General features: G+C 64.4%; 83 protein-coding genes, 2 tRNA genes and 1 riboswitch. Of the genes, 46 read left to right on the top strand and 39 right to left on the bottom strand.

The features are described 5' to 3' along the window. From H8S57_RS10610 to H8S57_RS10595, 4 genes are all read right to left on the bottom strand, one after another. Window positions 1-224: 3-keto-5-aminohexanoate cleavage protein (locus tag H8S57_RS10610; RefSeq protein WP_186908057.1), on the bottom strand; the 224-nt coding region annotated here is incomplete at its 3' end. A gap of 37 nt (window positions 225-261) precedes the next feature. After that, window positions 262-1,596 (bottom strand): acetyl-CoA hydrolase/transferase family protein, encoded by a 1,335-nt coding sequence (locus H8S57_RS10605; RefSeq protein ID WP_186908056.1) that lies wholly within the window; start codon window positions 1,594-1,596, stop codon window positions 262-264. Between the two features lie 82 nt (window positions 1,597-1,678). Then, the gene (locus H8S57_RS10600) at window positions 1,679-3,655 is read right to left on the bottom strand and encodes a sodium:solute symporter family transporter (protein ID WP_186908055.1); all 1,977 of its coding nucleotides are present in this window, start codon (window positions 3,653-3,655) and stop codon (window positions 1,679-1,681) included. Window positions 3,656-3,703: 48 nt separating this feature from the next. Beyond that, on the bottom strand, window positions 3,704-4,471 hold the full coding sequence (locus tag H8S57_RS10595) for a cyclase family protein (RefSeq protein WP_186908054.1): 768 nt from the start codon (window positions 4,469-4,471) through the stop codon (window positions 3,704-3,706). 470 nt (window positions 4,472-4,941) lie between these two features. Between H8S57_RS10595 and H8S57_RS10585 the strand changes: the two genes are divergently transcribed. The 3 genes from H8S57_RS10585 to H8S57_RS10575 all read left to right on the top strand — a co-directional run bounded on the left by H8S57_RS10585 (window position 4,942) and on the right by H8S57_RS10575 (window position 9,303). Beyond that, window positions 4,942-6,324 (top strand): sigma-54 interaction domain-containing protein, encoded by a 1,383-nt coding sequence (locus tag H8S57_RS10585; RefSeq protein ID WP_243204785.1) that lies wholly within the window; start codon window positions 4,942-4,944, stop codon window positions 6,322-6,324. A 63-nt stretch (window positions 6,325-6,387) separates the two neighbouring features. After that, on the top strand, window positions 6,388-7,554 hold the full coding sequence (locus tag H8S57_RS10580) for a thiolase family protein (protein WP_186908052.1): 1,167 nt from the start codon (window positions 6,388-6,390) through the stop codon (window positions 7,552-7,554). Between the two features lie 264 nt (window positions 7,555-7,818). Then, window positions 7,819-9,303 carry a DUF1846 domain-containing protein gene (locus H8S57_RS10575; protein ID WP_186908051.1) on the top strand — a complete coding sequence of 495 codons (1,485 nt, stop codon included), beginning with the start codon at window positions 7,819-7,821 and terminating at the stop codon, window positions 9,301-9,303. Window positions 9,304-9,397: 94 nt separating this feature from the next. Here the strand turns inward: H8S57_RS10575 and H8S57_RS10570 are convergent, their stop codons facing one another. Both H8S57_RS10570 and H8S57_RS10565 read right to left on the bottom strand, forming a co-directional pair. Further along, window positions 9,398-10,396 carry a hypothetical protein gene (locus H8S57_RS10570; RefSeq protein ID WP_186908050.1) on the bottom strand — a complete coding sequence of 333 codons (999 nt, stop codon included), beginning with the start codon at window positions 10,394-10,396 and terminating at the stop codon, window positions 9,398-9,400. 8 nt (window positions 10,397-10,404) lie between these two features. Next, the gene (locus H8S57_RS10565) at window positions 10,405-11,859 is read right to left on the bottom strand and encodes an MBOAT family O-acyltransferase (protein ID WP_186908049.1); all 1,455 of its coding nucleotides are present in this window, start codon (window positions 11,857-11,859) and stop codon (window positions 10,405-10,407) included. A 440-nt stretch (window positions 11,860-12,299) separates the two neighbouring features. On the opposite strand from H8S57_RS10565, the gene recQ reads away from it, so the two are divergent. After that, window positions 12,300-14,114 (top strand): DNA helicase RecQ, encoded by a 1,815-nt coding sequence (gene recQ, locus H8S57_RS10560; protein ID WP_186908048.1) that lies wholly within the window; start codon window positions 12,300-12,302, stop codon window positions 14,112-14,114. 73 nt (window positions 14,115-14,187) lie between these two features. On the opposite strand, the gene H8S57_RS10555 is transcribed toward recQ, so the two are convergent. From H8S57_RS10555 to H8S57_RS10540, 3 genes are all read right to left on the bottom strand, one after another. Beyond that, window positions 14,188-15,894, bottom strand: a complete 1,707-nt coding sequence (locus H8S57_RS10555; RefSeq protein WP_186908047.1) for a C69 family dipeptidase — start codon at window positions 15,892-15,894, stop codon at window positions 14,188-14,190. 273 nt (window positions 15,895-16,167) lie between these two features. Then, window positions 16,168-17,181 carry an aspartate--ammonia ligase gene (gene asnA, locus H8S57_RS10550; protein WP_186908046.1) on the bottom strand — a complete coding sequence of 338 codons (1,014 nt, stop codon included), beginning with the start codon at window positions 17,179-17,181 and terminating at the stop codon, window positions 16,168-16,170. A 396-nt stretch (window positions 17,182-17,577) separates the two neighbouring features. After that, a complete protein-coding gene (locus tag H8S57_RS10540; RefSeq protein ID WP_369807612.1) occupies window positions 17,578-18,909 on the bottom strand; it encodes an MATE family efflux transporter in 1,332 nt (443 codons plus the stop codon). A 217-nt stretch (window positions 18,910-19,126) separates the two neighbouring features. Here H8S57_RS10540 and H8S57_RS10535 point away from each other — a divergent pair, with 217 nt between their 5' ends. Next, on the top strand, window positions 19,127-20,344 hold the full coding sequence (locus H8S57_RS10535) for an NADP-dependent isocitrate dehydrogenase (RefSeq protein WP_186908044.1): 1,218 nt from the start codon (window positions 19,127-19,129) through the stop codon (window positions 20,342-20,344). A 106-nt stretch (window positions 20,345-20,450) separates the two neighbouring features. Further along, window positions 20,451-21,044 carry a rubrerythrin gene (gene rbr, locus H8S57_RS10530; RefSeq protein WP_186908043.1) on the top strand — a complete coding sequence of 198 codons (594 nt, stop codon included), beginning with the start codon at window positions 20,451-20,453 and terminating at the stop codon, window positions 21,042-21,044. A gap of 95 nt (window positions 21,045-21,139) precedes the next feature. Here rbr and H8S57_RS10525 read toward each other — a convergent pair whose 3' ends face one another. Beyond that, window positions 21,140-22,069 carry an AEC family transporter gene (locus H8S57_RS10525; RefSeq protein ID WP_186908042.1) on the bottom strand — a complete coding sequence of 310 codons (930 nt, stop codon included), beginning with the start codon at window positions 22,067-22,069 and terminating at the stop codon, window positions 21,140-21,142. Between the two features lie 122 nt (window positions 22,070-22,191). Here H8S57_RS10525 and H8S57_RS10520 point away from each other — a divergent pair, with 122 nt between their 5' ends. From H8S57_RS10520 to H8S57_RS10500, 5 genes are all read left to right on the top strand, one after another. Then, window positions 22,192-23,097, top strand: coding sequence for a LysR family transcriptional regulator (locus H8S57_RS10520; RefSeq protein ID WP_186908041.1), 906 nt, complete (start codon window positions 22,192-22,194; stop codon window positions 23,095-23,097). 235 nt (window positions 23,098-23,332) lie between these two features. Then, window positions 23,333-24,139: a DAPG hydrolase family protein gene (locus tag H8S57_RS10515; protein WP_186908040.1), complete on the top strand. Its 807-nt coding sequence runs from the start codon at window positions 23,333-23,335 to the stop codon at window positions 24,137-24,139. A gap of 146 nt (window positions 24,140-24,285) precedes the next feature. Then, on the top strand, window positions 24,286-24,702 hold the full coding sequence (locus H8S57_RS10510; protein ID WP_186908039.1) for a DUF3842 family protein: 417 nt from the start codon (window positions 24,286-24,288) through the stop codon (window positions 24,700-24,702). Window positions 24,703-24,896: 194 nt separating this feature from the next. Beyond that, window positions 24,897-25,499 (top strand): ECF transporter S component, encoded by a 603-nt coding sequence (locus H8S57_RS10505; RefSeq protein ID WP_186908038.1) that lies wholly within the window; start codon window positions 24,897-24,899, stop codon window positions 25,497-25,499. Further along, the gene (locus H8S57_RS10500) at window positions 25,486-25,947 is read left to right on the top strand and encodes a hypothetical protein (RefSeq protein WP_186908037.1); all 462 of its coding nucleotides are present in this window, start codon (window positions 25,486-25,488) and stop codon (window positions 25,945-25,947) included. The genes H8S57_RS10505 and H8S57_RS10500 overlap by 14 nt, the downstream gene beginning before the upstream one ends. A 64-nt stretch (window positions 25,948-26,011) precedes the next feature. Here H8S57_RS10500 and H8S57_RS10495 read toward each other — a convergent pair whose 3' ends face one another. From H8S57_RS10495 to gcvT, 8 genes are all read right to left on the bottom strand, one after another. Continuing rightward, window positions 26,012-26,545 (bottom strand): HDIG domain-containing metalloprotein, encoded by a 534-nt coding sequence (locus H8S57_RS10495; RefSeq protein ID WP_186908036.1) that lies wholly within the window; start codon window positions 26,543-26,545, stop codon window positions 26,012-26,014. A gap of 96 nt (window positions 26,546-26,641) precedes the next feature. Next, window positions 26,642-27,550: a tRNA (adenosine(37)-N6)-dimethylallyltransferase MiaA gene (gene miaA / locus H8S57_RS10490; RefSeq protein WP_186908035.1), complete on the bottom strand. Its 909-nt coding sequence runs from the start codon at window positions 27,548-27,550 to the stop codon at window positions 26,642-26,644. A gap of 131 nt (window positions 27,551-27,681) precedes the next feature. Beyond that, the gene (locus tag H8S57_RS10485; protein WP_186908034.1) at window positions 27,682-28,851 is read right to left on the bottom strand and encodes a 5'-nucleotidase C-terminal domain-containing protein; all 1,170 of its coding nucleotides are present in this window, start codon (window positions 28,849-28,851) and stop codon (window positions 27,682-27,684) included. 86 nt (window positions 28,852-28,937) lie between these two features. Continuing rightward, a complete protein-coding gene (locus tag H8S57_RS10480; RefSeq protein ID WP_186908033.1) occupies window positions 28,938-30,239 on the bottom strand; it encodes a dihydrolipoyl dehydrogenase family protein in 1,302 nt (433 codons plus the stop codon). Window position 30,240: 1 nt separating this feature from the next. Further along, on the bottom strand, window positions 30,241-31,662 hold the full coding sequence (gene gcvPB, locus H8S57_RS10475; protein ID WP_186908032.1) for an aminomethyl-transferring glycine dehydrogenase subunit GcvPB: 1,422 nt from the start codon (window positions 31,660-31,662) through the stop codon (window positions 30,241-30,243). Continuing rightward, window positions 31,662-32,966, bottom strand: coding sequence for an aminomethyl-transferring glycine dehydrogenase subunit GcvPA (gene gcvPA / locus H8S57_RS10470; RefSeq protein ID WP_186908031.1), 1,305 nt, complete (start codon window positions 32,964-32,966; stop codon window positions 31,662-31,664). Before gcvPA ends, gcvPB begins: the two co-directional genes overlap by 1 nt. Before the next feature lie 5 nt (window positions 32,967-32,971). Next, a complete protein-coding gene (gene gcvH, locus H8S57_RS10465; protein ID WP_186908030.1) occupies window positions 32,972-33,349 on the bottom strand; it encodes a glycine cleavage system protein GcvH in 378 nt (125 codons plus the stop codon). Between the two features lie 52 nt (window positions 33,350-33,401). Then, window positions 33,402-34,478 (bottom strand): glycine cleavage system aminomethyltransferase GcvT, encoded by a 1,077-nt coding sequence (gene gcvT / locus H8S57_RS10460; protein WP_186908029.1) that lies wholly within the window; start codon window positions 34,476-34,478, stop codon window positions 33,402-33,404. A gap of 211 nt (window positions 34,479-34,689) precedes the next feature. Beyond that, a riboswitch (glycine riboswitch) is annotated at window positions 34,690-34,774 on the bottom strand. Between the two features lie 179 nt (window positions 34,775-34,953). Between gcvT and H8S57_RS10455 the strand changes: the two genes are divergently transcribed. Continuing rightward, on the top strand, window positions 34,954-35,814 hold the full coding sequence (locus H8S57_RS10455; RefSeq protein ID WP_186908028.1) for a hypothetical protein: 861 nt from the start codon (window positions 34,954-34,956) through the stop codon (window positions 35,812-35,814). A 69-nt stretch (window positions 35,815-35,883) separates the two neighbouring features. After that, entirely contained in the window at window positions 35,884-36,951 is a 1,068-nt protein-coding gene (locus H8S57_RS10450) for a tetratricopeptide repeat-containing glycosyltransferase family 2 protein (protein ID WP_186908027.1), read from the top strand. 215 nt (window positions 36,952-37,166) lie between these two features. On the opposite strand, the gene H8S57_RS10445 is transcribed toward H8S57_RS10450, so the two are convergent. Together H8S57_RS10445 and H8S57_RS10440 are read right to left on the bottom strand one after the other, a co-directional pair. Next, a complete protein-coding gene (locus H8S57_RS10445; protein WP_243204784.1) occupies window positions 37,167-37,481 on the bottom strand; it encodes a sigma-70 family RNA polymerase sigma factor in 315 nt (104 codons plus the stop codon). After that, on the bottom strand, window positions 37,462-37,695 hold the full coding sequence (locus tag H8S57_RS10440; RefSeq protein ID WP_186908026.1) for a hypothetical protein: 234 nt from the start codon (window positions 37,693-37,695) through the stop codon (window positions 37,462-37,464). The genes H8S57_RS10445 and H8S57_RS10440 overlap by 20 nt, the downstream gene beginning before the upstream one ends. Before the next feature lie 269 nt (window positions 37,696-37,964). Between H8S57_RS10440 and H8S57_RS10435 the strand changes: the two genes are divergently transcribed. From H8S57_RS10435 to H8S57_RS10425, 3 genes are all read left to right on the top strand, one after another. Continuing rightward, window positions 37,965-38,040 (top strand) — tRNA-Thr (locus H8S57_RS10435). Between the two features lie 11 nt (window positions 38,041-38,051). After that, window positions 38,052-38,135 (top strand) — tRNA-Tyr (locus tag H8S57_RS10430). A 229-nt stretch (window positions 38,136-38,364) separates the two neighbouring features. Then, window positions 38,365-39,009, top strand: a complete 645-nt coding sequence (locus tag H8S57_RS10425) for a LexA family protein (protein WP_186908025.1) — start codon at window positions 38,365-38,367, stop codon at window positions 39,007-39,009. A 42-nt stretch (window positions 39,010-39,051) separates the two neighbouring features. On the opposite strand, the gene H8S57_RS10420 is transcribed toward H8S57_RS10425, so the two are convergent. Together H8S57_RS10420 and H8S57_RS10415 are read right to left on the bottom strand one after the other, a co-directional pair. Continuing rightward, entirely contained in the window at window positions 39,052-39,261 is a 210-nt protein-coding gene (locus H8S57_RS10420) for a hypothetical protein (protein ID WP_186908024.1), read from the bottom strand. A 28-nt stretch (window positions 39,262-39,289) separates the two neighbouring features. Next, window positions 39,290-40,477, bottom strand: coding sequence for a nucleoside recognition domain-containing protein (locus H8S57_RS10415; protein ID WP_186908023.1), 1,188 nt, complete (start codon window positions 40,475-40,477; stop codon window positions 39,290-39,292). A 110-nt stretch (window positions 40,478-40,587) separates the two neighbouring features. Between H8S57_RS10415 and H8S57_RS10410 the strand changes: the two genes are divergently transcribed. Next, window positions 40,588-41,616, top strand: coding sequence for a DUF2804 domain-containing protein (locus H8S57_RS10410; protein WP_186908022.1), 1,029 nt, complete (start codon window positions 40,588-40,590; stop codon window positions 41,614-41,616). A gap of 41 nt (window positions 41,617-41,657) precedes the next feature. Here H8S57_RS10410 and H8S57_RS10405 read toward each other — a convergent pair whose 3' ends face one another. Continuing rightward, on the bottom strand, window positions 41,658-42,251 hold the full coding sequence (locus tag H8S57_RS10405) for a TetR/AcrR family transcriptional regulator (RefSeq protein WP_186908021.1): 594 nt from the start codon (window positions 42,249-42,251) through the stop codon (window positions 41,658-41,660). A 95-nt stretch (window positions 42,252-42,346) separates the two neighbouring features. On the opposite strand from H8S57_RS10405, the gene H8S57_RS10400 reads away from it, so the two are divergent. Next, window positions 42,347-43,225, top strand: a complete 879-nt coding sequence (locus H8S57_RS10400; RefSeq protein WP_186908020.1) for a DegV family protein — start codon at window positions 42,347-42,349, stop codon at window positions 43,223-43,225. Between the two features lie 183 nt (window positions 43,226-43,408). Here H8S57_RS10400 and H8S57_RS10395 read toward each other — a convergent pair whose 3' ends face one another. The 3 genes from H8S57_RS10395 to H8S57_RS10385 all read right to left on the bottom strand — a co-directional run bounded on the left by H8S57_RS10395 (window position 43,409) and on the right by H8S57_RS10385 (window position 47,274). Beyond that, window positions 43,409-44,320 carry an NAD(P)/FAD-dependent oxidoreductase gene (locus H8S57_RS10395; RefSeq protein ID WP_186908019.1) on the bottom strand — a complete coding sequence of 304 codons (912 nt, stop codon included), beginning with the start codon at window positions 44,318-44,320 and terminating at the stop codon, window positions 43,409-43,411. Window positions 44,321-44,440: 120 nt separating this feature from the next. Further along, window positions 44,441-46,534 carry a sensor histidine kinase gene (locus tag H8S57_RS17105; protein ID WP_207723764.1) on the bottom strand — a complete coding sequence of 698 codons (2,094 nt, stop codon included), beginning with the start codon at window positions 46,532-46,534 and terminating at the stop codon, window positions 44,441-44,443. Between the two features lie 44 nt (window positions 46,535-46,578). Further along, entirely contained in the window at window positions 46,579-47,274 is a 696-nt protein-coding gene (locus tag H8S57_RS10385; protein WP_186908018.1) for a response regulator transcription factor, read from the bottom strand. Window positions 47,275-47,412: 138 nt separating this feature from the next. Between H8S57_RS10385 and H8S57_RS10380 the strand changes: the two genes are divergently transcribed. The 6 genes from H8S57_RS10380 to H8S57_RS10355 all read left to right on the top strand — a co-directional run bounded on the left by H8S57_RS10380 (window position 47,413) and on the right by H8S57_RS10355 (window position 54,068). After that, window positions 47,413-48,645, top strand: a complete 1,233-nt coding sequence (locus tag H8S57_RS10380; protein WP_186908017.1) for a serpin family protein — start codon at window positions 47,413-47,415, stop codon at window positions 48,643-48,645. A gap of 18 nt (window positions 48,646-48,663) precedes the next feature. Then, window positions 48,664-49,908, top strand: coding sequence for a serpin family protein (locus tag H8S57_RS10375; protein WP_186908016.1), 1,245 nt, complete (start codon window positions 48,664-48,666; stop codon window positions 49,906-49,908). 313 nt (window positions 49,909-50,221) lie between these two features. After that, window positions 50,222-50,767 (top strand): 4'-phosphopantetheinyl transferase family protein, encoded by a 546-nt coding sequence (locus H8S57_RS10370; protein WP_186908015.1) that lies wholly within the window; start codon window positions 50,222-50,224, stop codon window positions 50,765-50,767. A 77-nt stretch (window positions 50,768-50,844) separates the two neighbouring features. Beyond that, on the top strand, window positions 50,845-51,939 hold the full coding sequence (locus H8S57_RS10365) for an MGDG synthase family glycosyltransferase (protein WP_186908014.1): 1,095 nt from the start codon (window positions 50,845-50,847) through the stop codon (window positions 51,937-51,939). 1 nt (window position 51,940) lies between these two features. Next, window positions 51,941-53,029 (top strand): lysylphosphatidylglycerol synthase transmembrane domain-containing protein, encoded by a 1,089-nt coding sequence (locus H8S57_RS10360; RefSeq protein ID WP_186908013.1) that lies wholly within the window; start codon window positions 51,941-51,943, stop codon window positions 53,027-53,029. 94 nt (window positions 53,030-53,123) lie between these two features. Then, window positions 53,124-54,068, top strand: coding sequence for an ROK family protein (locus tag H8S57_RS10355; RefSeq protein WP_186908012.1), 945 nt, complete (start codon window positions 53,124-53,126; stop codon window positions 54,066-54,068). A 77-nt stretch (window positions 54,069-54,145) separates the two neighbouring features. Here H8S57_RS10355 and H8S57_RS10350 read toward each other — a convergent pair whose 3' ends face one another. Further along, window positions 54,146-54,715, bottom strand: a complete 570-nt coding sequence (locus tag H8S57_RS10350; RefSeq protein WP_186908011.1) for an ECF transporter S component — start codon at window positions 54,713-54,715, stop codon at window positions 54,146-54,148. Between the two features lie 152 nt (window positions 54,716-54,867). Then, window positions 54,868-55,227 (bottom strand): hypothetical protein, encoded by a 360-nt coding sequence (locus H8S57_RS10345; RefSeq protein WP_243204783.1) that lies wholly within the window; start codon window positions 55,225-55,227, stop codon window positions 54,868-54,870. 150 nt (window positions 55,228-55,377) lie between these two features. On the opposite strand from H8S57_RS10345, the gene H8S57_RS10340 reads away from it, so the two are divergent. After that, complete coding sequence (locus H8S57_RS10340) at window positions 55,378-57,819, top strand: cation-translocating P-type ATPase (protein WP_186908009.1); 2,442 nt, start codon at window positions 55,378-55,380, stop codon at window positions 57,817-57,819. 82 nt (window positions 57,820-57,901) lie between these two features. On the opposite strand, the gene H8S57_RS10335 is transcribed toward H8S57_RS10340, so the two are convergent. From H8S57_RS10335 to murA, 11 genes are all read right to left on the bottom strand, one after another. Continuing rightward, a complete protein-coding gene (locus tag H8S57_RS10335; protein WP_186908008.1) occupies window positions 57,902-59,122 on the bottom strand; it encodes an MFS transporter in 1,221 nt (406 codons plus the stop codon). Window positions 59,123-59,211: 89 nt separating this feature from the next. After that, window positions 59,212-59,667 carry a low molecular weight protein-tyrosine-phosphatase gene (locus H8S57_RS10330; protein WP_186908007.1) on the bottom strand — a complete coding sequence of 152 codons (456 nt, stop codon included), beginning with the start codon at window positions 59,665-59,667 and terminating at the stop codon, window positions 59,212-59,214. An 85-nt stretch (window positions 59,668-59,752) separates the two neighbouring features. Continuing rightward, window positions 59,753-60,682 (bottom strand): thiamine pyrophosphate-dependent enzyme, encoded by a 930-nt coding sequence (locus H8S57_RS10325; RefSeq protein ID WP_186908006.1) that lies wholly within the window; start codon window positions 60,680-60,682, stop codon window positions 59,753-59,755. Between the two features lies 1 nt (window position 60,683). Beyond that, the gene (porA, locus tag H8S57_RS10320; protein WP_186908005.1) at window positions 60,684-61,883 is read right to left on the bottom strand and encodes a pyruvate ferredoxin oxidoreductase; all 1,200 of its coding nucleotides are present in this window, start codon (window positions 61,881-61,883) and stop codon (window positions 60,684-60,686) included. Between the two features lies 1 nt (window position 61,884). Then, window positions 61,885-62,190 (bottom strand): 4Fe-4S binding protein, encoded by a 306-nt coding sequence (locus tag H8S57_RS10315; RefSeq protein ID WP_186908004.1) that lies wholly within the window; start codon window positions 62,188-62,190, stop codon window positions 61,885-61,887. Then, window positions 62,187-62,768, bottom strand: coding sequence for a 2-oxoacid:acceptor oxidoreductase subunit gamma family protein (locus H8S57_RS10310; RefSeq protein WP_186908003.1), 582 nt, complete (start codon window positions 62,766-62,768; stop codon window positions 62,187-62,189). The genes H8S57_RS10315 and H8S57_RS10310 overlap by 4 nt, the downstream gene beginning before the upstream one ends. Before the next feature lie 423 nt (window positions 62,769-63,191). Then, window positions 63,192-64,091 carry a precorrin-6B methylase gene (locus tag H8S57_RS10305; RefSeq protein ID WP_186908002.1) on the bottom strand — a complete coding sequence of 300 codons (900 nt, stop codon included), beginning with the start codon at window positions 64,089-64,091 and terminating at the stop codon, window positions 63,192-63,194. 369 nt (window positions 64,092-64,460) lie between these two features. Then, window positions 64,461-66,188 (bottom strand): phospho-sugar mutase, encoded by a 1,728-nt coding sequence (locus tag H8S57_RS10300; protein ID WP_186908001.1) that lies wholly within the window; start codon window positions 66,186-66,188, stop codon window positions 64,461-64,463. Between the two features lie 65 nt (window positions 66,189-66,253). After that, window positions 66,254-66,736, bottom strand: a complete 483-nt coding sequence (gene rlmH / locus H8S57_RS10295; RefSeq protein ID WP_186908000.1) for a 23S rRNA (pseudouridine(1915)-N(3))-methyltransferase RlmH — start codon at window positions 66,734-66,736, stop codon at window positions 66,254-66,256. A gap of 52 nt (window positions 66,737-66,788) precedes the next feature. After that, entirely contained in the window at window positions 66,789-67,577 is a 789-nt protein-coding gene (locus H8S57_RS10290) for an MBL fold metallo-hydrolase (RefSeq protein WP_186907999.1), read from the bottom strand. A 69-nt stretch (window positions 67,578-67,646) separates the two neighbouring features. After that, window positions 67,647-68,939: a UDP-N-acetylglucosamine 1-carboxyvinyltransferase gene (murA, locus tag H8S57_RS10285; protein ID WP_186907998.1), complete on the bottom strand. Its 1,293-nt coding sequence runs from the start codon at window positions 68,937-68,939 to the stop codon at window positions 67,647-67,649. A 330-nt stretch (window positions 68,940-69,269) separates the two neighbouring features. Between murA and H8S57_RS10280 the strand changes: the two genes are divergently transcribed. The 21 genes from H8S57_RS10280 (at window position 69,270) to H8S57_RS10180 (ending at window position 83,019) form a co-directional block, all read left to right on the top strand. After that, window positions 69,270-69,596, top strand: coding sequence for an XRE family transcriptional regulator (locus H8S57_RS10280; RefSeq protein ID WP_256175489.1), 327 nt, complete (start codon window positions 69,270-69,272; stop codon window positions 69,594-69,596). Between the two features lie 59 nt (window positions 69,597-69,655). After that, window positions 69,656-70,912: a PBSX family phage terminase large subunit gene (locus tag H8S57_RS10275; protein WP_186907997.1), complete on the top strand. Its 1,257-nt coding sequence runs from the start codon at window positions 69,656-69,658 to the stop codon at window positions 70,910-70,912. Between the two features lie 31 nt (window positions 70,913-70,943). Next, a complete protein-coding gene (locus H8S57_RS10270) occupies window positions 70,944-72,110 on the top strand; it encodes a serine/threonine protein phosphatase (protein WP_186907996.1) in 1,167 nt (388 codons plus the stop codon). Continuing rightward, window positions 72,107-73,000 carry a hypothetical protein gene (locus tag H8S57_RS10265; RefSeq protein ID WP_186907995.1) on the top strand — a complete coding sequence of 298 codons (894 nt, stop codon included), beginning with the start codon at window positions 72,107-72,109 and terminating at the stop codon, window positions 72,998-73,000. The genes H8S57_RS10270 and H8S57_RS10265 overlap by 4 nt, the downstream gene beginning before the upstream one ends. Before the next feature lie 320 nt (window positions 73,001-73,320). Continuing rightward, a complete protein-coding gene (locus H8S57_RS10260) occupies window positions 73,321-73,662 on the top strand; it encodes a hypothetical protein (RefSeq protein ID WP_186907994.1) in 342 nt (113 codons plus the stop codon). 17 nt (window positions 73,663-73,679) lie between these two features. Continuing rightward, on the top strand, window positions 73,680-74,714 hold the full coding sequence (locus H8S57_RS10255; RefSeq protein ID WP_186907993.1) for a phage major capsid protein: 1,035 nt from the start codon (window positions 73,680-73,682) through the stop codon (window positions 74,712-74,714). After that, window positions 74,711-75,073 (top strand): hypothetical protein, encoded by a 363-nt coding sequence (locus H8S57_RS10250; protein ID WP_186907992.1) that lies wholly within the window; start codon window positions 74,711-74,713, stop codon window positions 75,071-75,073. Before H8S57_RS10255 ends, H8S57_RS10250 begins: the two co-directional genes overlap by 4 nt. Beyond that, entirely contained in the window at window positions 75,070-75,393 is a 324-nt protein-coding gene (locus H8S57_RS10245) for a hypothetical protein (RefSeq protein ID WP_186907991.1), read from the top strand. The genes H8S57_RS10250 and H8S57_RS10245 overlap by 4 nt, the downstream gene beginning before the upstream one ends. Window positions 75,394-75,419: 26 nt before the next feature. After that, complete coding sequence (locus H8S57_RS10240; RefSeq protein ID WP_186907990.1) at window positions 75,420-75,917, top strand: hypothetical protein; 498 nt, start codon at window positions 75,420-75,422, stop codon at window positions 75,915-75,917. After that, window positions 75,914-76,945, top strand: a complete 1,032-nt coding sequence (locus tag H8S57_RS10235) for a phage tail sheath C-terminal domain-containing protein (protein ID WP_186907989.1) — start codon at window positions 75,914-75,916, stop codon at window positions 76,943-76,945. Before H8S57_RS10240 ends, H8S57_RS10235 begins: the two co-directional genes overlap by 4 nt. 33 nt (window positions 76,946-76,978) lie before the next feature. Further along, a complete protein-coding gene (locus H8S57_RS10230) occupies window positions 76,979-77,368 on the top strand; it encodes a hypothetical protein (RefSeq protein WP_186907988.1) in 390 nt (129 codons plus the stop codon). A gap of 61 nt (window positions 77,369-77,429) precedes the next feature. Then, the gene (locus H8S57_RS10225) at window positions 77,430-77,855 is read left to right on the top strand and encodes a hypothetical protein (RefSeq protein ID WP_207723762.1); all 426 of its coding nucleotides are present in this window, start codon (window positions 77,430-77,432) and stop codon (window positions 77,853-77,855) included. Beyond that, the gene (locus tag H8S57_RS10220; RefSeq protein WP_186907987.1) at window positions 77,852-78,061 is read left to right on the top strand and encodes a molybdopterin oxidoreductase; all 210 of its coding nucleotides are present in this window, start codon (window positions 77,852-77,854) and stop codon (window positions 78,059-78,061) included. Before H8S57_RS10225 ends, H8S57_RS10220 begins: the two co-directional genes overlap by 4 nt. Further along, window positions 78,058-78,633 (top strand): hypothetical protein, encoded by a 576-nt coding sequence (locus H8S57_RS10215; RefSeq protein ID WP_186907986.1) that lies wholly within the window; start codon window positions 78,058-78,060, stop codon window positions 78,631-78,633. The genes H8S57_RS10220 and H8S57_RS10215 overlap by 4 nt, the downstream gene beginning before the upstream one ends. 31 nt (window positions 78,634-78,664) lie before the next feature. Beyond that, entirely contained in the window at window positions 78,665-79,225 is a 561-nt protein-coding gene (locus H8S57_RS10210) for a LysM peptidoglycan-binding domain-containing protein (protein ID WP_186908058.1), read from the top strand. Further along, complete coding sequence (locus H8S57_RS10205; protein WP_186907985.1) at window positions 79,222-80,172, top strand: hypothetical protein; 951 nt, start codon at window positions 79,222-79,224, stop codon at window positions 80,170-80,172. The genes H8S57_RS10210 and H8S57_RS10205 overlap by 4 nt, the downstream gene beginning before the upstream one ends. A 36-nt stretch (window positions 80,173-80,208) precedes the next feature. Further along, window positions 80,209-80,586 (top strand): hypothetical protein, encoded by a 378-nt coding sequence (locus tag H8S57_RS10200; RefSeq protein WP_186907984.1) that lies wholly within the window; start codon window positions 80,209-80,211, stop codon window positions 80,584-80,586. A 1-nt stretch (window position 80,587) separates the two neighbouring features. Next, the gene (locus tag H8S57_RS10195) at window positions 80,588-80,932 is read left to right on the top strand and encodes a hypothetical protein (RefSeq protein ID WP_186907983.1); all 345 of its coding nucleotides are present in this window, start codon (window positions 80,588-80,590) and stop codon (window positions 80,930-80,932) included. 4 nt (window positions 80,933-80,936) lie between these two features. Beyond that, complete coding sequence (locus H8S57_RS10190) at window positions 80,937-81,998, top strand: baseplate J/gp47 family protein (protein WP_186907982.1); 1,062 nt, start codon at window positions 80,937-80,939, stop codon at window positions 81,996-81,998. Then, on the top strand, window positions 81,995-82,561 hold the full coding sequence (locus H8S57_RS10185; RefSeq protein ID WP_186907981.1) for a DUF2313 domain-containing protein: 567 nt from the start codon (window positions 81,995-81,997) through the stop codon (window positions 82,559-82,561). Before H8S57_RS10190 ends, H8S57_RS10185 begins: the two co-directional genes overlap by 4 nt. Further along, on the top strand, window positions 82,558-83,019 hold the full coding sequence (locus tag H8S57_RS10180; RefSeq protein ID WP_186907980.1) for a phage holin family protein: 462 nt from the start codon (window positions 82,558-82,560) through the stop codon (window positions 83,017-83,019). The genes H8S57_RS10185 and H8S57_RS10180 overlap by 4 nt, the downstream gene beginning before the upstream one ends. The last annotated feature ends 262 nt before the right edge of the window (window positions 83,020-83,281 follow it).

Below are 83,281 nucleotides of genomic sequence, written 5' to 3'. Positions count from 1 at the left end.
TTGGCGCGGAGCAGCTCCACCGTCTTGGCAAAGCGGTCCTTGTCCATGGTGCCCTTGCCCTCGTCGTCGCGCATGTGCAGGTGGGCGACCGCGGCGCCCGCCTTCCAGCAGGCGTACACGTCCTCGGCGATCTCCTCGGGCGTCATGGGGACATTGGGGTTATTGGCCTTGGTGGGCCAAGCGCCGGTCGTGGCGACGGTGATGATCGTCTTGCTGCTGTTCATAAAAATACACCTCAATTCAATCGTTTTATGGGGTCCTTCAGGAACGGGGCAGCCGCTGATGGTACTGCCGCTCAAAGGCATCCTCCAACCAGGGGCGGAAGTCGGGGTGGGCAATGCGGATAAGGGCACGCGCCCGCTGCGGGATGGTCAGCCCCCGCAGGCACACTGCGCCATACTCGGTGGCCACGAAGTGTGTATTCGTACGGGTCAGGGTCACAGCCGCTCCCTGCGGAAGGACGGGCAGGATGCGGGATTGGATGCGGGTCTCCCCGGTATTGGGGTCCCGGGACTGATAGGTGGAGCGCAGAGTGATGATGGACTTGCCGCCGGGGGCCATCTGGGCGCCCACCGACGTGTCCACTTGGCCGCCGCTGCCTGAGATGTGCCGGGTGCCCAGCCCTTCTGAGGCGCACTGACCGGTCAAGTCGATCTGGAGTGCAGCGTTGATGGAGGTCATGCCCGGATGGGCGGCTAGGACGGACGGATTGTTGGTATAGCTCAGCGTCTTGTGCAGAAAGGCGGGGTTGTCGTCAATGAAATCGTAGAGAGCCTGGCTGCCCATGGTAAAGCAAGTCACCGTCCGGCCTGGGTGGAGCGTCTTGCGGCTGTTGTCTGCTGCGCCGCTGCGCAGCAGCTCCATGCCGGCGTCGGATAGGGCTTCGGTATGGATGCCCAGATGGCGCTTGCCTTTCAGCTCGGACGCCAGAGCGTTGATGGTGCCGCCGAAGCCCAGCTGAATGGTGTCGCCGTCCTCTACCAGGCCGGCCACCACCTGGCCTAGCTGGCGGTCCGCTTCGTCGGGGATCTCGGAGGGGAGAACGCAGGGGTAACGGTCGGACTCCAGAACAGCATCCACCTGAGAGATGTGGAGCATGGTATCCCCAAAAATGCGTGGGGCGTGGGAGGCCACCTCGACCACCAGGCGACGGGCCCGGGGAAGCATCGCCAGCTCGATCCCGGCAGAGCCGGCCAGGGAAAAGTACCCGTGCCGGTCCATGGGAGAGACGGTAAGGACCATACAATCGTACGACTCGGCGGCGCAGCCCAGGTCCCGGGCGGCGTTGCGCAAATGGGTGGGGAGAAAGCTGCATCGGCCCAAGGCCTGCGCGCTTTGCTGAAACTTGTTATAAAAGATGGAACAGACGTCAAAGGCCTCGCCGCAGTCGGGATCGCTGAGCAGGGCGAGGGGCTCCAGGGGAAGGTAGTTGAGCACCTTGACGTTCCGGAGACGGGGGGCCGCCCGGTAAAGAGCGGCGGCGAAGTCCACAGGGAGGAGGCAGCCGCACGCCAGATACACCGTATCTCCGGAACGGATCCGGGCGGCTTCCTCATCGGCGGTGGTCCGCTTCCGGCGGTATTCTTCCTGAGGCATGGAAAAAACTCCTTTTACAGACCGGAGGACGGGGCATCATAGCGGCCCTGTCCTCCGGATGCCAGTGTGTGGGGGAAGCGGCTTAGGCGTACTTCTGGACCGCCGCTATGCCCTTATCGGTGATGCGCAGCTTCCGCTTGAACAGACCGCCCTCCACAATGTAGCCCTGACGGGTCAGGTGGGAGCAGATCGAGGACATGCGCATAGACTTGATTCCGTTTTTCTGAAGGAACTCAGCCTGCTTCTCAGGAGTGTCCTTGACGATTTTGAGCAGCTGGACATACAGGGGGGTCAGGCATTCCCTGGCCATCTCGCTCTCCCGGCCTCCAAGGACGGGCAGGGCGGCGCGGCCCTTATCGGTGATGGAGAAGGTATAGAATTTGGAGCCGCGCATCCCGGCGCGGACGATGTAGCCGCCCTGATCCAGGTGTTCCACGGCCGCAGAGGAGGTCTTGGAGTCCACGCCCAGCGCATCGGTCAGGTCGGCCATGTAGCAGTGGCCCACTCGGATCATCTCCAGTACCTGCAGGTCGGTGGCATCCAGCTTCACGTCTTTGCGGTTGGAGGCGGTTGGGACCCGCTCCCAGTTGGATTCACCGTAGTATTTAGGCTTGCCGGTGAGGGAGGCCAGCACAGCTACCACAAGAGTCACCAAGAAGCCCAGGGTGGCCAGGTAAATGTACTTGTTAATGGCGAATACCTTGAATACGTCGCCCAGCAGCGTGAACACAGCCATGGTGATCATACCGGCCAGGGCGCCGCAGATGGCGCCGCGGGAGTTGAACTTGGGCCAGATGGCGCCCAGGCCCAGCAGGATGGCAGGAGGCACCAGCCAGCAGTTGGCAAAGGCAAACAGATAGGTGGGGCCGCCCGGGAACAGGCACAGGACCCAGGTAAGCACGCCGATGAGCACCATGATCCACTTGGAGGCCTTCAGGGCCGTCTTGGTGTCCGCCTTGGGGTTGATCATGCGCTGATAAATATCGCGGGTGGCCACTGCGGAGGCGCCCAAAGCGGAGGTAGAGGCGGTAGACACCGACGCGGCTACGGCGCCGATGACAAAGAAAGAACCCAGGAAGGCGGGGAAGGTAGAGGCGATCAGGCCGTAAGCACCGGTGGGCGCCACAGAGCCGGAGCCGAAGGGAGCGGCGAAATTCTCGCCCAGGAAGGCGCCGGCAAAGGCGCCGATGATACCAAGAGGGATGCAGAAGACGACCACCAGAATAATGGCAGCCAGGACAAAGGATTTGCGGGCGACCTTCTCACTGCGGCAGTTGGCGATCTTCATCCAGTAGTAATTGTTGCCCCATACCAACGCAGCGGCAAAGCAGATGACAAAGTTGAGCACCGAGGGGTATGTGGGGGCGATCCCCTTCAGGGCGCCGCCGGTGATGCCGGCGGCGAAGGCGTTCCCGCCGGGCCAAGCAGCGTTGATGGCATCCAGCCAGCCGTAGCGTTGGCAGAGCAGGATGAGGATGGTGGGCACGATGATCACGCCCAGCGTGACCTGGAAGAAGTCCGTCAGAGTGGTGGCCCACAGACCGGAAATAAAGGTAAAGGCAATAATCACCAGGAAAATAACCGCCATAATTAAGGTGGCGTTCCACTTGGTGAATCCGGCGATGGCATTGGTGCAGGAGACGATGTTGTTGGCCAGGATGCCGGACATGCCGACCACGGAGGTGATGGCCACTACGGAGCGGACCTTGCCGTCATAGCGCATCTCCAGATACTCAGGAAGCGTCTGCGCGCCGCAGCGGCGGATGAAGTTGGAGAAGAGCAGGGCGAAGAGCAGCAAGCCGCAGATGCCGTAGATGCTGCCCCAGGCGAAGGAAGCGGTCAGGCCCAGCTGTACGGCAAAGCCGGGAGCCAGGGCTACGGTGGTGCCGGCAAAGCCGATGGCACACACGCCGATCATGTTGATGAAGGTGGAAATCTCACGTCCAGCCAGAATATAGTCCGAGGACTCCTTGACCCAACGCTTGCTGACGATGCCACAGCCGACCAGAATACCACAGAAAATCACAAACAGAACCAGAAAAATGGTGTTGGCGTTCATACATTTCCTCACTTTCTTTCCAGGGAGCCGCGCGCTCCGGCGATAGGATTACTCCACGAATGCGACCACGCGCGCCCAGCCGGCGGAGGCCGCTTTGATGCTTACGGGGAAGCAGTTCACCTTGAAGCCGGTGACGGGCAGCTGGTCCAGGTTGGTCAGCTTCTCAATGTGGCAGTAGGCCTTGTCCCGGCCTACCCGGTGGGCTTCCCAGATGATGGAGGCGTCGTGGTTCTTTTCAAACTCCTGACCCTCAAAGGGCAGAGGCACATCCCAGCTCCAACCGTCCGTACCGACGACGCGCACCCCCTGATTGAGCAGCCACATGGTGGCATCATAGCTCATGCCGGCGCCTGCCACCAGGTACTCGGGCTTGCCCCAGCGGTCGTCCGCATCGGTGCGGAGCAGCACGATGTCGCCGGCCTTCAGGGTGTAGTGGATGCGCTTGAAGTAGTCTTCCACATCCCGGGCGGTGATTTTGTATCCGTCGGATTTGTCGTGAAAGTCCATCACTACGCCGTCGCCCACAAACCAATCCAGGGGAACCTCGTCTATGGTCCAGGCCTTCTCCCCTCCGTTCATGGTGGGATAATAGTGATAGGGGGCGTCCACGTGGGTGCCGGAATGGGTGCAGACCTTCAAAAACTCAATGCCCCAGCCGTTGCCCTCGGGCAGGTCGTCCACGGTGCAGCCCTGAAAGAAACCCGCCATCTGTTCCGCCGTGTCCTTGTGGTTGCAGTACTGGATACGAGGGATCTGAATCTCAGGGTCGCTGGGCAGATCAGACTCAATGGGGATGGAAAGATCAATGATTTTCATACGTGAAACACACTCCTTCTTTTCGTCCTGCGCGGTTTAGACGGAACACCGGGGGGCGGCTGCCGCCTGCACACGAGAGATATAAGCAAATGGAATGCCAAATGCGCCTGACGGAAAAAAGCAAGCGCCGCCAAGGGCTTGCCAAACCGGATCGGGAAAAGAGCAGGACGGGAGTGTTCGGAGTTTCGGGCACAGGGAACATTCCACACGCCCTGAAACCCACTGGAGTCAGTCGAATTCAGGGCCAAACAGACGCATGCAAAGAAAAGCGGACATGTCATAAAAAGATTACATTTTTTAAAATAATCTGGATGCCTAATGAACAAAAATAAACTAAAAATGCGATAAAACAGGAACTTTCTCTGTTATATACAAAGAAAAAGTGTGAATTTAGACAGAATGTCAATTGCGGAGGGGAGGGGGCCGCTGATATAGTAAAAAGAACCTGTGCAACGCTGGGGGGCGGCGGTATGGAACAGAAGAACAAGCTGGACCAGGCCTGCATGATGCAGTTTATCGAGAACTTGGACGCGGCTGCGGTGCTGGACGAGACGGGCACCTATATCTATGTCAGCCCGAGCTGGCAGCGCTTTACCGGTCATACGGCCCAGGACGCGCTGGGACGCAAGGTGTGGGAGCTGCTTCCGGATACCCACGCGCCCGAGGTGCTGCGCACGGGAAAGCCCGTTCTGGCCCAGGTGGTCCGGGCCCAAGGAGTCCCTGCGGTCACCAATTATATCCCGCGGCTGGACGCCAACGGCAAGGTTATCGGCGTTTTTATCTATGTGATCGTCTACGGAAAACAGAATGTGGATGATGTGTCGGCACGGCTGAGCGAGCTGTCCCGGGAGGTCGAATTCTATAAGAAAGAGCTCTCACGCATACGGGGCGCACGCTATAGTATGGACAACATCATCGGGAAAAGCGACGCCATCCAGCGCCTCAAGGAGCAGATCTACCAGGCCGCCCACTCCGCCTCTACCGTGCTCATAGAGGGAGAGACCGGCAGCGGCAAGGAGCTGATCGCCCACGCGATCCACGCCGGCGGCGTCCGCCGCTCGGCCAATTTCGTGCGGGTAAACTGTTCGGCCATCCCGGCCGAGCTGATGGAGTCGGAGTTCTTCGGTTATGTGACGGGCGCGTTTACTGGGGCGGCAAAAAAGGGAAAGGCGGGCCGCTTCGAGCTGGCCAACAAGGGTTCCATCTTCCTGGACGAGGTGAACCTGCTTACCCCGACCATGCAGCCCAAGTTCCTGCGGGTGCTTCAGGAGCGTGAGATCGACCCGGTGGGCGGGGACAAGAGCATTCCCATCGACGTCCGGGTCATCGCCGCCTCCAATATCCCCCTGGAGGCCCTCGTGGAGACCGGACAGTTCCGCAGCGATCTGTACTATCGCCTGAATGTGATCCGCATCCAGGCGCCCACCCTGCGGGAGCGGAAGGAAGACATCCCCTTGCTGGTGGAGAATTTCATTCGGCAGCTCAACCGTCAGCTCGGCATGGTCATCGAAGGCGTGGGCCCCGGTTCCATGGAGCTGCTGATGGACTACGACTGGCCGGGCAATGTGCGGGAACTGCAGAATGCGGTGGAGAGCGCCATGAACGCGGCCGCCTCTCCCATCCTGCGGCGGAAGGATTTCTTCCAGCTGGAGCAGCGCCTGCAGGCCCGCAAGCGCCGCCAGGTGACCAGCAGCGGGGACTTCCGCCTGCGCCCTGCCCGCCAGGCGTTTGAACGGGAATTTATCCGGGATGCGCTGGCTGCTGCCAACGGGAACCGGGCCAAGGCCGCCGGACTGCTGGGGATTTCCCGCACAGTGCTCTATGAAAAGCTGGAACAGTATCAACTAAAGTAACGCCGCCCCGCGGACGGGGCCTTTTCCCCTGACCGTCGGAGACGGCTGGAAAGGAAATCATATATGCAGACGCAATTGAAAGACGCGGTGATCGTGGCCTACGGGCGCACCGCCTGCTGCAAGGCCGGTAAGGGAGCCTTCGCCCAGGTGCACCCGGTGGAATACGGCGCACAGGCGCTGTTGGGCGTGCTGGAGCGGGTCCCCGGCCTCCGTCCCGAGGAGATCGGCGACGTGATCATGGGCTGTGCCATGCCCTATGGGGTCCAGGGGGCCAACATGGCCCGGCTTATTGTACAGAGGGCCGGACTGCCGGACAGCGTTACGGCCCAGACGGTCAACCGCTACTGCTCCTCCGGCTTGCAGACCATCGCCACCGCCGCCAATGCCATCCGCTGCGGCGAGGAAGCGATCATGGTGGCCGGCGGGGTGGAGTCCATGTCCATGGTGCCCATGCTCATCGGCGTGGAGGACGCGGACCCCTGGCTGCGGGAGCACCGGCCCGAGGTATACACCATCATGGGGATTACAGCGGAAAACGTGGCCAAGCGCTGGAACATCAGCCGGGCGGACATGGACGCCATGGCCGCCGAAAGTCACCGCCGGGCAGCCCAGGCCCAGGTCCAGGGCTGTTTTGACGGGCAGATAATCCCCGTCCAGATCCCCGGAGCCGATGGACAGGCCGTCACGGTGATTCGGGACGAGGGGATTCGCCCCGGTACTACGGCGGAGAAACTGGCGGAGCTGAAGCCCTGCTTCTTGGAGGATGGTCTGGTTACCGCTGCCACCTCCTCCCAGCGCACCGACGGCGCCGGCTTTGTGGTGCTCATGTCGGCCGAGCGGGCCCAGGCCATGGGCCTTAAGCCGCTGGCCCGCTTTGTCACGTTCGCCACCGGCGGCGTGCCTGCGGAGGTCATGGGCGTAGGCCCTATTGAAGCCGTGCCAAAGGCGTTGAAGAAAGCGGGGCTCACCCTGGAGGAGATGGATACCATCGAACTCAACGAGGCCTTTGCCTCCCAAGCCCTGGCCTGTATCCGTACCCTGGGCATGGATCCGGCCAGGGTTAACCCGTGGGGGGGCGCCATGGCCCTGGGGCATCCGCTGGGCGCTACCGGCGCCATTCTCACATGCAAGGCGCTGAGCTATCTGGAACATACCGGCGGCCGGTACGGTATGGTGACGATGTGCATCGGCGGCGGCATGGGGGCCGCGGGAATTATCGAGCGCCTGTGAGGCGGCGTTCTCACAGGCGAAGGTGCGGCGGATCGTGGATGACGGTCCGCCGCACCTGTTTTTCAAAAAAGCAATGCCGCCCCGGCTATGCCTGGCAGGGCGGATCTTGCGTTTGTTCCCCTGCCGATCTGCGCCTGCAGGCGCGGCCCTGTACAGTTTCTCTGCTGGATACTGCCCCTGTTGGCAAGGGAACGCAAGCCCTTTTCAAGCTCCCCTTTTTGTGCTATACTAATTTGAATTGTGTGCAAAGGAGCATGGAATACAATGGACAAGATCGGCTTTGACAACGGGAAATACCGGGACCTCCAATCCAGCCGCATCCGGGAACGGATCGGACAGTTCGGCAACAAGCTTTACCTGGAATTCGGCGGGAAGCTCTTTGACGACCACCACGCTTCCCGGGTGCTGCCGGGCTTCGCGCCGGACAGCAAGATCCGGATGCTTCAGGAGCTTGCCGATAAGGCGGAGATCGTCATCGCCATCTGTGCCAGCGATATCGAGAAGAACAAGATCCGGGGGGATCTGGGCATCACCTACGACGTGGACGTGCTGCGCCTCATCGACGCGTTCCGGAGCCAGGGGCTGTACGTGGGCAGCGTAGTGGTGACCCGGTATGCCGCCCAGCCCGCGGCGGACGCCTTCAAGCGCCGGATGGAGAGCCTGGGAATGCGGGTATACCTGCACTACCCCATTGCGGGCTACCCCAATAACATCCCCCTCATCGTCAGCGACGAGGGATACGGCAAAAACGACTATATCGAGACCAGCCGGCCCCTGGTGGTGGTCACCGCCCCCGGCCCCGGCAGCGGCAAGATGGCCGTATGCCTCTCTCAGCTCTACCATGCGTACAAGCGGGGCGTCAAGGCGGGCTACGCCAAGTTTGAGACCTTCCCCATCTGGAATCTGCCCCTCCAGCACCCGGTGAACCTGGCCTACGAGGCCGCCACGGCGGACCTGGGGGACGTAAACATGATCGATCCCTTCCATCTGGCCGCCCATGGAGCGACCACGGTGAACTATAACCGGGATGTGGAGATTTTCCCGGTGCTTTCCGCCATGTTCGAAAAAATTATGGGGGAGTGCCCCTATAAGTCCCCCACCGACATGGGGGTGAATATGGCGGGCTGCTGCATCGTGGATGACGAAGCGGTCTGCGCCGCCGCGCGGCAGGAGATCGTCCGCCGGTACTACGCCGCCCTGTGCGACCGCCGGACCGGTCAGGCCGACGACGAGCTGGTGTACAAGCTGGAGCTGATCATGCAGCAGGCCAAGGTGGACGCCTCCATCCGGCCGGTCATCGCCGCCTCCGCCCGGGTGGCGGAGGAGACCGGAAACCCCGCCGCCGCTATTGAGCTGCCCGGCGGGGAGGTGGTTACCGGCAAGACCACGGCCCTCATGGGGGCCACCTCCGCCACGCTGCTCAACGCCCTCAAGCGCCTGGCAGGGATCGATCACGGCTCCCACCTGATCTCACCGGAGGCCATTGAGCCCATCCAATCGGTCAAAGTCAGCCACCTGGGGTCCAACAATCCCCGCCTGCACAGCGACGAGACGCTGATCGCCCTGGCGATCTCCGCCACGACCAACCCCCTGGCCAAGCGGGCGCTGGACCAGCTGGCCCGGCTGCGGGGCTGCGAGGCCCACTCCACGGTCATCCTCTCTCCGGTGGATACCGGCATCTACGGCAAGCTGGGCCTGCGCCTGACCTGCGAGCCCACCTATGAGACCAACAAGCTCTATCATAAATAGCGCGGGGGTGCGGCCCGTTGGGGCGCACGCTGCGAGACGTTTTTGAGCAACTGCCGGGCGGCGGCCGCAAAAGCGGCCGCCGCCCGGCAGTTGCTCAGGATGCCTTCCAAACATCCGCGGCCTGTCGCCAGGCGGCGGTATTTTCCGCCGTCTGGGGTCGGGGCGTCAGGCCTGCGTCGCGCGTCAGATATACGCCCAGCCAGGCGGAAAAACGCGCGGCGCCCGCCCGGTTCAGGTGCCCCGCATCGTAGAGATGCGTCAGCGGGTCCAGGCCGGCGGAAGCAAAGTCGCCGCTCCAGTCCAGGCAGAGGGCCGATGGGGACAAGGCCGCCACATCGGCGGCGATCTGGGTGTAGACCTGCGGAGCGAAGCGGCTGTAAGTGGGGTGGAAGACCACCAGGGGCAGGATGCCCTCCTGCTCGCACAGGGTCAGGATCTTTCCCAGCCAGGCCAGGTTTTCCTGATAGAGATCCTCCTCCTGCGTCGGACGCCGAAAGGGCCCGTCCTCCAGCCCGGAGGCAAGTCCGTCCACGGCGGTGTAGCCTTTGAGCAGGTCGGTCCGGTCCGGAGCGAACGTGTCCAGAACGTCGCCGGGGGAGACCTGCTTCCAGCGGTCATGGTAAAAGTACAGCTCAAAGAGCAGCCCGGTGCGCAGCTCCGGCTCAGAAGCCCGGAAGATGGCCGCCAGCTTGTTCCGGGAAAAGGGCATATAGCCGACGTTGATCTGGGTGTAGCTCTGATAGCGGGCGAAGTGCAGGGCGGAGGCCTCCAGGATCACCGCCTGTGGGGACTGGGTCCTCAGGGCCTCCTTCAGGTAGTAGTAGGTCTGGGACAGGGTCTGTTCCGGACCTGCCAGCACGTAGCCGGTCAGACCGGACGCGTCGTAGACCAGGGCGGGGTTTACGTCGCAGTAGGCGTAGGAGCTGCCCAGGTACAGATAGTCCAGACTGTCTGCAGGCTCGGCGCGATAGGGGCCCCACACCGCGCCGTAGTTGACGCGTGCCGGACGCAGAGCCAGCCCGGCCAGTCCAAGCAGCAGCGCCGCCAGCACCGCGAAGGCGGCGGCAAAGATCCGTTCTTTTCCGTTCTTCATAGCGCCACCTAAAATTTGAAGTAGATGAAGTCTTGCGCGTCATAGCCGGTGCCGTAGACCCCGAAGACCGCCACCGTCAGCAGCAGAGCCAGCACCAGGACCCACCGGAGCGGCCGGGGCAGGGTCAAAAAGCGCTCGCACACGCGCCGGCGCAGGGAGAGCAGGTCCACCGCCAACAGCGCCGCAAGGCAGAGCAGGGCCACCAGGCATTCGCCCCGGTCCAGACCGGTGTTTGCCAGGATGGGGCGCACCAGCAGGGGACCGGAGACCATGCCGCGCAGCACCGCCAGGGCGGAGGAGAGTGAGGCGGCCTTGAAAAAGACCCAGGCCAGCGTGGACAGAAGGAAGGTGACCAGCATCTGCCACCATCGGGTGACGGGAGAGTCGTCCCGCAGGCCCAGGGCCTGGCGGCAGCGGCTGCGCAGGCCCGCCGTCAGGCCGCCCGCCGCCTGGTAGGCCCCGTTGAGCAGCCCCCAGACCAGAAAGGTGAGCCCGGCCCCGTGCCACAGGCCGCTGACGGCAAAGACGATGAGGATGTTGCAGTATTTCCGCCCGGAGCCCCTGCGGCTTCCGCCCAGTGGGATGTACAGGTAGTCCCGGAACCAGGAGGACAGGGAGATGTGCCAGCGCCGCCAGAACTCCCCAATGGAGCGGGAGAAATAAGGGGTGCGGAAATTTTCCATCAGGGGGATGCCCATGGCGCCGGCGACGCCCAGAGCCATATCGGAGTAAGCGGAGAAGTCGCAGTAGATCTGCACCGAAAACGCGCAGGCCGCGGCGAACACCTGCAGCGCGCCGAACTGTTCCGGCGCGGCGAAAACGGCGTTTACCAGAATGGCCAGCCGGTCGGCGATGCACAGCTTTTTGAAGGCGCCCCACAAAAACCGCAGCAGCCCGGCGCGGAAGCGGTCATAGTCAAAGGCGGGGGGCGTGCGGAGCAGATCCATCAGACCGGAGCGGTCGATGGGGCCGGAGACCAGATGGGGGAAAAAGGACAGGAAGAGGACCAGCAGGGGGAAGCTGCGCTGCGCCGCCCGGTCCCCCCGGTACACGTCGATGAGATAGCCCGCCGCCATGAACAGGTAGAAGGAGATACCCACCGGCAGGATCAGCTCCGGCGATGCAATGGAGCAGGGGCGGCCCGTCAGGGCCAGCAGCCGCTGGGTCAGGGAGAGTGTAAAGGAGAGGTATTTGAAGAGAAACAGGGTGCCGAAGAGGAGAAGCAGAGCCAGGATCAGAACAGCCCGCCGGCCCCGCTGGGAGCGGTTCTCCAGCAGCCGTGCGCCCGCATAGGTCACCAGGGCTGCGCACAGCAGGAAGAGAAGACACTCCACCCCCGCCCATAGGCAGAACAGGGCGCTGGCCGCCAGCAGACACCAGGGCCGCGCCCGCTGGGGCAGCAGGAAGAAGCACAGCGCCACAGCGGGGAAAAAGAGAAAAAAGGCGGGGGAGAGAAAATTCAAGTCATACCCTCCTTCTTGCGGGCGACGCCGCGCGTATCTGCGGGAATGGAGTCGGTTCAGCTGATATGATTGTAACCGATGGAACGCCAAATGGCAAGCTGCGGCCCGCCTGTGGAACGGGCGGGGCCGGCTTATGTTCCACAGTGGAGGTTGCGCCAGTCTCCGGCGGAAACGCCCTCCAGCTTCTTGAATACCTGGGAGAAGCGGGCGGTATCATGGATTCGTCGTCGATGATGACCACCCGGTACATGCGCATACCCCCTTGGTTCCGACCGAGGCGGCGTTCTGTCCGCCTTTTTAAGCAGAACAGAAACGGGCGGCGGAGACAAGCGTCCGCCGCCCCGCGGCCGGAAGACCCGGTGTAAGAGTCCAATACATATTCGACTGTCCAATATGTATTGTACTCTTACAGGGCGAATGCGGGAAAAGGAGAAGAACCTATGGAACTGTTGGAGGCCCTGAAAACCTATTTTGGCTATGACTCCTTTCGGCCGGGGCAGGAGGCGGTGGTCTCCGCCCTCTGCTCCGGCCGGGATGTGGCGGCGGTGATGCCCACAGGGGCGGGCAAGTCCCTGTGTTTCCAGCTGCCCGCGCTGCTGCTGGAGGGGATCACCCTGGTGGTCTCGCCCCTGATCTCCCTGATGCGGGATCAGGTGGCGGCGCTGGTGCAGGCGGGCATCCCGGCGGCTTTTTTCAACAGCGCCCTCACGGAGCGGCAGTACGCCCTGGCGCTGGAACGGGCCAGGGCCGGGCGCTATAAGCTGATCTACGTGGCCCCGGAGCGGCTGGGGACCGAGCGTTTTCTGGACTTTGCCCTGCATGCGGAGATCGCCCTGCTGGCGGTGGACGAGGCCCACTGCGTCTCCCAGTGGGGGCAGGACTTCCGCCCGCACTATCTGGAGATCCCCGATTTTGCCGCCCGGCTGCCCCGGCGGCCGGTGGTGGGGGCCTTCACCGCCACTGCCACCCAGGCCGTGCGGCGGGACATGCGGGAGCTGCTCCAGCTCCGGGACCCCTACGAGATCGTCACCGGCTTTGACCGGCCCAACCTGTTTTTTGCGGTGCGCCATGGCCGGGAGCAGGACAAGCGCGCCTGGCTGCTGGAGTTTGTAAAGCGGCACGGGGAGGACAGCGGCATCGTCTACTGCGCCACCCGGAAGAAGGTGGAGGAGGTGTGCGCGCTTTTGAAGGCCGAGGGCGTGCCCGCCGGACGCTATCACGCGGGACTGGAGCAGGAGGAGCGGGGAAGGAGCCAGGAGGACTTCCTCTGGGACCGCATCCGGGTCATGGTGGCCACCAACGCCTTCGGCATGGGGATCGACAAATCCGATGTGCGCTATGTGGTCCACTACAACATGCCGAAGGATATGGAGAGCTACTATCAGGAGGCGGGGCGGGCCGGCCGGGATGGCGAGAAGGCGGAGTGCGTGCTGCTTTACAGCAGTGCCGACGAGCAGACCGCACGCTTTCTGATTCAGCAGGACCGGGAGAACGAGGCGCTGGACGAGGCACAGCTGGAGCAGGTGCGCAGACGGGATTACACCCGCCTGCGCAGGATGAGCGGGTACTGCCACACCGGGGACTGTCTGCGCCGGTATCTCCTGGAGTACTTCGGAGAAACGCCGCCGGGGCGGTGCGGCAGCTGCGGCAACTGTCTGGAGCAGCAGGAAGCGGTGGATGTGACGGCCCAGGCGGCGGCTATCCTTCGCTGTGTGGCCCGGCTGGGGCCTCGCTTCGGCATGAGCACCATCTGTGATCTGGTCCGGGGCGCGGACAGCCGGAAGCTGCGCCAATGGGGGCTGAATCACCAGGAGGGGTACGGCGTGCTGAAGGGGGAGAGCCGGGAGCATGTAAACGACTGCATCCGGGCCCTGATCGCCCAGGGCTGCCTGGTCCGCAGCGAGGGGGAATACCCGGTGCTGGGGCTGGGGCAGGCGGCCCGCCGGGTGTTGGAGGGGGATTCCCGCGTGACGATGCGGGCGTCCGGTTCCGGCGGAGAAGCGCGCCGCACGGGCAGGCCCAGCGGCGTGGCCCCGGAAAACGAGGCGCTGTTTGGCCGCCTGCGCGCGGTGCGCGCGGCACTGGCACGGCGGCTGGGCCTGCCGGCCTATGTGGTCTTCTCGGACGCCGCTCTGCGGGACATGTGCGCCAAGCGCCCTCAGACCGAGCGGGAGCTGCTGAACGTCTCCGGCGTGGGGGAGGCAAAGCTTCAGCGTTATGGCGCGGCCTTCCTGGAGGAGCTGCGAAAGGCCTGAACACGCACATCGGCCGCAAGAAAAAAAGACCGCCGAAGCGGTCTTTTTTTCTTGCGGTCGGGGGTCGGGCGGATTACAGGGTGTCGGCAAAGTCCATGGGGATGTAAGTAACGCCGTCCCGGCTGTAAACATAATGCGTCAGCTCGATGGTCTCGCCGCCGGCCACCTTGCAGTCGTAGCTCTCCAGCGTCACCGTGTAGCTGACGGAGCCCTTGGTCATGGTGATGGAATTGTCGGCGCCGTTCCAGGTGACGGTGTAGCCCTTGCTCTCGGCCACCTGGCGCAGGGGCACGTCGGCCAGGAAGGCGGCCACACGCTCCGCGGAACGGCCGGTATTGTGCATCACGGCGGTGAACAGCTTGGCATACAGGTTGTCGGCATACTTCATCTCACGCTCGGCCATCTGGATGCCCAGCTGGGTGACGTAGGCCGCGCCGGCCTCGGTGCTTTCGGCGTATTTTGCGATCATGGTGGGAGCGGCCTGGATCATCTCGTCGTACATCAGCTGTTCCTGCTGCTTCCAGAAGGCGCGGGTGCTCTGGCTGTACAGAGAGCGGTCCAGCTCGGCCAGAGTGCACAGGCGCTTGAATTTCCAGTAGGCGCCGGCGGGATCGTAAGTGTCCCCGTCCACCTTGTAGGCCGCGGCCGTATCGGTGATGCCGGAGAAGAAGGGGATGAACACGGAGTGCTCGGTGTTGCCCAGGGCGATCCAGTCGATGGCGGCGCACGCGGCGGGCCACTCGGGGAAGGTCTGGAGGATGTGGATCTGAGAGGAATTGGGGGTGCCGATGACGCGGTTGCCCGTCTGGCCTTCCAGCGTCACGTCCAGCTCGGTCCCCTCATAGCGGTTGCGGTAGATGTCCATGACGTCCAGTACGCTGACCTTCTCGTCGGGAGAATAGAACAGGGGATAGAAGGTGTCGGTATCATACTCGCCCGCCTGGGAGGGCGCCAGAAGCTTCATACCGCCCCAGTTGCGCATGTTGCTGGAGTCCCGCCGGGTATTGTTGGTGACGGATTTGGCCAGGTGGTAAAGCTCGCCCTCCTTGACGGCGAGCCCCAGTTCGTCGATGAGGTCGAACAGGCCGTCGGAATAGATGTAACCGTCCTCAGCGGTGGCGTTGGGGTCCACCAGACCGATCATGTTCTGGTTGCCGTACACCGCCACCTTGTCGTCGGGCATCTTCATGGCGCAGTAGTGATGGCCGCTGTAGATCTCGATGTACCAGGCCTCGTTCTGGTCGTTGATCATGACGGTATTGCCCTCTTCCGAGCCATACTCGTCCACATAGCCCAGCAGCACGTCCACCGCTTCGCGGGCGGTCTTGGACACGGCGGCCACGGCGGCGGCCAGGATGGCCTCGCGCAGGCCGGGCTCGATAAAGGGATCGGCGGAGCGCCAGGCGTCACAGGTAGAGGTGGAGACCGTGCCGGTGACGCTTACGCCATACTCGTTGGTGCAGGAGCCGGGGTACATGCCGTCGTCGCCCCGGGTGTAGTCGGGCACATAGGTGTACTGGTAGGTCGTGGCGGGCAGGGGGATCCGGAAGCCGGTAGCGGTATCCTCAATATAGCGGCCGGGCACGTTGTCCACGTGGGGCTGCACAAGAAACATCTTGTTGTAATCGCTCTGGCCCTGATCTTCGCTGCGGGCGATGATGTAGGTGCCCTGATCGCTCACGTCCTTTCCGACATAGACGCCGGTACAGGCCAGCGCGCTGGTGCTCAGCAGCATGACGCCAGCCAGGACGATGGAAAGCAGCCGAATGGATTTTTTCATGAGATTAGTTCTCCTCTCCTTTTGATGATCTGTACGCGCACGGGGGACGGTTGTAAGATGATCGCCTCCTTTTCCATGTGGCAAAAAGCACAATACAGAGGGGAACCCCTCTGCTGATAGAAGTATTTTTGCACAGAAAAAACGGAAAGTCAAGCCAAACGAAGGAATATCTTTGCATAAAACGAAAGTGTCTTCCTGCTGCGCACAAGTGAACCGGCAGAAGAAACACCGGCGCAGAGCCTTCTGCGCCGGTGGGAACGATAGCGGATTCGATTACAGCAGGATGACCCCTGCTTCCTGACAGGCGGAAATGGTCTGTTCATCCCAAACGCTGGCCTGGACCTCGCCGATGTGAGCTTTGCCCAGAAGGAGCATACACAAACGGGACTGGCCGATACCCCCGCCGATGGTCAGGGGCAGCTTGCCCTCCAACAGCATTTTGTGGAAGGGAAGCGCACGGCGCTCGTCACAGCCGGAGGCGGTGAGCTGCCGGTCCAGCGCGGCGGGGTCCACGCGGATTCCCATGGAGGAGACCTCGAAGGCGCGTTCCAGCACCGGGTTCCACAGCAGGATGTCCCCGTTCAGATCCCAGTCGTCGTAGTCGGGCGCCCGGCCGTCATGGGGCCTGCCGGATTTGAGCGCGCCGCCGATGCCCATCAGGAAGGTGGTGGGATGCTCCTTTACCCAGGCGTCCTCCCGTTCCCGGGGGGACAGGCCGGGCCAGAGGTCCTCCAGCTCCTGGGCGGTCACAAAGGATACCTCCCCATCCAGGGGCGGCAGGGCGGTGAGCTGGGGAAAGACGGAACGCAGGGTGTCCTGGGTCTGGCACATGGCGCTCACGATGGTGCGCACCGTATCCGCTAAGTAGCCGGTGTTCCGGTCACGGGGGGCCAGGACCTTTTCCCAATCCCACTGGTCCACGTAGACCGAGTGCAGGTTGTCCAGTTCTTCGTCCCGGCGGATGGCGTTCATGTCGGTGTACAGCCCCTCGCCCACGGAAAACTGGTAGCGGTAGAGCGCCATGCGCTTCCATTTGGCCAGAGAGTGGACCACCTGGGCTTCCCGCCCGGCGGCGGGGATATCAAAGGACACGGCCCGCTCCACGCCGTTCAAATCGTCGTTCAGACCGGTCGAGGCCTCCACGAACAGCGGAGCGGACACCCTTCGCAGGTGGAGCGCGCCGCCCAGGGTATCCTCGAACAGGCGCTTTAAAAGGCCGATGGCCTTCTGGGTGTCGTAGAGATTGAGACGGGGGGCATACCCCTGGGGGATGACGGTCTGTAACATGCCGGACACTCCTTTGCAGTACCAGTTACGCCTTGTTTGCAACCGGGCAAACCGCCCAAACGCAGGGCGGTTCGGCCCCAAAACGGCGCCCGTTTCCATCGTTCCAACAAGGCTAACTGCATTATACCGGAAAAGGAAGGCGCCGTCCAGAGGGAGATTGCCTCCGGACGGCGCGCGGTGTTAGGCGGGAAGCTCCAAAACCTGTCCGGGAACGATGAGATCGGGGTCCGCGATGCGGTTGAGCGGCGCCAGGGCGGCCACGGTGGCGCCGTGTCTCTGGCGATGGCCCAGAGGGTATCCCCCGACGTACAGTATAGGTCACAGCGCCGGGCTCTGTTTCCGTCTCCGGCAGCACGCCGGCGGTGAAGCGCTCTCGGCCGTCCTATGCCGAGCGGCTCATGGATGCTCCTTCCAGAGCTTTTGGCGCACCCGCAGCAGAAAGCAAATGGTCCGCACCACCCAGTCCGCGACCATGGCGATCCATACGCCCACCACCCCCAGCCCCAGCTTGACGCCCAGCAGCCAGCTGCCCACCAGACGCACGGCGGCCATGGATACCATGGAGATGACCATGGGCACCTTTACGTCTCCCGCGGCCCGCAGCGCGTTGGGAAGCGTAAAGGAGAGGGGCCATAGGGCCATAGCGCAGCCGTTGTGGATGAGGATGAGCAGGAAGGCGTACTGCCTGGCCGCATCGGACAGGTTGTAGATGCGCAGGATGAGCGGAAGCAGCAGGAGCAGCACGGCGTTGAGGCCCCAAATGCAGCAGTAGGCGATCTTCACCAGCTTTTTGGTGTAAGCGCGCACCTGCGCCCAGTCCCGTGCGCCTACGCATTGCCCCACCACCGTGATGAGGGCCAGCCCCAGGGCCTGCCCGGGAATGATCCCGAAGCTGTCGATATTGTTGGCCACGGCGTTGGCGGCGATCTGAGCGGTACCGAAGGTGGAAATCATGCTCACCAGCAATACCCGGCCCAGCTGAAACACGCTGTTTTCCAGACCGTTGGGCACGCCGATGCGCAGGATCTTTCCGATGAGCCGCCCGTCCAGGCGAAACCGGAGCAGCTGGGCGACCCGGACGGGATTGCGGCGGCTGTGCATCAGCACCATCATGATCCCGCAGGCCACCCCGCGGGAAACAAGGGTGGCCAGGGCGACGCCCGCCACCCCCATGGAAAACCCGAAGACCAGGATGGCGTTGCCCACCACGTTCAGACCGTTCATCAGGGCGGAGACATACATGGAGGCGCGGGAATTGCCCATGGACCGCAGCAAGGCTGCGCATCCATTGTAGACGGCAATAAAGGGGTAGGACAGGGCGGAGATGACGAAATAAGTAATAGCCCCCTCCATGACCGGAGGCTCCACCTGCCCAAAGAGCACGCCGAGCAGCGCACGGCTGAACAGCAGCACCAGGACCATCAACGCGACGGAGATGGCCGAGACGATGTATACCAGCTGGTTGGCGGAGCGGTTGGCCTGGTCCAGATGCCCCGCGCCGATGGATTGGGCACAGACCACGGCCCCGCCGGTGGCCAGGGCGGCGAAGATGTTGATGATGAGCACGTTGATCAGGTCCACCAGCGCCACGGAGGATACCGCCGCCTCACCGGCGGAGGAGACCATCATGATGTCGGCCATTCCCACCATGACGGCCAGAAACTGCTCGATGATCAGGGGGACAATCAGTTTTTTCAGGGACTTGTTGTCAAACAAAAGCGCAACCATCCTCTCAAAAAAGGCCTTTTGACGACGCCGCCGGCCCGCGCGGTCAGGCGTTGCCAGCAGCCTCCGATAGACAAAGAACAGTATATCGGCTCAGGGCGGCAAGCACAACGGGCAAAACAACCAAAAATGAAGCAATCCTGAGGAAGTCTTGCGTTTTGGGCTGGGAGGCGGTATAATTTGTCCCATCGAAATCAATCGGAAAGCCGAGGAGAAGCCCATGAAAAAAATTCAGATGTCCACCCCTCTGGTGGAGATGGACGGGGACGAGATGACCCGGATCCTGTGGCAGCAGATCAAAGAAGAACTGCTGCTGCCCTACGTGGAACTGAAGACGGTCTACTTTGATCTGGGCCTGCCCGAGCGGGAGAAGACGGCCGACCGGGTGACGGTGGAGGCGGCCGAGGCCACCAAGCAGTACGGCGTGGCGGTCAAATGCGCCACCATTACCCCCAACCAGCAGAGGGTGGAGGAGTACCAGCTTACCGAGATGTGGAAGTCCCCCAACGGGACCATCCGCTCCATTCTGGATGGTACGGTCTTCCGCGCGCCCATCATGGTCAGGGGCGTTTCCCCGGTGGTGAAGACCTGGAAGAAGCCGATCACCATTGCCCGTCATGCCTACGGCGATGTGTATAAAGCCACCGAATACCGGGTGCCGGGCCCCGGCGTGGCCGAGCTGGTCTTTGCCGGGGCCGACGGCAGGGACTTCCGCCAGACGATCTATGAGTTTGAGTGTGCCGGCGTGCTCCAGGGGCAGTACAACAAGGACAGCTCCATCGTCTCTTTTGCGCGCTCCTGTTTCCAGTATGCCGTCGACACCCGGCAGGACCTGTGGTTCTCCACGAAGGACACCATCTCCAAAAAGTACGACCATACCTTCAAGGATATCTTCCAGGAGATATTTGAGAAGGAGTACCAGGCCCGGTTCGAAGCGCTTGGCATCACCTATTTTTACACCCTCATCGACGATGCGGTGGCCCGGGTCATCCGCAGCAAGGGCGGCTTTATCTGGGCCTGCAAGAACTACGACGGCGATGTGATGAGCGACATGGTCTCCACCGCCTTCGGCAGCTTGGCCATGATGACCTCCGTACTGGTCTCCCCCGACGGGAAGTATGAGTACGAAGCCGCCCACGGCACCGTCACGCGGCACTATTATAAATATCTGGAGGGAGAAAACCCCTCCACCAACCCTATGGCCACCCTTTTTGCCTGGACCGGGGCCCTGCGCAAGCGGGGCGAACTGGACGGGATCGCCGCGCTGGGGGAGTTTGCCGACAAGCTGGAACGGGCCAGCATCGAGACCATCGAGAGCGGAATCATGACGAAGGACCTGGCCGGACTGTGGGAAGGCGAGACGCCCGCCACAGCCGTAGACACCGGCGTGTTCCTCCAGTCCATCAAGCTGCGGCTGGAAAAGCAGCTGGAAGCGTGAGAAAACCGCCGCAACCGGCGCCGGGCGTGAGCCCGGCGCCGGTTGCGCATAACCGCCCCCGGAGGTGGACATACTTTCCATATTCATAGAACAGGAGGAACGCCGTATGTCCATTGCCTTTGAACAGAGCGAGACCCGGCTCAACCTGCTGCGGGCCTTTGCCGGAGAGAGCCAGGCCCGCAACCGGTATACCTTTGCCGCCGGACTGGCCAAGAAAAAGAACCTGCAGGTCATTGAGGGGATCTTTACCTTTACCGCCAACCAGGAGCGGGCCCACGCCAAGGTCTTTTATAACCTGCTCCAGAGCGTCTCCGGAGAAAATCTGCGGATCGACGGCACCTATCCGGTCGAGCTCTACCCCGAACTGCTCCAGCATCTGCGCTCGGCACAGCACAACGAGTATCAGGAGTGGGATCACGACTATAAGGGCTTTGCCAAGGCCGCCAAGGAGGAGGGGTTCGAGGAGATCTCCCATACTTTCTCCATGATCTCCGAGATCGAAAAGACCCACGGCGACCGGTTCGGCCGGTTTGCGGACCTGCTGGAACAGGGAAAGCTCTTTGTGTCCGATGTGGAAGTGAAGTGGATGTGTCTCAACTGCGGACAGATCATCGACGCCACCATGGCCCCGGCGGTCTGTCCCGTCTGCAAGCATCCTCAGGGATATTTCATCCGCTGGGAACTGGCCCCCTTTGAATAAACCCGGTCCGCCGCCCCTAAGCCCGGCTGAGCAGAGCGCCTGTATTCCTTTGAATACAGGCGCTCTGCTCAGCCGGGCCTGTTTGAAAACGGGCCTTAGAATCCGCTGATCATTTTCGCGGCTACGGCGAAAAGAGGCAGGGTGAGGATGGAGAGCAGTGTGGACAGGGTAATGAACTGGACGGCGGGAGTGGGGTCGCGGCCAAACTGCTGGGCGAAGAGGCTGGTGGTGCCCGCCACCGGGGTGGCGGAGAGAAGCACCAGCGCGCAGTACAGGCCCGGCGAAAGCCGCAGCGGCAGCAGCGCCAGCAGCGTCAGAACCGGGACGAGGATGAGCTTCAGAAAGCAGGCCAGATACAGCCGCGCCTGCCGGAAGGTGGCGGCCAGGTCGGCACAGGCCAGCTGTCCGCCGATGACCACCATGGCCAGAGGCGTGTTCAGGTCGCTGAGGAAGGAGACGGCGCTGCCCAACACCGCGGGCAGGCGCACGTTGCCCAGAAAGAGGAGCAGACTCACCGCCAGGCCTAAGACGCCTGGATTGACGGCCGCCTTTTTCACGGAAAAGGCCTGCTTCCCGCCCATGACCAAAACGCCCAGGGTCCAAAGCGTCAGGTTGAAGGCCGCCAGGGACAACGCGCCGTAGATGACGGCGTCCGCCCCCAGAATGGACTGGACCAGAGGGATGCCCATAAAGCCGATGTTGCCGTATACCGTGCCGAAGCGGAGGCAGTCCCGCACGTCGGGAGACTCCCTGCGAAAAAAGAAAAGCGCAATCAACAGATAGACCACGTAGCACACGGTGGCCAGCGCCGCGCCCAGCGCCACCTCCCGCACCAGATCGGGGGTGCGTTCCACCTGGAAGCAGTCTACCATAACGCAGGGACAGACGATATAGAGCAGCAGGTACGACAGCTGGCCCCTGGCCTGCTCGGTAAGCTTGCCCAGCTTTGCCAAGGCAAAGCCCACCCCCATCATCAAAAACAGGGTGCCGACCTGACCGGTGACCGTCAAAAGATTGGACAGCAAAAGATGAGACCTCCTTGCGCTCGGGGGAAAAATCAGTTACTATTTATTAAAGCACATTTTGCCGGAAAAGGGAAATCCCTTTTTCGGATGACAGGATTCCCGGGACGGAAGAGGGGGAGAACGTGGACAGCAAGCTGCTCAGGACCTTTGTCGCCGTGGCCAATCACGGTTCCTTCACCGGCGCGGCCAAGGAGCTGTATATCGCCCAGAGCGCGGTCAGCAAGCATATCAATCAGCTGGAGCGGGAACTGGGCGCACAGCTGTTTCTGCGGGATACCCGCATGGTGCGCCTGACGGCGGCCGGAGAAGGCTTCTATCGGGACAGCGTGGATATCCTCCGCCGCATGGACGCGGCCCGGACCGCCCTGCAGGGGGAACAGGGCGGGGAGCACGGACGGCTGGCTCTGGGCGCTTTCAGCGTCGTGCCCACGGAGATCGTGGCGCTGGCGCGGCGGTTTCATGCCTGCTGGAGCGGGGTGGAGCTCTCCCTGGACTGGTTTGAATTCGGGACGCTGCTGGAGCGGCTGGAGGGCGGGGATCTGGACGTGGCCTTCACCATGGCCTTTGAGTTGTTGGACCGCCCCCACCTGCGCCGGCGCACCGTGGGACGGGGGCGTATGTATGTGCTGCTGGGCAGCCAAAGCCCCCTGGCCGGAGCAAAGCAGCTGTACCTGAAGGATCTGGCGGAGCTGACCTATTACACCATGCGCCCCGACGTGACGCCCAACGGCTATGTGAACATGATGCGCTTTTTTGCGGAAAAGCAGTTCCAGCCCCGGCGCTCCCTGCGCCATACCAGCCATGAGTCCATGATGCTCCAGCTCCAGGTCCACGACGACGCCTACGGTCTGATGGGGGACTTCCAATACCGGGACCACCCGGGACTGGTCTTCCTGCCGCTGGCGGAGGAGGATCAGCCGGGCGGGGACGCGTTCGACCGGGTGGCCGTCTGGCGGGAGCGGAATGAAAACCCCAATATTCCCCGGCTGCTCACGCTGTTGGGGGAGGACCATCCCAAACTGGAATAAGAACGTTCCAAACTCATATTTTACAAAAAACCCCGGATAACTTATGATAAAGGCATAAAACTTCATGCGCGGCAGGCGCACCACGATCATAGGCAAAACGGACAACGCATGAAGTTTTTGCGCATGTAGGCCGTCCCGGTCCACGCGCTTTGATTTCAGGCCGTGCCGCCCCAGGCGGCACATGGCCAGTTTGCTGTGCGTTTGCATAGCAAATCAAACGGAAAGAGGGATCCTTATGCCTTTGGAACTGGAACGCCCCAAGCTGAGCGCGGAGGAGGAGCGGCTTCCCTACGCTAAATATTTCCATAAGCCGCTGGCTCCCATCCCGCAGGAGAAGCTGGACATCTGGAACGGCCCCGCCGCCGATCCTGCCGCCGCCCTGCCCTTTGCAGCGCGCGGGCGTTTTCAGGACGCCGATGTGCCCGGCCTGGACAACGGCTTCTGCGTGGCGCCCGACGGGACCGGTTTTGTGGCCAACACCACCTTCATGCCCGGGGTCACCGCCGAGATGTTCAACTGGTGGTTCGGCTGGCACAGCGTTACCTCCGACCTGCGCTACAAGCTGTGGGACCCGGAGGACCACTGGCACGCGCGCGCCGACCGGCCCGACTACGTAAAGGACCCCGCCGTCCCGACGGCCCAGAAGACCTGGGGTGTGAAGCACGACATCGTGGAGGACATCGGCTTCGGCCCTGATCCGCTGCTGCTCTGCTTCTGCAAACCGTCCGAGCTGGGCTACCGTCTGGAGAAGATCGGCACCCCCGCCTGCCAGGCCATGGTGTGCGCTTACGGCGTGGGCAGCACCCCGGCCGTCATGACCCACGTCGCCAAACAGGCCGAGGGGGGGATCCTGTTCTGCTCCCGGTTCTGGATGGGCTACGGTCCCAACGAACAGGGGGAGATCGTCAAGCTCCTGCCCGACGGCGTCAGCGTCCCCGAGGCGGGCCCCCGCGCCCTTTATGGGCATAACATCAAGGAATACAGCAACCTGGCTTCCATCCTGCCGTTCCTCTATGCAGAGGAGAAGGATAAGCCCTTCTGAGATCGTCTGCGCACAGAAGCTGCCCGTTCCCCCGGGCCGGCGGTAAAACCCACCGGCCCGGGGGAATCCGTTTTGCAGGCGGATGCTGCGATTGCACTCGGGCCTGACGTGTGGTAGGATAGAAGCAATACGAGAGGAGGGCGCATATGGAGGTTCTGGTGATCGACGGGCAGGGAGGCCGCATCGGGCAGCAGCTGATCCGGTGCATCCGGGAGCGCTTCCCGGAGACGGCGGTGATCGCCGTGGGCACCAACAGCATGGCCACTGCCGCCATGCTCAAGGGCGGCGCCCAGCAGGCGGCTACCGGGGAGAACGCCGTGGCGGTGGCCTGCCGCCGGGCCGATGTGATACTGGGCCCGCTTGGGATCGTAGTGGCCGATGCGCTGCTGGGGGAGATCTCCCCGGCTATGGCGGTGGCCGTGGGTCAGGCCCGGGCCAAAAAGATCCTCATTCCCCTCAACCGCTGCGATTCCATCGTAGCGGGGGTGGAGGAGCGCTCGGTGAGCGCCCTGCTGCAGAGCGCCCTGGGGGAACTGGAGAAAGCCCTGGACGGCCGGGATTGACAGCCGGGGGCGCACCTGCTATACTACATTACGAAGAGGTTTCCGGCACGAAGCCGGGCCCCGGGGACAGAAGTCCCGGCACGCGCGTCCGCTGCACCCGATCGGCACCCATTCCGCTTTTGAAGGAAATGCTAAGAAGGCATTGTTTTTTCGTGGAGAAAAAGCAATGCCTTCTTTTGATGCAAGGAGGTTTTATGAAAAAGAAACATCCCATCCACATCCAGATCAGACGCCTGGCCTTTTCCGGCGTGTTTTTGGCGCTGGCCCTGGCGCTGCCCTTCCTCACCGGGCAGATCCCCCAAATCGGCAGTGCCCTGAGTCCCATGCATATCCCCGTGCTGCTGTGCGGTTTCGTCTGCGGCTGGCCCTGGGGACTGGCGGTTGGCTTTGTGGCGCCGCTGCTGCGCACCGCACTGTTCGGTATGCCCCCTATCCTCACCAGCGTCGCCATGGCCTTTGAGCTGGCGGCCTACGGCGCCTGCTCGGGGGCGCTGTACCGGCTGCTGCCCAAACGCACGCCCTATCTTTATGTGAGCTTGCTCGCTGCTATGGTGCTGGGGCGGATCGTCTGGGGTGCGGCGCGCTTTTGTATCGCGGGGCTCCAGCACACGGAATTCCCGCTCTCCGCCTTCTGGGCGGGGGCGGTCATCAACGCCGTGCCCGGCATCGTCTGCCATATCGTGCTCATCCCGCTGATCGTGATGGCGCTGAAAAAGGGAGGGATGATGCTCAATGGAGACCTGGAGCGGGACGCTGCAGGACCACGGGACGCGCTATCCACGGATGGAGCCGCGTGATGCGGTCAAACTGGCCTATCAGAGCGAGTTTGCCGGCGGGCACTTGATCCGGGACCGGCGGGAGAGCCTGGCGCGGCTGAAAACGGAACTGGCGGGCGTCCGCCAGCGGCCGGGCGCGCCGCTGGCGGAGACGATCGGCGGCGGACTGGTACGGGTGCACCTGGCCGCTTTGGCGGAGCATGGCATTACGCCGGAACAGCTCAACGGCTGGTTTGCCGATACGGCGCAGCGCAGCCGGGGCAGCCTGGAGGGCCTGCTGCAGCGGCTGGACGTCCTGCGGGCGTTGGCGCGGGAGGGAAGGCTGCCCTTCGGTCGGGCGGCGGCAGAACGGTACCTGATGGATTACGCCGCTCAGGGCTATCCCCCGCTCTCCCACTCCCAGGCCTATCGGGCGGCCTACCGTCCGGCCTACCGGGTGGTAGAGGCCGGCCTGCTGCCCGATCCATAAGAAAAAAGCGCGGGCCGGAGGAATCGATCCGGCCCGCGCTTTTGCAGAGATAAACAAAAACAGTTCAGCCCGCCCGGCGCAGCGGGGCGGGAGCCCAGTCTGCGTCCTGCCAGATGGGGCGCGCGCGGCGGCCGGTGAGCCAGGGCACCAGACCCAGCAGCTCGGCGGCGGCGCAGAGCTTGTCCATGGTGCTGACGACCAGAGCCTCCAGACAGTGATACACCCTGGTCGGGGTGAGGGGGAACATGTGGGAGCGGATGATGTCCGCCTCCGTCTCAGTCACAGAGAAGCGGGCCCTGGCATTCTTCAGCGCCACCTCCGGATGCTGGACAGCGTGGCGGATGCCGGGATGGCTGGCCTTGTCCCGCCAGTTATAAAGATAGAGGTCATGCAGCAGGCCGCCCCGTGCGGCGGCCCGGCCGTCCAGGCCCAGGGCCCGGCACAAACGCCAGCTGGAATAGCTTACCAGTACACAGTGGTGGTAGCAGCTTACGCCCGCGCGGTGCTGGGGCAGCAGGCGCATGGACTGTACGGCGGCGTCCGCCATCAGATCGTAGACACAGTTGAGATAGTCGTTTTTGTAGCGAAACTCCCACATGGTGTTATCTCCTTTGATCGGTTTCTGGGAACCAGTATACCGGTCAAATCGAAAAACGCCACGGAGAAAAGATTATGATTTGGTAAAGATTTTCGGTCAGAATTGGGAAGGCCGCCCCAGAAATTCCGCCGTGGCCGCCACCGCCTGCGGGAGGGGATCGACCGCCGTATCCAGCCAGAGCACATCCCGGTCCTTTTTGAACCATACCATCTGCCGCTTGGCAAAACGCTTGATCGCCCGGCCCAACTCGTCCTGAAGCGCGTCCAGGGTGGGAATGCGCCCAGTGAGGTACCACAGGATGTAGCGGTACTCCAGCCCCAGCCCCTCCAGGAAGAGATCGCGGGCCCCATTCGCGCGGAGGTTGGCGACCTCTTCGATCATCCCGTCGTCGATGCGCCGCTGCAGGCGCTCGTCGATGCGGCGGCAAAGCAACTCCCGCGGAAAGGTCATGCCCAGCAGCAGACAGTCATACCGGGGACAGGGGGGCGTCTCCACCGCCCCGGCGGAGAGCTTTTCCAGAGCGCGGAGAAGCCGGTGGCGGTTCTTTTCCTCCCCGCCGGCGAGGGTTTTCCCGGTCCGGGCCTGGTAGAGCGCGTACAGCTCGGCGGTGGTCCTGCGCTCCAGCTGGGCGCGCAGGGCGGGATCGGGCCGGGCGTCGGTAAAGGTAAAGCCCTCGGTCACTGCGCGGACATACAGCCCCGTACCCCCCACCAGAAAGGGGGTGCGGCCCCGGGCGCGGATGGCGTCGATGGCGTCATAGGCCCCCCGCTGAAAGTCTGCCACGGAATAGCTCTGGTTGGGGTCCACCACGTCCAGCATGTGGTGCGCCACCCCCATCCGCTCCGCCTGCGTCACCTTCCCGGTGCCCAGATCCAGCCCACGGTACACCTGCCGGGAGTCGGCGGAGACGATCTCCCCGTCAAAACGGCGGGCCAGCTCCACCCCCAGCCCGCTTTTGCCGCAGGCGGTGGTCCCCAGGACCACGATCAGTTTCGGCAGGGGCATGCGCCCACCTTCTTTCCACAAAATGATCCGCTGAGATATCATTCTAGCATAAAACCGGCCCGGCGGCAAGAAGCCGCCGGGCCGGTTTGTCAAACCAAAGGAGAAAGCCATCGGAAACCGCCGCGCGGAGATCACGGCGTTTTGTCCTGCACCGTGGCGGAGGTGCCCAACAGGGCGTTGACCCCCTCCACACTCAGGTAGTAGTGCCCGTCCACCGCGATAGCGGATACGCGCACATCGGCGCCGTCCACGCTGACCGTGATCTCTGCGGGCGGTACGGCGGCGGCAGAGGCGGGGATGCTCCAGGGCAGGGGGAGTACGCCGCCGTCATAGGCCTGGCCCCGCTGCACCACCACCTTGCCGTCCCAGCGCACGTTGAACTGGTCCTTGGAGCCGGTAAAGAGGAAGGCCAGGTCCCGCAGGCGGAAGTAGGGGACGCCGTCGGCGTCCGCAAAGGAGGCGGCGGTACCGAACTGGTCTAAATCGGTGAGCTTTACGTTGTTGGCCGACGCCAGCAGGTTCTTTACCTCGTAGTGGTTCAGGTTCAGACTCTTGGCATAGGGCGTCTCCAGCTGGCCGCTGCGGATGAGCGCCACCAGCGTGGCCCGCTCGGCGCTGTCCAGGGAGAGGTCCACGCCGGTGATGCTCCAGTTGCCGTCCGCCGCCGCGGGCGCCGCATGCCCGGCCAGATAGTCGGAGATCAGCGCGCCCAGCGTCTGCCGGCTGGACCAGTCGTATTCGCCGGAGATCAGAGACTGTCCCTTGAGCTGTACGGCATAGCGCTCGCTGCTTACGACCAGCTTCAGCTGCTGATCGTCGCTGAGGGGCGCGCCCCGGAAGCGGACGGTTTGCACCCGCTCGCCCGCGGGCTTGGACAGGTCCAGCTCGTAGTCCACGCCGGCAAACACGTCCCGGGTATGGGCGGGGCGCTCCGGTTGGAAGGAGATGCCGATATCGCCGCTGTTCCACTGGTTGTAGCACGCGGCGGCCCACTCCAGATAGGCCTTCAGCTCCGCCCCGGTGACGGTGACGCGCACCAGGGTATCGTTGGCGGAGCAGACGCCGGCCAGGTCGTCGGCGCTCAGGGACTGGGGCAGCGCGTCGCCGGTCAGGGCGGCGGCGGACACGTCCGCCCCGGCGGCGGAGAGCTGCACCTGGTTGATCAGGTCCAGCGCGGCGGTGTCGGTCAGGCTGGCCTGGGGCAGGCCGGGCACGTCCTCCCCCACGGCCAGGGCGGCGGGGGCCGTCAGCAGCGCCAGCGCCAGCAGAAGCGGCAGGAACCGGGAAACATGTTTGCGCATTGGAATCGCTCCTTTTCAAACGGTGTATAAGAGTATCATAGCACAGCTTGCCGGAAATGTCGATTCCCACTTGAAGCCCGGCCCATTCAGCGCGTCAGGGCCGCCAGACCGGCTTCCACGGCTTCGGTGACGGCCTCGGAAAAGGTGGGGTGCGGCCGTACCGGGCGCAGCAGCTGCTCCGCCGTCAGGCCCAGGGTCACCGCGAGGGTCAGCTCGGAAATCAGATCGGTGGCCCGGCAGCAGTACAGACAGGCCCCCAGCAGGGCGTGGGTCTGCGCGTGAAACACCAGCTTGAGAAAGCCCCGTTTGCCGCCCGCGATGAGGGTGCGGCCATTGCCGCCCATGACGCATTTGCCCGCAGCGAAAGGGATGCCCCGTGCCTTGCAGTCGTCGGCGGTCAGGCCCACCTGGGCGATCTCCGGATCGGTATACACGCAGGCGGGGACGGGAGACACGCCGCGGACGGGGGCCCGGCCCAGCAGCAGGTCGGCCGCCGCGCACCCCTCCGCCTCCGCCTTGTGGGCCAGCATGGCCCCGCCGATGGCGTCCCCGATGGCGTAGAGGGAGGGGATCGAGGTCTGGAAGCGCTCGTTGACCTGGAGGAAGCCCCGCTCCATGGCGGGCTCCACGCCTGCGAACAATCCCGCCGTAGCGGGGACGCGGCCCATGGCGGCCAGCACGGTCTCCGCCTGAGCGGTCTGCTCCGCGCCTTTGTGGGTAAAGTGCACGGTAAGGCCGGGGGAGATGCGCGTCACGTGCGCCCCGGTCAAAAGCTCCACACCGTCCCGTTTCAGCTGCAGGGTCAGGCTCTGGGACAGTTCCCGGTCCAGGTTGGCCAGGATGCGCTCCAGAGCTTCCAAAATGGTCACCCGGCACCCGGCGGCGGCCCACACGCAGGCCAGCTCCACCCCGATGACGCCGCCCCCCAGTATGATCATACGCTCCCGGGGGCGCAGGTCTTCCAGCAGCTCGTCGCTGGTGACCACGCCGGGCAGATCCAGTCCGGGAATGGGCGGGCGGGCGGGAACAGAGCCAACGGCCGCGAGGATGGCTTCCCCCTCATAGCGCACGCCCCCCGCCGCGACGGTGTGGGCCCCGGTGACCGTTGCCGGATGGGGGATGAGCGTTACCTTGGCGGAGGCGAGCTGGCGCTCCATGCCGGCGCGCAGGGTATCCACCACCCGCGCCTTCTCCGCGGCCAGGGCCGCGAAATCGCAGCCGGGCCCGACGCCGTGGAGCAGCGCCTTGGTGGGGATGCACCCACGGTTCAGACAGGTGCCGCCGATGGACCGGGGCTCGAAGAGGGCGACCGACTTGCCGGCCTGGGCCGCCCGGCGGGCGGCCGCCGCGCCGCCGGGGCCGCCGCCGAGGACCAACAGATCGTACATATCAGCCCTCCTCAAAGCCGTAACGCACCACCGGACGGCGGGCGGCGGCGGTCTCGTCCGGACGGCCGATCACAGTGGTGACCGGAGCGGCGTGGAGCGCCTGGGGATTTTCCCGGGCGGTCTTCAAAAGCGCTTCCAGAGCCTGGGCCGCCCGATCCAGCGTTTCGGGGGTCTCGGTCTCGGTGGGCTCGAACATCAGCGCCTCGTGGACAATGAGCGGGAAGTACATGGTGGGCGGGTGCATGCCCTGATCCAGCATGGCCTTGGCAAGGTCCAGAGCAGATACGCCGGTCTGCTTTTTCAGCTGCTCCAGGGTGAGCACGAATTCGTGCATGCAAAGCCCCGGATAGGCGGAGGAATAGCCCGCAGCCTCCAGCCGGTGCTTGAGGTAGTTGGCATTGAGCACCGCGCCCTCGGCGGCCTGGCGCACCCCGGTATTGCCCAGGGTGAGCAGGTAGGCCAGCGCCCGCACCACCACCAGGAAATTGGCGTGGAAGGCGCGCACCTGGCCGATGGACTGCGCCCCGCCGCCGCCGCCCAGCGCGGAGCCGGGCAGATAGGGCGCCAGAAGCGCCTTGCAGCCCACCGCGCCGCTGCCGGGGCCGCCGCCGCCGTGGGGGGTGGCGAAGGTTTTGTGCAGGTTCAGGTGGCACACGTCGAAGCCCATGTCGCCGGGCCGGGCCACCCCCATGATGGCGTTGAGGTTGGCCCCGTCATAGTACACCAGACCGCCCGCCGCATGGACGATCTCGGTCATAGCCAGGATATCCCGCTCGAAGAGGCCCACGGTGTTGGGATTGGTGAGCATCAGACCCGCGGTATCGGCGCCGCAGGCGGCGCGCAGCGCCTCCAGGTCCACCAGGCCCTCCGCGGTGGAGGGGATGCTCCTGACCGTGAAGCCGGCCATGGCGGCGGAGGCCGGGTTGGTGCCGTGGGCGGAGTCGGGCACCAGGATCACGGTGCGCCCGGTATCTCCGCGGTGGACATGGTAGGCCTTGATGAGCAGCAGCCCGGTAAACTCCCCATGGGCTCCGGCGGCGGGCTGAAAGGTCATTTCATCCATGCCCGTGATCTGACACAGGTATGCGCCGGCACGGTCCAGCACCGAGCGGCAGCCCCGCGCCGTGTGCTCCGGCTGGAGCGGGTGGATCCCGGTAAAGCCGGGCAGGGCGGCCAGGTCTTCGCCCAGCTTGGGGTTATACTTCATGGTACAGGAGCCCAGAGGATAGAACCCGTCGCACACGCCGAAGGCATGGCGGGCCATGGCTTGATAGTGGCGGGACACCTCGCTCTCCGCCACCTCCGGCAGGCGGGGCGCGGCGGCGCGGCGGTGCGCCTCGGGCAGGGGGGAGGCGGGCACGTCCGGCGGGGGAAGAAGATCGCTGCCCCGGCCGGGACGGCTGCGTTCAAAAATGAGTTCCATCAGCCCAGCACCTCCTTTACAATGGCGACGGCCTCATCCAGCTCAGACCTGCTGCACTTCTCGGTGACGCACCACAGCAGGCCGCCCTCCACGGGGAGGCCGCCCAGAATGCCCTTTGCCTCCAGGGCGGCGAGCACCTGAGGCGCGCGGGGCAGTTCCGTGACGAACTCGTGGAAGAAGGGACCGGGGAAGCGGAGCGAGACGCCGGGGAGCGCGCACAGCGCCCCGGCCAGGTAGTGGGCTTTGGCGCAGCTCTGCTCGCCTACCTGCCGCAGGCCTTCCGGCCCCAGAAGAGACAGGTAGATCGAGGCGGTGAGCGCGCACAAAGCCTCATTGGAGCACACGTTGGACGAGGCCTTTTCCCGGCGGATGTGCTGTTCACGGGCCTGCATGGTGAGCACGAAGGCGCGTTTCCCCTGCGCATCGACCGTTTCCCCGACGATGCGGCCGGGCAGCTTGCGCATCAGGGGCGCAGTGGCGGCCATAAAGCCCAGGTAGGGCCCGCCCCAGGCCAGCGGGAGCCCCAGCGGCTGCCCCTCCCCCACGGCGATATCCGCACCGTAGTCGGCGGGGGCGCGCAGCACCCCCAGCGTGGCGGGGTTCACGCCCAGGATCAGCTTGGCCCCGGCGCCGTGGGCGGCTCCGGCCAGCTCGGAGCAGTCCTCCAGCTGGCCGTAGAAATTGGGGTGCTGCACGTAGACGCAGGCGGTGGTCTCGTCCAGCAGGCCGGTCAGGTCGGTGACGCCGTCCCGCACGGGGGCCACGGCCAGCTCCATCCCGGAGCCGAAACAATAGGTCCTGATTGTGGCGATCACGTCCGGGTGGGCCGCGCCGGAAATCACCGCCCGCGTCCGCTTCCGGTCCCGGCACATGGCCAGCGCCTCGGCGGCGGCGGACGCGCCGTCGTATACCGAGGCGTTGGCGGCGTCCATGCCGGTCAGCTCGCAGATCATGGTCTGAAACTCGAAAATCGACTGCAGGATGCCCTGACTGATCTCCGCCTGATAGGGGGTGTAGGCGGTGACGAACTCCTCCTTGGCGGCGATGCGCCCCACGGCGGCGGGAATGTAGTGGTCATAGGCGCCCGCGCCCCGCAGAATGGTGGAAAACCGGGTGTTTTGACCGGAGAGCGCCTCCAGGGTCCGGCGCACCTCCAGCTCGCTCATGGGGGCGGGCAGCTCCAGCGCTCCGCCGACGCGCACGGACGCAGGCACGTCGGCATACAGATCTGCCGGGCCGCTCAGACCGAGGGCGGCGTACAGACCGGCGCGCTCGGCCGCGGTGGAGGGCAGAAAGCTTCCCATGCCGGTCAGCCCTCCTCTGCGCAGTGGGCCTCATAGGCCCCGGCATCCAGCAGCGCTTCGGTATCGGTGACGGACTCCACCTGGATGAACCAGGCGCCGTAGGGATCGGCGTTCACCTGGGCGGGGTCGTCCAGCAGGGCGTCGTTGACCGCCTTTACCACGCCGGTGACGGGGGAAATGACGTCAGAGACGGCTTTGACGGACTCCACGTCCCCAAAGGCCTCCCCGGCGGTGACCGCGTCCCCCGCCTGGGGCAGGTTGACGAAGACGATGTCCCCCAGAGAATCCTGGGCAAAATCGGTGAGGCCTACGGTACAGACCCCGTCTTCCTCCTTCAGCCACTCGTGGCTCTTGGCATAGCGCAGCTCGGTGGGAATGTTCATAAGAATGACCTCCTGATGATAATATCGGGTTGGAATACATACCGTATTGGGATCACGCTCGTTGGTAAAACGGGGTTTTGACGACCTCGGCCTCTACCCGGCGGCCCCGTACGTCCACCTGGACCTTGGTGCCCGGTTCCTGGAAGGCCGCATCCACCAGGGCCATGGCCACGGCGTGGCCCAGATAGGGACAGTGGGTGCCGGAGGTGACCAGGCCGATCTGCCGGTCGCCGCCGTACACCGGGCACTGCTCCCGCGCAATGCCGCGGCCGGTCATCCGCAGGCCTACCCGGCGGCGGGACACGGGGCGGGCGGCCTGCAGGGCGGCTTTTCCGATGAAGTCCGGCTTATCCAGCTTCACAAAGATACCGAGCCCTGCCTCGTAGGGGTTGATCTCCGGGGAGAGCTCGTGGCCGTAGAGGGGCATGGCCGCCTCCAGCCGCAGGGTGTCCCGGGCGCCCAGACCACAGGGGATCAGGCCGTAGTCCGCGCCTGCCGAAAGCAGTTTATCCCACAGCAGGGGAGCGTCGCCGGGGGCGCAGTAGAGCTCGAAGCCGTCCTCCCCGGTATAGCCGGTACGGGAGATGAGACAGGGGATGCCATCCACCGCGCCCTGAAGCACGGCCGAGTAATTTTTCTCCGGAAGCTCCCCGGCAAGAGGGCGCAGGATCGCCTGCGCGCGGGGGCCCTGGAGGGCCAGCTGGGCGATGGAGTCGGAGCGGTCCTCCATCGTACACGCCCCGGTAAGATGGGCGGCGACCCAGGCGGCGTCCTTGTCCTTGTTGGCGGCGTTGACCACGATGAGGTAGGCCGTATCGGTGCATTTGTAGACGATCAGGTCGTCCACCACGCCGCCGTTTTCGTAGCACATGGGGGAATAGCGGGCCTGACCGGCGTACATGCCGGTAAAGTCGTTGGTCATCAGGCGGTTCACGTTTGCCAGAGCGTCCGCGCCCCGGAGCACCAGCTCTCCCATATGGGATACGTCGAACAGTCCGCAGGCCTGGCGTACCGCCATATGCTCGGCAATCACGCCGGAATACTGCACCGGCAGCAGCCAGCCCGCGAAGGGCACGATCTTGCCGAGCGCCGTTACATGGCGGTCGTAGAGCGGGGTCTTTTTTTCCATCGGTTGCTCCTCCTTCGTCGTTCCGTGCCGCCGCATGCGGCGGCACGGAACGCTGTTTTGGACGCAAAAAAGCGCATGGCAAATAAGCCATGCGCCTCTGTCCCATAACCTGAAAGTTTTCCCCCAAGCGGTGCGGTACCTGCCGGAAATCAGGCGCCATACGCTGGGATTGCCTCTTCGGCGCGGAGCGGAACTCCGCTTTCCAGAGCTTCGTCGGGGGCCGATCCTGATGCCTGAGAGATCACTGCGCTTCCCCTTCGGCGGCGAATCAAATCGCACTCTCCCGGCCCCGTCATCCGACCATATTTTGTTATACCCACAGTATATGTGCCTGCAGCGGAAAAGTCAACCGCTATTTTTCCCCGGCACGGCGGCCGGCGCAACGGCATAGTATGGGACGGCGGAACCAGCGGTCCGTCAAGAAATGCCGCGCCAGGCGCGGCCACCACCAAGCGAAAGGAGCTTTTTGCCTCTTATGAATATTTATCGGCCCAACGACAGTGGGGACAACGGCTGCTGCTGCTGTTGCTGTTGTACGCAGTTCTGTCCTGTGCCGGGCCCCACGGGCCCCACCGGCCCCACCGGCCCCACCGGCCCCACTGGCCGCACGGGCCCCACCGGTCCCACGGGCCCCACGGGCCCCACGGGCCCCACCGGCCCCACCGGCCCCACCGGCCCCACGGGCCCCACCGGCCCCACCGGCCCCACGGGCCTCACCGGCCCCACGGGCCCCACCGGTCCCACGGGTCCCACCGGCCCCACGGGCCCCACCGGTCCCACGGGTCCCACCGGCCCCACGGGCCCTACCGGCCCCACTGGCCCAACGGGTCCGACCGGCCCGACGGGCACCTGTACCTGCGCGTGCCGCTCCAGAGGAGAGATGGCCGTAAATGGCGGCATGGAGGCCTTTACGGGCAGCGTCCCGACCGGCTGGACGGCAAATGACGACAGCCTGGTGTCCAGAGTCGGCCTGCAGGGACGGGTGCACTCCGGAAATTGGGCGGTCAACCTGGCGGATGAGGCTGTCCTTTTCCAGGAGATAGCTGTGGAGGCCGGATGCTTCCATCAGCTGTCCTTCTTCGCAAGGGGAGAGGGCAGCCAGGTAGGCGTCACGGCCAGAGTACTCTATCTGAACGCCCAAGACCAGCCCACCCAGGCCCTGCTGATCCAGGTGCGGCAGCAGGATATGGTCAACAGCAACCGGGTGTTCGCCCACTATCAGGGGATCACGTCCGCCGCACCGGCGGGAACGGTCCGGGCGAGGATCGAATTTACCGTGACCGCGGAGGGCGGACAGAGCATGGACCTCGACGACGTGTCCTTCTCCGTGGCCTGAGGCGATACGGAGGAACGGCGGCCCGGGTAAACCGGGCCGCCGTTGTACCGAGAGGAAAGGAGTCTGTGTATGCCGAGCATCAGTTTGTGTATGATCGTAAAAAATGAGGAACGCAACCTGCCCCGCTGCCTGGATTCCGTGCAGGATCTGGTGGACGAGATCGTCATCGTGGATACCGGCAGCAGCGACGCCACCAGGGCGGCAGCCCTGCGCTATACGCACCGGGTATACGACTTCACCTGGCGGGACGACTTTGCCGCTGCCCGCAATTTTGCCTTTGACCAGGGGACGATGGACTATCTGATGTGGCTGGACGCCGACGACGTGCTGGAGGAGGCCGACCGGGAGCGCTTCCGCCGGGAAAAGGCGGGTCTGGACCCGGCGGTAGATGTGGTGATGATGCCCTATCACACGGCCTTTGACGGCACAGGCGCGCCCGCCTTTACCTGTGAGCGGGAGCGCCTTGTCCGCCGGGAAGCGGGCCTGCGGTGGGAGGGAGAGGTTCACGAGGTCATCGCCCCCACAGGACGGGTGGCCCACTGGACGGCGGCGGTGAGCCACCGCAAGACCGGCCCCGGCGATCCGGACCGGAACCTGCGTATCTATGAGGGACTGTTAGCGGCGGGGAAGGCGCTCTCGCCCAGGGCGCGGTTTTACTATGCGCGGGAACTGTCCGCCCACGGCCGGGAGGAGGAAGCCGCCGCCCAACTGGAGCTGTTTTTATCGGATGGCCGCGGCTGGGTGGAAAACGCGCTTCAGGCATGCCTGGATCTGGCGGGCTGCTATGAGCGGCTGGGGCGGGAGGAAGACGCCTTTTCCGCCCTGGTCCGGGGCCTGTGGTACGGGCCGCCCAGGCCGGAAGCATGCTGTGAACTGGGACGTTTTTTCTTCCGAAGGGAGGACTGGCTCAGCGCCGCCTACTGGTACGGACGGGCGCTGGACGCCCCGGACTGGGGGGAGCCCGGCGGCTTTAAACAGCCCGGCTGCCGGGACTATATCCCGCTGCTGCAGCTGTGCGTGTGCCACTACCACCTGGGGGATCGGGCGCTGGCGGCGGAATACAATGAGCGGGCGGGGGCGGTCCAGCCCGACAGTGCCGCCGTAGCCTTTAACCGGGGGTTCTTCGCCGGGGTATAAGCAAATGCGCTCCGCCCATGGGCGGAGCGCACAGGACAGCGCCCAAAGCGGCGAAGCCGCTGTTTCGGGAAAGCTGCGGCCCGCTGCGCGCACTTACGGTCCGGACGGGCCGCTTTACGACGTACACGCCGCCCGAAAAAAGGGGCAAACGGTATTCCGCCGCTCCGGCAGGGGGGAGCTGTCCGGGCGGGAGGCGGCCCGCTGCGCGCACCCGGTCAGTCGGCCGCCAAAAAGGCCTCGGCCCCATAGCGCAGGCAGCGCTGGAGCCTGCGCTCCCCCCGCTTGATGGTGCGGGAGACGGTGGACTTGTCCACCCCCAGCCGGGTCCCGATCTGACGCATGTTCAGCTGCTCGCCGTAATAGAGCAGCAGCATCTCCCGCTGGCGGGGCGTCACATCCTCCCGCAGGGCCCGCAGCAGATTGCGCTTGACCCGGCTCATCTGGGCGGAATTGTCGGACGCCATGGCCCGGGCGTAGACCGCCATATCGGCGGCGTAGGCGCCGCCCTTTCTATAGCGTGTATCTGGCATTGCGCCGGTACCCCCTGTCATAGTAATGTTCGCACAGGACGGCCAGGTCCCTGGTCTCCCGCCACATGATGCCCAGCGTGCGGATGCGGTCTGTGAGCATCAGACGCTCCGCTTCGTCCCGGCTCTGCTCCAGCTGCTGCTCCAGCAGGGCCGTGCGCTCCCGCAGGGCCGCGGCGCTGGCGCGGTAGTCCACCGATAATTCCAATAAAGTCATGGCTTTTGTGTATCCTCCTGTTGTTCCTCGTTCCCGTTTGGCCGCCGGCACTGGGGACAGCGTCCCGCTTCCTCCCCATAGAGCTCCGCCCCGCAGACCGGGCAGCGGCCGCACGGCGGCAGGCGCTGCATGTCCCGCAGCGGATCCGTCCAGACCGTTGGCCGAAGCAAAGTACCCTCCTCTAAATTTCTGTCAAAAAGCGCGCAAGTTTTCCTTGACAAGATACCTCCCATCTGTTAAACTAACATCTGCTGTGGACGAGCTGGTATGCTGGTGTAGCTCAGTTGGTAGAGCAGCTGATTTGTAATCAGCAGGTCGGGGGTTCGAGTCCGTCCACCAGCTCCACAAGTTCATATGGAGGAGTTCCCGAGTGGCCAAAGGGGGCAGACTGTAAATCTGTTGCGATAGCTTCGGTGGTTCGAATCCACCCTCCTCCACCAAAATGTCTCGCCAACCGGCGGGGCATTTTTTATGCCCTGACATCTCCGAATGGTGATAAAAGCACAAAAAAGAAATGCGCTACGCCAAATATAGAACTTACGTTCGATTACGGGAGTATAATAACACCGTTCGGAGATATTTGTCAATGAAATTTTTGAAATTTATATTGCAAATGGTGATAAAACGTGATAGGATGGTCCCAAAAATGGGACAAGAGGGGGAGCGTCCATGGAGCTGGAGAGCACCTTCGGCGCCCGGCTGCGGGAGCTGATGGAGGAGCGGGGCGATACCTATGAGCAGCTGGGAGAACGGCTGCATATGACGCCCCAGACCTTGAACCGCTATGTGCTGGGCCGGCGGGAGCCCAAGGTGAGCACCGCCACGGCCATCGCCATGACGCTGGGCGTGGACCCCCTGTGGCTTCAGGGCTACAGCGTGCCCCGGCGGCGGGGAGCGCCGGAGGAGGCCGCTTGGGGAACGCGGGAGCACACGATCCCCATCCTGGGCGTCATCCGTGCGGGCGCCCCGATCCTGGCGGTGGAGGACATCGAGGGTTATGCCGCCGCCGATGTGGCCCAGCCGGAGGAGTATTTCTATCTGCGGGTCACGGGAGACAGCATGATCAACGCCGGTATCCGCGACGGAGACCTGGTGCTGCTGCGGCGGCAGGAGAGCGCGGAAAACGGCCAGATCGTGGCCTGCCTGCTGGACGGAGCGGACGCCACGCTCAAGCGTCTGCGGGTGCAGAGGGATATGGCCATCCTCCAGCCGGAGAATCCCGCCTATGAGCCCCGGATCATCCCCCTCCGCGATTTTGGCACCGGAGCGGCCCGTATTGTGGGCGTGGCCGTCCGGTTGGTGCGCGATCTGTAATCAACGCGGCCCCGGGCCTTTTGCCCGGGGCCGCGTTGATTTTTACAGGGAAAAATCCTCGTCCCGCAGCCGGCTGAAATCTGGGGCGGCCGGAACGGGAGGCACCCGCTTGAGCGGGTCATATCGGAAGCTGCGGCAGTGTTCACCGGGGGAGACCAATCCCCGCTTGGGGCAGAGAATCTTCTCTTCATCCAGCCGGGTGCCGCGGCTGCAATAGGTGCAGCGGGGCTCGATGTCCTTTTGAAACAGCATGGCGCGCCCTCCCTTTCGTTCAAGAGGATTATAACACAGGCCGGCGCCGCTTGCCAAGGCCTTTTCGCGCGGCGGCGCAGGCCACAAACAGGAAAAAGAGGAAGAGGACCCAGGCGCATACGGTAGAGATGGTCAGGGCGGTGTGGAACTCCAGGGCGGCAATGCCGGCCACCTGTTCGGCCAGATAGTCGGAGACGGGGGCGCGGAGGGGAAACAGGCGCACCAGCCCGGAGACGAACAGGGCGGAGAGCCCGCCGTGGAGCAGCTTGCCGATCAGATAGGTCTTCACCGAAAGACCGCTGCCCCCAAGGAAGGAGAGCACCTGACAGTGCACGGAAAAGCCTGCCCACCCGAGCATAAAGGCCGCCATGGACATGCGTCCGGCCATGGTGCCGTCCCCAGACAGGGTCCATACGCCGGAAGAGATCTCGATAAGGCCGGTGAGCAGCCGCTCGGTCCAGGCCTGGGTCATGCCCAGAGGAGCCAGGACGCCCCCCAGCACACGGGCCAGCGCCGGAAGGAAACCGGAGAGAAAGAGCAGCTTGATGACTACGGTGAAGAAGACCACAAAGGCGCAGATGTTCAGGGTGGACCGAAAGGAATTCTGGATGGAGCCGGTAAAGGCCGCGGTAAAGCGCCGGGCCTCGAACCGGGGCTGGGGGCGCATCTCCCCGGCGGCGCTGCGGGGGCCCGCTTTATAGAAGCGGAAAAGCACGCCGATGCAGACCGAGGCGGCGGCATGAGCCAGATAGAGCAGCACGCCCACCCGGCTGCTGGCGAACACCCCGGCGCCCACCACGCCGAGGATGAAGGCGGGACCGGAGTTATTGCAGAAGGCGAGCAGCCGTTCGGCCTCCGTCTTGGTACACATCCCCGTCTCGTAGAGGCGGATGGCCGTTTTGGCCCCTACGGGATAGCCTCCGATGAAGCCCAGGGCAAAGGCGCAGGCGCAGGCGCCGCTGACGTTGAACACCGGGCGCATGATCCCCTCCAGCAGCCGCCCCAGATAGCCCGCCAGGCCCAGCTCCACCACCAGAGAGGAGAGAACGAAAAAGGGGAACAGGGAGGGAATGATGACGTTATAGCACAGCAGCAGCCCGTCTTTGGCGGCCTGTATGGCGTCGCTGGGATAGAGCAGCAGCGCCAGCGTGGCACACAGCAGGGCCGCGCCCAGCAGCACTTCCCGCACCCGCTGCCGGCAAAGCAGTCGGGACATGAGACTCACCTCCTTCACAAATGAGTATGTAAAGGGGAGGGAAAACTTGCCTGTCCGTCCGGGAGGGATTATAATCAAAGCGAGGAAACAAGCCGTGAGGAGGGATCGGAATGCAGCATGAGATCACCCGGCCCATCCCCCTGCTGGACGCGCAGGGGAACCTGACCGAGCCCGGCTGGGCCCGGCGGCTGCTGCCGGCGTACGACCGCAGCGCGGTCCGGGGCGGCAGGACCCGGCGGAAGGAATGGGACTACTATCTGGTGATGGGGGAGGGCTTTGCCCTGGCCCTGACCATCGCGGACAATTCCTATATGGGGCTGGACTCCATCTCTCTGCTGGATTTCCGCGAGGGTTGGCAGGTGACGAAAAGCCCCATGCGCGCCCTTCCCATGGGGCGCACCGGCCTGCCGGAAACCTCCGAGCGGGGGAATACGGTCAGCGTCGGGCGGGGGTATGGGCTCCTCTTCCAAAACGATGGGGAAACACGTACCCTCACCGCACATATGGACGCCTTCCGGGCGGGTGCGGCGCTGGACGCCCGCGTGGCGCTGACCCAGGCGCCGGAGGAGTCCATCGTTATCTGTACGCCCTTTGCCAAGCCGGGGCACTTCTACTACAACCAAAAGATCAACTGCATGCGGGCCTCCGGTACGGTGGCCCTGGGGAAGCGCGTCTATCGCTTCGACCCTTCCAACAGTTTTGGTACGCTGGACTGGGGCCGGGGGGTCTGGACCTATCACAATACCTGGTACTGGGGCTCTGCCTCCGGGCTGGCGGGCGGCGTGCCCTTCGGATTCAATATCGGGTATGGCTTTGGGGACACCTCCGCCGCCAGTGAAAACGCCCTGTTTTACAATGGCAGGCTCCACAAGCTCGCCCAAGCGGCCTTCCACATCCCGGACCGGGGCGGAAAGCCGGACTATCTGGCGCCCTGGAGCGTTACCAGCGACGACGGGCGCTTTGCGATGGACTTTCTCCCCGTGCTGGACCGCGCGGCCCGCACCGGCGCCCTGGTGATCCAATCCGACCAGCATCAGGTCTTCGGGGCCTTCACCGGGCGGGCGGTGCTGGACGACGGCACGGTGCTGGAGGTGCGGGATCTGATGGGATTTGCCGAGCGGGTGGAAAATCGCTGGTGAAAGGGCGGGCCCCCCGGGCCAACCGGCCCGGGGGGCGTTCGTCATACCTGAAAAATGTTCTGAAACAGAGCGTAATCCTGCTCCAGCCTGGGTAGTAATGGATAGGAACCCCGGTGAAGCACCCAGTCCACCACCACACCCCGGAAGTGGCGGAAGAAAAAATCCGCCGTCCACTCCACCGACTGCCCCGGCAGCAGGATGCCCTGAGCCTCGGCCTGGTGCAGGCAATCCAGCATGGCGCGCAGGGTGTAGCGGGTAGGGTCCATGGAGGAGGCGTCGTCCGGGCTGTCCAGACGGCGCTGGTAATAGCGGGCCACCAGCTCCCAGCCCAGAGCCTCAATAAAGGCGGCATAGCTGGACAGGATGCGCCAGAGCTGCTCCGGCGGCGCATCGGCCCCGTGCCCGGCCAGCGCCTGTTCCATGTAGAGGTCCAGCGGGGCAAAGCCCCGGGAGAGCAGGTCCTCCTTGGAACGGAAATGATGGTAAAAGGCCCCGGTAGTGATGCCGGAGCGCTGGCAGATGTCCCGGACGGAGACCTTGTCAAAACTGTGTTCCCGGGCAAGAGCCAAGGCGGCCTGCAAGATGGCCTGCTCCGTTCGGCGGGCCTGCTCTTTCCGCCGCTGACGATAGTCCATGTTTCTTTCCTCCCCTCCCCTTGACGCAGCCGCGGAAGACCGATATAATAACAGCATAACGGCGTTATGTGACGTCACTTCAATTATAGAGTAGGATGATTGTCTTGTCAAACCCCCACAAGATCGCACTGCTGACCGACTCTACCGCCGACCTGCCCCCCGCGATGCGTGCGGGAAAACCCATCTATGTGGTGCCACTGAAGATCCTGTGCGGCGACGGGGATTATTCCGACGGCGTGGACATTTTCGCCGGAGATATCTACGACCGGCTCCACCGGGGAGAAGTGCCCAGGACCTCGCTGCCGGAGGGCGGCGTGGTCAGCGATGCCTTTGACCAGATCCGCGCCGATGGGTACGAAAAGGTCGTCGCCCTCATGCTCTCCTCCGGATTGTCGGGTACCTATAATATGGTGCGCATACAGGGGGAACAGCGGGAGGACCTGGAGGTGGCGGTCTTCGACTCCAAGAGCGGCGCGCTGGGGATGGGCATCACGGTGCTCCAGCTCTGGGAGGAGATTCAGGCCGGGCTGGACTGGGAGACGCTGGTGAAGGTGCGGGCCCCCCACATCATCGCCAACACGTTTCCGTTCTTTTCTGTGGACACGCTGGAGTATCTGTACAAGGGAGGGCGCATCGGGAAGATCACCGCCATGGCGGGTGCCATGCTCAAGATCAAGCCCATCATCACCTTCTCCCAGGACGGGCAGCTCCAGAGCATCGCCAAAGTACGGGGACGGCGGCAGGTGCAGGACAAGATCATCGAGCTGATGCACAAGCACCTGAACGGGCGGAAGCGGCGGTATAACCTGGGCGTGGCCAACGGAGGCGCGCCGGAGGAGATGGCGGAGTTCTCCGCCCGCCTGCGCGCGGAATTTCCGGACTACGAGCATTGCTGGGAGGGCGCCCTGGACGCCACCCTGAGCGTCTACATCGGGGACGGCGTGTTGGGCGGCGGCATCCAGTTTCTCGACTGACCCGCCCGCGCAAAACGGAAAACAGGTGCAAGGAAGCGCCGCATACGCTTGCGGCGGAAACAAATCACGGACGGGAGCGCCAAAGCGGCGCTCCCGTCCGTTCTGTTTGCCGAAAACCCTTCACAGGGTTCGGCCGTGTTCCGCCGCGGCAGGTACGTGGCGAAGCCGCTTTTTCGACAGCCGCTACACAGGCTGCATCTCATGGAGATACAGCCCCGCCTGAAAGGCGGCGGTGGCGCCGTCGGCCGCGGCGGTGACCAGCTGGCGCAGCTGCTTGGAACGGGTATCCCCCGCGGCGAAGACCCCGGGCAGCGGCGTGCGGCAGTCGCAGCCGGCCTGGAGATAGCCGTATGCGTCCAGCTCCAGGGGCGGGGCGAAGGCCTCGTTGTCGGGGATGAGGCCCACGGCGGCAAACACACCGGAGACGGGGAGAATATGCGCCCCGCGGGGGCCCTCCAGACGCAGGGCGGACACCGACGCCTCCCCCTGGATCTCCAGCACGCGGGTATCCATGCAGCGGCGGATATTGGCCACATCCCGCACACTGTCCACCAGATGCGCGTCGCCCGTGAAGCGTTCCCGCCGGTGGATGAGATGGACCTTGGGACACAGGGCGGCCAGATAGAGGGCGTCCTCCAGCGCGGTGTTGCCGCCGCCTACCACGGCCACCTCCTTGCCCCGGAAAAAGTTTCCGTCGCAGGTGGCGCAATAGCTCACCCCCCGGCCCGCCAGCCGCTCCTCCCCGGGCACGCCCAGCTTCCGGCGCTTGACGCCGTTGGCGAGGATGACGCAGCGGGCCTCGTAGCGCCCGGCGGAAGTGGACACCCGGCGCAGCGCGCCTTCCGCCTCCAGCGCCGTGGCGGCCTCCAATCGGAGCTCGGCCCCCAGCGCCCTGGACTGCTCGTAGAGATTGGCGGCGAAGTCGCTGCCCGAGATATGGCGGGTGCCCGGCCAGTTTTCGATGTCGGGTGTGGCGGCCGCCTGACCGCCCAGAACTCCGCCCTCCAACAGCAGGGTGGAAAAGCCGGCCCGTTTGGCGTACAGTGCCGCCGTCAGGCCGGCCGGGCCGCCGCCCACGATAATGATGTCGTACATAACCTACTCCTTACTGGTAATCGTCGCTGCCCGTTTGCCGGAGCGCTTTTTGCGGAGCAGCGGCAAAAGCTCCGGCCTGGGATAGGCTTAGTATCCCAGGCCGGAGCAAAGTCATGCGTTTTATGCGGACGGACTGCAATCCTCCGGGAAGGAGAGGGCGGCCTTGAACAGGTCCCCGTCGATATCCAGACGGAAGACGCCGCCCTGAAGCTCCGTCAGGCTGCGCGCGATGGACAGACCCAGACCGGAGCCCTCGGTACTGCGGGATTCCTCCCCCCGCACAAAACGTTCCATCAGCTGCTCGGCGGGGATATTGAGCTGCTGCTGGGAAATGTTTTTCACCGACAGGGTCACCGTTCCGTCCCACTTCATCACGTCCAGATAGACCCGGGTGCCCTCCATGGCGTACTTGTTGCAGTTGGAGAGCAGGTTGTCGATGATGCGCCACAGATGCCGCCCGTCGGCCTGAATATAGGCCTCCTCGGCAGGGAAGGAGGAGATCAGCTGCAGGCCGCGCTGGGCAAACTTTTCCTCGAATTCCCCGATGGCCTGCTGCACCAGCTGTACCATGCCCAGCCGTTCCCGGTTCACCGCCAGGTTTCCAGTGGACGCCTTGGAGGCCTCCACCAGGTCCTCGGTGAGCTTTTTCAGCCGCTGGCTCTTCCGGTCCAGCACCTCGATGTACTCGGCTGCCCTGGGATTCTGAATCTCCTCTTTTTTCAAAAGGTCCACATAGTTGATGATGGAGGTGAGCGGAGTTTTGAGGTCGTGGGAGACGTTGGTGATGAGTTCCGCCTTAAAGCGCTCGCTTTTGAGCTGCCGGTCCACAGCGGTGCGGATGGCGCCGCCCAGATCGTTGAGCTGTTCGGCATGCTCCCGCAGGTCGGGATACATCTTGCCGCCGGTATCGATCTTGCAGCTGGGGTCGCCCCCCACGATGCGCGCCGCGCCCTCCCGCACACGCCGCCACTGGATGGTCCAGCGGCAAAGGAAGTAGAGCGCCAGCCCCTGATACACGGGGATCAGGAAAACCGTCAGCGCAGTCAGGACGCTCCCCAGCAGATAGAGCAGGAAGAGCACGACCACCCGCCAGGTCAGCGGCCAGGAGCGGCCGAGCGCCCGGCAGAGCCGGCCGATGGCCCGGCACAGCAGCCAGGTCAGGGTGTTGGAGAAGACGGTGCGCGTTTTGATGCGGGTAGCCAGGGTGAGCAGAAAGGCCAGCAGGCATCCGCTGATGCCCAGGGAGAGCACGCCCAGCCCCACCGCCGTTTCCAAATTCAGCGCACCGGAATTCAGGGCCCAGGCCATGGAATCCCCGAGCGCAAGCAGGGCCGCCAGGGCCCAGAACTCCAGAAAGATCAGCAGGTCCAGCGGGATGCGGTCAAAGTGGTTGAGAAGTACGCCCTCCCGGTCCCGCCGCCGGCCGGCGCCCAGGCAGAGGAACACCACCAGCAGGACGGTCAGCACATCCAGCGCCAAGGACAGAAGGGCCACGCCGGGCAGGTATTGGGCGTACTCCAGGTAGTCCTGCGCGCCCTCGGTAAACTCATCCGTCACGGTCTGGGGGTTGGTCACGCCGTATTCCACCGCCAGCACACGGGAGAGGACCCGGCGGTCCAGTTCCTCATAGTAATCCCAGCTGCTTCCGTTGAAAAGCCAGCCGTATTGGTTGGCCACGGATTCCTCCTCCGGAAGGAAGAGCAGCGTGCTCCCGTCGCTCTGGATGATATGCAGCTGATAATAGTCCATCTCCTGATCCCAGGTTTGGTAGTCGTCCTCATGCCCGCCGTTGTAGCGCTGCAGTTCCAGGGAATCGGACAGGACCCGGTAGACGGCCCCCTCCATCGTCTGGCCGCCGGGCAGATTGCCGTACACCGGCTCGCCGGTGGCGTTGTCCACCAGACGGAAACGGAAATTGGTCTGTTCCGGGGAGAGCGCCTCCTGCAGAGCCTCCAGCCGCTGCTGGTCCAGATAGGACAGGGAGCCGTCCCAGGTGCGGTTCTGCATCAGCCAGGCCAGCTCCCGTACCTGGGCGAGGCGGTTATACAAGTTGGAGTAGCAATTGCTGCTCTCGTAATACCCCGTTCCGGTCCAAATATCGTCCCACTGGCTCAGGGTGAACAGGCTGGCCCAGAAGCCGCCTGCCCCCAGCACAAGGGCCAGGATCACGGCTAAGGCTTTGAGGGCGGGATGGGTGCGCAGCTGTTTTTTCATGAGATCACGTCTCCTTGTCAAGGGGCGGATATGGGGGAAAAGCGTCACAGCTTCTCCATCTTATAGCCCAGGCCCCACACCACCTTGAGATAGCGGGGATTTGCCGGGTCGATCTCGAGCTTCTCCCGCAGGTGGCGGATATGCACGGCTACCGTGTTCTCCGAGCCCAGGGCGGGGTCGTTCCATACCAGTTCGTAGATCTGTCCGGTGGAGTATACCCGTCCCGGATTCTGCATGAGCAGCAGCAGGATGTTGTACTCAATGGGCGTGAGGCTCACCATCTCTCCGTCCACCGTCACCGCCTTGGCGGCGTCGTCCAGACGGATGCCTCCGTTGGTGAGCACCGCCGGTCCCCCGGCATGCTGCTGGCCGCCCAGGGTGGTGTACCGGCGCAGCTGGCTTTTGACCCGGGCGATGACCTCGATGGGATTGAAGGGTTTGGTCACATAGTCGTCCGCGCCGATATTCAGGCCCAGCACCTTGTCGGAATCCTCACTTTTCGCGGTGAGCAGGATGATGGGGATATTCCGCTTTTCCCGCAGCTTGGCGGTGGTGCGGATGCCGTCCAGACCCGGCATCATCACGTCCAGGAGAATGAGGTGCACCTCGTGTTCCTCCACCAGCTTCAGACACTCCAGCCCGTCATAGGCCTTGAGCGTGCGATACCCCTCGCTGGTCAGGTAGATGTCCAGAGCGGATACGATGTCCTTATCGTCGTCGCAGATGAGCACAGTGTACAAAAAGATCACCTCATTGCCGCTATCTTAGCACGGCAGATTTAAGCCCAAGGGGGGAAAAGGATTAAGAAGTATTTAAGACGCAGGAACATTTTACCCCAAAGAGCGTCTAAAAAGCAAATCCGATTGGGAGGGAAGCCAATGAAACGAACGCTGTTATCTCTTGCACTGACGATGGCCCTGCTGTTGAGCGCCTGCTCGGCAGGCGTCACGGCGCTCCAGCCCGGCCGGGCGGCCCCGGAGGCTCCGGCCCGCCGCGACGCGGCGCTGGATACGGCCCTGGGCGACTTTGGGCTGGAGCTGCTGCGGCAGACCCGCACGGCGGGCGAGAACACCTTCGTCTCGCCCCTGAGCGCGGCGCTGTGCCTGTCCATGGCCGCCAACGGCGCGGCGGGCGGGACGTTGGCGCAGTTCGAAGCGGTACTGGCCGGGGACGGGAGCCTGGAAACGCTCAACGCCAACTGCGCCTCGCTGCTCTCGGAGTACGCCGCGCTGGAAGGGGAGACCACGCTTTCCATTGCCGACGGCCTCTGGCTGGACGAGGGGGCGCAGGTGGAGGACGCTTTTCTGAGCCGCTGCACCGGCACCTATCAGGCCGATGCCTTCGCCGCCGACTTTTCCAACCCCGGCACCCGGAAGCAGATCAACGCCTGGATCGAGCGGAATACCGGCGGACACATTCAAAACGCGCTGAAGGAGATCGACTCCGCCACCGTCCTGGCCCTGGCCAACGCCGTTTACTTTGAAGGCAAATGGGCGGAGGAATTTGACCCGGACGACACCTGGGAGGCTCGTCCCTTCTATCCGGAGGGCGGTGGGGAGGCCACGGTGGATCTGATGAGCAGCGGCGGACGGGAGGACCGGTATATCGGTACCGACGCGGAACAGGGCGTGCTGCTGCCCTACCGGGACGGCCGGCTGGCGTTTCTGGCCCTGATGCCCAGCCAGGGCACGCCGCTGGGGGAGTACCTGGATACCCTGGACGGCGCGGCCCTGGCCGGATTGATCGCCGGGGCCGGGACGGAGTATTTTACGCTGCGCCTGCCCAAATTCGAGATGATGTGGAGCGGCTCCCTGGTCGGGGCCCTCCAGGCGATGGGCCTGACCGACGCCTTTGACCCGGACGCGGCGGACTTTGCCCCCATGGGGCGGGATGCGCACGGCAATCCCCTGTATATCAGCGCCGTAGAGCACGGGGCCGGGATCGAAGTGGATGAACAGGGTACCCGGGCCTTTTCCTTCACCTTCATCGGCATGAGCGGCGCAGGCGCGGCGCCCCCGGAGGAGCTGGTCTTTGACCGGCCCTTCGTCTACGGCATCGTGGACCTGGAGCGGGGCGTGCCCCTGTTCCTGGGTACCTTTGAGACGGGCTGACGGAAAGGAGAGAAACGAATGAAACGGATCCGATTCTTATCCCTGGGTCTGGCGCTGCTCCTGCTGGGCGGCTGCGCCGCCGCCGGGAGCGGGCGTTCCCTGACGCCCGCCCCGGCGGGGACCGGTACCGCTCCGGTGCGCCCCGCCCCTTCGGCGGAGGCAGACTACGCCCTGGGCGCCTTCGGCGCGGCGCTGCTGGCGCAGGTGCGGCAGGAGGGGGAAAACACCCTCGTCTCGCCCCTGTCCGCCCTTTTGTGCCTGTCCATGACCGCCAACGGGGCCGCCGGGGAGACGCTGGAGGCATTTTTGGAAGTGCTGGGAGGCGGCGTGAGCCTGGAGGAGCTCAACGCCAGCTGCGCCGCCCTGATGGAGGATTACCGGGGCCTGGAGGGAACGACCCGGTGCAACATCGCAAACGGACTGTGGATCGGTACGGGCTGGACGGCGGACGACGGCTTTCTCCGCCGCTGCGCCGACACGTATGGGGCCGGACTCTATCAGGCCGACCTGACCGCCATGGAGACGGTGAAACAGGTCAACGCCTGGGTGAAGGAGCAGACCATGGGCCTGATCGACGGCGTGCTGGACCGGCCGCTGGACGCGCAGGCGGTGCTTCTGCTGGTCAACGCCCTTTATCTGAAAAATGCCTGGGCCGCGCCCTTTGATCCGGCCAAAACCACCGCGCTCCCCTTCCGCTCCGCCGCAGGAACGCGGCAGACCGAGTTTCTGGGCAACGGCGTGCGGCAGGAGCGGTACCTCCAAACGGAGCGGGAGAGCGGCGTGGTGCTGCCCTATGACGACGGGCGGCTGGGCTTTCTGGCGGTGCTGCCGAAGGAGGGGACGGATCTGACGGAATATCTGTCCGGCTGGGATGGCGGCACGGTGCCCGCCCTGCTCGCGGCGGCGGAGCAGACGCGCCTTTCCCTGCGCCTGCCCAAATTTGAAGCGGAGTGGGGCGGGATGCTGAACGACGCGCTCTCCACGCTGGGGCTGGGGGCGGCGTTTGATCCGGATGCCGCTGATTTTTCCGCTATGGGGACGGCCGACGGACCTATCTATATCGGCAGCGTGATGCAGAAGACCCGCATCCAGGTCAACGAGAAGGGGACGGAGGCCGCTGCCGTAACGGCGGCGGTCATGGAGGCGATGAGTATGCCGGCAGAAGAGGCTGCGGTGCTGATCCTGGACCGGCCCTTCGTCTACGGAATTGTGGATCTGGAGCGGGGCGTGCCGCTGTTCCTGGGGACGTTTGAGGCGCCGTAAGAACCGAAAAGGGCATGCGTCCGCTGTGAGCGGCACAGCTGCCAACGGCTGTCCGGCACCGGCGAGAACGATCTGTTATCTCCGGCCTGAACCAGCCGAGACGCCCGGCTCCTTTTGTGCTATAATTAGGGCATCACCGCACAATTCCCCACGCACATTTTGGCGGCCGATTTGCCCCACAAATGCGTTGCAAAACCTTGCAATACAAAAAGTATTCCTGCGGTTTTGCGCCTTTTTGCGGCACAAATTTTCGCGCCGATCCGCACGCGTTGAATGATGCGGTAATGCCTTAGAAAAAAGGGAGGCGGGGAACATGGTGCTGCGGCTGGGGACCGGGGACGCCTATGCGCTGCTGGAAGCGCTGCTGCGAACGGAATACGGTCTGGAGCGCCTGCCCGCACTGGCGCGGGACGGCGGGGGCAAGCCCTTTTTTCCGGCCCGGCCGGAGCTGCGCTTCAACGTCAGCCACAGCGGCGGACTGATCCTGTGCGGCGCGGGCGCGGCGGCGGTGGGGGTGGATGTGGAGCGCATCCGGCCCCGGAGGACGGGGCTGCCCCGGCACGTGCTCTCCCCGGAGGAATACGCCTGGTTTGTCCGGCAGGGCGGAGGCTGGGAGCGCTTTTATACCCTCTGGACCCTGAAGGAAGCGCGGGTGAAATGTACCGGCGCGGGGCTTTCCGGCCCGGCCCGGGCGATCGCCGTGCCGCTGCTGGCACCGGGACAGGGGGGGACGCTGGACGGACTGCGGTTTCGCGCCTACGGAGGAGACGGCTGGCGGGCGGCGGTCTGCTGCGCGCCGCCGGAGCAGCCGCCCGAGGAGGTTCCGGGGCAGAGTGAAAAAAACGTTTCTTTTTCTTAATGTCATTTTAAGATTTGCCCCACTGTTTTCTAAAGAAACCTCCTTTATACTATACCTTGTAAAAGGAGGGAAACGCTTTGAAAATCCTCATACTGACCGGAAAGTTCGGCATGGGCCATTATTCGGCCTCCCTGTCCCTCCGGCAGCAGCTGCTGCGGGCCTTCCCGCAGGCGGAGGTGGACGTGGAGGACCTGGTGGCCTATGCCATGCCCAACGTGTCCAAGACCGTCTATCAGTGTTTCAACCTGCTGGTCACCCGAGGCAGCGGGCTGTTTAATATGTACTATAAACTCACCGAAAACGCGCATATGGAATTCCGGCCCGCGTTCGAGCCCGTCTTTCTGGATGCGCTGGAGGAACTGCTGACGCAGCGGAGACCGGATGCGGTGGTGGCCACCCATCCCATGTGCGCCCAGCTGGTATCCCGCTACAAAAAGGAAAACGGCAGTACCCTGCCCCTGGTGACCTGCGTCACAGACCTGTCTTCCCACTCCGAGTGGATCACCAGCGGCACGGACTGCTATCTGGTGGGGTCCAACGACATCCGGGAGCGGCTGGCGGCCAAGGGTGTGGAGCGCTCCATCATCTGCGTCACCGGTATCCCGGTGCGCTCGGAATTCAAACGCCCGGTCCAGCGCAGGGCCGGGCGGGAGCGGCATCTGCTCATTATGGGCGGCGGCCTGGGGCTGCTGCCCCGGCGGGACAAGTTCTACGAACAGCTCAACGCCCTGCCCGGCGTGAAGACCACCCTCATCACCGGAAACAACCGCAAGCTTTACGAGCGCCTGGCGGGCAAATATCAAAACATCGAGGTGCTGGGTTATACCGACCGGGTCTACGACTATATGGCGCGCGCCGACCTGGCGCTTACCAAGCCGGGCGGCATTACCCTGTTCGAGACCATCTTTTCCGAGCTTCCCATCCTGGCCTGGGAGCCTTTTTTGCAGCAGGAAAAGAACAATGCCCGCTTCCTGGTGAAGCGGGGATTGGGCCGGGTAGCGGCCAAGGAGCCGGAGGCGTGCCTGGCGGCCATCCGCGCGCTGATCTACGACGACGAAGCGCTGGAGTCCATGGCCCGGAATATGCGGGACATGAAGGGACAGCTGGAGGAACAGAGCCTGGGTCACATCCTGTCGGCCCTGGCCGCGCAGCGGAAGGAGGTGTGCGCCTGATATGAATCGGAAAAGAACCTGGCTGGGCGCCGCCCTGCTGCTGGCGCTCATGGGCGCGACCGGTTTCCTCCTGCTGCGGGAACAGCCTGTCGCGCGGCTGGCGGCGGTGCTGGGACAGGTGAAGCCGCTTTATGTGCTGGCCGGTCTTGGCTTGATGCTGCTCTTTATAGGCTGCGAGGCCCTTTGTTCCCGGCTGATCCTGAGCCGGCTGGGCCATCGCGCTCCTTACCGCCGGTGTCTGGGCTACTCCTTCACCGGATTCTATTTCAGCTCCATCACCCCTTCCTCCACCGGCGGGCAGCCCGCCCAGATCTACTATATGTCCAGGGACGGGATCCCCGCCGCCCACGGGACGCTGAATATGATGCTCATCGCCGTATGCTATCAGGTGGTGGTGCTTCTCTACGCTCTGGGCGTGGTGCTCTTCCGCTTCGATCTGCTGGCCAATCTGGGCGGAGGGCTGGCGCTGCTGCTCCTGTTCGGCGGGGCGGTCAACCTGGCGCTCACGGGGGGGATGCTGTGCCTCATGTTCCTGCCGGGCGCGGCAAGAGCGCTCACCGGTTGGGTGCTGAACCTGCTGGAGCGCCTGCACCTGGTCCGGAATCGTCCCGCTGCGGAGGAAAAGCTGGAGCATCAGATGCAGGAGTACCGCCGGGGCGCCGACTGCGTTAAGGCCAATCCCGGCCTGATCCCCATCCTGGCCGGTGTGACCGCGGTGCAGCTTACCGCGCTGTTTTCGGTGCCTTTTGTGGTGTATCGCGCCTTTGGACTGTCCGGCTACAGCGCCGCAGATATCATCTGCACCCAGGCGCTGGTGACGCTGGCGGTCTCCTCTCTGCCGCTTCCGGGTGCGGTGGGCGCCTCTGAGGGAGGCTTTGTAAAGGCCATGACCCTGTTCTTCGGCTCTGCGCTGGTCACCCCCGCGGTGCTGCTCTCCCGGGGGATCAGTTTCTATTCCTTCCTGCTCATCAGCGCGGGGGTGACCCTCTGGGTCCACTTTCGCACCAGCCGTCCGGCGCAGGCGGCACAGCCGGTCATCGTCACCCCCAAAAAGCCCAAGAGGGTTCGGGGCACGGTGACCAGCTGGTAGAGCGGGGATCTTAGGAAAAAATGCCGGCCCTCTTGTGAGGGCCGGCGCTTTGTTTTATAATGCTGAGGGACAGAAAAAGAAGGAGGTCGGGCGTATGAACTATCTGGGTATTGATCTGGGCGGCACCAATGTGGCCGCCGCCGTGGTGGATGACGCGGGGACGATCCTGGGCCGTGCCAGCCTGCCCACGCCCCGAGGGGTGGAGCCGGTGGCCGACGCCATGGCCGCCGCGGCCCACGCGGCGGCGGTGGACGCGGGGGTCGGCTGGGAGGAGATCGCCACGGTGGGCGTGGGCTCTCCCGGCACCATCCAGCCCGCTGAGGGGGTAGTGAAATACTGGTCCAATCTGGATTTCCGGGACGTGCCTCTGGCGGCGCTGCTGGAAGCGCGGCTGAACAAAGAGATTCACCTGGAAAACGACGCAAATGCCGCCGCCCTGGGGGAATATGCCGCCGGGGCGGGCAAGGGCAGCTCGTCCATGGTGGCCATTACGCTGGGGACCGGCGTGGGCGGCGGCGCGGTGCTGGATGGGAAGCTCTACACCGGCTTCAACTACGCCGGGCTGGAGGTGGGGCACTTCGTCATTGAGTACAACGGACGTCCCTGCACCTGCGGGCGGCGCGGATGTTTGGAAGCCTATTGCTCCGCCACCGCCCTGATCAAGCGCACCCGGGAGGCGATGCAGGCGCACCGGGATTCCAAGCTGTGGGAGCTGGCGGGGGGGAGCGAAGGGGTCAACGGCCGCACGCCCTTTGACGCCGCCGCCCTGGGGGACGCCGCCGCCGGGCAGGTCATCGACGAGTATGTCAGCTACCTGGGCTGCGGCGTGGCCAGCCTGGTCAATATCTTTCAGCCGGAGGTATTCTGCATCGGCGGAGGACCCTCCGCCCAGGGGGAGACCCTGATGGCCCCGGTACGGTACATCCTCAACCGGGAGGATTACGCCCGCAACCAAGTCCACCGCACCCGGCTGGTACGGGCCCAGCTGGGCAACGACGCGGGGTTGATCGGCGCGGCGCTGCTGCCCAAATTCCGCTGAAAAGCCGCGGCGCCCCCGGCCGGATGTTTTCCGGCCGGGGGCGCCGCTCCCTGTCCCGATCCGCCGGCGCGCAGGAGCTAAAGATGGGGGAATTCCTTGCACACATAGCCGCTCCTCCGCAGCACCATGGCCAGCAGGGTGGATACCACCGCGCCGAACGCCGCCTGCACAAGGTTGCTGGGAATGCCGGCAGCCGAACCGATCAGGCTCACGGCAAAGGCCTGTCCGCCCAGCGAGGCTAAAAGCGCGTCGTACAGCCAATAGCCCGCCACCATGATGGCCTCCGCAGCCAGACCGCACACCGGCAGCGCCCAGGAGCGTTTCCCAAGACCCCGGTACAGCAGGGCGGCCGTCAGCCCCATCAGGGCCTTGATACACAAGGTCCCCGGAACCCAGGCGGCATAGCCGGACAAAAGGTCCGCCAGAGCGGGCCCCAGCCCCCCGGCGGCGGCGCCGTACACCGGCCCCAGCAGATAAGCGCCCAACAGCACGACTGCGTCGCCCAGATTCAGATAGCCCCCGGAGGGAGAAGGAACCTGAAGTACCCGGGTGGCCACATAGCCCAGCGCCGCGAACAGCGCCGTCATCACCAGCATCCGGGTCTGACGTGCCGCCGCGGCCGTATGGTGTTCCGCTGTCTTTTCCATAAAAGTTGGACCCCTTTCCATGCAGATCGCCAGAACCGGCCGGTTCTATTTGGCATTGCCATCATACGGCAAATATGGCATGATTGAAATATCCAAATTCAAGTTTTTTTATAAGGTCAGACGGGCGGCATGCTGAGGGCCTGTGATTTGCCTTACGGCAAATCACAGGCCCTTTCAAACCCTGCGCAGGGGTCCGCCTCGCTGGCTGCGGGGGGCGGGGCAGCAGGCTCCTCCAGGGGGAACGCCGCCAGAGAGGCGCCGAACAGCACCGCCGCAGCGATAGCGATGGCCTGCACCTTGTTCTGCTCCAGCCAGGGCTTGTAGGGGGCCAGCTTTGGAATGCCGCCGCCCAATTTGTCCAGCGCCGCGTAAAGCATGACCGCAATGACCACGCAGATCGCCAGCCGGGTGATGGTCTGCTGTTTGTCCTGTCCCAATTCCATCGGCACCGCCTCCTTATCCACAGTATAGTAGCCGCGGGGGGCGGGTAGACTCGTTTTAAGCAGTTCCAATACAAAGAAATTATGTCGAAAGCGTTAAATTTCCCGAAAGAGCCTTGTCCGGGGCGGGGCGGGACAGTATAATAATGTCTGCTGAATCAACCGGCATTGCTCCGAACGCATGCGAATGGGGGCGTACGGAAATCTGAGGAAGCAAGAGGCATGAGCATGAAAAAAAACGAGCGCAAGCCCACTGTGCCCGAACAGCCACGGCCCCGGCAGGAGGTGCCACGGGTCACACCGGACCCCACCCAGGGCCTGACCATGGAGCAGGTGCAGCTGCGCCACCGGGCGGGCTGGGCCAATACCGCGGTGGAATCCCCCACCAAGAGCGTGGGGCAGATCGTCCGGGAGAATGTGTGCACCTTCTTTAACTTCATCTTCATCGTTCTGGCGGCCCTGCTGATCGCGGTGGGCTCCTTTGACGATATGCTGTTTCTGCTGATCGCCGCGGCCAATACCGGCATCGGCATCATCCAGCAGCTGCGCAGCAAGCAGACCATCGACAAGCTCAACCTGCTCTCCGCGCCCCGGGCCAAGGTGGTGCGGGAGGGGAACCTGCTGTCCATCCCCGCCGCCCAGCTGGTGCGGGACGACGTGGCGGAGTTTTCCGCCGGGGACCAGATCCCCGCCGACGCCACCGTCCTGGCCGGACAGGTGCAGGTGAACGAGGCCCTGATCACCGGCGAGGCCGACGCCATTACCAAAAAGCCCGGGGAGGGGCTGCTGTCCGGCTCTTTCATCGTCTCGGGGAAATGCCGGGCGCGGCTGGACCAGGTGGGGGCGGACTCGTATGCGGCACGGCTCACCCTGGAGGCCAAAAAGAATGTTACCGCCGGCAAAAGCGAGATGATGGCCTCTCTGGACAAGCTCATCCGCTTCATCGGCATCGTGCTGGTCCCACTGGGGGTGGCCCTGTTCATCAAGGAGTATTATTTCCTGGAGCTGGGGGCGAAGCAGGCCGTGGTGTCCACGGTGGCCGCCCTCATCGGCATGATCCCGGAGGGGTTGTACCTGCTGACCAGCGTGGCCCTGGCGGTGAGCGTCGTACGTCTGGCCCGGGGTAAGGTGCTCGCCCAGGATATGAGCTGCATCGAGACGCTGGCCCGGGTGGACGTTCTGTGCGTGGATAAGACCGGTACCATCACCGAACCCCATATGGAGGTGGGGGAGACGGTGCTGCTGAACGAGGAGCGCTGGTCCGGCGAGGCGGTCACTGAGGTGCTCAATGCCTTCTATCGGGCGGTGGATGCGGACAACGACACCGCCAAAGCCATGCGGAACAAGTTTCACGGCGTGTCCGTATGGCATGCCTCCCATACAATTCCCTTTACCTCCGCCACCAAGTGGAGCGGGGCGGTCTTCCCGGGACACGGCGCCTACCTGGTGGGCGCGCCGGAGTTCGTGCTGGGCGCGCGCTACGCTGAGGTGAAGGAGCAGGTGGAGCCCTGGTCCGCCAAGGGCTACCGGGTGCTGCTGGTGGCGGAATACGATGGCGTGCCCGAGCAGCGGGGCCTGTCTCCCCAGCGGGTGAGCCCTATGGCCCTGGTGCTGCTGTCCAACCGGGTGCGCGCCGCCGCGCCCAAGACGTTTCAGTATTTTGCCGAACAGGGCGTCCATGTGAAGGTCATCTCGGGGGATAACCCGATCACGGTCTCCGAGGTGGCCCGTCAGGCGGGGATCCCGGGAGCGGAGCACTACGTGGACGCGGCTGCCCTGAAAAGCGACGGCGACCTGGAGCGGGCGGCGGTGAAGTACACCGTCTTCGGCCGGGTGACCCCGGGGCAGAAGCGCAAGCTGGTACGCGCCCTCCAGAAGGCAGGCCACACCGTGGCCATGACCGGCGACGGCGTCAACGACGTGCTGGCCCTCAAGGATGCCGACTGCGGCATCGCCCTGGCCTCCGGCGCGGAGGCCGCCTGTCACGCGGCCCAGCTGGTGCTGCTCAACTCCGACTTCTCAGCCATGCCGAAGGTCGTGGCCGAGGGGCGGCGGGTCATCAACAATATCCAGCGGGCGGCCGCCCTGTTCCTGGTGAAGAATATTTTCTCGTTCTGCCTGTCCATCATCTCCCTGTTTGCCTCCTTCCCCTATCCGGTCACCCCGCTTCAGCTCTCCCTTATGAGCGCCCTGACCATCGGCGTGCCCTCCTTCTTCCTGGCGCTGGAGCCCAACCACAGCCTGGTGAAGGGACGGTTCTTGGGAAATGTGTTTCGGGCGGCGCTGCCCGGCGGGCTCACCGACCTGCTGGTGATCCTGGGCCTGGAGCTTTTCTACTGGGCATTCGCGTTCACCACCGAAGAGCTGTCTACCATGGCGGCCATCCTGCTGCTGTTTATCGGCCTTCTGGTGCTCTACCAGGTGTGCAAGCCCTTCGACTGGAAGCGCCGGGTGGTATGGGGCGCCATGGCGGGCTCTTCCGCCGTGGCGGTACTGGGGTTTGGCAGCAGCTTTGGGTTGTCCCCGCTGAATATACAGACCCTGCTGATCCTGCTGGTTTTTCTGGGCCTATCCTATTCGGTGCTGCGCTTTATGCTGGGCTTCTTCCAGAACGGAGACGCCCTCGTCAACGCAGTAAAAAACCGGGGCGGAAAACGAAATTAAGACGCGACAGCGCCCTCCGGCTCAAGGCCGGAGGGCGCTGTTCTGCGGGTAAAAAGGAGAGCCGGGCACGTTTTGATTTGCATCAGGGACGGCGGACGCTCAGGTTCAGCAACAGCGCCGCCAGGGCCAGCACCAGAAGCAGGAGGAAGGGGGCCACATAGCCGCCGGTGCTGCCCAGCAGGACGCTGGCGGCGGTGGCCATAAAGGAAGCGCCCATCAGATTGAAGTTCATAATCGAAAAATTGACGGGAAAATGCTTCGTACCATAAAAGGCGGACGTGAACGCGGAGGAGATGGTGGGACAGGCGCCGTAGGACAGACCGGTGACGCACAGGCCGATGACGCACAGAGGCACCGAAGCGGCGAGCACCGAGAGCAGCGTGACCGCGGCGGCCAGGATGGCGGTCACATTGGCCAGCAGCATGGTTCTGCGGCGGCCCAGCAGGTCGAAGAGCGCGCCGGTGAGGATGCGCCCCAGGCCATTGCACACCGAAAGCACGCCGACCAGAGTGGTGGCCAGGGCGGCGTTGGCCCCGACGGAGAGGGAGAGGTCCTTGGCAAACGAGATGACGGTGTTGCCGACCGCAGCCAGGAAGACGATGCAGAGGAACGCACGCCAAAAGGGAAAGCGGCGGATCATCTCACCGGGCGTATAATCGTGGGCCTCGAACGCCTCGTCCTTTCGGGCGGCTTTGACCTGGGGCTGAGGCAGCGCGGTATCCGGAGCGGGAAGGCGGAGGAGAAAAGCGGCGATCAGCAGCACCAGGCCCAAAGCGCCGCCCAGGAAGGAGAACGCGGCACGCCAGCCCACAGACGGGTGATCGATGAGCGCGCCCGCAAGATTGCCCAGCACCAAGGCGGAAGCGCCGAAGCCCATCATCAGCGCGCCGGAGCAGGTGCCTTTCTTGTCGGGAAACCACGCGCTGGTGGTGGAGATGATGACGTTATAAGCGATGCCGATGCCCGCGCCGCTGAGGATGCCGTAGCTCACGTAGAGCATGGCGACGCTCTGCCCGGAGAGCCGGGCGGTGAGCAGAAAGCCCGCGCAGGCGAGCAGGGCCGCCAGGATCAGGGTGAGCCGGGTACCCAGCCGCTTGGCCAGCAGTCCGCCTGCCATGCCGCCCAGACAGAAAAAGCACATGGTTAAGGTGAAATTCAGGGCCAGATCGGCCGCCGACCAGCCGAATTCGGCGGCCAGGGGGGCTTTCAGGATGGACCAGGCGTAGAGAATACCGGCGAACAGCAGGGCGATGACGCCCACCACAAGATAGAGCCAGCGGATGGAGGTGCTTGCTTGTTTCATGCTGGATACGCTCCTTATGATAAAGATTTTATATCTTGCATCTTACCAGATTGTTGAGCGATTGTCCAGAGCCAGCCAGAAATTGTACGTCAAAGGCCGGTCAGGGCCGTAAAGAGTCCGGCACACCCTGCGGATATATCCCGCCAGGCCGTTTCAAAGTCGCCGGTATACCAGGGATCGGCTACCGACCCGGGCCGGGGAGCGTAATCCAGCAGCAGATGTACCTTGTGCTCCGGGTCGCCTCCGAAAAGCCGCGTCATGCTGCGGCGGTTGGCCTCATCCATGCCGATGAACCGGTCCCAGCGGACGTAATCCCCCGGCTGGAGCTGGACTGCACGCTTGCCGGAGGGATCGAGCCCATGGGAGAGGAGCATGCGGCGGGCGGGGGGATAGACGGGGCGGCCGGTCTCTTCGGCGCTGGTGGCGGCTGAGGAAATTGCGAACGAATGGTCCAGGCCCGCTTTGCGCACCAAGTCCTTCATCACAAACTCAGCCATGGGGCTTCTGCAAATGTTGCCGTGGCAGACGAAAAGAAGACGGTGCATGATAAAATCCTCCGATTACGACGTGAAGGGAAGCGAAACGACCGGAAGCCCCCTCCGCGGGGCCGGACTTGCCGTTTGGGAAAAGTTACACGCAGCGGGCCAGAAGGGTCTCCCACTGCTCGTCCACAGATTGCTGGGCGGCCTCCAGCGTCCACTCGTTGCCGGGGCGGAAGCAGTGCCTGAAGCGGCCCTGGAGCTTCATGAATTCGGTGACGGGAAGTTTCTTTTTGGGCTCATAGCTGAGCATCCATTTGCCCTCCACGACCTCGTACAAGGGCCAGACGCAGGTCTCTACCGCCAGTTTGCAGATCTCGGGCAGCAGCTCGGGGGAATACTGCCAGCCCCGGGGACAGGGGGCCAGGACGTTGACAAAGACGGGGCCGGGGGTATAGATGGCCCGATGGGCCTTCTCGTGGAAATCCTTAAAGTTGCCCAGGAAAGTGGTCTGCGCCACGTAGGGGATCCGGTGGGCCGCCAGGATTCCGGTCAGGTCCTTTTTGTTCTGGCGCTTGCCCAGGCTCTCCGCGCCGGTGGGGCTGGTGGTGGCGTTGGCAAAGCGGGGGGTGGAGGAGGAGCGCTGGATGCCGGTGTTCATATACGCTTCGTTGTCATAGCAGAAGTAGGTCATGTCATGGCCGCGCTCCATGGCGCCCGACAGAGACTGGAAGCCGATGTCATAGGTACCGCCGTCCCCGCCGATGGCCAGGAATTTAAAGGTATCGTCGATCCTGCCCTTCTTTTTCAGAGCCCGATAAGCCGCCTCCACGCCGCCGCAGGTGGCGGAGGCGTTCTCGAAGGCGGAGTGGATGTAGGAGTCCTCCCAGGCGGTATAGGGGTAGAGGAAGGAGGAGACCTCCAGGCAGCCGGTGGCGTTGCAGATGACCGCCTTGTCCCCTTCGTCCAGCGCACGGGTCATGGCCCGGCAGACGATGCCCGCGCCGCACCCGGCGCAGAGCCGGTGGCCGCCCACAAAACGCTCGGGCTTGGAGAGTTCGGCCTTATGATTATATGCCATGTTACAACACCTCTTCCTGTTTGCTGCGCTGGCCCATATGGACGTAGCGGGGGCCGGTCTCGCCGGTCTGGACGATGTGCAGCAGGCGGCGATAGACCCGCTCCACATCCTCCACCGCGCAGTCCCGGCCCGCCAGGCCGTAGACCACGTCGATCATTTTGGGCGGGTGGGGCAGATCGTAGCAGGCGCAGCGGGTCTCGGCAAAAAGCGGACCGCCGCAGGCGGAGTTTCCCTCGCTCTTGTCCAGAACCGCCACGGCCTTTACATGGGCCAGCGCGGCGGCCAGCTCTTCGGCAGGGAAGGGACGGAAGACCCGCAGCTTGATGAGCCCCACGCGGACCCCGCGGGCGCGCAGGCGCTCCACGCAGGCCTTCGCGGTGCCGGCGGTGGAGCCGATGAGCACCAGGGCTACCTCAGCGTCCTCCATGCGGTATTCCTCAAAGAAGCCGTAGGAGCGGCCGAAGGTGCGGGCAAAGTCGGCGGCCACATCCAGAATGGCCCGCTTGGCGTTTTTCATGGCTTCGGCCTGCTGTACCTTATGCTCCATACAGTAGGGGCAGGTATCATAGGGCCCCACGGCCAGGGGATTTTCCTGTTTGAGCAGATAGTGCTCCGGGCGGTACTCGCCCACGAAGGCCTTAACGGCGGCGTCCTCCTCCAGCAGGATATTTTCCACGGCGTGGGAGGTGATGAAGCCGTCCTGGCAGACCATGATGGGCAGGCGTACGTCGGGGGTCTCGGCGATGCGCATGGCCTGGAGGTAATTGTCATAGGCCTCCTGGTTATTTTCCGCGTAGAGCTGGAGCCAGCCCGTGTCCCGTGCGCCCATGGAGTCGGAGTGGTCGTTATTGATGTTGATGGGGCCGGTGAGCGTGCGGTTGACGCAGGCCAGGGTGATGGGCAGACGGGCGGAGGCCGCTACGTACAGCACCTCGTACATAAAGGCCAGGCCGCAGGAGGAGGTGGCGGTGACCGCCCGGACGCCGGCGGCCTGGGCCCCGATACAGGCGGAGAGAGAGGAGTGCTCCGACTCCACGGGGATGAACTCGGTGCTCACCCGGCCGTCGGCCACATACTGGGCAAAATACTGGGGGATCTCCGTGGAGGGGGTGATGGGGAAGGCGGCAAAGACGTCGGGGTCGATCTGCCGCATGGCGCAGGCAATGGCTTCGTTGCCGGAGAGACGTTCCCGGATGCTCATATCAGCGCACCTCCTGCTGCATTTGGATGGCCTGGAAGGGACAGACCTTCCAGCAGATGCCGCAGCCCTTGCAGTGGTCCAGATCAAAGTCCAGACGCCGCCCGGCCTGCACGGGAATGGAGGAGTCGGGGCAGTAGGGGGCGCACAGAAGGCATTGTTTGCACCTGGAGGCGTCCCAGACCGGAACGTCGGAGCGCCACTCGCCGGTGCGCACCGCCCGGGCGGTGCCCCCCTCGTAGATCTCCCCGCCGGGGGTCAGATCCTGCCAGGGGGTCTGCTCGTTGATCGCCTTTGCCTGGATGCTCATGCCAGACGCACCTCCTTCATGGATTGGATCAGACAGTTCATATTGCCCTGGATCACCTGGGGTTTGGTGGCAAATTTATGGCGGAAGGAGGCCTCCATATCCGCGATGAAACGTCCCGGATCCAGGACACGGCTGACCTGCACGATGGCGGAAAGCATGGGGGTATTGGGAAAGTAGCCGCCCAGATGCTCCTCGGAGATGCGGCGGGCGTCGATGACGCCCACCCGGCCCGTCCAGCCCCGCAGCAGAGGACGCAGGGATGCGGGCGCTTTGGCGGAGTTGATCACCAGCGCGCCGCCCTCCTTCAGCCCCGCCGTTACATCCACGGAGAAGAGCAGGGATTCGTCCACCACCACGACGTAGTCGGGCGCGTAGATGTTGGAGTGGATGGTGCAGGGGACGTCGCTGATCCGGTTATAGGCGGTGATGGGTGCGCCCATACGCTCCGGACCGTACTCGGGAAACCCCTGGACATACTTGCCGGAGGCAAAGGCCGCGTCGGCCAGCAGCAGGCAGGCCGTTTTGGCCCCCTGGCCGCCGCGGCCGTGCCAGCGGATCTCGGTCATGGATGCGCTCATGGTTGATTCCTCCCGTATTGAAGTGGTTGCGTTCGCAGCGCGGAGGGCAGCCGCCCCCGCCGGAAAAGCCCGCGGGCCGTTTCCGGAAAAATAAAAAGGCTTTCGTCCCGTAAAGGGACGAAAGCCTGCACTTTCGCTGTACCACCCGTTACTGCATACCGTCATATGCGTTTCCGGTAACGGGGAAGGCCGGCAGCGCCTACTTCGGCAAACGGTTCGGGCTGCAACTCCGGAGTGATCTTCGGGCGGGACCTACTGATACCGGATTTTCACCAGACACCGGCTCTCTGCAAAACTTCGGTCAGACCCTACTGTCTCCATCCTCATCTTTAGCGGAATAAATTATGAAATAATATAGCCCATGGGGGCGGGATTGTCAAGGGTCAATTTGACAAAATCCGAGGAGCGGTTCCGCCGGACGTTTTACGCCCGGCCGGAGATGACCCAGGGAGCGGGCTCCTGCGTGAAGGTGTTTTTGCCGCCCAGCTTGGACACGGCGATCTGGATCACCTCGGTCTCACCGATGCCGTACTGCTCAAACAGGGCGGGCAGAGAGGCGGCGCAGCGGAAGTCCAGGGTATAGATCACAAACTCCATATGGGGGTTGCGGCGGAGCAGGCATTGGAGCTCCTGCTCCAGACTGGCGGAGGCCACCAGGAAGGTCAGGGTGGGCACGGGCAGGCCGGACAGAGAGGCGTCGTCCACATGGTCGATGATGGCGATGTTGTTCAGACCGAATTTATGGGCGTTTTCCTCCATGGTCTGACGATCCTGCTGGTTGTATTCCACGGCGATGACGGTGCCTTCGCCTGCCAAGATGGCGCTCTCCACCGCGATGCTTTCCCCGCTGACCACACACACCGTATCCCCCACGGACAGGTGCATCTTATTGAGAAGCACGGCACGGATCTCGCTGCCCACGTAATGAATGGAGCCGCGGGAAAAGCTGGAGTTGCGCATGCCGACTTTATACGAAGAGCGGGCGTTGGGATTGAGCACCAGCATGCCCGCCGAGGCGTTGATGCCGCGGTCGATCATATCCCGCAGCAGGTCATGCTTGATGGGACCGGAGGGATCCGAGCCCTCGTTGTACCAGACGGTGCAGTCGCCCAGGCCCGCATCCCACATGCGGTAGAAGATATCCGCATGGCCCGCCTCGGTAAAGACCAGCACCGCCGGATGGGATTCCACCGTGGGGATCAGGTTTTTGTTTTTGCGGGTGATATCCAAAAGCTTGACCTTCTCCAAGTCCACCTGCGTGTGGTCGGAGAAATACTGGAGCCAGGCCAGGATATAGGAATTGTTGAAAAGCTGCTGTTCCATAAGATGCGTCCCCCTCTGACAGTGTGATTGCAGACGTTCGGACTGTCCCCAAAGCCCTCCCGCAGGGAGTTCCGCCGCCCGCAGGCGGCGGAATAAAAGGAAATCCCGTCCGTTCCAAGGATATGTGCCTTGGAACGGACGCTTTTCACGAAATTTCTGCCGACAATTCGCAGGAAAGCAAGGTGAAAATTTCGCGCATGCCTTCTCGAAAAGCGGCTTTGCCACTTTTTTGACAGCCCCATTATAACACAGCAGTGTGGAAAATCCAGCGGAAAACCCAAAAAGCGAGCGGATGGCCGCGGCAGGCGCGGCTTGGCACGCTCCAAAACGGGCCGCCGCATGGCTGTGCGGCGGCCCGTCGGGAGGGATTCAGCGTTTCAGGGACTCCGCCCAGGCGGCATATTGAGCCACTTTGGCGGCGCAGTCGGCGCGGTCGGTCCCCTGAGCCAGGATATAGACCTTTACCTTGGGCTCGGTACCCGAGGGGCGGACGATCAGACTGGTGCCGTCGCAGAGCTCGTAACGCAGCACGTTGGAGCCGGAGAGCTCCATGTTGCCCGCGGCGCCGGTCGCAGTGTCCACCACCGTGCCGTCCAGGTAGTCTTTCTGCCGCGCTACCCGGACCCCGGCGATGGCGTCAGGCGGAGACTGGCGCAGGCCGGACATCAGAGCGGCCATCTGCTTCAGGCCGTCCAGCCCAGGCATGACCAGGTTCAGGGTGCGCTCCGCGTACCAGCCGTACTTGGCGAAGAGCGCCTGGAGAGCGTCGTACAGGGTCATGCCCTGCCCGTGATACCAGGCGGCCATCTCCGTGAGCAGCAGGGAGGCGGTGACCGCGTCCTTGTCCCGCACATAGTCGCCCAGCATGTAGCCGTAGGACTCTTCGTAGGAGAAGATCACGTTGCCTGCGCCGCTGCCCTCCAGCTGGTCCTTTTTCTCAGCCAGGAACTTGAAGCCGGTGAACGTATCATAGCAGGCAAGGCCGTTGACCTGGGCTACCTTGCGGGCCATCTCGGTAGTGACGATGGTTTTGAGCGCCACAGGCTGGGCGGGCAGCCGGCCCGCGCGCTTCATGGCCCCGATCAGGTAGTCCAGCAGCAGAACGCCGGTCTGATTGCCTGAGATGACCTTGAAGCTGCCGTCCGAGGTGCGTACCATGATGCCCACCCGATCGGCGTCCGGATCGGAGCCCAGGATAAAGTCGGCGCCCTCCCGTTTGGCCAGCTCCACCGCCAGGGCGAAGCCCTCCGGATTTTCCGGGTTGGGGGAGGCCACGGTGGGAAAGCTGCCGTCGATGACCATCTGCTCCGGCACACAGAGTACATGCTTCATCCCCAGGCGGCGCAGCGCTTCGGGGATCAGCTGGTAGCCGGTGCCGTGGAAGGGGGTGTAGACCATCTTGAATTCGTCGGCCACCCGGGCCACGGCCTCCGGAGCAGTGGCTTGGGCCATGACGTGGGCGAGAAAGGCCTCGTCGGTCTCCGCCCCCATAATCTGGACCAGGGACTGGGAGACTGCCTGGTCATAGTCCATGCGGCGGATGGAGGAAAACAGGTCCAGCTCAGACATCTTTTGCGCCACCGCGTCGGCGTGGCGGGGCGGCAGCTGGGCGCCGTCCTCCCAATAGACCTTATAGCCGTTATACTCCTTGGGATTATGGCTGGCGGTGACGTTGATGCCGGCGATGGCGTGATATTCCCGCACGGCGAAGGAAAGCTCCGGCGTGGGGCGCAGGGATGCGAAAATCCGCACCGGGATGCCGTTGCCCGCCATGACGGAAGCCGCCTCCCGGGCAAATTCCTGCGAGTGGTTGCGGCAGTCGTAACAGATGCACACGCCCCGGGCCGCGGAGGCCGCGCCTTCTTCCAAAATCACCTGGGCGAAGGCCTGGGTGGCGTGACGGATCACATGGACGTTCATATTGTGCAGTCCCGTACACATGGTGCCCCGAAGACCGGCGGTGCCGAATTCCAGGGGGCCGAAAAAGCGGCCTTCGATCTCCTTTTCATCGCCTGCGATGGAGCGCAGCTCTTCCCGCTCCGCCGCGCTGAGGGCCGGGCTTTCCAGCCACTGCTGATAGGCTTGCCTGTAGGTCATTATCCTTACCTCCTTCTTCTTCCTGCCCGCCGGACGGGCGCAAAAGGTTCCTGGGGGAACACCCCCTATTTATGATAGCTTGAACCCTCGTTGATCTTGAAGCCGCGGTAGAGCTGCTCCAGCAGCATCACCCGCGCCAGATGATGGGGAAAGGTCATGGGAGACATGGAGAGCCGGACCCAGGCGCTGTCTTTCAGCGCGCTGTCCAGACCGTGGGAGCCGCCGATGAGGAAAACCAGGCGTTTGGAGGAGTTCTGCGCCCAGGTCTCCAGCAGGGCGGCCAGCTCCTCGCTGGAGCGCTGGCGGCCCTCCACGCACAGAGCCACCACGCTGGAGCTGGCAGGCAGCCTGGAGCGGATGGCCGCGGCCTCCCGGGCCAGGGCGGCGTCGATCTGCGCCTGAGAAGGATTCTGCGGCAGCCGTTCTTCGGGCAGCTCGGTCATGGTGAGCCTGCAATAGGCTGAAAGACGCTTGGTATATTCCGAGACCGCGTCGGTATAAAATTTTTCCTTCAGTTTTCCCACGCAGATCAGATGGACTTCCAGCATAGATGCTCCTTTCGCAAAGACGGCGCGTCCCGGGCGGAAGGGGCGCGGAGAATCAGACGCAATAGCGGCGGCCGGGTTCGGAGCGGGGGGCTACCTCCAGCGTCACGTCCCGGCCCACCGCCACGCCCCGGCCGGACAGCGCGGCATGGACCGTATCATAGGCGCGCACGGGGGTATTGTTTTCTGCGGACAGATGGGCCAGCACCACGGTTTGGGTCCCGCCCTCCACCGCCGCGCAGGCCAGGGCCGCCCCCGCCTCGTTGGACAGATGGCCCCGGTCCCCCAGAATGCGCTGCTTGAGAAAATAAGGATAGGGGCCGCAGCGCAGCCACTCCACGTCGTGATTGGCCTCGCACACCAGCAGGTGGGCCCCCGCGATCCCGGCGGAGACGGCGGGCGTCAGATGGCCCAAGTCGGTGGCCACCGCAGCCTTCCGGCGCCCGTCGGTGAGGGTGTAGCCCACACTGTCGGCGGAGTCGTGGGGGGTGGGGAAGCTGGTGATCCCCAACGAACCGATGGAGAAGGCGCCGGCGGCCTGAAAGGGATGGATCACGTCCTCCAAAAAGGCGATGCGATAGCACAGTTGCAGCGCGGTGCCCCGGCTGGCGTACACCGGCAGGCGCAATTGCTTGGTCAGGGTGGCCAGGCCGCCGATGTGGTCGGAATGCTCGTGGGTGATAAGAATACCGGACAGGCCGGCGGGCTCCACGCCCAGCGCGCGCAGGCTTTTGCAGATGCGCCGGGCGGAGATGCCCGCATCGATGAGAAGATGGGTGGTCCCGTCGGACGCCAGCAGGCAATTTCCGCTGGAGCCGCTGGCCAGGGTGCAAAGCTCCAGCAAGTCGTCTCGCTCCTTCTATGTATACTGCAACGGGCGGCGGCATTCTGCCGCCGCCCGTTTGCTCTGTGTTCAGCCCACCTGAGCCTGTTTCCCGGCATCCGGGGTAACGACCACCCGGATATCCGCGCCCACGCCGGAGAGCTTGCGCACGATATCCTCGTAGCCGCGCTCAATATGGTAGATATTGCTGATCTCGGTCGTGCCCTGGGCCGCCAGGCCCGCAATGACCATGGCGGCGCCGGCCCGCAGGTCGCAGGCGCGGATCCGGGCGCCGGTGAGCTTTTCCACGCCCTCGATCACGGCGATCTTGCCGTCCACCTGGATCTGGGCGCCCATGCGGCGAAATTCATCCACATAGCGGTAACGGTTGTCCCATACGCCTTCCGTGAGCACGCTGGTTCCCTCGGCCAGACAGAGGATGGCGGCAATCTGGGGCTGCATATCGGTCGGGAAACCGGGGTAGGGCAGGGTCTTCACGTTGGTGCGGGTGAGATTGCCGGTGCGGCACACCAGCACCGCGTCGTCCCGCTCTTCGACCGCTACGCCCATTTCCAGCAGCTTGGCCGTGATGCACTCCAGATGCTTGGGGATGACGTTTTTTACCAGAACCTCGCCGCCGGCGGCAGCCACGGCGGCCATGTAAGTGCCCGCCTCGATCTGATCGGGAATGATGGAGTAGCTGCCGCCGCTGAGACGCGCTACCCCGCGGATCTTGATGACGTCGGTGCCCGCGCCCATGATGTCGGCCCCCATGGAGTTGAGGAAGTTGGCCAGGTCCACCACATGAGGCTCTTTGGCGGCGTTCTCGATGACCGTCATGCCCTGGGCCAGAACGGCGGAGAGCATGATGTTCATGGTAGCGCCCACGGAGACGATGTCCAGGTAGACCTGGGTGCCCTGCATCCGGCCCGCCCGGGCGCGGGCGTGAATATAGCCGCCCTGTACGTCCACGTCGGCCCCCATGGCCACAAAACCCTTGATGTGCTGGTCAATGGGGCGCCCGCCGAAGTCGCAGCCGCCGGGAGGGGGGACCTCCGCCGAGCCGAAGCGGCCCAGCAGCGCGCCGATCAGATAGTAGGAGGCCCGAATCTTGCGGGCCAGCTCCTCCGGGACGCGGGCGTTGCGGATATGGGAGCAGTCGATGTCCACCGTAGTGCGGTTGACCGTGCGTACGTCGGCACCCAGATCCTGGAGGATATTCAGGATCAGCGTCACGTCGCTGATCTGGGGAATGTTCTCGATGCGGCAGACGCCGTCCACCAGCAGGGCGGCGGGGATGATAGCGACAGCGGCGTTCTTGGCGCCGCTGATGTCGATCTCTCCAAACAGCGGTCTCCCGCCGTGAATTACATATTTCGTCAAACCTTCAACCCTCTATTCCTTCCGTGCGCTTCCGTTTCGGGCACACGGTATCCAAGGGCCGGTGAGCAGCCGGCCCGGTAAAAAGCAGCAGGATAAGCCGCCGTACAAGGACAGCGCGCTCCTATACGCATACATTATAGCATATCTGCCTGCAAAAGCAAACCTATTTTCGCCCGAGCTGGAAATTTCCAGGTGTTTCCGCGCGCCCTTTCCACTCAAAGACACGATGCCCGCTTTTGCAAAATTTTATGCTTTATTTTTTTGAAAGCTGGTTGCATCCAAACAGGCAACATTTTTAGGGGGCGGGGGAGGGGTGAGGAGTGAGCGAGGGTGAGTAGTTCCAAAAAGCAGAGAGGACGGGAAGCGCTGCTCCGGCGGATGGAGGAGTTGGCCAACGGACGAGTCAACGACGCGGTAAAGCTGGCCTTCCTGGGCAGCGGCTTGCCGCCGGAGCAGTGGGAGCGGATCGACGCGCTGGAGCTGGAGGAGCTGGCCGAGTTCAAACGCAGCGGCAACGGGACGGTGGAGATCAAGCTGGTGGACCGCCTGGCGGCGCTGGAGAAGCTGATCGCCCTGGCCGGGGACGGCGAGCGGGAAAAAGCGGAGCAGTTTTTCCGCGCGCTGGAGCAAACGGCGGGAGGCGGGGAGAGCGGATGAAAACAGCGCGGCGGCACGGAGATTCGGGAAGACGGAACCGGCGGAGAGGGACGTGAGGCATGCAGTTCAAGGCGTTTTCGGAAAAGCAGAGACAAGTGCTCACATGGTGGTGCGACGGGGCCGGGACCAGAGACCGGGAGGCGATCATCTGCGACGGGGCCGTGCGCAGCGGGAAGACGCTGTGCATGGGACTGTCCTTTTTCTGCTGGGCCATGCGGCGCTTCGGCGGGGAGAAATTCGCCCTGTGCGGCAAGACGGTATCCGCCCTGCGGCGCAACCTGCTGAGCACCCTACTGCCGGCACTGGGCGAGCTTGGGTTCCGATATCAGGAAACCGTCTCCCAAAACCGGGTGCGCGTGCGCTTTGGCGGGCAGGAAAATACGTTTTACCTCTTCGGCGGCCGGGATGAGGGCAGCGCAGGGCTGATCCAGGGGATGACGCTGGCAGGGGTGCTGCTGGACGAGGCGGCGCTGATGCCACGCTCCTTTGTGGAACAGGCGGCGGCCCGCTGCTCCGTCACGGGGGCCAAGCTGTGGTTTTCCTGTAACCCTGCGGGGCCGGAGCACTGGTTTTACAAAGAATGGATCCTGAAGCGGGAGGAGCGCAGGGCCCTCTACCTCCACTTTACCATGCAGGACAACCCGGCCCTGTCTCCCCAGGTCATACGGCGGTACGGCCGCAGCTTCAGCGGGGCCTTTTACCGCAGGTTCGTATTGGGGGAGTGGGCGGCCGCCGAGGGGCGGGTATACGATTTCTTCGACGAAAGCTACATCAGGCCTCCGCCGGAGGGGGCGATGGAGCAATGGTGCATCTCCTGCGATTACGGGACGGTGAATCCCGCGTCCTTCGGGCTGTGGGGGCGCAGAGACGGGGTCTGGTACCGGGTGGAGGAATTTTACTACGATTCCCGCGCCCGGGGCAGACAGAAGACCGACGGGGAATACGTACAGGACCTGAAGCGGCTGGCGGGCGGCCGGGAGATCGCCTGCGTGGTGGCCGATCCGTCGGCGGCCAGCTTTCTGGAGGCCCTGCGGCGGGAGGGATGGCGGGTCATACGGGGAGAAAACGACGTGCTCTCCGGCATCCGCCTGACCGCCGGGCTGCTGAAGCAGGGGCGCATCGTGATAGGCCCGGCCTGCCGGGACGCCATCCGGGAGTTTGGCCTGTACTGCTGGGATGAGCGGGCGACGGGCGACCGGGTCCGAAAGGAGCACGATCACGCCATGGACGATATTCGGTATTTTGCCGCTACCGTAGCCGCGCGGCGGGCGTACGGCGGCGTTGGGGCGTGGGCCGTGGAGCGGCAGGCGTTTTGAGACGCGGCAAGCGGGAGAGGAGTACGGAGCGATGGGATTTTGGAACAAGAAAGCGGACGGGGGAGGGACGGCTGCAGTCCAGCTGCGGGACGGGGGACGGCATCCCTTCCGGCTGCTGGACGGTTATGTGCCGCTGCGCAGCGGGGAAATCGCCCTTTACCGCAGCATCCGGGAGGCGGTGCCCATTGTGGACGCCGCAATCTTGAAGCTGATCCGGCTGTCCGGCGGCGTACAGGTGCGCTGCCGGACGGAACAGGCCCAGGCGGGACTGGAGCGGTTTTTGCGGACGGTGGACACCGGACGGGGCCAGCGGGGCGTGCAGTCCTTTCTGGACCGCTATCTGGACGCCATGCTGACCTGCGGGCGGGCCGTAGGGGAGATCGTGCTGGACCGCAGACGGCGGGAGATTGCCGCACTGCTGTGCGGAGATCCGGCGGAGGTGGAGATCCGGGAGGGGGCGTCCCCAATGGAGTTCCAGCTCTGCACCCGGGCCGAAGGCGGCGGAATGGAGCCGCTGCCCTGCCAGGAGCTGCTGCTGTTTACCCCGTTTCAACCGGAGGTGGGCAGCCCTTACGGAGTGAGCCTGCTGCGGTCGATGCCCTTTTTGACGGAGATCCTGCTGAAAATTTATCAGGCTACCGGCATGAACTGGGAGCGTTTGGGAAACGTGCGCTTTGCCGTGATCTATAAGCCTGAGGGGGACGGGCTGGACCGGGCCTGGGCGCAGGAGCGGAGCCAGTGCCTGGCCCGGGAGTGGTCGGCTGCCATGCAGGCGGGAAAGCAGGGCAGCGTCCGGGACTTTGTGGCCGTGGGCGACGTGGACATCAAGGTCATCGGAGCGGACAACCAGGTGCTGGACAGCGAGGTGCCCGTCCGGCAGATCCTGGAACAGCTGATCGCCCGCACGGGCATACCGCCCTTCCTGCTGGGACTGTCCTGGTCCTCCACCGAACGAATGAGCGCCCAGCAGGCCGACATGATGACCAGTGAGATCACCGCTATACGGCGGGGACTGGCGCCGGTGGTGGAACGGGTGTGCGAGCTGTGGCTGCGTCTGCATGGGTACGACGAGCCGGTGGAGGTGGACTGGGAAGACATCAACCTGCAGGACCTGGTGGAAGAGGCAAGAGCGGAGCTGTACCGGGAGCAGACCCGGGCGCTGCGGCTGGAAAATGAAAAGGAGGAAGCGAAACGGTGAGGATACAAAAGCAGGCCCGGGCGGGGCAGGGATTGGAACTGGCCGAAGGCGAGCTGGCACAGATCAATGCCCTGAGCCGGAAGGAGCTGAAGGCCGGAGAGGTATACGCCTTCGGAGTGCGGCTGTGCGACAACGAGATCGACCGCGACGGGGAACGGTTCCCGTTGGAGACCTTGCAGGAACTGGAAAGGCTCTTTGTGGGGAAGAGCGGAGTATTTGACCACCAGTGGAGCGCCCTGGGGCAGACCGCCCGCATTTACCGCACCGAGCTGGTGCAGGAGACGGAAAAGCGTACCGGCGCGGGGGACGCATACTGCTATCTGAAGGGGTACGCCTACATGCTGCGCACGGAGAAGAACCGGGACCTGATCGCGGAGATCGAGGGCGGCATCAAAAAGGAGGTCAGCGTGGGCTGCGCGGTGGAGCGGGCGGTTTGCTCCATATGCGGGGAGGACCACAACGACCGGACGAAATGCAGGCATGTCAAAGGGCGCACCTACAACGGCAAGCTGTGCTGGGCCGACCTGCGGGAGGCCACCGACGCCTATGAGTGGTCGTTTGTAGCGGTGCCGGCCCAGAAAAACGCGGGGGTGATCAAACAGATGAAGCGGGAAACGGACAGGGAACAGCTGGAGCGGGAAGCCGAGCTGGGGCGCAGGTACCTGGCGGGACTGCGGGAGGAGATCGCCCGGCTGGGCGCGCTGGCGGAGCCGGAGCTGAGCGGCGGCGTGCTCAAGCAGATCGCCGGAAAACTGGACGAGGAGGAATTACTGGCGGTGAAACGGGCCTATGAGAAACGGCTGGACGAGCGCTTCCCGACGGCGCCACAAATCAAGGATACCGGTGGGGAGCGGGAGGCACAGCGGGACGACGTGGCGTTTTTGATTTAAGGCATTACCGCAGGATTCAACGCGTGCGGAGCGGCGCGAAAACTTGTGCTGCAAAAAGGCGCAAAACCGCAGGAATACTTTGCGTATTGCAAGGTTTTGCAGCGCATTTGTGGGGCAAATTGGCCGCCAAGGCGTGCGTGGGGAATTGTGCGGTGATGCCTTAAGCCCGTTTGGGACCGGAAGAAGCGCCCCATGGACGAACCTGTCCCTCTGGAGCAAACAAGGCCGGGACAGCCCGCAGGGCCCGGGGCGCAAACGCCCGGCGCGGCGGAAGAACACAGACGCAAAAGGAAGCGGAGAACGCGAAAGGAGAAACGGGAATGAGCAAGATTTCGTTTGAGGGGATCGGAGAGGTGGCGGCTACCTTCGCCTGCGGCGACGGAGTAACGGCAGGACAGGTGGTAAAGGTCACGGGGAATGGCGCCGTGGGGGCCTGCAGCGACGGCGACCGATTCTGCGGCATGGCGCTTTCCGCCCAGGACGGCTACGCCGCCGTGCAGCTGGCGGGCCTGGTCAGGGTGAGCGTCACGGGCGAGGGCGTCAGCGCCGGGTGGGTCAAGCTGGCCGCCGACGGAAGCGGCGGCGTCAAAGCGGCCGCCACCGGCGGCACAGAACTGCTGGTGCTCAGCGCGGACAGCGACGGCGCCGTGGTGCGCCTGTAAAAGGGGAGGAGAAACATATGGCTTATCTGTACGACAATCTCAGACTGGAAAAGGGCATGTACAACGAAGCCGGCCAAAGCTTTACCCAGGTGCTGGAGCGGGAGGACCCCTCCGAGCACTACAAAGGCACGGCCCTGGAGGGACTGGACGCTTACCAGCGGCAGCTCAAGCGCTTTGACATCAAGGTGAAGGGCGCGGGCAGCGACGTGGTGGAGAAATTCTTCCACACCGCACAGTCCGCAGTGCTCTTTCCCGAGTACATCGCCCGCTCCGTACGGCAGGGGATGGAGGAGGCGGATCTGCTGCCCCACATTACCGCCGCGGTGACGCGGTTTGAAGGAATGGACTACCGTTCCATCACGTCGGTCCCGGAAAAGACCAAGCGGGAACTGCGCCGGGTGGAGGAGGGGGCCGCCATCCCCCAGACCGAGGTGAAGACCCAGGAGAACCTGGTGAAGCTCCACAAGCGGGGACGGATGCTGGTGGCCTCCTACGAAGCCATCCGCTACCAGAAGCTGGACCTGTTCTCTGTCACCCTGCGCCAGATCGGCGCGCACATCAACCGGATGCATCTGGAGGACGCCATCGACGTGCTGCTGAACGGCGACGGAAACAGCAATCCGGCCCAGGCCCTCAAGGTCGGCACCAGCCCCATCGGCGGCACGGCGGGCAGCCTGACCTACAGCGAACTGGTGGATTTCTGGGCCCAGTTCGACCCCTATGAGATGAACACGCTGCTGGCATCCGGCGACGTGATGCTGAAGCTGCTCAAACTCACCGAATTCCAGAACCCGCTGACCGGACTCAATTTCCAGGGGACCGGCAAGCTGGCCACGCCCCTGGGCGCCAAGCTGCTGCGCACCGCCGCCCTGGACAGCGGAACGCTCATCGGGCTGGACAAGCATTATGCGCTGGAGATGGTGCAGGGCTCCGACGTGCTGGTGGAGTATGACAAGCTGATCGACCGGCAGCTGGAGCGGGCCGCCATCACCAGCATCAGCGGTTTTGCCAAGCTCTACACCGATGCGGCCAAGGTGCTGAGGGTCGGATGACGGAGCAGATCTTGGCTCTGGCGCGGACGCTGGGACCGGCAGGCGTCACCGAAACGGAGGCGCTGGAGCCCCTGTGCCGGGCTGCCCGGGCGGAACTGGAAGGAATGCTTCGGGAGGGCGTGACGCCCGAGGATTGCGGAGAGGCCTTCCTGCTGGGCGCAGCCTGGCTGGCCCTGGCCGGTCTGGCAGCGGGAGAGGACGGCGGAGTGGAGAGTTTCCGCGCCGGGGACGTGAGCATACGCCACCGATCCGGGATGGACGCCAGGGCGCGCTGTGCCGCTTTGCGTCTCCAGGCCAGGCAGGTCATGGCCCGCTATCTCCGGGACGACGGCTTCGTATTCCGGGGGGTGCCGGGATGAGCCTGTTTGAGGGGCTGCTGCAGCGGTATGGGCAGAGGGTGCTCCTCTGGCGCGAAGGGGCGGAGGAGGGGACGGCGTGCCGGGCCTTCCTCCAGCCCATCCGGGAGCGCGGCGAGCAGGTCCAGGCTTCGCCCCTGGGGGCGGTACGGCAGGACAAGTGGCTCTGCCTGGGCGAGCCGGGAATCGCGCTGGAGGGGCTGGGAGACGGCTTTATCCAGTGGGCTGGGCGGCGCTTCCGGGTGATCTCCGCCCAGCCGTTCTACCTGGGGACGGTATTGTCCCACTGGCGGGCCGTGCTGCGGCCCATGGACGAGGATTGACCGGAAACGCGGAGGGGGAAGAAAGCATGACGCTGGATACCGTGCGGGAGCGGATGGCCGAATGCCTGCGGAAAGCGGGAGTGGAAGCGGTCTGCGCCTGGCCCGGGGGAGCGCGCAGGCGCGTGCAGGGGCCGGTGGCGGCGGTTTCCCTGCGCTCCTGCCAGGGCGGGCCGGGCGGCTTCCGGGATTATCTGGGGGAGCGCTACAACCAGGAGCGGGGCTGCTGGGAGGAGCTCTACGGACGGAAGGTGCGGCTGGTATTCGGGCTGGATCTGTATGCGCCGGGGCCCGACGGCGCTCCGGCGCTCCGGACCGCCTTTGACGTGGTGGCCGGAGCCCTGCAGCGGGAGGGGCCGGAAGGGCTGAAGCTGCTGGAGCTCTCCTGCGGCGAGGTGGAAGACGATCCAGGGACGGATTTGCTGCGCTGCCCGGCGGAAGCGGTCTGTGAAGGATGGCTCTACGCCGTGGCGGACGAGGCGGGCGCGTTCCTGGACTTTATCGTGAGAGGGGACGGAAAAGTGTGAGCACGACGAAACATGAGCGGCCGGGGGTCTACTCCAGATACGATGCGTCCACCGTGGTCAGCGGCGGCGGCAGCGGGAAGACCGTGGGCATCGCGGCCCTGAGCGAGGCGGAGGCGGGAGGACTGCACGCCTTGGCCCGATATGAGGACGCGGCGGCCGCCTTTGGGGCGGAGGACAACCTGTGCCGGTTGGCGCAGACGCTCTTCCGCAACGGCGCGGCCCAGGTAAAGGCGGCGCCTGTGGCGGCGGAGGAGGGGTATGAGGCGGCCTTCGCCCTGCTGGAAGCGGAGGAGGACCTGGCGGTGATCTTCTGTGACAGTACCACCCTGGGCGTGCAGCAGAAGCTGCGGGAGAGCGTGGAAAACGCCTCCCAGGCCCGAAGGGAGCGCATTGCGGTGGTGTGTCCCGGCAGCGGGGAGAACGTCTCCGAACTGGTGGCACGGGCCGAGGCCCTGAACAGTGAGCGGGTGGTGCTGGCGGCCCCCGCCGACGGGACGGGCGGAGCGCTGGCCGCCGCCGCAGCGGCCGGGGCCATCGCCGGAGAGAACGACCCCGCTGTGCCCCTGGGAGGCGCGGAACTGAAGGGCGTGGATACGCTGCAGGCCCAGTACGGCGACAGCGAGATCGACCTGCTGGTACGGGGCGGGGTGACCCCGTTGGAATGCGTGGGGGGAAAGGTCAGCGTGGTGCGGGGGGTGACCACCCGGACCAAAAGCGGAACGGCGGCGGACGCCACCTGGCGGGAACTGACCACCATCCGCATCGTGGACGACGTGATCCCCACGGTGCGCTCCGCACTGCGGGCAAAGTTCCGCCGGGCCAAGAATACCGAACAGAGCCGGGGAGCCATACGCTCCCAGGTGGTGCTGGAACTGGAGAACAAGCTGGCAAGGGAGATCATCACCGGATACGACGGGGTGACCGTTACCGCGGACAGTGAAAATCCAACCGTGTGCCTGGTGGATTTCTCCTTTACGGTGGCCCACGGGCTCAACCAGATTTGGCTGAGCGCGCATATTACGGTGTGACCCACAGCGGCGTTTGGGGAGGAGGAAGCTTAGGTGAATATTTCGGGATTTCCCACCAGCAGCGATATCTATTTGGAAGTGGATGGGAAAAAGGTGGCGGTGGTACAAAGCTACACGGCAAGATCCAGCCGGACCAGCCAGACGGTGGAGGCCTTCGGCGAAGACGAGCCGGTGGCTACCATTCCGGGCCAGCGCAGTCATGTAATCGAACTGACGCGGCTCTACGCCACCGACGAGGCCATCCGGGACGGGCTTAATTTCCATGATCTGGAGGATTTCAGCCTGGTCATCTGCAAGCCGGACCGGAAGATCATTTATTCCGGCTGCCAGTGGAGCGCGATCGGGGAGACCGGCGCGCTGGGGGCTATGGTTGTGGAAAAAATTACCATCATGGCGGCCAGGCGGATCGAGACGGCGGCGTGAGCGAGGGGGACAGAGCGCTTGCCGGCGTGCCGGCCGGGGAAGAGCGATGGGAGAGCAGAGAATGAGAGAACATTCGATTTTGACCGGAGCGCAGCGGCTGCGGCTGGAGGACGGGAGCGAGCTGCGGCTGCTCTCCGCACTGGAGGTGCTGGAGGCCCGGCGGGAGGCGGAGGAGCTGGCAAAGAGCGCAGGAGAACAGGCCCTGTGTTCCAACGCCTGCTTGCTGGCCAGAGCGCTGGAACGGGACGGCGAGCCCCTGTTCGAGGACGGCTGGGCCGTCCTGAGGGGGATGACGGCCTCCGAGATCGCTGTGCTGGCAACACGCTGGGCCGACTTCGAGCGGCAGGAGGACCCGGCGCCCGAAGATGGAGAGGAGCGCTGCCGGCAGCTAAAAAAAGCCTGGAGCACACGCCGGAGGAGCGCCTGCGCTGGCGTGTGCTCAAGACCTTCGGAGCTCTGCCCACCGAGGCGCGCGTGCGGGAAATGAAGCGCCGTGACTATCTGTGGTGCGCGCTGAATCTGCTGCTGGACCACGAGGAGGAGCTGGGGCGGCTCTGCCCCAGCTGCCGGGCCCAGGCGGAAGAGGGGCGCTGCCCCGTCTGCGGCGGCGCGGCGGGAGAGTATCTTGGCGGAGAGAACGCGGCGTTCGACGAGGAGCGGTTTGAGCGGCTGATGCGGGGGGAGACGGATTGATCGATTTCCTGGAGCGGCTGCTGGCGGCACAGCGGCGGGCGGAGGACGGAGAAAAAGAGCCGCTCCTGCTCCCGGCAGACCCGGCGTGGGCGGCCCCGGCGGAGGAGGAGAAAACCGGCGGAGCCGGACGGCCGGAGGCCGGCGGGGAGACGGAGGAAGGCGCGCAGGCGGCAGAGCGGTGCGGCGTGTGGGAGGAGTTTGGGGCGGCGGGGCGGAAGGACGCCCCTTACGGGCGCAGAGCGGCCGCTGCGCCGGCATCCGGCGGCGGGAAAGGGCAGGCCGGCGCGGCGGCGCGGGGCCGGGAGGAGGGCGCGAGCGCGCCCAAGACGTCCGCCGGAGCGGCGCGGCCACGGGAAACGGCAGCAGGACGGTCACACGACGCCGGGGCGTGGCTGGAAGAACAGGTGCGGCGGAGCGCGGCGGCGGCCGGAAGCATCGGCACAGGGCCGGGCCGGATCGCGGTAGTGGAGCGGCAGACGGAAGAGAGCGCCGCCGGGGTGACGGCGGCGGAGCTGGACCGGGTGCTGGAGCGGGACGCCCGGCGGTACGACGCAGGCTTCCGCCTGTTTTGAGAGGGGGAGAGCGCCGGTGAAGCTGGCGGCGATGCGGTATAAGGACTACGTATGGCCCCACAATCCGCGGGTCTATACCATCGAATACGAGCGGAGGATGGGGGCGCGGAAGGTGCCCTTTGGCCGCTATTTTTTACAGGATCTGGGGCCCGCCCAGCGGGTCATGCGGGGCGAGGGCGAATTTGTGGGGGAAGAGGCCTATGCGGAATTCAAAAGGCTGGCGAGCGTCTTTTACGACGACGGACCGGGACTGCTGGTCCACCCGGTCTGGCAAACGGCCAACGCCTATTTCGTGGAGCTGTCTCTGGCGCAGGAGCCCCGGGCGGATTATGTGAGATACACCTTTGCCTTCTGGGAGGGCTATGAGGGACACAATACAACCCTGCGCACACAGCAGGGGGAGAGCGCCGGGAGCGGCGCCTCCGGGACGGAAAGCAGGAGCGGCGCGGTCTGGCACACAGTGGCGCAGGGAGAGACCATGTGGGGGATCGCCCGGCGCTATGGCCTTACGCTGACGGCGCTGGTTACCCTCAATCCCCAGATCAAAAACCCGAACCTGATCCTGGTGGGAGAGAAGGTGCGGGTAGCATGACGGGGACGCTGATCTGCTGGGACGGACGGCGCGTCGTCCTGCCCGACCTGACGTCCTGGCGGATGGAATATGCCTGCGGAATCCCCTGTGACAGCTTCTATCTGGAGTGCCTGTGGGAACCGGGCGAGGCCGGGGCGCTGGCCGAGGCGGTACGCTTTGCGGCGGAGGAGGACGGGGAGCGGGTGTTTACTGGCGTGGTGGACGAGGTTTGCTGCGGCTGGGACGAAGACGGAGCGCGCCTGAGCGTTTCCGGCAGGAGCATGGCGGCGCTGCTGCTGGACAACGAGGCGCTGGGGTGCGATTATCAGACGGCCACCCTGGCAGATATCCTGCGGGACCACGTGACCCCTTACGGCATCCAGGTGGGGCGGACGGACCGGCTGCCCGCGGTGCCGGACTTCTCCGTGGCCATGGGGAGCAGCGAGTGGCAGGCGCTCTATCATTTTTGCCGGTACTACGGCGGCGTGACGCCCCGCTTTGACCGGCAGGGGCGGCTGCAGGTGTGCGCCTGGCAGGATGGAGCGCGGCGGGTGCTGGACGAGGACGCGGCGGTGCTGGAGCTGGCCTGGAAGGAGAAGCGCTACGGGGTCTTGTCCGAGGTGCTGGTACGGGATAAGACGCGGGACCAGGTGCAGCGGGTGGTCCACAGCGGGTTTGCCCGGCGGGGCGGACAGTGCCGCCGGGTGCTGACCATGCCGGGGCGCAGCAGCTATCAGGCCATGCGCTATTCCGGAGAATACCAGCTCCAGCGTGCCGCCGAGGGATGGCACAGCGTGGAGCTTATGCTGCCCGGCACCTTCCGCGCCTGGCCGGGGGAGCTGGTGGAGGTAAACTGGAAGCGCGACGTCTGCCGGGGGCTTTGGCGGGTGACGGAAAGCGTGTGCGGGATGGATGCGAGGGGCGCGTATACCCGGCTGACCCTGGCGGACGCGGCGGCGGTCGTTTGAACGGCGGCGGGACGGTTTGGACAAGGAGGAGACAGCATGTGGATCTCAAGACAGGGGATGAGCCGGGACGGACGGCAGGAGGCGGCCCGGGTGGGTGTGGTGAGCCTGCCGGGAGACCCGGCGGCCGTTCTGCTGGACGGAGAGCGCCGTCAGGTGCCGGTATTCGCGCCCGGCGGCTATCAGTGGCAGCCCATGCGGGGCGAGCGGGTACTGGTGGTCAAAGCCGGACCCGACGGGGAACAGCCCTGCGCGGCGGGGGTGCGCGGCCAGCGTGCGTGGAACCTGGCGCCCGGCGAGGTGGTGCTCTACAGCGGCGGCGGGGCGGCCAGCATCCGCATCCGCAACGACGGCGTAATCTCCATGAGCGGCACGGTATTGGTCAATGGGCTGCCCGTGATGGTGGAGGGCGGTTAGGATGGAGCTGATGGTGCGGGACGGGGACTATGTGAGCGACGGACGGGGCTCCTTCCGGCGGGCGGAGGGGAGCGCGGAGCTGCTGCAGCGGGTGCTGTGGAAGCTGAGTATCCGGCGGGGCTGCTTCCCGCCGCTGCCGGGGCTGGGCAGCCAGCTGTATCGGCTGGCCGGGGCGCAGCCCGCGCGGCGAGGCGCGCTGGCCCGTCAATATGTGACCGAGGCGTTGGCAGAGGAGGAGTCTCTGCTTGTGGACGATGTGATTTTAAGCGGCACGGGCACCTTACAGGTCAGATTGACCTGGCGGGGAGAGACGCTGCGTTTGGATATGGACGTACAGGGAGCGTGAAGGGATGACGGTGGACGAGATCTACAGCGGGATGGCTGCACGGTTTCAGGAGGAGACCGGGCTCGTCCCGGCGGGAGACGGGGACCTGGCGGTGCGGCTGTACGCTGTGGCCGCCCAGATCTACGCCTTATATGTACAGGCAGATTGGGTGGAACGGCAGTGCTTTCCCCAGAGCGCCCACGGGGCGTATCTGGACAAGCACGCCCAGCTGCGGGGGCTGGAGCGGCGGGAAGCGGTACGCGCCCAGGGAGTGCTGCGCTTCGAGACCGACAGCGCCGCCCAAACCGACCTTTCCATCCCGGCGGGGACGGTGTGCATGACGGCGGAGCAGGTGCGCTTCGAGACCCTGGAGGATGTGGTGCTGCAGGCGGGAGAGACCGCGGCTCAGGTGCGTGCGCAGGCGGTGAAGCCGGGGAGCGCGGGCAACGCGGCGGCCGGGACCATCCGGGCCATGGCAGTGGCCCCGGTAGGCGTGAGCCGGTGCACCAACCCCGCAGCCTTTACCGGCGGGCTGGAGGAGGAGACGGACGAGGCGCTGCGGGTGCGGGTGCTGGAGACCTTCCAGAGAATGCCCAACGGGGCCAACGCCGCCTTTTATCAGCAGGGGGCCATGTCGTTCCCGGAGGTGGCGGCGGCGGCGGTGCTGTCCCGCCCGAGGGGCGTGGGTACGGTGGATGTGGTGGTATCCACCCCCGCCGGGGTGCCGGACAGCGCCCTGCTGGCCCAGCTGAGCAGCTATTTCACCCAGCGGCGTGAGATCGCCGTAGACGTACGGGTACGGGCCCCGGAGGTAAAAAGCATCGATGTGAGCGTGGCGGTGGCAGCTGCGGACGGCGCCGACGGGGAAGCGGTGCGCAGCCGGGTGGAGGCCGCCCTGCGGGCGCAGTTCGACGGACGGCTGCTGGGACGGGATGTGCTGCGGGCCGCGCTGGGGGCGGTCATCTACGGCGTGGACGGCGTGGCCAACTACAGCATTGCCGTCCCCGCCGCCGACGTAGCCGCAGCGGCGGACGAGCTGCCTGTGCTGGGAACGCTGACGGTGACGGAGATGGAGGTGAGCGGTTGAAGCATGCGGATTATCTCCGGCAGATGCTTGCGCCGCTGGGGGTCTATCGTCTGGAGGGGACCTGCAACGGCGGAGAGCTGGAGGCCGTGGGAGCCGCCCTGGACGGCTGCGCCGCCGCGCTGGAAACGGTGGAGCGGGAGATGCTGCTGACCACGGCGGAGGGGGACGGCCTGGAGCGGATCGAAGCGCTGCTGGCGCGGCGGCCGGTGGCAAGCGTCCTGGAACGGCGGCGGGCAGCTCTGGCGGCCCTGCTGCGGATTGGAGGCGACAGCTTCACGCTTTCGGCGATCAACGACAACCTGGCCGGATGCGGGCTCAATGCGGTGGCCAGTGAGACGGAGGAGCCCGGCGTAGTAGAGGTGCGCTTTCCCGAGGTGCCCGGGATCCCGGATGGGTTTGCAGAGATGCGGGCCATCATCGAGGATATCCTGCCGTGCCATCTGGAAATACGGTATGTCTACTGGTACATTACCTGGGCCATGCTGCAGGCGCGCTTTCAGACCTGGGGAGAGATCGAGTCGCTGGGACTGAGCTGGAGCGCATTGGAAAAGCTGGTACGATGAGAGTTGGGGTGGAGTTGAAGGCGGAGCATATCAAAAATGGGGCGCTGGCCCTGCTGGCGGCGGCGGGAGGGCTGCTGGCCCAAGCGCTGGGAGGCTGGGATACGGCACTGCAGAGCTTGATTTTCTGCATGGCGGTGGATTACCTCACCGGTATGCTGGTAGCGGGGGTGTTCCGGCGCTCCGGCAAGACGGAGAGCGGCGCGCTGGACAGCCGGGCCGGGTTTCGCGGGCTGTGCAAAAAGGCCGGGGAGCTGGCGGCCGTGCTGGTGGCCGCCCGGCTGGACCTGCTGTTGGGCAGTGATTGGGCCCGGACCGCGGTGATTCTGTTCTTTGTGGGCAACGAAGGGCTGTCTATCCTGGAGAACGTGGGATTGATGGGCGTACCTTACCCGGCGGCGCTCCGGCAGGCGCTGGAGGCCCTGCGGGAGCAGAGGGCGGAAAAAGGGCCGGAGGAGTAATGTGAACCGCCCCAGTAAAAACGGACAATAGACAAAACGCCCCCTAATGTAGGAAAATGAAAGTACTACATTAGGGGGTATTATTATGGCAAGGAAGTATCAGCACACCCAGGAATTACTGCCTAAAATCAAAGAAATGCTTGAAGGCGGAATGACACAGCGAGAGGTTGCGGAGAGACTTGGGGTGACAGGAGAGAGAGCAATCCATCATCTTCTTACACGCGAAAGGAAAAAGGAGCTGCATGGCATACCGAAGCAGCGT

This window comes from Lawsonibacter hominis (assembly GCF_014287895.1).
GTDB classification, from domain to species: Bacteria; Bacillota; Clostridia; order Oscillospirales; family Oscillospiraceae; genus Lawsonibacter_A; species Lawsonibacter_A hominis.
The sequence above is the reverse complement of the archived record's forward strand: the minus strand, read 5'-3'. Positions and strand labels throughout refer to the sequence as shown.

What these genes read in the sequence shown, in the direction of transcription:
- H8S57_RS10605 (WP_186908056.1), bottom strand. Translation starts at nt 1,596, where the DNA reads ATGCCTCAGGAAGAATACCGCCGGAAGCGGACCACCGCCGATGAGGAA.
- H8S57_RS10600 (WP_186908055.1), bottom strand. Translation starts at nt 3,655, where the DNA reads ATGAACGCCAACACCATTTTTCTGGTTCTGTTTGTGATTTTCTGTGGT.
- H8S57_RS10595 (WP_186908054.1), bottom strand. Translation starts at nt 4,471, where the DNA reads ATGAAAATCATTGATCTTTCCATCCCCATTGAGTCTGATCTGCCCAGC.
- H8S57_RS10585 (WP_243204785.1), top strand. Translation starts at nt 4,942, where the DNA reads ATGGAACAGAAGAACAAGCTGGACCAGGCCTGCATGATGCAGTTTATC.
- H8S57_RS10580 (WP_186908052.1), top strand. Translation starts at nt 6,388, where the DNA reads ATGCAGACGCAATTGAAAGACGCGGTGATCGTGGCCTACGGGCGCACC.
- H8S57_RS10575 (WP_186908051.1), top strand. Translation starts at nt 7,819, where the DNA reads ATGGACAAGATCGGCTTTGACAACGGGAAATACCGGGACCTCCAATCC.
- H8S57_RS10570 (WP_186908050.1), bottom strand. Translation starts at nt 10,396, where the DNA reads ATGAAGAACGGAAAAGAACGGATCTTTGCCGCCGCCTTCGCGGTGCTG.
- recQ (WP_186908048.1), top strand. Translation starts at nt 12,300, where the DNA reads ATGGAACTGTTGGAGGCCCTGAAAACCTATTTTGGCTATGACTCCTTT.
- H8S57_RS10555 (WP_186908047.1), bottom strand. Translation starts at nt 15,894, where the DNA reads ATGAAAAAATCCATTCGGCTGCTTTCCATCGTCCTGGCTGGCGTCATG.
- asnA (WP_186908046.1), bottom strand. Translation starts at nt 17,181, where the DNA reads ATGTTACAGACCGTCATCCCCCAGGGGTATGCCCCCCGTCTCAATCTC.
- H8S57_RS10540 (WP_369807612.1), bottom strand. Translation starts at nt 18,909, where the DNA reads ATGGTTGCGCTTTTGTTTGACAACAAGTCCCTGAAAAAACTGATTGTC.
- H8S57_RS10535 (WP_186908044.1), top strand. Translation starts at nt 19,127, where the DNA reads ATGAAAAAAATTCAGATGTCCACCCCTCTGGTGGAGATGGACGGGGAC.
- rbr (WP_186908043.1), top strand. Translation starts at nt 20,451, where the DNA reads ATGTCCATTGCCTTTGAACAGAGCGAGACCCGGCTCAACCTGCTGCGG.
- H8S57_RS10515 (WP_186908040.1), top strand. Translation starts at nt 23,333, where the DNA reads ATGCCTTTGGAACTGGAACGCCCCAAGCTGAGCGCGGAGGAGGAGCGG.
- H8S57_RS10510 (WP_186908039.1), top strand. Translation starts at nt 24,286, where the DNA reads ATGGAGGTTCTGGTGATCGACGGGCAGGGAGGCCGCATCGGGCAGCAG.
- H8S57_RS10505 (WP_186908038.1), top strand. Translation starts at nt 24,897, where the DNA reads ATGAAAAAGAAACATCCCATCCACATCCAGATCAGACGCCTGGCCTTT.
- H8S57_RS10500 (WP_186908037.1), top strand. Translation starts at nt 25,486, where the DNA reads ATGGAGCCGCGTGATGCGGTCAAACTGGCCTATCAGAGCGAGTTTGCC.
- H8S57_RS10495 (WP_186908036.1), bottom strand. Translation starts at nt 26,545, where the DNA reads ATGTGGGAGTTTCGCTACAAAAACGACTATCTCAACTGTGTCTACGAT.
- miaA (WP_186908035.1), bottom strand. Translation starts at nt 27,550, where the DNA reads ATGCCCCTGCCGAAACTGATCGTGGTCCTGGGGACCACCGCCTGCGGC.
- H8S57_RS10485 (WP_186908034.1), bottom strand. Translation starts at nt 28,851, where the DNA reads ATGCGCAAACATGTTTCCCGGTTCCTGCCGCTTCTGCTGGCGCTGGCG.
- H8S57_RS10480 (WP_186908033.1), bottom strand. Translation starts at nt 30,239, where the DNA reads ATGTACGATCTGTTGGTCCTCGGCGGCGGCCCCGGCGGCGCGGCGGCC.
- gcvPB (WP_186908032.1), bottom strand. Translation starts at nt 31,662, where the DNA reads ATGGAACTCATTTTTGAACGCAGCCGTCCCGGCCGGGGCAGCGATCTT.
- gcvPA (WP_186908031.1), bottom strand. Translation starts at nt 32,966, where the DNA reads ATGGGAAGCTTTCTGCCCTCCACCGCGGCCGAGCGCGCCGGTCTGTAC.
- gcvH (WP_186908030.1), bottom strand. Translation starts at nt 33,349, where the DNA reads ATGAACATTCCCACCGAGCTGCGCTATGCCAAGAGCCACGAGTGGCTG.
- gcvT (WP_186908029.1), bottom strand. Translation starts at nt 34,478, where the DNA reads ATGGAAAAAAAGACCCCGCTCTACGACCGCCATGTAACGGCGCTCGGC.
- H8S57_RS10455 (WP_186908028.1), top strand. Translation starts at nt 34,954, where the DNA reads ATGAATATTTATCGGCCCAACGACAGTGGGGACAACGGCTGCTGCTGC.
- H8S57_RS10450 (WP_186908027.1), top strand. Translation starts at nt 35,884, where the DNA reads ATGCCGAGCATCAGTTTGTGTATGATCGTAAAAAATGAGGAACGCAAC.
- H8S57_RS10445 (WP_243204784.1), bottom strand. Translation starts at nt 37,481, where the DNA reads ATGCCAGATACACGCTATAGAAAGGGCGGCGCCTACGCCGCCGATATG.
- H8S57_RS10440 (WP_186908026.1), bottom strand. Translation starts at nt 37,695, where the DNA reads ATGACTTTATTGGAATTATCGGTGGACTACCGCGCCAGCGCCGCGGCC.
- H8S57_RS10425 (WP_186908025.1), top strand. Translation starts at nt 38,365, where the DNA reads ATGGAGCTGGAGAGCACCTTCGGCGCCCGGCTGCGGGAGCTGATGGAG.
- H8S57_RS10420 (WP_186908024.1), bottom strand. Translation starts at nt 39,261, where the DNA reads ATGCTGTTTCAAAAGGACATCGAGCCCCGCTGCACCTATTGCAGCCGC.
- H8S57_RS10415 (WP_186908023.1), bottom strand. Translation starts at nt 40,477, where the DNA reads ATGTCCCGACTGCTTTGCCGGCAGCGGGTGCGGGAAGTGCTGCTGGGC.
- H8S57_RS10410 (WP_186908022.1), top strand. Translation starts at nt 40,588, where the DNA reads ATGCAGCATGAGATCACCCGGCCCATCCCCCTGCTGGACGCGCAGGGG.
- H8S57_RS10405 (WP_186908021.1), bottom strand. Translation starts at nt 42,251, where the DNA reads ATGGACTATCGTCAGCGGCGGAAAGAGCAGGCCCGCCGAACGGAGCAG.
- H8S57_RS10400 (WP_186908020.1), top strand. Translation starts at nt 42,347, where the DNA reads ATGATTGTCTTGTCAAACCCCCACAAGATCGCACTGCTGACCGACTCT.
- H8S57_RS10395 (WP_186908019.1), bottom strand. Translation starts at nt 44,320, where the DNA reads ATGTACGACATCATTATCGTGGGCGGCGGCCCGGCCGGCCTGACGGCG.
- H8S57_RS17105 (WP_207723764.1), bottom strand. Translation starts at nt 46,534, where the DNA reads ATGAAAAAACAGCTGCGCACCCATCCCGCCCTCAAAGCCTTAGCCGTG.
- H8S57_RS10380 (WP_186908017.1), top strand. Translation starts at nt 47,413, where the DNA reads ATGAAACGAACGCTGTTATCTCTTGCACTGACGATGGCCCTGCTGTTG.
- H8S57_RS10375 (WP_186908016.1), top strand. Translation starts at nt 48,664, where the DNA reads ATGAAACGGATCCGATTCTTATCCCTGGGTCTGGCGCTGCTCCTGCTG.
- H8S57_RS10370 (WP_186908015.1), top strand. Translation starts at nt 50,222, where the DNA reads ATGGTGCTGCGGCTGGGGACCGGGGACGCCTATGCGCTGCTGGAAGCG.
- H8S57_RS10360 (WP_186908013.1), top strand. Translation starts at nt 51,941, where the DNA reads ATGAATCGGAAAAGAACCTGGCTGGGCGCCGCCCTGCTGCTGGCGCTC.
- H8S57_RS10355 (WP_186908012.1), top strand. Translation starts at nt 53,124, where the DNA reads ATGAACTATCTGGGTATTGATCTGGGCGGCACCAATGTGGCCGCCGCC.
- H8S57_RS10350 (WP_186908011.1), bottom strand. Translation starts at nt 54,715, where the DNA reads ATGGAAAAGACAGCGGAACACCATACGGCCGCGGCGGCACGTCAGACC.
- H8S57_RS10340 (WP_186908009.1), top strand. Translation starts at nt 55,378, where the DNA reads ATGAGCATGAAAAAAAACGAGCGCAAGCCCACTGTGCCCGAACAGCCA.
- H8S57_RS10335 (WP_186908008.1), bottom strand. Translation starts at nt 59,122, where the DNA reads ATGAAACAAGCAAGCACCTCCATCCGCTGGCTCTATCTTGTGGTGGGC.
- H8S57_RS10330 (WP_186908007.1), bottom strand. Translation starts at nt 59,667, where the DNA reads ATGCACCGTCTTCTTTTCGTCTGCCACGGCAACATTTGCAGAAGCCCC.
- H8S57_RS10325 (WP_186908006.1), bottom strand. Translation starts at nt 60,682, where the DNA reads ATGGCATATAATCATAAGGCCGAACTCTCCAAGCCCGAGCGTTTTGTG.
- porA (WP_186908005.1), bottom strand. Translation starts at nt 61,883, where the DNA reads ATGAGCATCCGGGAACGTCTCTCCGGCAACGAAGCCATTGCCTGCGCC.
- H8S57_RS10315 (WP_186908004.1), bottom strand. Translation starts at nt 62,190, where the DNA reads ATGAGCATCCAGGCAAAGGCGATCAACGAGCAGACCCCCTGGCAGGAT.
- H8S57_RS10310 (WP_186908003.1), bottom strand. Translation starts at nt 62,768, where the DNA reads ATGAGCGCATCCATGACCGAGATCCGCTGGCACGGCCGCGGCGGCCAG.
- H8S57_RS10305 (WP_186908002.1), bottom strand. Translation starts at nt 64,091, where the DNA reads ATGGAACAGCAGCTTTTCAACAATTCCTATATCCTGGCCTGGCTCCAG.
- H8S57_RS10300 (WP_186908001.1), bottom strand. Translation starts at nt 66,188, where the DNA reads ATGACCTACAGGCAAGCCTATCAGCAGTGGCTGGAAAGCCCGGCCCTC.
- rlmH (WP_186908000.1), bottom strand. Translation starts at nt 66,736, where the DNA reads ATGCTGGAAGTCCATCTGATCTGCGTGGGAAAACTGAAGGAAAAATTT.
- H8S57_RS10275 (WP_186907997.1), top strand. Translation starts at nt 69,656, where the DNA reads ATGCAGTTCAAGGCGTTTTCGGAAAAGCAGAGACAAGTGCTCACATGG.
- H8S57_RS10270 (WP_186907996.1), top strand. Translation starts at nt 70,944, where the DNA reads ATGGGATTTTGGAACAAGAAAGCGGACGGGGGAGGGACGGCTGCAGTC.
- H8S57_RS10260 (WP_186907994.1), top strand. Translation starts at nt 73,321, where the DNA reads ATGAGCAAGATTTCGTTTGAGGGGATCGGAGAGGTGGCGGCTACCTTC.
- H8S57_RS10255 (WP_186907993.1), top strand. Translation starts at nt 73,680, where the DNA reads ATGGCTTATCTGTACGACAATCTCAGACTGGAAAAGGGCATGTACAAC.
- H8S57_RS10250 (WP_186907992.1), top strand. Translation starts at nt 74,711, where the DNA reads ATGACGGAGCAGATCTTGGCTCTGGCGCGGACGCTGGGACCGGCAGGC.
- H8S57_RS10245 (WP_186907991.1), top strand. Translation starts at nt 75,070, where the DNA reads ATGAGCCTGTTTGAGGGGCTGCTGCAGCGGTATGGGCAGAGGGTGCTC.
- H8S57_RS10240 (WP_186907990.1), top strand. Translation starts at nt 75,420, where the DNA reads ATGACGCTGGATACCGTGCGGGAGCGGATGGCCGAATGCCTGCGGAAA.
- H8S57_RS10225 (WP_207723762.1), top strand. Translation starts at nt 77,430, where the DNA reads ATGAGAGAACATTCGATTTTGACCGGAGCGCAGCGGCTGCGGCTGGAG.
- H8S57_RS10220 (WP_186907987.1), top strand. Translation starts at nt 77,852, where the DNA reads ATGAAGCGCCGTGACTATCTGTGGTGCGCGCTGAATCTGCTGCTGGAC.
- H8S57_RS10210 (WP_186908058.1), top strand. Translation starts at nt 78,665, where the DNA reads ATGCGGTATAAGGACTACGTATGGCCCCACAATCCGCGGGTCTATACC.
- H8S57_RS10205 (WP_186907985.1), top strand. Translation starts at nt 79,222, where the DNA reads ATGACGGGGACGCTGATCTGCTGGGACGGACGGCGCGTCGTCCTGCCC.
- H8S57_RS10200 (WP_186907984.1), top strand. Translation starts at nt 80,209, where the DNA reads ATGTGGATCTCAAGACAGGGGATGAGCCGGGACGGACGGCAGGAGGCG.
- H8S57_RS10195 (WP_186907983.1), top strand. Translation starts at nt 80,588, where the DNA reads ATGGAGCTGATGGTGCGGGACGGGGACTATGTGAGCGACGGACGGGGC.
- H8S57_RS10190 (WP_186907982.1), top strand. Translation starts at nt 80,937, where the DNA reads ATGACGGTGGACGAGATCTACAGCGGGATGGCTGCACGGTTTCAGGAG.
- H8S57_RS10180 (WP_186907980.1), top strand. Translation starts at nt 82,558, where the DNA reads ATGAGAGTTGGGGTGGAGTTGAAGGCGGAGCATATCAAAAATGGGGCG.